The sequence below is a fragment of the Arthrobacter melezitosi genome (assembly GCF_054511055.1).
In genome coordinates this window covers 223,587-333,260 of the sequence record NZ_JBTNDJ010000001.1, presented here as the reverse complement: position 1 = coordinate 333,260, position 109,674 = coordinate 223,587, and the positions used below count along the sequence as shown (strand labels likewise).

111 protein-coding genes and 1 riboswitch (1 of these 112 cut by a window edge) are annotated in these 109,674 nt (G+C 69.5%); of the genes, 50 read left to right on the top strand and 61 right to left on the bottom strand.

The window, feature by feature from the left end:
- From pntB to ACX80W_RS01605, 6 genes are all read right to left on the bottom strand, one after another.
- On the bottom strand, positions 1-194 hold the 5' end (the start) of the coding sequence (pntB, locus tag ACX80W_RS01630; protein ID WP_459279823.1) for a Re/Si-specific NAD(P)(+) transhydrogenase subunit beta. Its footprint begins 1,333 nt before the window's first position; only the first 194 of its 1,527 coding nucleotides appear in the window; the start codon lies at positions 192-194; its stop codon lies beyond the left edge, outside the window.
- Positions 191-1,750, bottom strand: coding sequence for a Re/Si-specific NAD(P)(+) transhydrogenase subunit alpha (locus ACX80W_RS01625; RefSeq protein WP_459279821.1), 1,560 nt, complete (start codon positions 1,748-1,750; stop codon positions 191-193). Before ACX80W_RS01625 ends, pntB begins: the two co-directional genes overlap by 4 nt.
- A gap of 193 nt (positions 1,751-1,943) precedes the next feature.
- Positions 1,944-2,330, bottom strand: coding sequence for a DUF779 domain-containing protein (locus tag ACX80W_RS01620; RefSeq protein WP_459279819.1), 387 nt, complete (start codon positions 2,328-2,330; stop codon positions 1,944-1,946).
- A gap of 8 nt (positions 2,331-2,338) precedes the next feature.
- On the bottom strand, positions 2,339-3,862 hold the full coding sequence (gene exaC, locus ACX80W_RS01615) for an acetaldehyde dehydrogenase ExaC (RefSeq protein ID WP_459279817.1): 1,524 nt from the start codon (positions 3,860-3,862) through the stop codon (positions 2,339-2,341).
- Between the two features lie 120 nt (positions 3,863-3,982).
- Positions 3,983-5,314: a GAF domain-containing protein gene (locus ACX80W_RS01610; RefSeq protein ID WP_459279815.1), complete on the bottom strand. Its 1,332-nt coding sequence runs from the start codon at positions 5,312-5,314 to the stop codon at positions 3,983-3,985.
- A gap of 59 nt (positions 5,315-5,373) precedes the next feature.
- The gene (locus ACX80W_RS01605; RefSeq protein ID WP_459279813.1) at positions 5,374-6,795 is read right to left on the bottom strand and encodes an FAD-dependent oxidoreductase; all 1,422 of its coding nucleotides are present in this window, start codon (positions 6,793-6,795) and stop codon (positions 5,374-5,376) included.
- A gap of 170 nt (positions 6,796-6,965) precedes the next feature.
- Between ACX80W_RS01605 and rarD the strand changes: the two genes are divergently transcribed.
- Complete coding sequence (gene rarD, locus ACX80W_RS01600; RefSeq protein WP_459279811.1) at positions 6,966-7,967, top strand: EamA family transporter RarD; 1,002 nt, start codon at positions 6,966-6,968, stop codon at positions 7,965-7,967.
- Between the two features lie 29 nt (positions 7,968-7,996).
- Here the strand turns inward: rarD and ACX80W_RS01595 are convergent, their stop codons facing one another.
- From ACX80W_RS01595 to ACX80W_RS01575, 5 genes are all read right to left on the bottom strand, one after another.
- Positions 7,997-8,839: a universal stress protein gene (locus tag ACX80W_RS01595; protein ID WP_459279809.1), complete on the bottom strand. Its 843-nt coding sequence runs from the start codon at positions 8,837-8,839 to the stop codon at positions 7,997-7,999.
- Positions 8,840-8,952: 113 nt separating this feature from the next.
- Positions 8,953-11,082 carry an amylo-alpha-1,6-glucosidase gene (locus ACX80W_RS01590; protein ID WP_459279807.1) on the bottom strand — a complete coding sequence of 710 codons (2,130 nt, stop codon included), beginning with the start codon at positions 11,080-11,082 and terminating at the stop codon, positions 8,953-8,955.
- 99 nt (positions 11,083-11,181) lie between these two features.
- Positions 11,182-12,201, bottom strand: coding sequence for a glycosyltransferase family 4 protein (locus tag ACX80W_RS01585; RefSeq protein WP_459279805.1), 1,020 nt, complete (start codon positions 12,199-12,201; stop codon positions 11,182-11,184).
- 352 nt (positions 12,202-12,553) lie between these two features.
- Positions 12,554-14,098, bottom strand: coding sequence for an APC family permease (locus ACX80W_RS01580; RefSeq protein WP_459279803.1), 1,545 nt, complete (start codon positions 14,096-14,098; stop codon positions 12,554-12,556).
- The gene (locus tag ACX80W_RS01575; RefSeq protein ID WP_459279802.1) at positions 14,095-15,525 is read right to left on the bottom strand and encodes a flavin monoamine oxidase family protein; all 1,431 of its coding nucleotides are present in this window, start codon (positions 15,523-15,525) and stop codon (positions 14,095-14,097) included. The genes ACX80W_RS01580 and ACX80W_RS01575 overlap by 4 nt, the downstream gene beginning before the upstream one ends.
- Before the next feature lie 129 nt (positions 15,526-15,654).
- Here ACX80W_RS01575 and ACX80W_RS01570 point away from each other — a divergent pair, with 129 nt between their 5' ends.
- Positions 15,655-16,362 (top strand): TetR/AcrR family transcriptional regulator, encoded by a 708-nt coding sequence (locus ACX80W_RS01570; RefSeq protein ID WP_459279801.1) that lies wholly within the window; start codon positions 15,655-15,657, stop codon positions 16,360-16,362.
- A 206-nt stretch (positions 16,363-16,568) separates the two neighbouring features.
- Here the strand turns inward: ACX80W_RS01570 and gabT are convergent, their stop codons facing one another.
- Positions 16,569-17,936: a 4-aminobutyrate--2-oxoglutarate transaminase gene (gene gabT / locus ACX80W_RS01565; RefSeq protein ID WP_459279799.1), complete on the bottom strand. Its 1,368-nt coding sequence runs from the start codon at positions 17,934-17,936 to the stop codon at positions 16,569-16,571.
- A 10-nt stretch (positions 17,937-17,946) separates the two neighbouring features.
- Positions 17,947-19,386 carry an aminobutyraldehyde dehydrogenase gene (locus tag ACX80W_RS01560; RefSeq protein ID WP_459279797.1) on the bottom strand — a complete coding sequence of 480 codons (1,440 nt, stop codon included), beginning with the start codon at positions 19,384-19,386 and terminating at the stop codon, positions 17,947-17,949.
- 174 nt (positions 19,387-19,560) lie between these two features.
- On the opposite strand from ACX80W_RS01560, the gene ACX80W_RS01555 reads away from it, so the two are divergent.
- The 11 genes from ACX80W_RS01555 to ACX80W_RS01505 all read left to right on the top strand — a co-directional run bounded on the left by ACX80W_RS01555 (position 19,561) and on the right by ACX80W_RS01505 (position 28,978).
- The gene (locus ACX80W_RS01555) at positions 19,561-20,991 is read left to right on the top strand and encodes a PucR family transcriptional regulator (RefSeq protein ID WP_459279795.1); all 1,431 of its coding nucleotides are present in this window, start codon (positions 19,561-19,563) and stop codon (positions 20,989-20,991) included.
- 140 nt (positions 20,992-21,131) lie between these two features.
- Positions 21,132-21,701, top strand: coding sequence for a hypothetical protein (locus ACX80W_RS01550; protein ID WP_459279793.1), 570 nt, complete (start codon positions 21,132-21,134; stop codon positions 21,699-21,701).
- Between the two features lie 132 nt (positions 21,702-21,833).
- Positions 21,834-22,982: a PP2C family protein-serine/threonine phosphatase gene (locus ACX80W_RS01545; protein WP_459279791.1), complete on the top strand. Its 1,149-nt coding sequence runs from the start codon at positions 21,834-21,836 to the stop codon at positions 22,980-22,982.
- Complete coding sequence (locus ACX80W_RS01540; RefSeq protein ID WP_459279789.1) at positions 22,979-24,931, top strand: glycosyltransferase family 2 protein; 1,953 nt, start codon at positions 22,979-22,981, stop codon at positions 24,929-24,931. The genes ACX80W_RS01545 and ACX80W_RS01540 overlap by 4 nt, the downstream gene beginning before the upstream one ends.
- Positions 24,915-25,247 carry an STAS domain-containing protein gene (locus tag ACX80W_RS01535; protein ID WP_459279788.1) on the top strand — a complete coding sequence of 111 codons (333 nt, stop codon included), beginning with the start codon at positions 24,915-24,917 and terminating at the stop codon, positions 25,245-25,247. The genes ACX80W_RS01540 and ACX80W_RS01535 overlap by 17 nt, the downstream gene beginning before the upstream one ends.
- Positions 25,240-25,665: an ATP-binding protein gene (locus ACX80W_RS01530; RefSeq protein ID WP_459279786.1), complete on the top strand. Its 426-nt coding sequence runs from the start codon at positions 25,240-25,242 to the stop codon at positions 25,663-25,665. The genes ACX80W_RS01535 and ACX80W_RS01530 overlap by 8 nt, the downstream gene beginning before the upstream one ends.
- Before the next feature lie 21 nt (positions 25,666-25,686).
- The gene (locus ACX80W_RS01525; RefSeq protein WP_459279784.1) at positions 25,687-26,304 is read left to right on the top strand and encodes a trimeric intracellular cation channel family protein; all 618 of its coding nucleotides are present in this window, start codon (positions 25,687-25,689) and stop codon (positions 26,302-26,304) included.
- A 78-nt stretch (positions 26,305-26,382) separates the two neighbouring features.
- Positions 26,383-26,808 carry a hypothetical protein gene (locus tag ACX80W_RS01520; protein WP_459279782.1) on the top strand — a complete coding sequence of 142 codons (426 nt, stop codon included), beginning with the start codon at positions 26,383-26,385 and terminating at the stop codon, positions 26,806-26,808.
- A gap of 1 nt (position 26,809) precedes the next feature.
- Positions 26,810-27,280, top strand: coding sequence for an HIT family protein (locus tag ACX80W_RS01515; RefSeq protein ID WP_459279780.1), 471 nt, complete (start codon positions 26,810-26,812; stop codon positions 27,278-27,280).
- Between the two features lie 122 nt (positions 27,281-27,402).
- The gene (locus tag ACX80W_RS01510; RefSeq protein ID WP_459279778.1) at positions 27,403-27,762 is read left to right on the top strand and encodes a hypothetical protein; all 360 of its coding nucleotides are present in this window, start codon (positions 27,403-27,405) and stop codon (positions 27,760-27,762) included.
- Between the two features lie 91 nt (positions 27,763-27,853).
- The gene (locus ACX80W_RS01505; RefSeq protein ID WP_459279776.1) at positions 27,854-28,978 is read left to right on the top strand and encodes a S1C family serine protease; all 1,125 of its coding nucleotides are present in this window, start codon (positions 27,854-27,856) and stop codon (positions 28,976-28,978) included.
- A 52-nt stretch (positions 28,979-29,030) separates the two neighbouring features.
- On the opposite strand, the gene ACX80W_RS01500 is transcribed toward ACX80W_RS01505, so the two are convergent.
- Genes ACX80W_RS01500 through ACX80W_RS01490 form a run of 3 tightly spaced genes read right to left on the bottom strand, consistent with a single transcriptional unit; the run spans position 29,031 to position 32,218 of the window.
- The gene (locus ACX80W_RS01500; RefSeq protein ID WP_459280192.1) at positions 29,031-30,101 is read right to left on the bottom strand and encodes a polyprenyl synthetase family protein; all 1,071 of its coding nucleotides are present in this window, start codon (positions 30,099-30,101) and stop codon (positions 29,031-29,033) included.
- A 42-nt stretch (positions 30,102-30,143) separates the two neighbouring features.
- Positions 30,144-31,451, bottom strand: a complete 1,308-nt coding sequence (locus ACX80W_RS01495; RefSeq protein ID WP_459279774.1) for a geranylgeranyl reductase family protein — start codon at positions 31,449-31,451, stop codon at positions 30,144-30,146.
- Positions 31,451-32,218, bottom strand: a complete 768-nt coding sequence (locus tag ACX80W_RS01490; protein ID WP_459279773.1) for a demethylmenaquinone methyltransferase — start codon at positions 32,216-32,218, stop codon at positions 31,451-31,453. The genes ACX80W_RS01495 and ACX80W_RS01490 overlap by 1 nt, the downstream gene beginning before the upstream one ends.
- Before the next feature lie 103 nt (positions 32,219-32,321).
- On the opposite strand from ACX80W_RS01490, the gene ACX80W_RS01485 reads away from it, so the two are divergent.
- From ACX80W_RS01485 to ACX80W_RS01470, 4 genes are all read left to right on the top strand, one after another.
- The gene (locus tag ACX80W_RS01485) at positions 32,322-33,662 is read left to right on the top strand and encodes an isochorismate synthase (RefSeq protein ID WP_459279771.1); all 1,341 of its coding nucleotides are present in this window, start codon (positions 32,322-32,324) and stop codon (positions 33,660-33,662) included.
- Between the two features lie 127 nt (positions 33,663-33,789).
- Positions 33,790-34,590, top strand: coding sequence for a transporter substrate-binding domain-containing protein (locus ACX80W_RS01480; RefSeq protein WP_459279769.1), 801 nt, complete (start codon positions 33,790-33,792; stop codon positions 34,588-34,590).
- 80 nt (positions 34,591-34,670) lie between these two features.
- Complete coding sequence (locus ACX80W_RS01475) at positions 34,671-35,456, top strand: amino acid ABC transporter permease (RefSeq protein ID WP_459279767.1); 786 nt, start codon at positions 34,671-34,673, stop codon at positions 35,454-35,456.
- 5 nt (positions 35,457-35,461) lie between these two features.
- Positions 35,462-36,232: an amino acid ABC transporter ATP-binding protein gene (locus tag ACX80W_RS01470; RefSeq protein WP_459279765.1), complete on the top strand. Its 771-nt coding sequence runs from the start codon at positions 35,462-35,464 to the stop codon at positions 36,230-36,232.
- Positions 36,233-36,245: 13 nt separating this feature from the next.
- Here the strand turns inward: ACX80W_RS01470 and menD are convergent, their stop codons facing one another.
- Both menD and ACX80W_RS01460 read right to left on the bottom strand, forming a co-directional pair.
- The gene (gene menD / locus ACX80W_RS01465) at positions 36,246-37,961 is read right to left on the bottom strand and encodes a 2-succinyl-5-enolpyruvyl-6-hydroxy-3-cyclohexene-1-carboxylic-acid synthase (RefSeq protein ID WP_459279763.1); all 1,716 of its coding nucleotides are present in this window, start codon (positions 37,959-37,961) and stop codon (positions 36,246-36,248) included.
- A gap of 81 nt (positions 37,962-38,042) precedes the next feature.
- Positions 38,043-38,582, bottom strand: coding sequence for a DinB family protein (locus ACX80W_RS01460; RefSeq protein ID WP_459279762.1), 540 nt, complete (start codon positions 38,580-38,582; stop codon positions 38,043-38,045).
- Between the two features lie 195 nt (positions 38,583-38,777).
- Here ACX80W_RS01460 and ACX80W_RS01455 point away from each other — a divergent pair, with 195 nt between their 5' ends.
- On the top strand, positions 38,778-39,035 hold the full coding sequence (locus ACX80W_RS01455) for a hypothetical protein (protein ID WP_459279760.1): 258 nt from the start codon (positions 38,778-38,780) through the stop codon (positions 39,033-39,035).
- A gap of 61 nt (positions 39,036-39,096) precedes the next feature.
- On the opposite strand, the gene ACX80W_RS01450 is transcribed toward ACX80W_RS01455, so the two are convergent.
- From ACX80W_RS01450 to ACX80W_RS01440, 3 genes are all read right to left on the bottom strand, one after another.
- On the bottom strand, positions 39,097-40,896 hold the full coding sequence (locus ACX80W_RS01450; protein WP_525929883.1) for an immune inhibitor A domain-containing protein: 1,800 nt from the start codon (positions 40,894-40,896) through the stop codon (positions 39,097-39,099).
- A 319-nt stretch (positions 40,897-41,215) separates the two neighbouring features.
- Entirely contained in the window at positions 41,216-42,268 is a 1,053-nt protein-coding gene (locus ACX80W_RS01445) for a class I SAM-dependent methyltransferase (protein WP_459279756.1), read from the bottom strand.
- A gap of 101 nt (positions 42,269-42,369) precedes the next feature.
- Positions 42,370-45,384, bottom strand: a complete 3,015-nt coding sequence (locus tag ACX80W_RS01440) for an AfsR/SARP family transcriptional regulator (RefSeq protein ID WP_459279754.1) — start codon at positions 45,382-45,384, stop codon at positions 42,370-42,372.
- A 270-nt stretch (positions 45,385-45,654) separates the two neighbouring features.
- Between ACX80W_RS01440 and ACX80W_RS01435 the strand changes: the two genes are divergently transcribed.
- From ACX80W_RS01435 to ACX80W_RS01410, 6 genes are all read left to right on the top strand, one after another.
- Entirely contained in the window at positions 45,655-46,773 is a 1,119-nt protein-coding gene (locus ACX80W_RS01435; protein WP_459279752.1) for an S-(hydroxymethyl)mycothiol dehydrogenase, read from the top strand.
- Positions 46,770-47,447, top strand: a complete 678-nt coding sequence (locus tag ACX80W_RS01430) for an MBL fold metallo-hydrolase (RefSeq protein WP_459279751.1) — start codon at positions 46,770-46,772, stop codon at positions 47,445-47,447. Before ACX80W_RS01435 ends, ACX80W_RS01430 begins: the two co-directional genes overlap by 4 nt.
- A gap of 188 nt (positions 47,448-47,635) precedes the next feature.
- Entirely contained in the window at positions 47,636-48,046 is a 411-nt protein-coding gene (locus ACX80W_RS01425) for a Rid family hydrolase (protein ID WP_459279749.1), read from the top strand.
- A gap of 94 nt (positions 48,047-48,140) precedes the next feature.
- Positions 48,141-48,545 carry a RidA family protein gene (locus ACX80W_RS01420; protein ID WP_459279747.1) on the top strand — a complete coding sequence of 135 codons (405 nt, stop codon included), beginning with the start codon at positions 48,141-48,143 and terminating at the stop codon, positions 48,543-48,545.
- A 67-nt stretch (positions 48,546-48,612) separates the two neighbouring features.
- A riboswitch (guanidine-III (ykkC-III) riboswitch) is annotated at positions 48,613-48,681 on the top strand.
- Between the two features lie 10 nt (positions 48,682-48,691).
- Positions 48,692-49,006, top strand: coding sequence for a DMT family transporter (locus tag ACX80W_RS01415; protein WP_459279745.1), 315 nt, complete (start codon positions 48,692-48,694; stop codon positions 49,004-49,006).
- A 40-nt stretch (positions 49,007-49,046) separates the two neighbouring features.
- Entirely contained in the window at positions 49,047-49,913 is an 867-nt protein-coding gene (locus ACX80W_RS01410; RefSeq protein WP_459279743.1) for an aminoglycoside phosphotransferase family protein, read from the top strand.
- A gap of 46 nt (positions 49,914-49,959) precedes the next feature.
- Here ACX80W_RS01410 and ACX80W_RS01405 read toward each other — a convergent pair whose 3' ends face one another.
- Complete coding sequence (locus tag ACX80W_RS01405) at positions 49,960-50,364, bottom strand: arsenate reductase ArsC (protein ID WP_459279741.1); 405 nt, start codon at positions 50,362-50,364, stop codon at positions 49,960-49,962.
- 42 nt (positions 50,365-50,406) lie between these two features.
- Positions 50,407-51,318 (bottom strand): metalloregulator ArsR/SmtB family transcription factor, encoded by a 912-nt coding sequence (locus tag ACX80W_RS01400; protein ID WP_459279739.1) that lies wholly within the window; start codon positions 51,316-51,318, stop codon positions 50,407-50,409.
- Between the two features lie 166 nt (positions 51,319-51,484).
- On the opposite strand from ACX80W_RS01400, the gene ACX80W_RS01395 reads away from it, so the two are divergent.
- On the top strand, positions 51,485-51,823 hold the full coding sequence (locus ACX80W_RS01395) for a YnfA family protein (protein ID WP_459279738.1): 339 nt from the start codon (positions 51,485-51,487) through the stop codon (positions 51,821-51,823).
- A 105-nt stretch (positions 51,824-51,928) separates the two neighbouring features.
- Here ACX80W_RS01395 and ACX80W_RS01390 read toward each other — a convergent pair whose 3' ends face one another.
- Positions 51,929-52,213, bottom strand: coding sequence for a hypothetical protein (locus tag ACX80W_RS01390; RefSeq protein WP_459279736.1), 285 nt, complete (start codon positions 52,211-52,213; stop codon positions 51,929-51,931).
- Positions 52,214-52,440: 227 nt separating this feature from the next.
- Between ACX80W_RS01390 and ACX80W_RS01385 the strand changes: the two genes are divergently transcribed.
- Together ACX80W_RS01385 and ACX80W_RS01380 are read left to right on the top strand one after the other, a co-directional pair.
- A complete protein-coding gene (locus ACX80W_RS01385; RefSeq protein ID WP_459279734.1) occupies positions 52,441-53,211 on the top strand; it encodes a GVDTG sorting domain-containing protein in 771 nt (256 codons plus the stop codon).
- 222 nt (positions 53,212-53,433) lie between these two features.
- Positions 53,434-54,450, top strand: a complete 1,017-nt coding sequence (locus ACX80W_RS01380; RefSeq protein WP_459279731.1) for a magnesium and cobalt transport protein CorA — start codon at positions 53,434-53,436, stop codon at positions 54,448-54,450.
- Between the two features lie 4 nt (positions 54,451-54,454).
- On the opposite strand, the gene ACX80W_RS01375 is transcribed toward ACX80W_RS01380, so the two are convergent.
- The gene (locus ACX80W_RS01375; RefSeq protein ID WP_459279729.1) at positions 54,455-56,515 is read right to left on the bottom strand and encodes a PhoX family protein; all 2,061 of its coding nucleotides are present in this window, start codon (positions 56,513-56,515) and stop codon (positions 54,455-54,457) included.
- 472 nt (positions 56,516-56,987) lie between these two features.
- Between ACX80W_RS01375 and ACX80W_RS01370 the strand changes: the two genes are divergently transcribed.
- The gene (locus tag ACX80W_RS01370; RefSeq protein ID WP_459279727.1) at positions 56,988-57,680 is read left to right on the top strand and encodes an aspartate/glutamate racemase family protein; all 693 of its coding nucleotides are present in this window, start codon (positions 56,988-56,990) and stop codon (positions 57,678-57,680) included.
- 18 nt (positions 57,681-57,698) lie between these two features.
- Here the strand turns inward: ACX80W_RS01370 and ACX80W_RS01365 are convergent, their stop codons facing one another.
- Positions 57,699-58,712 carry an o-succinylbenzoate synthase gene (locus tag ACX80W_RS01365; protein WP_459279725.1) on the bottom strand — a complete coding sequence of 338 codons (1,014 nt, stop codon included), beginning with the start codon at positions 58,710-58,712 and terminating at the stop codon, positions 57,699-57,701.
- Positions 58,713-58,904: 192 nt separating this feature from the next.
- On the opposite strand from ACX80W_RS01365, the gene ACX80W_RS01360 reads away from it, so the two are divergent.
- The gene (locus ACX80W_RS01360) at positions 58,905-59,861 is read left to right on the top strand and encodes a phosphatase PAP2 family protein (RefSeq protein WP_459279723.1); all 957 of its coding nucleotides are present in this window, start codon (positions 58,905-58,907) and stop codon (positions 59,859-59,861) included.
- Here the strand turns inward: ACX80W_RS01360 and ACX80W_RS01355 are convergent.
- Positions 59,852-60,715 (bottom strand): MBL fold metallo-hydrolase, encoded by an 864-nt coding sequence (locus tag ACX80W_RS01355; protein ID WP_459279721.1) that lies wholly within the window; start codon positions 60,713-60,715, stop codon positions 59,852-59,854. The two genes, ACX80W_RS01360 and ACX80W_RS01355, sit on opposite strands and share 10 nt — an antisense overlap.
- A 50-nt stretch (positions 60,716-60,765) precedes the next feature.
- Positions 60,766-62,241 carry an AAA family ATPase gene (locus tag ACX80W_RS01350; protein WP_459279719.1) on the bottom strand — a complete coding sequence of 492 codons (1,476 nt, stop codon included), beginning with the start codon at positions 62,239-62,241 and terminating at the stop codon, positions 60,766-60,768.
- Positions 62,242-62,412: 171 nt separating this feature from the next.
- Here ACX80W_RS01350 and ACX80W_RS01345 point away from each other — a divergent pair, with 171 nt between their 5' ends.
- On the top strand, positions 62,413-63,291 hold the full coding sequence (locus ACX80W_RS01345; RefSeq protein ID WP_459280190.1) for an NYN domain-containing protein: 879 nt from the start codon (positions 62,413-62,415) through the stop codon (positions 63,289-63,291).
- A gap of 62 nt (positions 63,292-63,353) precedes the next feature.
- On the opposite strand, the gene ACX80W_RS01340 is transcribed toward ACX80W_RS01345, so the two are convergent.
- The 3 genes from ACX80W_RS01340 to pdhA are packed head-to-tail and all read right to left on the bottom strand — an operon-like array spanning position 63,354 to position 67,053.
- Positions 63,354-64,841 carry a dihydrolipoamide acetyltransferase family protein gene (locus tag ACX80W_RS01340; protein ID WP_459279717.1) on the bottom strand — a complete coding sequence of 496 codons (1,488 nt, stop codon included), beginning with the start codon at positions 64,839-64,841 and terminating at the stop codon, positions 63,354-63,356.
- Positions 64,838-65,926 carry an alpha-ketoacid dehydrogenase subunit beta gene (locus ACX80W_RS01335; RefSeq protein WP_459279715.1) on the bottom strand — a complete coding sequence of 363 codons (1,089 nt, stop codon included), beginning with the start codon at positions 65,924-65,926 and terminating at the stop codon, positions 64,838-64,840. The genes ACX80W_RS01340 and ACX80W_RS01335 overlap by 4 nt, the downstream gene beginning before the upstream one ends.
- Positions 65,923-67,053 (bottom strand): pyruvate dehydrogenase (acetyl-transferring) E1 component subunit alpha, encoded by a 1,131-nt coding sequence (gene pdhA / locus ACX80W_RS01330; RefSeq protein WP_459279713.1) that lies wholly within the window; start codon positions 67,051-67,053, stop codon positions 65,923-65,925. The genes ACX80W_RS01335 and pdhA overlap by 4 nt, the downstream gene beginning before the upstream one ends.
- Positions 67,054-67,265: 212 nt before the next feature.
- On the opposite strand from pdhA, the gene ACX80W_RS01325 reads away from it, so the two are divergent.
- Positions 67,266-67,709 (top strand): Lrp/AsnC family transcriptional regulator, encoded by a 444-nt coding sequence (locus tag ACX80W_RS01325; protein ID WP_459279711.1) that lies wholly within the window; start codon positions 67,266-67,268, stop codon positions 67,707-67,709.
- 51 nt (positions 67,710-67,760) lie between these two features.
- On the opposite strand, the gene ACX80W_RS01320 is transcribed toward ACX80W_RS01325, so the two are convergent.
- The 6 genes from ACX80W_RS01320 to paaA are packed head-to-tail and all read right to left on the bottom strand — an operon-like array spanning position 67,761 to position 72,424.
- Positions 67,761-68,543, bottom strand: coding sequence for an enoyl-CoA hydratase/isomerase family protein (locus ACX80W_RS01320; RefSeq protein WP_459280188.1), 783 nt, complete (start codon positions 68,541-68,543; stop codon positions 67,761-67,763).
- Positions 68,544-68,568: 25 nt separating this feature from the next.
- A complete protein-coding gene (gene paaE, locus ACX80W_RS01315; RefSeq protein WP_459279710.1) occupies positions 68,569-69,729 on the bottom strand; it encodes a 1,2-phenylacetyl-CoA epoxidase subunit PaaE in 1,161 nt (386 codons plus the stop codon).
- 1 nt (position 69,730) lies between these two features.
- Positions 69,731-70,267, bottom strand: a complete 537-nt coding sequence (paaD, locus tag ACX80W_RS01310; RefSeq protein WP_459279708.1) for a 1,2-phenylacetyl-CoA epoxidase subunit PaaD — start codon at positions 70,265-70,267, stop codon at positions 69,731-69,733.
- 5 nt (positions 70,268-70,272) lie between these two features.
- Positions 70,273-71,097, bottom strand: coding sequence for a 1,2-phenylacetyl-CoA epoxidase subunit PaaC (gene paaC, locus ACX80W_RS01305; protein ID WP_459279706.1), 825 nt, complete (start codon positions 71,095-71,097; stop codon positions 70,273-70,275).
- Positions 71,094-71,441: a 1,2-phenylacetyl-CoA epoxidase subunit PaaB gene (gene paaB / locus ACX80W_RS01300; RefSeq protein ID WP_459279704.1), complete on the bottom strand. Its 348-nt coding sequence runs from the start codon at positions 71,439-71,441 to the stop codon at positions 71,094-71,096. The genes paaC and paaB overlap by 4 nt, the downstream gene beginning before the upstream one ends.
- Entirely contained in the window at positions 71,438-72,424 is a 987-nt protein-coding gene (gene paaA, locus ACX80W_RS01295) for a 1,2-phenylacetyl-CoA epoxidase subunit PaaA (RefSeq protein WP_459279702.1), read from the bottom strand. Before paaA ends, paaB begins: the two co-directional genes overlap by 4 nt.
- Positions 72,425-72,624: 200 nt before the next feature.
- Here paaA and ACX80W_RS01290 point away from each other — a divergent pair, with 200 nt between their 5' ends.
- Positions 72,625-74,820 (top strand): S9 family peptidase, encoded by a 2,196-nt coding sequence (locus tag ACX80W_RS01290; protein ID WP_459279700.1) that lies wholly within the window; start codon positions 72,625-72,627, stop codon positions 74,818-74,820.
- 103 nt (positions 74,821-74,923) lie between these two features.
- On the opposite strand, the gene ACX80W_RS01285 is transcribed toward ACX80W_RS01290, so the two are convergent.
- The 4 genes from ACX80W_RS01285 to ACX80W_RS01270 form a co-directional block, all read right to left on the bottom strand.
- On the bottom strand, positions 74,924-75,217 hold the full coding sequence (locus tag ACX80W_RS01285; RefSeq protein ID WP_459279698.1) for a DUF1540 domain-containing protein: 294 nt from the start codon (positions 75,215-75,217) through the stop codon (positions 74,924-74,926).
- Between the two features lie 173 nt (positions 75,218-75,390).
- On the bottom strand, positions 75,391-76,008 hold the full coding sequence (locus ACX80W_RS01280) for a dihydrofolate reductase family protein (RefSeq protein WP_459279697.1): 618 nt from the start codon (positions 76,006-76,008) through the stop codon (positions 75,391-75,393).
- 149 nt (positions 76,009-76,157) lie between these two features.
- Positions 76,158-76,613: a hypothetical protein gene (locus ACX80W_RS01275; protein WP_459279695.1), complete on the bottom strand. Its 456-nt coding sequence runs from the start codon at positions 76,611-76,613 to the stop codon at positions 76,158-76,160.
- The gene (locus ACX80W_RS01270) at positions 76,610-77,221 is read right to left on the bottom strand and encodes a PadR family transcriptional regulator (RefSeq protein WP_459279693.1); all 612 of its coding nucleotides are present in this window, start codon (positions 77,219-77,221) and stop codon (positions 76,610-76,612) included. The genes ACX80W_RS01275 and ACX80W_RS01270 overlap by 4 nt, the downstream gene beginning before the upstream one ends.
- Positions 77,222-77,364: 143 nt before the next feature.
- On the opposite strand from ACX80W_RS01270, the gene paaI reads away from it, so the two are divergent.
- The 3 genes from paaI to ACX80W_RS01255 are packed head-to-tail and all read left to right on the top strand — an operon-like array spanning position 77,365 to position 79,847.
- On the top strand, positions 77,365-77,865 hold the full coding sequence (gene paaI, locus ACX80W_RS01265) for a hydroxyphenylacetyl-CoA thioesterase PaaI (protein WP_459279691.1): 501 nt from the start codon (positions 77,365-77,367) through the stop codon (positions 77,863-77,865).
- The gene (gene paaK / locus ACX80W_RS01260) at positions 77,862-79,202 is read left to right on the top strand and encodes a phenylacetate--CoA ligase PaaK (RefSeq protein WP_459279689.1); all 1,341 of its coding nucleotides are present in this window, start codon (positions 77,862-77,864) and stop codon (positions 79,200-79,202) included. Before paaI ends, paaK begins: the two co-directional genes overlap by 4 nt.
- A 27-nt stretch (positions 79,203-79,229) precedes the next feature.
- The gene (locus tag ACX80W_RS01255) at positions 79,230-79,847 is read left to right on the top strand and encodes a TetR/AcrR family transcriptional regulator (protein WP_459279687.1); all 618 of its coding nucleotides are present in this window, start codon (positions 79,230-79,232) and stop codon (positions 79,845-79,847) included.
- Positions 79,848-79,948: 101 nt separating this feature from the next.
- Here ACX80W_RS01255 and paaZ read toward each other — a convergent pair whose 3' ends face one another.
- Positions 79,949-82,036: a phenylacetic acid degradation bifunctional protein PaaZ gene (paaZ, locus tag ACX80W_RS01250; protein ID WP_459279685.1), complete on the bottom strand. Its 2,088-nt coding sequence runs from the start codon at positions 82,034-82,036 to the stop codon at positions 79,949-79,951.
- A 197-nt stretch (positions 82,037-82,233) separates the two neighbouring features.
- Here paaZ and ACX80W_RS01245 point away from each other — a divergent pair, with 197 nt between their 5' ends.
- Complete coding sequence (locus tag ACX80W_RS01245; RefSeq protein WP_459280186.1) at positions 82,234-82,593, top strand: PaaI family thioesterase; 360 nt, start codon at positions 82,234-82,236, stop codon at positions 82,591-82,593.
- Positions 82,594-82,739: 146 nt separating this feature from the next.
- Here the strand turns inward: ACX80W_RS01245 and ACX80W_RS01240 are convergent, their stop codons facing one another.
- Complete coding sequence (locus ACX80W_RS01240) at positions 82,740-83,399, bottom strand: hypothetical protein (protein ID WP_459279683.1); 660 nt, start codon at positions 83,397-83,399, stop codon at positions 82,740-82,742.
- Between the two features lie 256 nt (positions 83,400-83,655).
- Between ACX80W_RS01240 and ACX80W_RS01235 the strand changes: the two genes are divergently transcribed.
- The 4 genes from ACX80W_RS01235 (at position 83,656) to ACX80W_RS01220 (ending at position 86,479) form a co-directional block, all read left to right on the top strand.
- Complete coding sequence (locus tag ACX80W_RS01235) at positions 83,656-83,910, top strand: hypothetical protein (RefSeq protein WP_459279681.1); 255 nt, start codon at positions 83,656-83,658, stop codon at positions 83,908-83,910.
- Positions 83,911-83,999: 89 nt separating this feature from the next.
- Complete coding sequence (locus tag ACX80W_RS01230) at positions 84,000-84,209, top strand: hypothetical protein (RefSeq protein WP_459279679.1); 210 nt, start codon at positions 84,000-84,002, stop codon at positions 84,207-84,209.
- Positions 84,210-84,774: 565 nt separating this feature from the next.
- Positions 84,775-85,518 (top strand): TspO-related membrane protein, encoded by a 744-nt coding sequence (locus ACX80W_RS01225; protein WP_459279678.1) that lies wholly within the window; start codon positions 84,775-84,777, stop codon positions 85,516-85,518.
- Positions 85,519-85,552: 34 nt separating this feature from the next.
- Positions 85,553-86,479, top strand: a complete 927-nt coding sequence (locus tag ACX80W_RS01220) for an SGNH/GDSL hydrolase family protein (RefSeq protein ID WP_459279676.1) — start codon at positions 85,553-85,555, stop codon at positions 86,477-86,479.
- Between the two features lie 68 nt (positions 86,480-86,547).
- Here ACX80W_RS01220 and ACX80W_RS01215 read toward each other — a convergent pair whose 3' ends face one another.
- The 3 genes from ACX80W_RS01215 to ACX80W_RS01205 are packed head-to-tail and all read right to left on the bottom strand — an operon-like array spanning position 86,548 to position 89,386.
- Positions 86,548-87,399 carry a 3-hydroxyacyl-CoA dehydrogenase family protein gene (locus ACX80W_RS01215; RefSeq protein WP_459279674.1) on the bottom strand — a complete coding sequence of 284 codons (852 nt, stop codon included), beginning with the start codon at positions 87,397-87,399 and terminating at the stop codon, positions 86,548-86,550.
- A complete protein-coding gene (locus ACX80W_RS01210) occupies positions 87,396-88,178 on the bottom strand; it encodes an enoyl-CoA hydratase/isomerase family protein (RefSeq protein ID WP_459279673.1) in 783 nt (260 codons plus the stop codon). The genes ACX80W_RS01215 and ACX80W_RS01210 overlap by 4 nt, the downstream gene beginning before the upstream one ends.
- On the bottom strand, positions 88,178-89,386 hold the full coding sequence (locus ACX80W_RS01205; protein WP_459279671.1) for a thiolase family protein: 1,209 nt from the start codon (positions 89,384-89,386) through the stop codon (positions 88,178-88,180). Before ACX80W_RS01205 ends, ACX80W_RS01210 begins: the two co-directional genes overlap by 1 nt.
- 277 nt (positions 89,387-89,663) lie before the next feature.
- Between ACX80W_RS01205 and ACX80W_RS01200 the strand changes: the two genes are divergently transcribed.
- The gene (locus ACX80W_RS01200) at positions 89,664-90,533 is read left to right on the top strand and encodes a succinate dehydrogenase iron-sulfur subunit (RefSeq protein ID WP_459279670.1); all 870 of its coding nucleotides are present in this window, start codon (positions 89,664-89,666) and stop codon (positions 90,531-90,533) included.
- A 36-nt stretch (positions 90,534-90,569) separates the two neighbouring features.
- Entirely contained in the window at positions 90,570-91,283 is a 714-nt protein-coding gene (locus tag ACX80W_RS01195; protein ID WP_459279668.1) for a hemerythrin domain-containing protein, read from the top strand.
- Between the two features lie 48 nt (positions 91,284-91,331).
- Here ACX80W_RS01195 and ACX80W_RS01190 read toward each other — a convergent pair whose 3' ends face one another.
- Both ACX80W_RS01190 and ACX80W_RS01185 read right to left on the bottom strand, forming a co-directional pair.
- Complete coding sequence (locus tag ACX80W_RS01190; RefSeq protein ID WP_459279666.1) at positions 91,332-91,970, bottom strand: class I SAM-dependent methyltransferase; 639 nt, start codon at positions 91,968-91,970, stop codon at positions 91,332-91,334.
- Positions 91,971-91,979: 9 nt separating this feature from the next.
- Positions 91,980-92,579 (bottom strand): dihydrofolate reductase family protein, encoded by a 600-nt coding sequence (locus tag ACX80W_RS01185; protein WP_459279664.1) that lies wholly within the window; start codon positions 92,577-92,579, stop codon positions 91,980-91,982.
- 154 nt (positions 92,580-92,733) lie between these two features.
- Here ACX80W_RS01185 and ACX80W_RS01180 point away from each other — a divergent pair, with 154 nt between their 5' ends.
- The 4 genes from ACX80W_RS01180 (at position 92,734) to ACX80W_RS01165 (ending at position 96,267) form a co-directional block, all read left to right on the top strand.
- Positions 92,734-93,171, top strand: coding sequence for a VOC family protein (locus ACX80W_RS01180; RefSeq protein ID WP_459279662.1), 438 nt, complete (start codon positions 92,734-92,736; stop codon positions 93,169-93,171).
- A gap of 46 nt (positions 93,172-93,217) precedes the next feature.
- On the top strand, positions 93,218-94,171 hold the full coding sequence (locus ACX80W_RS01175) for a 1,4-dihydroxy-2-naphthoyl-CoA synthase (protein WP_459279660.1): 954 nt from the start codon (positions 93,218-93,220) through the stop codon (positions 94,169-94,171).
- Between the two features lie 7 nt (positions 94,172-94,178).
- Positions 94,179-95,315 carry an AMP-binding protein gene (locus ACX80W_RS01170; protein ID WP_459279659.1) on the top strand — a complete coding sequence of 379 codons (1,137 nt, stop codon included), beginning with the start codon at positions 94,179-94,181 and terminating at the stop codon, positions 95,313-95,315.
- A 67-nt stretch (positions 95,316-95,382) separates the two neighbouring features.
- Positions 95,383-96,267: a 1,4-dihydroxy-2-naphthoate polyprenyltransferase gene (locus tag ACX80W_RS01165; protein ID WP_459279657.1), complete on the top strand. Its 885-nt coding sequence runs from the start codon at positions 95,383-95,385 to the stop codon at positions 96,265-96,267.
- A gap of 16 nt (positions 96,268-96,283) precedes the next feature.
- Here ACX80W_RS01165 and ACX80W_RS01160 read toward each other — a convergent pair whose 3' ends face one another.
- Complete coding sequence (locus tag ACX80W_RS01160) at positions 96,284-96,583, bottom strand: DUF4229 domain-containing protein (protein ID WP_459279655.1); 300 nt, start codon at positions 96,581-96,583, stop codon at positions 96,284-96,286.
- Between the two features lie 30 nt (positions 96,584-96,613).
- Here ACX80W_RS01160 and ACX80W_RS01155 point away from each other — a divergent pair, with 30 nt between their 5' ends.
- Entirely contained in the window at positions 96,614-97,108 is a 495-nt protein-coding gene (locus ACX80W_RS01155) for a PLD nuclease N-terminal domain-containing protein (protein WP_459279653.1), read from the top strand.
- 113 nt (positions 97,109-97,221) lie between these two features.
- Here the strand turns inward: ACX80W_RS01155 and ccsB are convergent, their stop codons facing one another.
- The 5 genes from ccsB to ACX80W_RS01130 all read right to left on the bottom strand — a co-directional run bounded on the left by ccsB (position 97,222) and on the right by ACX80W_RS01130 (position 102,138).
- A complete protein-coding gene (gene ccsB / locus ACX80W_RS01150) occupies positions 97,222-98,250 on the bottom strand; it encodes a c-type cytochrome biogenesis protein CcsB (protein ID WP_459279652.1) in 1,029 nt (342 codons plus the stop codon).
- Positions 98,250-99,962: a cytochrome c biogenesis protein ResB gene (gene resB / locus ACX80W_RS01145; protein WP_459279651.1), complete on the bottom strand. Its 1,713-nt coding sequence runs from the start codon at positions 99,960-99,962 to the stop codon at positions 98,250-98,252. Before resB ends, ccsB begins: the two co-directional genes overlap by 1 nt.
- Positions 99,963-100,010: 48 nt before the next feature.
- Positions 100,011-100,727 carry a cytochrome c biogenesis CcdA family protein gene (locus ACX80W_RS01140; protein ID WP_459280184.1) on the bottom strand — a complete coding sequence of 239 codons (717 nt, stop codon included), beginning with the start codon at positions 100,725-100,727 and terminating at the stop codon, positions 100,011-100,013.
- A gap of 81 nt (positions 100,728-100,808) precedes the next feature.
- A complete protein-coding gene (locus ACX80W_RS01135; RefSeq protein WP_459279649.1) occupies positions 100,809-101,429 on the bottom strand; it encodes a TlpA family protein disulfide reductase in 621 nt (206 codons plus the stop codon).
- 37 nt (positions 101,430-101,466) lie between these two features.
- Positions 101,467-102,138: a histidine phosphatase family protein gene (locus ACX80W_RS01130; RefSeq protein ID WP_459279647.1), complete on the bottom strand. Its 672-nt coding sequence runs from the start codon at positions 102,136-102,138 to the stop codon at positions 101,467-101,469.
- Between the two features lie 180 nt (positions 102,139-102,318).
- Between ACX80W_RS01130 and ACX80W_RS01125 the strand changes: the two genes are divergently transcribed.
- Together ACX80W_RS01125 and ACX80W_RS01120 are read left to right on the top strand one after the other, a co-directional pair.
- Complete coding sequence (locus tag ACX80W_RS01125) at positions 102,319-102,870, top strand: YceI family protein (protein ID WP_459279645.1); 552 nt, start codon at positions 102,319-102,321, stop codon at positions 102,868-102,870.
- A 262-nt stretch (positions 102,871-103,132) separates the two neighbouring features.
- On the top strand, positions 103,133-103,867 hold the full coding sequence (locus ACX80W_RS01120) for a hypothetical protein (RefSeq protein WP_459279644.1): 735 nt from the start codon (positions 103,133-103,135) through the stop codon (positions 103,865-103,867).
- Between the two features lie 7 nt (positions 103,868-103,874).
- On the opposite strand, the gene ACX80W_RS01115 is transcribed toward ACX80W_RS01120, so the two are convergent.
- The 3 genes from ACX80W_RS01115 to ACX80W_RS01105 form a co-directional block, all read right to left on the bottom strand.
- Positions 103,875-104,588: a redox-sensing transcriptional repressor Rex gene (locus ACX80W_RS01115; RefSeq protein WP_459279643.1), complete on the bottom strand. Its 714-nt coding sequence runs from the start codon at positions 104,586-104,588 to the stop codon at positions 103,875-103,877.
- Between the two features lie 235 nt (positions 104,589-104,823).
- Positions 104,824-105,606, bottom strand: coding sequence for a maleylpyruvate isomerase family mycothiol-dependent enzyme (locus tag ACX80W_RS01110; protein WP_459279641.1), 783 nt, complete (start codon positions 105,604-105,606; stop codon positions 104,824-104,826).
- A gap of 164 nt (positions 105,607-105,770) precedes the next feature.
- The gene (locus tag ACX80W_RS01105) at positions 105,771-106,031 is read right to left on the bottom strand and encodes a glutaredoxin family protein (protein WP_459279639.1); all 261 of its coding nucleotides are present in this window, start codon (positions 106,029-106,031) and stop codon (positions 105,771-105,773) included.
- A gap of 62 nt (positions 106,032-106,093) precedes the next feature.
- Here ACX80W_RS01105 and ACX80W_RS01100 point away from each other — a divergent pair, with 62 nt between their 5' ends.
- Positions 106,094-106,906 (top strand): HAD family hydrolase, encoded by an 813-nt coding sequence (locus ACX80W_RS01100; RefSeq protein WP_459279637.1) that lies wholly within the window; start codon positions 106,094-106,096, stop codon positions 106,904-106,906.
- A 121-nt stretch (positions 106,907-107,027) separates the two neighbouring features.
- Here the strand turns inward: ACX80W_RS01100 and ACX80W_RS01095 are convergent, their stop codons facing one another.
- The 4 genes from ACX80W_RS01095 to ACX80W_RS01080 form a co-directional block, all read right to left on the bottom strand.
- Positions 107,028-107,126: a 30S ribosomal protein bS22 gene (locus ACX80W_RS01095; RefSeq protein ID WP_003792170.1), complete on the bottom strand. Its 99-nt coding sequence runs from the start codon at positions 107,124-107,126 to the stop codon at positions 107,028-107,030.
- A 195-nt stretch (positions 107,127-107,321) separates the two neighbouring features.
- Complete coding sequence (locus ACX80W_RS01090) at positions 107,322-107,531, bottom strand: helix-turn-helix domain-containing protein (RefSeq protein WP_459279635.1); 210 nt, start codon at positions 107,529-107,531, stop codon at positions 107,322-107,324.
- Between the two features lie 228 nt (positions 107,532-107,759).
- Complete coding sequence (locus ACX80W_RS01085) at positions 107,760-108,311, bottom strand: ArsR/SmtB family transcription factor (RefSeq protein WP_459279634.1); 552 nt, start codon at positions 108,309-108,311, stop codon at positions 107,760-107,762.
- Positions 108,312-108,364: 53 nt separating this feature from the next.
- On the bottom strand, positions 108,365-109,567 hold the full coding sequence (locus ACX80W_RS01080) for an acetoin utilization protein AcuC (RefSeq protein ID WP_459279632.1): 1,203 nt from the start codon (positions 109,565-109,567) through the stop codon (positions 108,365-108,367).
- Positions 109,568-109,674: the final 107 nt, after the last annotated feature.

Here is a 109,674-nt window from a genome sequence, read left to right as displayed (position 1 = left end):
CCGGCGATGCCGTAGACGACCCCGGCCCTGGCACTCTCGTGGCGGCTCAGCCCGGCAAGGCTGAGGATGAACAGCAGGGCCGCGGCGATGTAGGCGGCGCCCGCAACCGAGCCCGCGCTCAACGGGCCGGAGACGGCATCGGACACTGTCAGGCTCCTCGATAGGGTTGCTGCTGCTTCGGTGCCGGCGCTCATGGACGGGTCCTGTCCCCGCGGGCGAACATTCCGAGCATGCGCCGGGTGACGGCGAAGCCGCCGACGATGTTGATGCTCGCCAGCAGGACCGCGGCGGCGGCGAGGACCTGCACGAGGAGGTCCTCCGAGGTGACCTGCAGCAACGCCCCGAGGACGATGATCCCCGAGATGGCGTTGGTGACGGACATCAGCGGTGTGTGCAGGGCATGGTGGACCTTGCCAATAACGTAGAAGCCCACCACGACCGAGAGCATCAGCACGGTGAAGTGTTGGGGCAGCGGCGCCGGCGCGACGGCATTGACCAGGAACAGCGCCGCGATGCCTCCGGCAAGGAGCCCGGCCCTGCGTCCCGCGCCCAGGCCCGTCCTTTTCTGAGCTGCCCCGGAGGCGGGGGCCTCCGCCCGGGTGGCCTGGGTGGGCACCGCCGCGGAAACCTGGACCGGTGGCGGCGGCCAGGTCTTCTCCCCCTCCCGCACCACCGTGACCGACCGCTGCACCACGTCGTCGAAGTCGATTGCCAGCTGCCCGTCCCTGTCCTTGGTCAGGAGCTTCAGCAGGTTCAGGATGTTCGTCCCGTACAGCTGGGAGGCCTGCGCCGGCAGGCGGGCCGGAAGGTCCGTATAGCCGAGGATCACCACCCCGTTGTCGGTGACCACCCGTTCCCCGGCGACCGATCCCTCGACGTTTCCGCCCTGCCCGGCCGCCATGTCGACAATCACGCTGCCCGGCTTCATGCCGGCCACATCCGCCGCCGTGAGCAGCCTGGGCGCGGGACGTCCCGGAATGAGCGCCGTGGTGATGATGATGTCGACGTCGCGCGCCTGCTCGGTGTAGAGCTGCGCCGCGCGGGCGTTGTAGGCCTCACTGGTGGCCATGGCATAGCCGTCGGCGGAGGTCATCTCCTCCCCGGCCTCGACCCGGAGGTAGGTTCCGCCGATGGACTTCACCTGGTCGGCCACCTCGGGCCGTGGGTCCGTTGCGCGTACGATGGCGCCGAGGCTGCTGGCGGCCCCGATCGCCGACAGTCCCGCCACGCCGGCCCCCGCGACCAGCACCTTCGCCGGCGGCACCTTCCCGGCCGCGGTCACCTGCCCGGTGAAGAACCGGCCGAACTCGTGGGCGGCCTCGATCACCGCCCGGTAGCCGGCGATGTTGGCCATCGAACTCAGGACGTCCATCGACTGCGCCCGCGAGATCCGCGGCACCGCGTCCAACGCAAGCGCGGTGATCGGGCGCCCGGCCAGAATCTCCACCAGGTCCGGCCGCAGGCCCGGGCTCAGCATCCCGATCAGGGTTGCGCCCGCGGCCAGCCGCTCGACCTCATCGGGTGTGGGCGGGTTCACCTTCAGCACCACCTCGCTGCCCCACGCCTCATTGGCGCCTCCAATGAGGGCCCCGGCTTCGGCGTACGCGTCATCCGGGAACGCGGCGGACTCCCCCGCACCCTTCTCGACCACGACGTCGTAGCCCAGGTCCAACAGCTGCCTCACCGTGGCAGGCGTTGCTGCCACCCGTGTTTCCGGGTCCACTTCGGCGACGATGCCAATACGTGTCACGTTTCTCCTCGTGCAGTGTTGAGGGAAGTGTAAAGCCAAGGACCGGCCCAGTGGCGGATTCCACGGCGGATTCACAGGGGGGATTCGCAGGGTAGTCCCCGCTGGGCGGGCGATGGAAGTCCGCCGGCAAGCGAAAGGGAGCCCCGGCCAGGCCGGAGCTCCCTTCCACCGCACTGCGCCCGCAGGCCGCGGCCTAGGGCATCAGCCTCGACCGGATGAGGAACCGCTTGCCCTCGGGTGCCTCGACGGAGAAGCCGCTCCCCCGCCCGGGCACCACGTCCACCGTGAGGTGGGTGTGCTTCCAGTACTCGAACTGCTCGCGGGACATCCAGAAGCCGATGGGCTTGCCGCCGTCCTCCGAGATGTCGAGGACGCCGAGCAGGATGTCGGCCTCCGCCGTCAGGAATTCTCCCTCCGGATAGCACATGGGCGACGACCCGTCGCAGCAGCCGCCGGACTGGTGGAACATCAGCGGCCCATGCTGGTCCCAGAGCCTGCGCAGCAGCTCGGTGGCCTCAGGGGTCAGGGCGACCCGGGAGAAGTCCTCCCCCGGGATCACCACCGAGGCTTCGACAGTCACCGCGCTCCCTAGAAGAAGCCGAGCTTGTTTTCCGAGTAGCTGACCAGGAGGTTCTTGGTCTGCTGGTAGTGGTCGAGCATCATGGCGTGGTTCTCGCGGCCGATGCCGGAGGACTTGTACCCGCCGAACGCCGCCCCCGCCGGGTACGCGTGGTAGTTGTTGACCCACACCCGGCCCGCCTGGATCTCCCGGCCCGCACGGTAGGCGACGTTGCCGTTGCGCGACCACACCCCGGCCCCGAGACCGTAGAGGGTGTCGTTGGCGATCTCCATCGCCTCGGCGTAGTCGCCGAACCGGGTCACCGACACCACCGGGCCGAAGATCTCCTCCTGGAACACGCGCATCGAGTTGGTCCCCTCGAAGATGGTGGGCTTCACGTAGAAGCCCTCGGCGAGGTCGCCGTCGAGCATCAGGCGCTCACCGCCGATGAGGACCTTCGCGCCTTCCCGGGCGCCGATGTCGAAGTAGGAGAGGATCTTCTCCAGCTGGTCGTTGGAGGCCTGCGCGCCGACCTGGGTGTCGGTGTCGAGCGGATTGCCCTGCACCATCTTCTCCACCCGGGCCACGGCGTCGGCCATGAACGAGTCGTACATCGAGCCCTGGACCAGCGCCCGCGAGGGGCAGGTGCAGACCTCGCCCTGGTTGAAGGCGAACAGCGCGAACCCTTCGAGCGCCTTGTCGTAGAAGGCGTCGTTCTTCTCGGCGACATCCGAGAAGAAGATGTTGGGGCTCTTCCCACCGAGTTCGAGGGTCACGGGGATGAGGTTCTGGCTGGCGTACTGGCTGATGAGCCGGCCCGTGGTGGTCTCACCCGTGAAGGCGATCTTCCGGATGCGCTTGGAGGAGGCAAGGGGCTTGCCTGCCTCGACGCCGAACCCGTTGACGACGTTCACCACGCCCGGGGGCAGGAGATCGCTGATCAGTTCCATCAGCACGAGGATCGACGCCGGGGTCTGCTCGGCCGGCTTGATTACGACGGCGTTGCCGGCGGCAAGCGCGGGGGCGAGCTTCCAGACGGCCATGAGGATCGGGAAGTTCCAGGGGATGATCTGGCCCACGACGCCGAGGGGCTCGTGGAAGTGGTAGGCCGTGGTGTCGTCGTCGAGCTGGGAGATGCCGCCTTCCTGGGCGCGCACCGCGCTGGCGAAGTAGCGGAAGTGGTCGGCCGCCAGCGGCATGTCGGCGGCGAGGGTCTCCCGGACGGGCTTGCCGTTGTCCCAGGTCTCGGCCACGGCGAGCATTTCGAGGTTCTCCTCGATCCGGTCGGCGATCCGGTTCAGGACCAGCGCCCGGTCCGCGACCGGGGTCTTCCCCCAGGCCGGGGCCGCCTTGTGGGCGGCGTCGAGGGCGAGATCGATGTCCTCGGCCGTGCTGCGGGCGACCTCGCAGAACACCTTGCCGTTGACCGGGGACACGTTTTCGAAGTACTGGCCCTTGATGGGGGCAGCCCATTCACCGCCGATCCAGTTTTCGTACCGGGGCTTGAAACTGACCTTGGATCCGTCCTGGCCAGGCTGGGCGTAAACAGTCATTGTGTAACTCCTTGGGCTTTGGAAACTCCGGTGGACGCCGTCGTCCACGCCCCGAGCCTAGGGCGCGGCACGTTGCACCGACGTTGCAACCGGCCGGTGGCCGGGCGCTCACCCGCCGGGTCAGCGGTGCCAGTCGCTGCCCAGTTCCCTCTCGAGGCGCTCGATGTGGGCCACCACCGCGGACCTGCGGGGCGAGCGGCCCGGGAGGACCTTCAGGGCCGTCATCCACGCGTCGGCGTCGAACTCGGCCTCCGGAAGCTGGAGGTACTGCAGCAGGGCCGCGGCCCCGCCGTCGTTGAGCACGGCGTCCCGCAGCAGGAAACTGACCTCCCCGCGCAGGCGGGTGATGGCCGGGGCCTGGGAGCGCGGGAGGACCTGCCCCCGGTAGATCTCCAGGGCCAGGCGGTGTGAGCCGCGGTGCAGGTGGTTGAGCACCTGCACCGCGTCGACAACCAGCTCCTGCGGCAGGCGGTAGGGCCGCGACGTCGGCATCAGGTCACCCCCGTGTGGGCTGAGCGCCTTGCGCAGGCGCAGCATCTCGGCGCGCACCGTGGTCACCGAGGCGTGCTCGGGGTACGCCATCACGGCGAGCTGCTCCGCGCTGAGGCCCTCGGGGTGCATCGCCAGCAGGGTGAGGAGTTCGGCGTGCCGGAGGGTCAGTTCGGTGGCCCGGCCGCCGGAGTGCACCATCCCGTAGTCGGTCCCGAGGATCTGCAGGTTGCTGCGGTAGAGCGCCGGCCCGGCGCCGGAGGGGCCCGCGGGGCGGCGTGCCGCAGGCAGCCTGCTGCGCAGGCGCTGGATGGTCAGCTGCGCCTCGGCGGCGGCGACGCTCGCCTGCACGAGGGAGAGCGTGTGCCCGGCGACGGCGTCGGAGGTCCCGGTGATGTCGACGACGCCGAGGACGGTGCCGGAATCGGGGTCGTGCAGCGGCACGGCGGTGCAGCTCCACGGGTGGGCCTGCGGGCTGAAGTGTTCCGCACCGGCGATCTGGACGCTGCTGTCGAGCGCCAGCGCGGTCCCCGGGGCGCTGGTGCCCACGGTGGACTCCGACCAGTCGGCGCCCTCCATGAACATCATGTCCTCGGCCCGGCGCAGCGCAGTGCGGTCGCCGTGGACCCACAGGAGCCTGCCGTGCTCGTCGCCGACCGCAACCACCAGCCCGCTGTCCCGGCTGGGCTGGATGAGCAGCCGGTCGATCACCGGCATCACGGCGGCCAGTGGATGGCTCTCCCGGTAAGCCACCAGCTCATCGGGGGTGTAGGAGAGCCGGGCGCCGGCCCGCTCGGGCCCGGTCAGGTGCCTCATCGAGCGCAGCCAGGACTCCTGGACCACGCGCCGGAGGCTGCCCTCGGCCGGTTCGCCCCGGCCAAGGGTGCTGTGCGCGTTGACGGCGCGCTGCTGCGCCACTCGGGATGTAAGGTCCCCCGAGGAGGTCGGTCGGAACGGCGACATCGGCACTCCACATCATGAATCCCGCCGCACGTGGGGCGGGACTCACAGTGTAACCGAGGTCACTCCCCGCGCGATATGGCGATCATGTCCTCGCGCGGCACGAGCTTCACCCGTTCCCGGACGAGCTCGCCGTTGCCCGTGGTGTTGACGAAGTTGGCGCCAAGCTTCATCTCGTGGGCGTCGAGGCGCAGCCAGCCCTCCCACGTCGTGTACTGCACGCCGCGGGAGTCGAGCAGGCCGATGATGGCGTCCTCGGAGGGGTCCTCGGCCGGCGGCAGGTTGAGCCGGTCCTCGAGGAGGAACCCGATGGTCTCCAGTGCGTCGCCCTTGGTGTGGCCGATGAGCCCGACGGGGCCGCGCTTGATCCAGCCGGTGGCGTAGATGCCCGGCACCGGGTTGCCTTCCTGGTCGATGACGCGGCCGCCCTCGTTGGGGATCACTCCGCGCTGGGAGTCGAAGCCGACCTCGGGCAGTTCCGAGCCGAAGTAGCCCACGGCCCGGTAGACGGCCTGCACCGGGTAGTCGAGGAAGGTCCCGGTGCCGCGGACGGTTCCCTCGCCGGTCAGTTCGGTGCGCTCGAACCGGATGCCGGCCACCCGGCCCGGCGTCTCGGGAGAGTCGTAGATCTCCACCGGGGTGTGCAGGAAGTGCAGGTGCAGCCGGCGGGAAGCTCCGGTGGGCTCGTCCTCGACGAGCCAGTTCGTAAGGGTCTTGACCATGGTCTTGGTCTGGTTGTTCGTCGCGATCTGCTTTTCGGAGGCTTCGTCGAAGTCGAAGTCCTCCGGGTAGAGGACGATGTCGACGTCGCGCGAGTGGGACAGTTCCCGCAGTTCGAGCGGGGTGAACTTGACCTGCGCCGGTCCGCGGCGGCCGAAGACGTGGACGTCGGTGACCGGCGAACGCTTCAGGCCCTGGTAGACGTTGTCCGGGATTTCGGTCGTCAGGAGGTCGTCGGCGTGCTTGGAGAGCACGCGGGCGACGTCGAGGGCCACGTTGCCATTGCCGATGACGGCGATCTCCCTGGCGTCAAGGGGCCAGTCGCGGCTGACGTCGGGGTGGCCGTCGTACCAGGAGACGAAGTCCGCCCCGCCGAAGGAGCCCTCCAGATCGATGCCGGGGATGTCGAGGTCGGCGTCCTTGACGGCGCCGGTGGCGAAGATGACGGCGTCGTAGAAGCGGCGGAAGTCGGAGAGGGTGAGGTCGCGGCCGTAATTGACATTGCCGAGGAACCGGATGTCTCCGCGGTCAAGTACCTTGTGCAGGGCGTTGACGATGCCCTTGATGCGCGGGTGGTCGGGCGCCACGCCGTACCGGATGAGCCCGTAGGGGGCGGGATACTGGTCGAAGAGATCGATGCTGACCTCGAAATCCCCTCCCTGGACCTGGTGGGATTTCGTCAGGATGTCCGCGGCATACACGCCGGCGGGACCGGCTCCGATGATCGCGACCCGCAGCGGACGGCCCGCAGCTGAGGTAGACACTGATTTGCCTTCTTCCGTCGTGGAAACACTCCAGGTAACCCGTCAACGCGCATAATTTGCGCACATTTCCCTATTCTAAATGAGCGCGGCGCGGGGGGCTAAAAGAGTGGCAGGGATCACGTGGGGCCCGGTCCGGAATAATTCGGACCGCCGGACGGTTGCCTGTCGGTGTGAGCGACGCAACAGTGGTGAAATCCCCGCGGCCTGCCCGGAGCGAGAACTCGCTCGGAATCTTCTACGGAATCGGTGCGTACGGCCTCTGGGGCCTACTCCCGCTCTATTTCCTCATCCTCCATCCGGCCGGTGCCGTGGAGATCGTGGCGAACCGCGTCCTGTGGTCGCTGATCTTCTGCGTGCTGCTGCTGACGGTGACACGGGCCTGGCGGACGGTGATCGCCGCGGTGCGCGCCCCGCGCATCGTCGGGATCCTGGCCGTGGCGGGCGCCCTCATCGCCCTGAACTGGCTGACCTACACCTACGGGGTCACCACGGGCCACGCGATCGAGGCGGCCCTTGGCTACTTCATCAACCCGATCGTCTCGGTCCTGCTCGGCGTGGTCGTGCTCCGGGAGAAGCTGCGGCGCCTCCAGTGGGTAGCCATCGGCCTGGGCTTCGTCGCCGTCATCGTCCTCGCCGTCGGGTACGGCTCGGTGCCGTGGATCGCCCTGATCCTCGCGTTCTCCTTCGGCCTGTACGGGTTCGTAAAGAAGCGTGTCGGCTCGCGCGTCGATGCCGTCTCCAGCCTGAGCATCGAGACGGCCCTGCTCACCCCGGTCGCCGCGGCCGTGATGATCTGGCTGGCTGCGACCGGCGCCGCGACGCTCACCACGGAGGGTCCGGCGCACTTCTGGATCATGGCGGCCTCCGGCGTCATCACCGCGGTTCCGCTGATCTTCTTCGGAGCGGCCGCGCGCCGGCTGCCCCTGACCACCATCGGCCTGCTCCAGTACCTCGCGCCGATCCTGCAGTTCCTGCTGGCCCTTTTCGTCTTCGGGGAGGAGATGCCGCCCGAGCGCTGGGTCGGCTTCGGACTTGTCTGGTCGGGCCTGGTGCTGCTGACCGTCGACATGCTGTGGACCGTGCGGCGCACGGCCCGGCCGCGCAGCGCCACCGGCGGGGCCCTTCCCGGTGCCGCCGGGCAGGCGGAGCGGACCGCGCGGGTCTCCTCCTAGCGCCTCAGGACCCGGCTCCCGGGACCGGCTCAGGCGGCGGCGAGGTTCCAGTCGCGCGGCACCACGACCATGGGCACCGGCAGGGCACGCAGCATCTTGTTGGCCGTTGAGCCCAGGAACAGCTGGCTGTGCTGGGCGAGGCGGCTGGAGCCGACGATCACGAGTTCCCCGGCGTCCCATTCGAGGTCGTCGATGGCCTGCTCGATGGTCCGCCCGTGGGCGACGGCGATCGAGGCCTCGTGGCCCTGCGGAAGCTGCTCCACGGCGTTGACGAGCACCGTGTTGGCGTGCTGGTGGGCCTGGTTGACGGCCTCCCCCGATCCGCTCGGGTCGCTCACGTCAAGGGCCACCAGCGAGATCAGGCGCAGCGGCACCCCGTGCCGGGCGGCGGATTCAACGGCGACGTCGATTACCGCGCCAGCGCCGGTCCGGGTGCCCACCGCACAGGACATGCGGGTGATGGTGTCGCGGTGGCGGTAGCCCCGCGGGGCGAGCGCCACCGGCACCGGCGAGGAGTGCAGGACGGCATTGGCCACGCTGCCCACGGTGAACCGGCGCAGCAGTCCGTTGCTTGAGGCGCCGATCACGATCAGCTCCGCTTCGAACTCGCGGGCGGCCTCAAGCAGGCCTTCGGCGAACGAGTCGGCGGTCCTGACGTGGGTGCGTACCGTGAGGTGGGCGGGGGTGCCGGCGGCGGCCTCGGCGAGGGAGGCCTCGGCGCGCTCAGCGCCGGGTGCGGCACCACCGGTCCGCGGCCTGCTGAGCACCGTGACAAGGTCCACCTGCGCGCCCTGGGTCGAGGCGAGCGAGGTCGCCAGCGCCAGGGCGTCCTGCCCGCGGTCGTTTTCCGTGTATCCGACAACGTAGCGCACTGGGATTCCTTCGTTCGGCGGGTGGCCCGGCGCTGCGGAATGGCCGCGCCGGTGCAGGATGGCTTTCACTCTATCCCCTGCCCGGCGCGGCCCCGACCGCGGTGTGAGCCGTCCTAGACGAGGTCCTCGAGCGGGCCGCGGGGCGCGGGGCGGTGCTTCAGGCCTGCGGGGAGTCCGTCGATTGTCCCGGTGCCGGCGGCACCTCGTACGGTGACGCGGGAGGATCCGAGCCGGACGTTCCCGGCGCTGAAGGTCCCGAAGTCCTCCGGCAGCACCGGCGCAAGGCACACCTCCCCCTGCGGCAGGAGCGGGTCGAAGCGCAGGAGCGTGCGCATGAGGTGGACCGGGGCAGCCGACGCCCAGGCCTGGGGTGAACACGACGTGGGGTAGGGAACCGGATCGGCGAACTCGTCGCGGGCGAAGCCGCAGAAAAGCTCGGGCAGCCGGCCGTCGAAGTACTCTGCGGCGTCGAACATGCCCCGGGCGACCCTCACCGCTTCGTCGACGAATCCGTACCTCATGATGCCGGCGGCGACCAGGGTGGTGTCGTGCGGCCAGACGGAGCCGTTGTGGTAGCTGACCGGGTTGTAGGCCCCCATGTCCGCTGCGAGGGTGCGGATCCCCCACCCCGTGAACATCTCCTCGGACATGAGCCGCTCGACCACCGGGGGCGCCTTGTCCTCGTCCACGATGCCAAGCCACAGGCAGTGGCCCATGTTGGAGGCGCAGGCGTCCACCGGTTTCTTGTCCTTGTCCAGGGCCACCGCGAAGTAGCCCCGATCCGGCAGCCAGAAGCGCTCATTGAACTCGGCCTTGAGGTACGCCGCCTTGTGCGCCCACTTCGCGGCGCCCGTATCGTCTCCGAGCTGCCGGGCCAGGAGCGCCCGCCCCAGGTAGGCGTTGTAGACATAGGCCTGCACCTCGCAGAGCGCCAGCGGGGCCTCGGCCAGGCGGCCATCGGCGAAGTTGATGCCGTCCCAGGAGTCCTTCCAGCCCTGGTTCACCAGTCCGTGCTTGTTCCGCCGCCCGTATTCCACGAAGCCGTCGCCGTCGCGGTCGCCGTAGCGCTCCACCCATTCCAGCGCGCGGTCGGCATGCGGCAGCAGATCGGCGAGGAGGTCGCTGGCCAGGCCCCATCGGCCCAGTTCGCCGAGGAGGGCCACGAACAGCGGGGTGGCATCGGCAGTGCCGTAGTACGCCTGGTTTTCCCCGAGGGCCAGTCCGCCGCCGGTTCCCAACCGGACCTCATGCAGGATCCTTCCGGGTTCCTCCTCGGTTTCCCGGTCAACCTTTTCTCCCTGCATCGATGCGAGCGTTTGGAGGGTGCCGGTGGCCAGGGTGGGATCCACGGTCAGGGCCATGTAGGAGGAGATCAGCGAATCCCTCCCGAACAGCGCCATGAACCACGGGGCGCCTGCTGCCACCGCGGCGCGTCCGGGCTCGTCGGGGTCGAAGATCCTCAACGCGCCCAGGTCCTCCTGGCTGCGGGTGAGGACGTGCTCGACGTTCCGGTCGCTGACGGCGAGGCGGGGAACCTCCCGCTCCCAGTCGGCATACCGGCGCGCCGCGACATGGTGCATGGAATCTGCGGTCGGGGAGAACGGCTCGACCGGGCCCACCCCCTCGACGAGGGGCGTACTGATGATCCGGGCCGACCAGGATCCCCGCGGTTCAAGTTCCGCAAGGAACAGGAGCCCGCTCTCCGTGACCACGGCTCCCGGAGCGTTGATCGCCACTCCCCGCCGCGCCTGGTTCCCCACCGTCTCAATCCGCAGCTCGTCCCCGCGGACCTGCCGCGTGCATTCCGTTGAGGTGGACAACCTCCCACCCTTCACCTCGAACAGGTCGCTGAGGTCGGCGTCGGCAAGGATCTGGATCCGGCAGCTGACCTGCCGCTGCGAGAAGTTGCGGACCCGGAGGTCGTCGCGCAGCCCGGGGCCGACCTCGCGCTCGTGTTCCACCACAATGGGGGTGTCGCCTGCGCCATCGGAACCGCCCGGCCTGCCGACGAAGACCGCCCGGTAGGGTTCCCGGGTGCCCGCGGTCAGCGGTTCGAGTGGCGAGCCGTCCACGGTCAGCTGCCAACGCGAGAGGATGCGGGTGTCCTGGTAGAAGGCGCCCTGGGGCAGGCCGGGGAAGATGTCCCCGCTCTGGGCCGATATGCAGAATGAGGACCCTTCGACAATGGTGACCGCGCCAAGGCCCGGTGAACCCGCAGCAACATCCGCATTCCATATGCTCATGGACCGCTCCCTATCGACGCACCGCTACCGACAAGTTGTTGGGCCGTCACCCGTGCTCCATGGTCCCGCAACGCAAATTGCGCGGCAAGATACTACGGCTCACCCCGCCGCCGCGGTCTGCCGGTACAGGGCCAGGTGCTCAGAAACCATCCTTTCGGCGCTGAAACGCTCCTCGGCGCGGGCCCTGATGACCCGGCGGTTGAGTCCGGCCGCCCGGGCAACGAGCGGTGCGAGTGCGTCGGGAGTTCCGGCAAGGTATCCCGTGACCCCGGGCTCCACGATTTCGGGTACGGCCCCCAGCGGCGTGGAGACAACCGGCGTGCCGGTGGCCAGTGCCTCGATCGTCACCAGCCCGAAGGGTTCCGGCCACTGGATCGGATTGAGCAGTGCGATCGCCTCCCCCAGGAGGGCGTATTTGTCGCCGTCGCCGATCTCGCCGAGGAATTCCTCATTCGGCCCCAGGATCGGCTCGACGGCCTCGCGGAAGTACTGAAGTTCGACGGCCTCGCGCATCTTCGCCGCAATCTTCAGGGGAACACCTGCGGCCCGGGCGGTCCGAATCGCCTCGACCACGCCCTTCTCGGCGCACATCCGCCCGAGGAAACACACATAGCCGCCCCTGCCCCGGCCGACCGGCACCGCGGCCACATCGATGCCGTGGTGGATGACGGCGGCCACCCGGATATCCGGCGACCCGCTGACCTGGCTGCGGGAAATCGCGACGATGGCGGTGTCCTGTGATGCGGCCCGGTAGATCTCCCGGGCCGCCGGAGTCAGCCGGTTGTGGATCGTTGCCACCACCGCCACCCCGGGGGGCCGGTGCCGGTAGGCGGGGCCGGTCGGGGTGTGGTCGTGGATGAGGTCGACATCGGCGAGCCCGGCGTAGGCACGGGCGACATAGGGAAGTTCGGACCCGGTGATTCCCAGGGTCGACGGATCCGACACATCGGCGCCCGGCAGCAGGGGGACCGGACATTTGCTGTCCGCCGGCGCGGCCAGCAGCACCTGGTGGCCGGCTCCGGCGAGGCCCCGGGCGAGGGTGTCGACCATCAGCTCCACCCCGCCGTATCCTCCGGGCGGAACCGGAAGCCACGGTCCTGCGATCAGCCCAATCCGCATTCCGACTCCCTTGCGCTGGCCCGTCCACCGGAAGGTTGTGATCCGCTGGAAGGCGGGTTGCCACACGGCGGATTCCCCTGCCGCGGGGCTCCGGGGTGACCCTGCGGCGGGGACTTGCCGGGCGGATCTGCGGCCGAGCCGTCGGCAGATCCTCGGGACGGCAGGCAGGCGTCCGGGATGCTTCGTACGTCGATGGTAAGCCCCCTGATGGACGCCGTCGAGCCCGGGGGCATACCGGGCTCCGGGTGCCATGCGGCACGGGCACCGGCACCATGCAAGGTCTCCAACAACAGGACCGCCGGCGGAACCCCTGGGGGTGCCGCCGGCGGTCCGGTCGGTGCTCAGTCGGTGCTCAGTCGGTCAGGGCGTCGTCGAACGCGTCCTCGGAGGTGCCCTTGCGCAGCCCGGCACCCTTGAAGAACCCGGGGTTGCGCCGGTACTGGATGCCCATCAGCACGGCGCCGAGGAGCAGCACGCCGATTCCGAGGATGAACACCATGCCGATCCCGCCGACCTCCGAGCCCGAGCCGTAGGCCGGATCCATCGAGTCCATTGCGGTCTTGACGAACATCACCAGAAGGATGACCCCGCCCAGCAGCGGCGCGAGGAACTTGCTGAAGAAGTTGCCCGCTCCGCGGAATGCCTCGGTGCGGAAGTACCAGACGCAGGCCAGGGCGGTGATGCCGTAGTAGAAGCAGATCATCATGCCGAGGGCCGTGATGGTGTCCCACAGGGCGTTCTCCGAGAGGACGCGGGTCACCACGTAGAACCCGGCGGCGGCGACGGCGGCGGCGACGGTGGCGTAGCGCGGGGACTTGTACCGGGGGCTGACCGTGCCGTACTTGGCCGGCAGGGCGTCGTAGTGGCCCATGGCGAGCAGGGTCCGGGCGGGCGAGACGAAGGTCGACTGCAGCGAGGACGCCGAGCTGCTCAGGACGGCCATCGACATCAGGATGGCGAACGGGCCCATCACCGGCCCGGCGAGCGCGGCGAAGATGCTGCCCTGGTTGTCGGGGTTGCCCGCGCCGAGTTCGCCGTCGCCGACACCGGCGAAGGACAGCGTGGCCAGAGCGACGATCAGGTAGATGGCCATGATGACGACGATGGTGGCCCCGGCGGCGCGTCCCGGAGTCTTCTTTGGATTGGAGCTCTCCTCGTTCATCGTGAGGCAGACGTCCCAGCCCCAGTAGATGAAGATCGACAGCGAGACCCCGGCGGCGAAGGCGGAGAAGGACCCGACGGCGAACGGGTTGAACCATTCGGCGCTGATGGGGGTGGCGTCGAAGGCCGAGCCGTTGGCCACGTGGGCGAACGCGGCGATGGCGAACCAGGCCAGGACGATGACCTGGAAGGTGACCAGCACGTACTGGACGGTCTTGATCGTTTCCATGCCCCGGTAGGAGACCCAGCAGGCCGCCGCGATGAAGACCAGGGTGGTGGCGATGTTGACCGGAAGGTTCAGGGTCAGGTCGGCCAGGGCCTCGTTGCCGGTGAGCTGGGCGAGCATCAGGTAGAAGAAGTCGACGGCGACGGCGGCCAGGTTCGACAGCACAATGATCGTCGCGGCGATCGCGCCCCACCCCGCCATCCAGCCGATCCACGGGCCGAAGGCGCGGGTGGCCCAGGTGAAGGAGGTGCCCGAGTCGGGCATTGCCTTGTTCAGCTCGCGGTAACCGAGGGCCACCAGGAGCATGGGGACGAAGCCGACGAGGAAGATGGCCGGAAGGTTCACTCCCACCTCGGCTACGGTGGGGCCGAGTGCCGCGGTCAGGGTGTAGGCCGGGGCGATGCTTGAGACGCCGATGACGACGGCGCCCAGCAGACCGACGGCGCCCGCGCTGAGGCCCTTCCTGCTGAGGCCTGTCCCGCGGCCGGTGGTGCGTACCTCTGTGCTCATTGGGTCACCTTCGTGAAGAGGGAACCCGGACCGGAAGCGGTGCCGGGCGGTGGAGCAAGGATGCTGCTGATGGTCTGCGCGGTGCGCCGGCCCATGCGGACGGCCCCGTCGACGTGCTGGTAGCCCTCGGCGGCGATGTCCGAGCAGGACCAGTGGATCGGCCCCACGGGGGTGTGCTGGTGGCGGCCGTACCGGCTCAGCCCGCCGAGGTCGTAGCTTGAGGCGTAGGCGCCCCGCGTCCATTCCTCGGAGGCCCAGTCGGATTCGTAGTAGACCTCGGGGTTCAGGGCCTCGGGGCCGAGGAAGGCGGCAATGGATTCGAGGATCCGCCGCCGCCGCTCCTCGGGCGGCAGTTCGAACATCGCGTCGGCCTTCTCGTCGGAGACGAATCCGACGAGGGTGCCCCGGGCGTCTCCGTGGTTGGTGTTGTCGTACACCTCCTGCACGATCGAGCCGGCGCCGAACCCGGTGCCGGAGAGCCCGGCGGCGCGCCAGAACGGCGTGGGGTAGACGGCGTGGACCTTGATGACCAGGCCCAGCGACTGGTGCTGGTGCATCTGGTGCTGCAGCCGGGGCAGCGGCGGGTCGTAGGAGATCCGGGAGTACAGGTTCGGCGGGACGGCCACGATGCAGCGCCGGGCGTGGACGGTGACCGTCTCGGAGACGGCGGTGACGCTGGTGTCGTCGCCGCCGTCGGTTCCGCCGCTCCAGCGCAGGGTGCGCACCGGGGCGTTGAGGAACACGTCGCCGCCGAGTTCGGCCGCCATGCGCTTGGAGACCTCCTGCATGCCGCCGACCACCCGCTTGTCGAGGATGAAGTTTTCGTCCACGAGGTTGGAGAAGGATCCGGCGGTGGCGGCCATCAGCACGGCCTGCAGCGCCGAGAAGGAGTGGGCGGGCTTGGTGAGCATGCCGCCGGCGATGAACAGGCCGATGTTGTTGCAGGCCTCCTCGTCGTCGGAATGCCGGCGGAGCCAGGCGGCGAAGGACTCGGTGTCCAGCTCGCGGGCGAGCGGGTGCTCCCAGGGCGCCTCGGGTCCGGCCTCCTCCACCAGCTGATCGAGCAGTGCCGTCAGGCGTTCCATTTCGGCCCGGGTGTGCTCGGCCACCGGGAACCATTCGCCCGTATAGCGCCTGGCGGTGCCGTCGGCGCCGATGTAGACCGACTCGCCCTCGCGGTAGCGGGAGTAGGTGTCGAGGCCGAGCTCCTCGAGCAGGGCCTTCAGGGCGGTCTGGTCCGGGGAGACCCACTGTCCGCCGATTTCGAGGGTGGCCCCGTCGATGACGTCGGTGTGCGTGCGTCCTCCGACCCGGTCCCTCGCCTCGAGGACCGCCACGGTGTGGCCGGCCCTGCGCAGCTCGCGTGCGGCGGTCAGGCCCGAAGGCCCTGCGCCGATCACGACGACGTCGCGTTCAATCGTTTTCATGGTCTCCTCACGGGCGGTGATCCCCGCCACAAAATGAATGGTATTCATTTACTGTGAGGACTCTAGCGAACCGACCCGCCTTTGGGAAGGGCCGTAGGATAAATTCGAACGACGGACGGGAGCCGCTTGATGACCGCAGCTGCACAGGGGACGCCGCGGCGTGCCGGACGGCCCCCTCGGGGAGTGCTCTCCCGGGAACGGATCACCTCCGCCGCGGTCGCCCAGATCGCCGCTGAAGGCTACGAGGGGCTGACCATGTCGGCCCTGGCACGGCGCCTCCGGGTGGCCCCCTCGGCCGTGTACAACCATGCAAGTTCCAAGCAGGAAGTGCTCCGCTGGGTGCAGGACCATGTGATGACCATGGTGGACTTCAGCGCCTTCGCCACCGAGCCGTGGGATGAGGCGGTCCGCCGCTGGGCGTGGTCCTACCGTGAGGTGTTCGCGCGGCATGCGCCCCTGGTCCCGGTCATCGCCGTCATGCCCGTCACCGATGCGGCGGAGACGCTGCGGATGTACGAGGAGGTCGCCCGCGGCTTCCTCGCGGCGGGCTGGCCCGAGGAGCGCGTGGTGCCGGCGATCGTCGCGCTCGAGTCCTTCATCTACGGTTCGGCGCTCGATGTTTCCGCGCCCAGCAACATCTTCGACTCGGGCGCCCTGGGGCCGGAGTTCCCGGTGTTCACCTCGGCCGTCCGCAGCGCGGCGCGGGCCACGGGCGGCGGGTCTTCGGCCGGCGGCGCGGACGATTCCGCGCAGGGCGGGAGCAATGCGGCCGATATTGCGTTCAGTACAGGCCTCGAGGCGCTCATCACCGGCCTGAGACTGCAGCTCAAGGAATAAGCCCGCGCGTCGGCACGCCGAGACTGCAGCTCACAACGCTATCCCGGGCCCATAGCGTGGTTAATTGCAGACTCGACGGGGCGTTATTTCAGCACCCCCGCCGAAAATGCAGATCACCACGCCATCCCGGAGGAAGAACGTGGTGATCTGCAGAATCGCGGAGGCGCCGGCCCGCGGATTTTCTCGTGGCCGGCGCCGGCGGTGCCTTACGCGGCGGAGCGGATGGCCGCCTCGAGGACGTCGAGGCCGTCGAGCAGCAGCTCGTCGCCGATGACCAGCGGGGGCAGCAGCCGGATCACGTTGCCGTAGGTGCCGCAGGTGAGGATGATGACTCCCTCCTTGAGGCAGGCCGCCGCGATCGCCTTGGTGGCCTCGGGGTTCGGGGTGGTGGTTCCGGGCTTCACGAACTCGATGGCCAGCATCGCGCCGCGGCCGCGGACCTCGCCGATGATTCCGGAGCCGCCGAGTTCCTCCTGCAGTGCCGTAAAGCGCGGCACCACGAGGCCCTCGATGGCGCGGGCACGCCCGGCCAGGTCCTGTTCCTTCATGGTGCCGATCGCCGCGAGGGCCGCAGCGCAGGCGACGGGGTTGCCGCCGTAGGTGCCGCCGAGGCCGCCGGGGTGCACGGCGTCGAGCAGGTCGGCCCGGCCGGTGATGGCCGACAGGGGCATGCCGCCGGCAATGCCCTTGGCCATGGTGATGATGTCGGGCACGACACCCTCGTGGTTCACGGCGAACCACTCACCGGTGCGGCAGAAACCGGACTGGACCTCGTCGGCGATGAAGACGACGCCGTTGTCCTTGGCCCAGGCGGCAAGCGCCGGCAGGAAGCCCTCGGCGGGCACGATGAAGCCGCCCTCGCCCTGGATGGGTTCGATGATGATCGCCGCGACCGACTCTCCGCCGAGCTGCTTCTCGATCATGGTGATGGCGCGCTGGGCCGCCTCGGCACCGGTGATCGAGGGGTTCTCCTCCCGGTACGGGTAGCTCATCGGCATCCGGTACACCTCGGGGGCGAACGGACCGAAGTTGGTCTTGTACGGCATCGACTTCGCCGTCAGGGCCATCGTGAGGTTGGTGCGTCCGTGGTAGGCGTGGTCGAAGGCGACCACGGCATTCCGCCCGGTGGCCAGGCGCGCCACCTTGACGGCGTTCTCCACGGCCTCGGCGCCGGAGTTGAACAGCACGGTGCGCTTCTCGAAGTCACCGGGGGTCAGTTCGGCGAGCTGCTCGGCGACGGCGATGTAGCCCTCGTACGGGGTGACCATGAAGCAGGTGTGGGTGAAGTGCCCCACCTGCTCCTGCACGGCCCGCACGACGGCGGGATCCGAGGCCCCGACACTGGTGACGGCGATGCCCGAGCCGAGGTCGATGAACGAGTTCCCGTCGACGTCGCGCACGATGCCGCCGTCGGCGTCGGCGGCGTACACCGGCACGCCGGAGGCGACACCCTTGGCGACGACGGCGCCGCGGCGGGCATCGAGGGCTGCCGACTGCGGGCCGGGGAACGGGCCGGTCAGGTGCCGCTTCTGCTCGAGGCGGAAGGTGGGCTGGACTGCTGGAAGTGTTGTCATGGTGTCCCTCCTAGGCATCCAGCGCGCTCATCACGTGCTTGATGCGGGTGTAGTCCTCAACGCCGTACATTGAGAGGTCCTTGCCGTATCCGGAGCTCTTGAAGCCGCCGTGGGGCATCTCGGCGGTGAGCATGATGTGGGTGTTGATCCACACGGCGCCGAAGTCGAGGTCGCGGGAGACCCGCATCGCCGTTCCGTGGTCGGTGGTCCAGACGCTTGAGGCGAGGGCGTACTCGACGTCGTTGGCCATCTCGATGGCCTCGGCCTCGGTCAGGAACTTCTGCACGGTGATGATCGGGCCGAAGGTCTCCTTCTGGACGATGTCGTCCTCCTGCTTCGCGCCGGTGATGATCGTCGGCTCGAAGAAGTAGCCCTTGTCGCCGGCCCGCTTGCCGCCGGTGGCGATGGAGCAGTGCGCCGGCAGGGCGTCCATGACGGCATTGACGGCGTTGAAGTGGTTGATGTTGTTCAGCGGTCCGAAGTAGTTCTCGGTGTCGTCCTGGCTGCCCGTCCTGAGGGTCTTGGTGTGTTCGACCATGGCGCTCACGAGTTCATCGTGCGCCGCCTCCTGGACGAGGACGCGGGTGATGGCGGTGCAGTCCTGGCCGGCGTTGAAGAAGGCGAATTCGGCGACGGCCGCGGCGGTCTTCTTCAGGTCCGCGTCGGCGAAGACGATGGCCGGCGCCTTGCCGCCCAGTTCGAGGTGCGCGCGCTTGAGGCCCTTGGCCGCGCCGGAGGCGACGGCGATGCCGGCCCGGACCGAGCCGGTGATCGAGACCAGGCCCGGGGTCCGGTGCTCGACCATCATTGAGCCGGTGTCCGCGTTGCCGAGGATCACGTTGAGCACACCCGCGGGCAGGATGTCCTGGGTCAGCCGGGCAAGGACGAGGGTGGACTCGGGGGTGGTGTCGCTGGGCTTGAGGACGACGGTGTTGCCGGCGGCCAGGGCGGGCCCGATCTTCCACACGGCCATGAGCAGCGGGTAGTTCCAGGGGGCGACCTGGGCGACGACGCCGATCGGTTCGCGGCGGATGTAGGAGGTGTGCCCCTCCAGGTACTCCCCCGCGGACTTGCCTTCGAGCAGGCGGGCGGCTCCGGCGAAGAAGCGCAGCTGGTCGGCTCCGGCGGAGACCTCCTCGGCGGCGATCATCTCGCGCACCTGCCCGGTGTTGCGGTGCTGGGCCTCCACGAGTTCCTCGCTGTGCGCCTCCAGGGCGTCGGCGAGGCGCAACAGCAGAAGCTGGCGCTGGCTCGGCGGAACGTGCTTCCACGAGGTGAAGGCCTGCTCGGCGGCGGTCATGGCGGCGTCGACGTCCGCGGCGACCGAGACCGGGGCCTTGGCGACAAGTTCGCCGTTCGTGGGGTTGACGATGTCGAGCAGCTCGGTGCCGGCGGCGTCGACAAACTGGCCGTTGATGTAATTCTGCAGGGTCTGGACCACAGCGTTCATCCCTTTCATTGCGGGGTTGGGCCACCGGTGCGGCCGGACATGTCGGCGTTGCGGACTGGGCGCCAAATTTAGTGCTGACCCTATCCGCCGCAGCGGACTGTTCACTAGGTACTCTTGCACAGGATTCCCCGGACACCTTCATGCATCCGCACAACCCGATCCTAGGATAGGTCAATGGCTATCTCCCTCGCAGGTCTTTTTGCCCTTCCCGGCCTCCGCCTGGTCCCGGCCGACGGCGCTCCCCTCCGGGACGCGCCGATTGAGTGGGTGGCCGTGACCGAGCTCGAGGACCCGCTGCCGTTCCTCAGCGGAGGCGAGGTGGTCCTCACGACGGGGGTGCGGCAGAAGACCCCCGCCGCCCAGCGCCGGTTCGTGCGCAGGGTCTCCGAGGCCGGGGCCCTCGCCGTGGGTTTCGGCGTCGGCCTGTCCCACGAGCACATTCCAGCGGCGCTGCTGGAGGAGGCCCGCCGGTTGGAACTGCCGGTCTTCGAGGTGCCCTATGAAACGCCCTTCATCGCGATCGGGAAGGTCGTCGCCGACTCCCTGTCGGCCGACCACTATTCCCGGCTCGAGGACCTGCTCCGCGGCCACCAGGTCCTTGCCGCGGCGCTGCTGGGCGGCGGCGGGCTGTCCCGGCTGCTGACGGAGCTTGCCGGGCTGCTCGGCACCGACGTCGCACTGTTCCAGTACGGCACGCGCATCGCCGGCGGGCAGGCGCCGGCGGGCACGGCACAGCCCGGCCCGGACCGGGGCTGGCACCGGGTTCCGGTGGCGACCGGGCTCAAGGACCGGTGCACCCTGGTGATCGCCGAACCGTACCTGCCGGCCGCGATCGTCGACTATGCCCAGAGCCTCATCAGCGTGGAACTGAGCAACCAGGCGCGGCGCCGGGCGGGTGAGCGGGTCACGGCCGGCCAGCTCCTGCAGGACATCGTGCGCGGGGCACTCGCCGGGCCCGACGCCGTCGCCCGCCTCGGCAGCGCAGGCCTGGACTGCGCGGCGCGGCATGTGGTGGTGGCCGTCGAGGTGGCGTCCGGGCAGCGGAAGGCCCTGCGCACCCTGCCGCTGCCCGAGGACTGCGCCGGCGCCCTCACGGCCCTGCTCGAAGACCGGCTGCTGGTCGTGGCCGCCGAACCGGACGGCACCGGGCTGGGCACCCGGCTGGGTGCCTACCTGCATGCGGCGGGCTTCACCGCCCGGGTGGGCATCGGCGGAGCCTACACCCAGCCCAACGGGCTGCGGTGGAGCTACTTCGAGGCCCGGGAGTCCCTGACCCGCGGCGGTCCGGTCAACGCCCCGAACCGGCTCAGCCTCACCTCGCTGCTGCTCTCGAGTGAGGACGTCCCCCTCGCCGACCTCGCCGCCGAGGCCCTCTCCCCGCTGGCCGCCTTCGACGCCAAACACGGCGGCGGGCTGATCCCCACCCTCGAGAAGTACCTGGCCCTCAACGGATCGGTCGCCGCCGTCGCCGATGCCCTTCAACTCCACCGCAACACCGTTCGCTACCGGCTCCAGCAGATCGCCGACCTCACCGGCTACGACCCGACGGTCACCGCCGACCGGGTGCACCTCTACCTGGCCCTGAACGTGCGGGCGCTCCGTTAGGCGCAGGAAAAACGCAGGTTCGCAAGGATTGGCCGAGGAACTCCACAGCTTTCCCGCAATCCGCTGACCCCCGGGGAAAGCGGCTTATACGGTCGATGGAGGAGCTGGCGCTGGGCCGGCTCCACCGAAGTGAGGTATTCGTGAACGTTGTACATAAGATCGCCGCTGCCGGTCTCACCGGTATGCTCGCCCTGACCCTCGGAGCCGGTGCCGCAACTGCCGCCCCGTCCGCCACGGCGAAGGCCAACCCGGTCGCCGCCGCAGCCAAGGAGAAGCCGGCCGGCACCTCCAACTCGACGGTCGCCATGGCCAACCCGGTTGCCGCCGCAGCCAAGGCCAAGGCTCCGGTCGCCCCGGAGGCCCCCGCGGCCGCCGCCATGGCACGCGTGGCCGACGCCCCCGTCAAGGCCAAGTCCAACCCCGTTGCCGCCGCGGCCCAGGCCAAGGCACCCGGGACGTCGAACTCCGCCGCAGCCCACCTCCACTCGAAGGGCTACCAGAAGAACATCGACAAGCCGAAGCCCGTGGAGCCCGAGCCCGTCCCTGCACCGGAGCCCGAGCCCGCCCCCGCGCCCGAGCCCGCCCCCGCACCCGAGCCCGCACCGGCACCGGCACCCGAGCCCGCACCGGCGCCCGAGCCCGTCCCTGCACCGGAGCCCGAGCCCGCACCGGCACCCGAGCCCGCACCGGCGCCCGAGCCCGCAGCCTAACCAGGCGCAGGCCAGCACGATGAAGAAGGGGCATCACCGGCGCCGGGCGCCGTGGTGCCCCTTCTTCGTGCGGCGACACGGTGCACCGTGCCGCTCCGCGGCCATTCGCGGACGTAGCGTTTAATGAGGACCATGACTGACGCTCCGGACCGACGACGTGCCCTGGTGGTTGAAGACGACGCCGACATCCGGAACCTCCTGGTGCAGATCCTCACAATGCAGGGCTTCGACGTCACCGAGGCGGGTACGGCGGCGGAGGGACTCGCGGCGGCGCGGCTGGGGGCCGATCTGATCACCCTCGACCTCAATCTGCCCGACGGCGACGGTATCGAAATCTGCAGGGAGGTGCGCACCTTCTCCGACGCCTACATCCTGATGATCACCGCCCGGACCGACGAGATCGAACGCCTCACGGGCCTGGAAACCGGAGCCGACGACTACATCTCCAAACCGTTCAGCCCCCGCGAACTCGTTGCGCGCATCAACTCGATCTTCCGCCGCCAGAACCGGCAGAGCGCCGTCGAGGAGGCCAATGCCACGGAGAGGCGCCGCGCCGCCGAGGTCCAGCAGAGCCTGCTGCCCCGCGATGCGCTCTCCCTCGAGGACTATGAACTGGCAGGCCAGTTCCGGCCCTCCCGCAGTGTGGGCGGTGACTTCTACGACTGGTACCGGACGGCGGACGGCCTCCATCTCACCGTGGCCGATGCCATGGGCAAGGGGATGGGCGCCGCGCTGATCGCCGCCACCGTCCGTGCGGTGATGCGTTCGGTCTCCAACCAGTCGAACATCGATGCGGCGTTCAACGCCGCCGCCCGGGCCACCGAGCCCGACCTCGACAAGGCAGGCTCATTCGTCACCCTCTTCCATGCCCGGTTCAACACCGCCACCGGTGTCGTCGACTACGTGGACGCCGGGCACGGGCTGGCCCTCCACATCTCCGCCGGCGGCGACTGCACCCGCCTCTCCCCCGGCGGCCCGCCCGTAGGCGCCTGGCCCGGGCAGACCTGGACGTCGGGGCGGCTGGTCCTGGCGCCCGGGGACACGCTGGCCGTCATCAGTGACGGGTTGCTCGACGCCTACCCCACCATCGACGAGTTCACCGCCGCGATGGGCAGGGTCGTGCATGCCAGCCCGAGCGCCGCACAGGCCTGCGAGACGCTCCTCGGACTTGCCGACGTACCCGAAGTCGACGACGACGTCACCGTCGTCATCCTCCGCCGCAAGGGAGGGCCCGGCACCGCCGAAAACCAGGATCCGCGCGCCGTGGAGCGCGCCGGATGAGGCGCCTGCCCGTCCGCATCCTGGTGGTCCTGACCCTCCTGCTCGGCATCAACTACCTCGCCTGGCGCTGGCTCGAATCCCTGAACTGGGCTGCCTGGTGGATCGCGGTACCGCTGGTGGCCGCCGAAACCTACAGCCTCATCGACGTCGGCCTGTTCGGGATGACCGTGTGGAAGAAGAAGCACCGCACCGCCCCGGCGGCCCCGGCCGACGCCACCGTGGACGTCTTCATCACCACCTACGACGAGCCTGCGGCGATGGTCCTCGAGACGGCGCTCGCGGCGAAGGCGATCCGGCACCCCCACAGCACCTGGATCCTCGACGATGGGGCGCGAGCGGAGGTGCGCGGGCTGGCCGAAAGCCATGGCATCGGTTACCTCACCCGCGGACCCGACTGGGCCGGCCGGCCCCGGCACGCCAAGGCGGGGAACCTCAACAACGCGCTGATGGTCACCGAGGGAGAGTTCCTGCTGATCCTGGACGCCGACCAGGTCCCTGACCCTTCGATCCTCGACAAGACCCTCGGCTACTTCAACAACCGGCGCGTCGCCCTCGTGCAGACCCCGCAGTACTTCACCAACGTGCCCGACGACGATCCGCTGGGAAGCCAGGCCCCGCTGTTCTACGGTCCGATCCAACAGGGCAAGGACGGCTGGAACGCCGCGTTCTTCTGCGGGTCCAACGCCGTCCTCCGCCGCGAGGCGCTCATGCAGCTCGGCCTGGCCGGCTATGTGAAGGAGGTCGAGCAGGGCGTGGCGCGGGCCCTGAAGGCCGCACGCACCGCCCTGCGCCGGGCCCGCAGGTCCCCCGAAGCGGCCGATCCCGTGATTGCGGGACTGTTGGACGACGTCGAGGCCGCAACCGAGCGGGCGCGCGCCGGGCTGCGGGCCGGGGAGTCCCTCAGCGAGGTCACCTACCGGGTGCGCCGGAGCGTCGACGAGGCGGTGCAGTCCCTCGTCGGCTCCGACTTCTCATCGCTCGAGGCCGACCTCGCCGCCATCGCCGCGATGGAGCAGGACGGGGACCACGCGCTCCCCGGCGAGGGCGAGCTGGACGAGGCGATCGAGCGCATGTCCCACCGCGACCTGTCCCCGCTGGCGGCGCTCGAATCGGTCCAGTCGGTCCTCGATGCCATCTCCATCGAGCGTGCCGCCGAGGCCCAGCCGATCATGCCGATGGCCACCATTTCGGTCACGGAGGACATGGCCACCTCCATGGGGATGCACGCGATGGGCTGGCAGAGCGCCTACCACCACGAGGTCCTCGCCACCGGACTGGCCCCCGAGGACCTCTCCACCATGCTCATGCAGCGGCTGCGCTGGGCCCAGGGCACCATCCAGGTGCTGCTCCGGCAGAACCCGCTGGCCCGCCGCGGCCTCGGCCTGGCGCAGCGCCTGATGTACTTCGCGACGATGTGGTCCTACCTCAGCGGCTTCGCGGCCGTCGTGTACTTCGCCGCCCCAATCATCTACCTGACCCTCGGGGTGCTTCCCGTGACGGGCCTCAGCACCGAGTTCTTCCTGCGCTTCATTCCGTTCATGGTCGTGAACCAGCTGTTGTTCGCCGTCACCGGCCGGGGCATCCGCACCTGGCGCGGCCAGCAGTACAGCCTGGCGCTCTTCCCCACCTGGATCCGGGCGTGCACCACGGCGGCCCGGAACGTCTGGTTCGGGCGGCCGCTGGGGTTCGCCGTCACACCCAAGACCCGCCAGGAGTCCGGCCCCCGCTGGGACCTGATCCGGCCGCAGCTGCTCGTGATGGCGCTGCTCGCCGCTGCCCTGGTGACCGGGGTGGTGCGCCTTGCAACCGGGCTCAACGAGCCGGTCGGCACCTTCGTCAACGTGGCCTGGGTCGCCTTCGACCTGCTGGTCCTCAGCGTGCTGATCAAGGCAGTAAAGTACAAGGGGTTCACCCCGGAAAAGAGGAGCATCGATGCGGTTCAGCACTGAGCAGAAGGACTCCTACACGGAGGTCTTCGGCACCGGACGGCTCAATATGGTCGCCGCGCCGAAGCTCCGCGAGGTGGTCGGGGAAGTGGTCTCCGCGGGGAACAAGCGCATCGTGGTCAATCTGCTGGCCACCGAGTTCATCGACTCCTCCGGCCTCGGCGCGCTCATCGGCTGCCTGAAGATGGCCCGGCAGGCCGGTGGCGACCTGCGCATCGCCTGTGTGCAGCCCCAGGTGAAGATGGTGCTCGAGCTGACGAGCATGAACCGCGTCCTGACGCCGCATGCCACCGCCGAAGGCGCTTTCTCCAATGACTGAGGTGCTCGCACAGCGCGTCTACCAGGCGCCCGCGACGCCCGCAGCGATCGACGACCTCCACGCCGAACTCGACGCGATGTGGGAGAGCGCCTCCTTCGTCCCCGCACTCGACCAGATGGCCTTCACCACCGCGGTCATCGAAGCCGCTTCGAACGTCGTCCAGCACAGCGTCGCCGCACCCGGCTGCGAGCTCCGGCTGGCCGTCACCCTGACCGTCATGGCGTCGGTGCTCCAGGCCAGGATCTCCGAGGTCGGCGCCGTCCCTGCCCCGGAAATGCCCCCCGCATCACTGCCCGACGACGACCAGGAGAGCGGCCGCGGGCTCGCACTGATCGAGGCCCTGACCACCATCACCGTGGAACTGCGGGGCGAAACGAAGACCTGGGTGCTTTCGCGGGAGATCGAAACCCTGGGCTGAGCCGCCCTCGGGAAGGACTTCATGACCGCGCCCAACATCGCCCTGACCCTTGACCTGGTGGGCGTCTTTTTCTTCGCCGTCTCCGGATCCCTGCTGGCCGCGCGCAAGGGCTTCGACCTCGTCGGGTCCCTGCTGCTGGCCTCGCTGGCCGGTCTCGGAGGCGGCGTCGTGCGCGACGTCATCATCGATACGCCGCCGGCTGCGTTCTTCAATCCGGCCTACCTGATCCCGCCCCTGCTGGCGACCGTGCTTGTGTACTTCACCGTCTCGGGAGTGGAGCGGGTCAAGCGCGTGGTGGTGATCTTCGACGCGGGCGGGTTGGCGCTCTTCTGCGTCACCGGCACGGTGAAGGCCCTGGATTTCGGGCTGAACCCGGTGGCGGCCGTCCTGCTGGGAGTGACCACCGGGGTCGGCGGCGGCCTGCTCCGCGACGTCGTCGCCAACGAGGTGCCGCAGCTGTTCGATCCGCGGGATATCTACGCCCTGCCCGCCATGCTCGGTGCCGCCGTGGTGGCCCTGCTGGTGGGAGTCGGGTGGATGAACCTGTTCACCGGCACCGCCGCCGCGGCCGTCGTCTTCGCCCTGCGCCTGCTGTCGTGGCGGTTCGGGTGGCACGCGCCGCTGGCATCCCGCACCTAGGACGCCGCACCGGGCGGTCATTGCGCCCGGCGTTGGAGGATAGGATGGAACCTTCCCCCAATCCCGTCTGGAGTTTTTGTGACCGAGCTGTTCCTGGACAAGTTCCGCGCCCTGGTTCCTGCCTACTTTGACGACCAGTGGGAAGAGGAGGACGGCCTGTCGCCGGCCGAGATCGATGAACTCATGGAGGGGAAGGACTTCGAGCTCCCCCTGGTGCTGCGCGAGTTCTACCTCGCGGTCGGCGCCACCGAGGACATCATGGAGGCGTTCCACTTCTTCTGGGACCCGGACGAGCTGGAAATCGAGGACGGGTTCCTGCTGTTCCTGGAGGACGAGGACGAGCAGTACACCTGGGGCATGCGCGCCGACCAGCTCTCCGTGCCCGACCCCATCGTCTGGCGCCGCAACAACGCCCGCGGCGAGTGGCAGAGCGAAGAGGGAACCTTCAGCGAATACGTCCTCGACCTGTTCGAGTGGGTGTTTGAAGACACCGACGAGGACTGAGATGTCCGAATTCGTCAACCACGCACCCGCCGGCTACCAGTGCCCCTTCTGCGACCTGGCCCGCGGCAATTTCGACAACCCCCGCAACCTCTGCCGGCCCGGTGACCTCATCTACGCCGACGACCTTGCCCTCGCCTTCATTGCCTCGCACGGGTTTGAACCGAACCCCGGGCACGTGCTGATCACACCGCGGGCACACTTCGAACTGCTCTACGAACTGCCCGACGACGTGGCGGCACGGATCATGCTCCTCACCCGCGACCTCGCCGTGGCGATCAAACGGGCGTGGCAGCCCGACGGCGTCTCGACCCGGCAGCACAACGAGCCCGCGGGCAGCCAGCACGTATGGCACTACCACCAGCACGTCCTGCCGCGCTGGCACAATGACGGGTTCTATTTCACGCCGAAACGCCCCATCGTCGACCCGGAGGTCCGCGCCCGGAAGGCGGCGGAACTGCGCGCCTTCCTGTAGCCGACCCCTTGCGGTGCGGCGCCGGACGGTGCTATTTAAAAAGTGTTCCCGGGCGGGTCCCGGGAACGGCAAAGACATAAGCGGCCATTGTTCAATTGAAAGCTGATTTTGCAGGGGTCCCCATGTTGACGCATCCGGTTGAGTCCCGCGAGGAAGACACGGTGACCGGGTTCCTCGAACTGATGTGCCTCGATGACGATCTGCTGGAGGCGGAATTCCAGGAGCTCGTCGACCGGATCGATCCGCCCCCGCGGACGCGCGGTGTCGCGGCGCCGGCCCGCCGCCGGCACCCGGACGCCGGTCCCCGCCGGGGCACCGTCCGCTCCCTCAGACTGCGGCGCAACGCCAGCCGGACCCCGCCTCCGGCCCGGGAGCGCTCTCCCCCGGCTCCACTGCACCTGCGGGTGCTGTCCCCAACCCGGACCGCCCAGCTGCCGCCCGCTCCACGCTTGACAGCCGGTCCGGCCGTGCCGCCCAATTAATAAGGCAGCTTACTAAGGTGGCGAGAGCGGCCCGTCCGGACCGGCACCCGGTGTGCGACGCGCCGGCGCCTGGACCGACCGGAGGAGTTTGATGAGCCGAGCCCGAACCGCGCGCCGCAGCCGTTTGGGCGGGCTGCGGCGCCTGGCGCCACTGGCACTGGTTCCTGCGCTCCTGACCGGCTGCACCGCCTTCGAGGGGAACGACGACGGCCCTTCCGCGGGCGTGGACGCCACCGAGCCAGGACAGGCCCCCGCAACAGGCAACGGGAACGACGGCGCCGGCCCGGGCTCCCCGGCCGGAGCAGACGACGACGCCATGGCCATTCCGGAAATCGTCGACGCCGTCCAGCCCTCGGTCGTCACGATCTTCACCGAGGGCGGACTGGGCAGCGGCGTGATCTATACCGAGGACGGCCTCATCATCACCAACGAGCACGTGGTGCGCAACAACACCGAGGTGGAGGTGGCCTTCGCCGACGGCCAGCGGGTCGCCGGCACCGTGACCGCGGCGGACCGCGTCTCCGACCTGGCGCTCGTGCAGGCCGACCGGGAGGACCTGCCCGCGGCACGGTTCCAGGAGCGGCTGCCGGAGATCGGGGAACTGGCGGTGGTCATCGGCTCCCCGCTCGGCTTCGAGAACACCGTGACGTCGGGCATCATCTCGGGCCTTCACCGGCAGATCCCCGGCTCTGCCTCGCGCAGCCAGTCCCTGGTGGACCTGATCCAGACGGACGCCGCCATCAGTCCCGGCAACTCCGGCGGGGCGGTGGTCAACGGCCAGGGCGAAATCATTGGAATCAGCGAGGCGTACATCCCGCCGCAGGCCGGCGCCGTTTCGCTGGGTTTCGCCATTCCCGCCCCCACGGCAACCGCCATCGCCGAGGAGTTGCTGGAGGACGGCACCGCCGACCACGCCTACCTCGGCCTGACCCCGGGCACCATCACGCCCCAGATCGCCCGTGAGCTGGGCGTCGAGGACACCGCCGGTGCCGTTGTGATTTCGGTGGCACGCGGCGGGCCCGCGGATGAGGCTGAAATCCGCCCGGGGGATATCCTCACCTCCCTCGACGGCGAGGAGCTCGCCTCACCCGAGGACCTGCTGGCCGCGCTGCGCCGGCTCGATCCCGGGGACACCGTCAGCGTCGGGTTTCGACGGGGCACCGGGGAACAGGAAGCGGAGATCGAACTGGCCGAACGGGCCGCCGAGGGCTTCTAGCCGCACCTCCCGGCAGTTCCAGCAGTGCTCGTCCGCGCCGGGAAGCCCCGGCCTACACGTCCCGGCTGACGACCGCCTGCGCGAAGCTCGCCAGGGCGTGCTTGACCACGCTCTCCGGCAGCGGATCGAGGGCGGCGACGGCGTCGTCGGCCCAGCGCTGGGCGAAGGCCCACGCCTCCTGGGTCTGCGGGTGCGCCCGCACGGCAGCCACGGCCTCCTCGAGCGCCTCGTCGGAAGTGAGGTCGCCGTCGACGAGGGTCAGCACGTCCGCGGCGGAGGCGTCTCCGGCGGCGGCCGCCCGGCGCAGCAGGATCACGGGCAGGGTCGGCACCCCCTCGCGCAGGTCTGTGCCGGGGGACTTCCCGGACTTCACCTTCAGCCCGGTGACGTCGATGACGTCGTCGGCGAGCTGGAAAGCCACTCCGACCTTCTCGCCGTACTCCACCATGACGTCGATGACTTCCTGGGAGGCGTTGGCGAAGAGCGCGCCGAGCTGGCCCGAAGCGGCCACGAGCGAGCCGGTCTTGTCGGCGATGACCGACAGGTAATGCTCGAGCTGGTCCTGGTTCTCACGCGGCCCGACGGTTTCGTGGAGCTGCCCGAGGCACAGCCGCTCGAAGGTGCGGGCCTGGATGCCCAGCGCCTCTCCCCCGAGCTCGGAGACCAGGATGGAGGCGCGGGCGAAGATCAGGTCGCCGGTGAGGATGGCCACAGTGTTTCCCCATACCTCGTGCGCCGTGGGGGCGCCCCGGCGGTACGGCGCGGAGTCCATCACGTCGTCGTGGTAGAGGGTGGCCAGGTGCGTCAGCTCGACGACGACGGCCGCCTGGACCACCTCGGGCCGGCCGGGATCGCCCAGGTGCGAGGCCAGGAGGGTCAGCAGCGGGCGGATGCGCTTCCCGCCGGCCTCCACCAGGTGCCGGGAGGTGGCATCGGCGAGCCGATCGGCGCTGGCGATGGCGCCGCGGAGCTGTTTCTCCACTTCGGTCAGGCAAGAGGAGACGGCCGGGCCGAGGGCCGGGTCTTCGGCGATGAGGGCGAAGCCGGGCGGCAGCTTGAAGGAGGAAAAGCCGTCGTCCGGGTTCTCAGCGGTGTCGAGCGCGCCGTTGTCCACGCTGGTCATGCCGGAGTCGAAGGAGGAAGTCACTGTATAAGCCTAACGAAGTCAGGTGGCGGATGACGCACGGGTAACGCGGGGGGCCGGCGGCTGGTTGGCGGTGGGCGGCACCAGCGATTCGAGCAGGTGGATGACGCGGTCTTCGAAGCTCCGCCCCCCGGCATCGGTGAGGTTGGCGAGCATGCGCACCACGAAGCGCATGAGCACCGGGACCGGCATCCCGGTGCGCAGGGCCAGCTTCAGGATCGCCGGTTTGCCGATCAGCTGCGCGAAGACCCGGCCCAGGGTGAAGTGGCTGCCCCACTGGGACCGGATGTGGGGGGCGTAGCCGGTCAGGACCTGGTCCCGCCCGGCCAGTGAGGTGACCCCCTGGGCGGAGGCGATGAACTCGGCAGCGAACCGGGCCGATTCCATGGCGTAGGAGATGCCCTCGCCGTTGAAGGGGGAAACCATCCCGCCGGCGTCGCCGAGCAGCAGCAGGCCGGGGCTGTAGTGGGGGGTGCGGTTGAAGCCCATCGGGAGGGCGGCGCCGCGGATCTCCCCGACCTGGTTCTCCGGGGTGAAGCCCCACTCGGCGGGCATGCCGGCCGTCCAGTCCTTCAGCACCTGCTTGTAGTCGAGCTTCCCGAACTCGGCCGAGGAGTTGAGGATGCCCAGTCCGACGTTCGAGGTGCCGTCCCCGACCCCGAAGATCCACCCGTAGCCGGGCAGCGGCCTGCCGGTGGCATCGGGCAGTTCGAGCCAGCCCTCCATCCAGTCGTCGTCGTGCCGGGGGCTGGTGAAGTAGGTGCGCACCGCGACGCCGAGGGGCCGGTCGTCACGCTTGGCCATGCCGAGGCTGACGGCGGTCCGGGTCGAGTTCCCGTCGGCGGCCAGGACGACGTCGGCGGAGAAGGTGCGTGATTCGCCCGTCTTCCGGCCCGCGTCGTCGAGCAGGTTCGCGACGACGCCGGTGACCCGGCCCGAGTCGTCGCGGATTGCGGAGGAGACCGAATGTCCTTCAAGGATCGTGGCACCGGCGGCGCGGGCGTGGCGGGCGAGGGCTTCGTCGAAGCCGAGGCGCGTGCGCACCAGCCCGTAGCCGGGGAAGTCGCTCAGTTCCGGCCAGGGCACCTCGACGGTCCGGCCGCCGGCGAGCAGCCGCAGGCCCTTATTGCGCCGCCAGCCGTCCTGCTCATCGTGCGGCAGGCCGAGGAGCTGCATTTCGCGGACGGCGCGCGGCGTCAGTCCGTCACCGCAGACCTTCTCCCGCGGGAAGTACGTCTTCTCGAGGACGGTGACTTCGATGCCCGCCTGGGCGAGGTAGTAGGCGGCCGTGGATCCCGCGGGGCCCGCCCCGATGATGAGGACCGACACTAGTTGACTGCCCGGGTGCTGCGGCGGCGGAGCCGGGCGCGGGCGGCCGGCTCCACGGCGGGCCGGGAGGCTCCACCGGGTTTCACCGCGCGGTGGACGGCGACAATGCCGCCGTTGAGGTTGCGGTAGGCGACCTCGCCCCAGCCGCTGTCGGTGATCCAGGCGGCGAGCTCATCCTGGTTCGGCCAGGCCCGGATGGATTCGGCCAGGTAGACGTAGGCATCGGGGTTGGAGCTGACCTTCTCGGCGATCGCCGGCAGGGCGCGCATCAGGTATTCGGTGTAGAGGTTGCGCCACAGCGCCACCGTGGGCTGGGAGAACTCGGCGATGACGAGCCGGCCACCGGGCTTCGTCACCCGCAGCATCTCCTCAAGGGCCTTGCGCGGCTCGTTGACGTTGCGCAGCCCGAAGGAGATGGTGCTGGCGTCGAAGGAGTTATCGGCGAACGGCAGGTTCGTCGCATCCCCGGCGACGAAGTCGATGTCGGGGCGGCGGCGCTTGCCCACCGTGAGCATGCCGAGGGAGAAATCACACGCGACGACGTCGATGCCGTTGTCGGCGTAGGGCTCGCTGGAGGTTCCGGTCCCGGCGGCGAGGTCAAGGACCCGCTGCCCCGGTTCGGCGCCCACCGCCTGCACGACGATGCGGCGCCAGCGGTGGGTCTGCCCGAGGGAGAGCACATCGTTGACGACGTCGTACCGGGGGGCGACGCCGTCGAACATGGCTGCTACTTCATCAGGGCGCTTTTCCAGTGATGCACGGTTCACCCGCCCATTGTCTCAAACAAAACCGGCCCGCCCGACCGCGCCGGTCCCGGACGGGCTTCGGACCGGAAGGGGCACTCCCGCGCCGGAGTAGGCTTGGATCATCATGAGCAATCCCTTTCCCGCCGCGCTTGCCCCTGCACACGGGCGCTCGGGCGGCCTGAGAAGCATCACCATCTCCCGGGGACGGATCGAACCCGAGACCGGTCTTCTCGACTATGTTGTGCGCAATGACGTCCATACCTGGATCCGGCGCGGCGGCGGCCTCGTCGCCTTCGGCGAGGTGGCGCGGTTCACCGCTTCCGGCCCGGGCCGCTTCGCCGACGCCCAGCAGTGGTGGCGCGGGGAGTTGGACGCGGCCGAGGTGGTCAATCCCCTCTCCGGCCCGGGCACCGGCCTGGTGGCGTTCGGCTCCTTCGCGTTCTCCAAGACATCCCGTCACCCCTCGCGGCTGATCGTGCCGGAGATCGTCATCGGCTGCCGCGACGGGCAGAGCTGGTTGACCTATATCACCAAGGACGCGGACGCCGAGCTGAGCGCGGAGGCCGCTGAGGCGGTCCTGGCCGTCTACCTCGAGGAGGTGGATCCCACCCGGACGCCACACCCCGAGGACCGGCTCGCACCGGGGGTCCTCACCGAAGGGCAGTATCTTGAGGCGGTGGCCGGCGGGGTCGAGCGGATCCAGGCCGGGGAGCTGAGCAAGCTCGTCCTGGCCCGCGATGTGGTGGCCGAACTCGGATCACCCGTCGCCACCGCGCAGGTCCTGCGCGAGCTGGCGGTGCGCTACGAGGACTGCTGGACCTACTCGGTCGACGGGCTGATCGGCTCAACCCCGGAGATGCTGATCAAGGTCGAGGACTCGACGGCCCAGGCCCGCGTCCTCGCCGGCACCCTCGACCGTGCGGGAGCCCCGGCGGACGATCCCGGGTATGCCGAGCGGGTGCTCGCCGGCTCGGCCAAGCAGCTGCACGAGCATTCGATCGCCATCGATTCCCTGACCCGCCAGCTGGAGCCGTTCACCAGCTCGATGACCTCCCACAGCGAGCCGTTCGTGCTGCAGCTGCCCAATGTCTGGCACCTCGCCTCGGATGTCTCCGCCCGGCTCTCCCGGGACGGGGACGGTGCCGTCCCAACGTCGCTCGCCCTGGTCGAGGCGCTCCACCCCACCGCGGCGGTCTGCGGCACTCCGACGACGGTGGCGGGGGCGCTGATCCGTGAGCTTGAACACCTTGAGCGCGGTCCGTACGCCGGGCCGGTGGGTTGGATCGACGCCGAAGGCAACGGTGAGTGGGGCATCGCCCTGCGCGGTGCGGTGATCGAAAGCGCCACCCGGGTCCGGTTGTATGCGGGCTGCGGGATCGTCGAAGGCTCGCAACCACAGGCGGAACTGGCCGAAACGTGGAGCAAATTCCGGCCGATGATCGAGGCGCTGGGCCTTTCCCGCTAGGCCGTGGGCACCGCCGATGGAAAATGCTTGGTTACCAATACGCATCTCCTGTAGCCTGTGACGCACATCTCTTGTGCAGTTAGAATCAACACGACCTTTCCTACCCGTCCAAACGTAGAGGTATCCGATGTTCTCAACGAAAACCGCAATGCTGGCCGCACTGGCCGCCGGAACGCTGGCACTGAGCGCCTGCGGCGGCGGCGGTGGCTCCGAAGGATCCACCGACTCGGGCGAGGCGGGCGGCCTCAACCTGGTGAACGAAGGGGCCCTGACCGTCTGCTCCGATATCCCCTACCCGCCCTTCGAGTTCGAGGAAAACGGGGAGTACACGGGCTTCGACATGGACCTGATGAGGGAGATCGCCACGGGCCTCGACCTCGAGCTCGAGGTGCAGGACGTCGGCTTCGACGGCCTCCAGAGCGGCGCCGTCATCGCCGCCGGCCAGTGCGACGTCGGAGCCAGCGCCATGACCATCACGCCCGAGCGTGAGGAGAACCTCACCTTCTCCGAGCCCTACTACGACTCCCTGCAGTCGCTGCTGGTCCCGACCGACTCCGATGTGAAGACCATCGAGGATCTCGCAGGCAAGTCGGTCGGCGTCCAGCAGGGCACCACCGGCGAGACCTACACCCGAGAGAACGTGCCCGCGGACACCAAGGTCGTCGCGTTCCCGTCCGATGCCGAGATGTACGCAGCCATCCAGGCCGGCAATGTCGACGCGCTGCTCCAGGACCTGCCGGTGAACCTCGGGCACACCGAGGACGGCAAGTTCACCATCGCCGATGAGTACAAGACGGACGAGCAGTACGGCTTCGCCTTCGCCAAGGAGGGCAGCGAGGAACTGGTCTCCGCGGTGAACGAACAGCTGTCCACCATGCGTGAGAACGGCAAGTACCAGGAAATCTACGACACCTACTTCGCGGAGTAGAAATACACTGCCGGTGCCCCGGTGGCCGAGCGCCGCCGGGGCACCAGCGCGCCACCTCCTGAAGGAAGGTATCCCCCAGCGTGAAACCCTCTACGCGCCGGCGCCTGTTCCAGGGCGTCCTCTACGCGATTTTGATCGTCGCCCTCCTCATCGTCGCGCTCGTCGCTGACTGGGACGCGATCCGCACCAACTTCTTCAACCTGGAGGTCGCCGCGGCGACCTTCCCCGAGATTGTCGTCATCGCGGCCAAGAACACGGTCATCTACACCGTGATCGCGTTCATCGGCGGACTGATCCTCGGGCTGCTCCTTGCCCTGATGAAGCTCTCACCGGTCCTGCCCTACCGCTGGTTGGCCACCGGCTACATCGAACTCTTCCGCGGGCTGCCCGCGCTGCTGGTCATCTTCGGCTTCGCGTACGCCGTCCCCATCGCCTTCTCCTGGCGTCCGCCGGGAGGCAGCGTGGGAGCGGGCCTGATCGGCCTGATCGTCGTCTCGGCCGCCTACATCGCCGAGACCATCCGTGCCGGCATCGAAGCGGTGCCCAAGGGTCAGGTCGAGGCGGCCCGGTCGCTGGGCATGAACCCGAGCTGGACCATGGTCTCGGTGGTGCTCCCCCAGGCGTTCCGCATCATCACCCCGCCGCTGACGAACGAACTCGTTATCCTGATTAAGGACACTTCGCTGCTGTTTATCGCAGGCCTGGCCCTGGGCGAACGGGAGCTGACGGTGTTCGCGCGGGATTCGCTGACGAGCCTGGCCAACGCCACCCCGCTGGTGGTTGCTTCCCTGCTGTACCTGGTGATCACGCTGCCGCTGACCCAGCTGGTGGCGAAGCTTGAACGACACAACAAGAGAGGCCGGTGATTGCCATGACCAGTGTGTCAAAGGGCTCCTCGGCAGTAAGCACCACCGAACCCGCGATCGAAGTCCGGGCGCTGTGCAAGAGCTTTGGCGACAACGAGGTCCTCAAGGGCATCGACTTCCACGTCGACCAGGGCGAGGTGGTGTGCGTCATCGGGCCCTCCGGCTCCGGGAAGTCCACGCTGCTGCGCTGCGTCAACCGGCTCGAGGAACCCACGACGGGAACGGTGATGGTCGAAGGCGTCGACATCACCGACCCGGAGACCGACCTGGACAAGATGCGCACCCGCATCGGCATGGTGTTCCAGCAGTTCAACCTATTTCCGCACCTGAGCGTGCTCGGCAACCTCACGCTCGCCCAGCAGCGCGCCAAGAAGCGCGGCAAGGCGGAGGCGGAGGAGGTGGCCCGCCGCAACCTGGCCAAGGTCGGCCTCGCGGAGAAGGCGGACGCCTTCCCTGCGCAGCTCTCCGGCGGCCAGCAGCAGCGCGTCGCCATTGCGCGTGCGCTGTCGATGGACCCCGACATGATGCTCTTCGACGAGCCCACCAGCGCCCTGGACCCCGAACTGGTCGGCGACGTCCTCGAGGTCATGAAGCAGCTGGCCCGGGAGGGCATGACCATGATGGTCGTCACCCACGAGATGGGCTTCGCCCGCGAAGTCGGCGACCGCGTGGTGTTCATGGACGGCGGCGTCGTGGTCGAGCAGGGCAAGCCGGAGGACGTCCTCGGCAACCCCCAGCACGAGCGCACCCGGAGCTTCCTCTCCAAGGTGCTCTAGCGCGTCCCGCGCCTCAGGGCGCGATCACCGCCGCCACGGCGTCCCGGATCCTTGCGTGCAGCGCGCGCAGCGGCCGGCGGTCCGCCTGCACCTCGATGATGGAGCGGCCCCTCAGGGGCCGCTCCATCGCCGTCTCCAGGCCCTGCAGCGTGGTGACCCGTTCGAAGGCCACTCCGTAGGCCGCGGCCAGCGCCGCCAGGTCGACGTGCTGCGGCGTCCCGAAGAGCCGTTCCACCGCGGCGCCGTAGCGTGCGGTGGTGCCGGGCTCCCCGTGCTCGAGCAGCCCGAAGATCCCGCCGCCGTGATCGTTAAGGACCACGATCTGCAGGTCCGGTTCGGCCTCACCGGCCCCGGTGAGCAGCCCGCCCGCGTCGTGGAGGAAGGTCAGGTCGCCCAGCAGCAGGCGCGTGGGCACCCCGGCGGCCAGGGCGATGCCCGTGGCGGTCGAGATGGTGCCGTCGATGCCGGCCAGCCCGCGGTTGGCGAAGACCTCAAGGGGGTGCCAGCCGGGCGAGGCGGTGAGGTCCACGTCGCGGATGGGGTTCGACGAGCCCAGCACCAGGAACCCGTCGGTGTGCTCCCACACGGCCTCGGCCACGGCCGGGCCCGTCAGACCCTCCTCCCCCGAAAGCAGGGTGTCGATGGCCGCGTCGGCGGCCGCTGCGGCCGAGCGCCAGGCCTCAAGCCACCCGGGCGCCGCCGGGCCGGCGAAGTCGAGCAGTTCGGGGAGGTTGTCAATGACGCGCTCGGGCCGCCGGCCGAGCTCGAACCAGGCCGCCGGCCCCGGAAGGTACAGCGCCCGGTCGATGTCGGTGCGGGCCAGCAGCGCGGCCACCGGCCGGGAGAGGGTCGGCCGTCCGAAGACCACCACCTTGGTGATGCCGGCGCCGAGGTGGCCAAGCAGCAGGCGGTAGGGCGCGATGGCGCTGGCGCCGAAGCGGGCATTGGAGGACGGTTCGGCCAGCAGCGGCAGCCCGAGATGCGCTGCGAAGACCGCCGCCAGTTCACCGGCCCCGTGGCCGGCCACGACGACCGGGCCGCCGGACACGGGGGCGGAGCGCGCGCCGGGCACGGCCGCCGCGGCGTCCGCGGCAGCGCCGGCGTCGTCCCGCTCCTCCACGGGCTCCGCTGGCGCCGGCACGGCGTCCTGCGGAGGCACCGGCAGTGCGCCGGCCGGGTCGTCGTCCTCCTCCGCCGGCACCAGCGGATCCCGGAAGGCGAGGTTGAGCTGGACCGGACCGGCCGGCGCCGTGCCGCCGCGGGCCTCGCGCACCGCCCGGGCCACCGAGGGTGCGGGGTCCTCACCCGCGGGGACGTCGAGGGCGCACCGGGTGTGGCTGCCGAACAGGCCCGGTTGGCGCGTGGTCTGGTTGGCGCCGGTGCCGCGCAGTTCCTCCGGGCGGTCCGCGGACAGCACCACCAGCGGCACCGCGGCGTGGTTGGCCTCCATGACGGCCGGCAGCAGTTCCCCAACGGCCGTTCCCGAGGTGGTCAGCACGGCCGCCGGGCGCTTCCCGCCCAGGGCCAGGCCCAGCGCGGTGAAACCGGCGGACCGCTCGTCGATGCGCACGTGGAGCTTCAGCCGCCCGGCGGCCTCCGCCTCGGCGAGTGCGTAGGCCAGCGGTGCGCTGCGGGATCCGGGGGCAACGACGACGTCGTGCACTCCCCCGGCGGTCAGTTCGGCGACCGCGCGCCGCGCCGCGTCGATGGAGGTGAGGGAATCGCTCATGCCCCAATCCTTCCACGCCCCGTCCGGGCGCCTGCCCACGGGCGGACTCCCCGGGCAGCGGCGAACCGGCGGCCGGAGGGCCTACTCCCCGGTGCTTCCGTCAACCGATTCGCGCAGCAGGTCCGCGTGGCCGTTGTGCCGCGCATATTCCTCGATCATGTGCACGAGGATCCAGCGCAGGCTCGGCGCCTCACCGTTGGGCCAGGGGCGCCGGGCCACCTGCCCGAGCTCACCGCCGCCGAGGGCCTCGGTGGTCAGTGAGCGGGAGCGCTGCACCGCCGCTTCCCACAGGTTCCGGAGCTCCCCGGGTGTGTCCCGGGCGGCGGAATGCCATTCCCAGTCGGGGTCGGCTGTGGACTCCGCCGAGTTCCACGGAGGCTGCCTGTCCTGCGCGTGCAGCATGTACGTGAACCAGTGGTCCTCGACGAAGGCCATGTGCTTGAGCAGGCCTCCCAACGTCATGGAGGAGGCGCCGACGGTTGCGGACAGCCCGGCCGCGTCGAGCCCGCCCGTCTTCCAGGCGAGGGTGGAACGCTGGTAGTCGAGGTAGCCCAGGAGGGTGTCGGTTTCGCCGCCCGCGAGGGGAGGTTCAACCCGGCCGTGGTCATCTACGGTGGTCATGCGCGGGAACTCTACGCGCCGGCGTCGCCGGGGGCAACGCCGGCCACACCCGGACGCTGCCCCGCTTGGGAGTGCCGCGCCGGCGCGGACCCCACCGGCGGAGGCGGACTCCCAGCAGGGTTTCAGGTGACGTTCATTTTTCCCTGACACGCTGGCGGTCGTGCTTTCGCCGAGCATCGATTGGAAGGGGTCGGGTTGCTTACCAGGACGAATTCGAAGGAAGGGCCGGAGGCCTGGTCGTCGGTGGCCGGTGCCGCGGCCGCCCGGGTCCGCTGGCAGGAGCTGAGCACCGGAGACACCGTCCTCGTCGAACTCCCCAACGGCTCTTCGGTGCCCGGGGTCGTTGAGGCACTGGTGGAGGACCGCAGCGTGCTGTGGGTGGAGCTGGACGGGGGCAAGGGACGCCGCCTGTTCCACTGGGAAGACGGCGTGGCCATCCGGCCGCGCAGCTAGCCGGCTGTTGACGCAGCAGGAGCCGGGAGATCCTCCCGGCTCCTGTCCTGTGTCCGGCGGGTCAGCGCACCTGGAGGGTGAGCATTCCGTTCGGGTTGGATTGAATCACTTCGATCCGGGTTCCGGTGCCGGCCACTACGACGGAGCCCTGCGGGTTCGAGGGGTCGTAGTAGGCGTTGGGATTCGTGTCATCGAAGACGGGCACGCCCCGCTGTGACGGCGCGGTGAGCGTCGTTCTACCTGTGGTCTGCTCGCGGTGGAGGCTGAGCGGATCGGTGGCCTGGGCCCCGAAGGTGGCGTCGTAGCTCTGGATGCGGTTGCGCACCACCGTGCCGTCCGACCAGGTCAGCGGCTTCGGGTGGGCATCGACGGGCAGGGCGAGGCCTGCGCCGGGGTGCTGGCGCGTGTTGTTGTTGCGCTGCGCGGTGTTCCAGTAGGTGATGCTCAGGCCGTCCTGGTAGGCGTAGTGCTCCACGGTGTCGGGTGCGCTGAGGTTCCAGCCGAAGTTGTACGGGCCGGAGGCGAGCGTCCCGTCGTAACCGAGGTACTGGCGGTTCTCGGCGATGTAGAAGCGGCTCTTGCCCGCCGCATCCTTGGGCAGGTTCACGACGACGGCCTGCGGGGCCTTCGTCGCATGGAAGGACGGCCCGATGGTGTGGGTCGAGGCCCGGCCGGCGGTGGCCACCTCGTAGTCGAGCCAGCCGAGCTGGATCTTCTCCCACGCACCCATGTGGTTCGGGGTGGTGCCGATGGAGCCCTTGCCGTGGCCCAGCCAGGAGCCCGAACTCATGAGCGTCCAGAAGCCGGTGCCGTTCTCGCCGCCGCTGGTGTCGTAGAGGTCGGGCAGGCCGAGGTCGTGGCCGTATTCGTGGGCGAAGACCCCGAGGCCGCCGTTTTCGGGCTCGGTGGTGTAGTCGCGGATCCAGACATTGGAGTTGCCGATCTTGATGCCGCCGTAGGGGTTGGCCGCGGGGCCGGAGACACCCCGGCCCGCCTGGCCGACCGCCCAGCGGTGGGACCAGATGGCCGAGGAGGGCGCACCGGCCTCCTCGCCCTCGCCGGCGTGGATGGCCTGGAAGTGGTCGATGTAGCCGTCGGCTTCGTTGAAGTCGCCGTCCTTGTCGTAGTCGTAGCGGTCCCACTGGTCGAAGGTGGCGAGGTACGCGTCGATCTCGGCGGGGGTCTTCCCTGCCGCGAGCTGCGAGTCGTACCAGGCGTTGGCGGTGTCCTGGACGAAGCGGGTCATGTCGGCCTGGCTCTCGGTTTCGCCGTAGCTGGCCGAGTTGAAGGGAACCGTTACCCAGTCGCTGACGTCGCCGTCGACCGTGTAGCGGCCGCTGGACATCTCCTCATAGACGCCCTTGAGGGATTCGCCGTCCCCGCTGAAGAACATGTCAAGGTAGTGCGCCCGGTCGAAGCTCGGCGACCAGTAGGTGGAGTTGTCCACCGTGCGGTTCGGCTCCTTGATGGTGTTGCGCTTCGGCCCGGGCGCGGAGGCCGGGTAGCGGGGGTCGACCTGGTCGCCGAAATCGACCAGGAAGGAGAGGATCTGGTCGCTGCCGGTGAGCCCGTATTCGGCCCACTGACCGGGTGCGACCCGGACGGCCTTGGAACCGTTGCGGTCCTCGACTTTGGCGTCGCCGGAGATGACCTTCTCCACCGCCTTCTGGTTGAGGTCGCGGCGGGCCTCGGCCACCGGGTCGGAGCGGTCATCGGACCTGGCTGCAGCACCGTCGGCGCCGGGCGAGGAGGTGAAAGAGGTGGAGGAAGGTGAGACCGGGTCGGTGCCGGGTACGGCGTGCGCGCTCACGGGGGCGAGGACGACGACGCCGGTGACGGCGAGCGCCATCGCGCGCCGCATCCCCCGGGTACGGGTGGTGGAATTCAAGGGTTCTCCTTAGTGAAATATCCCAGCTGGGCGGAGTTCCGTGATGGAAGCCGCCGTGGCGAACCTGTTGCCTAAGCACACGTTCTGGGAGGACGGTAACACCGCAATCCAACGGTTTCCCGTCTTGTTTTCACCCCGAACCGCTTTTCGTACGCCCCCTAGCCGAAACGCGGCCGGGTTTGTATAGTGCCCGGCGGCGACCAGTCGTAGGGGCCGCCCGGGTGGTGCTGATCCACCTCGTCCCGGACGGCCGCCGGGGGCGGCCGTCCGGGCGCGGGGCATCCCGCAGACTTCAGCGGCGTGCTTCGAAGACGCGGTTGAAGGGCGTCTGCGCCACCCGTCGGAAGGACGTGAACCCGTTGCGGTGGAACAGGCGTGCCCACGTTTCGTCCGGGACCTGATTGCCGAGGGCCGTCGTGCCGCCGGCCAGGGCCGAAGGGGTGCAGAGCATCGCCGAACTGGGGTAGAACAGCCTCGCGGCGAACATGCCGGCCGCGTCGTCGGGACCCTCGGCCGTCATGGGCTCAACGACCATCACGGACCCGTCCTCGGCCACCTGCCGGGCCGCGTTCGCGATCACCTGCTCAGGATCTCCCATGTCGTGGAGGGAGTCGAAGAAGGTGATCAGGTCATACGGCCCTCCCGCGTACTCGGCTCCGGAGGCGTTCTCCATCCGGATCCGGTCCGCCACTCCCTCTGCCGCCGCTTTCTTGGCCGCGGCTCCCAACGAGCCCTGATGCAGGTCAACCGCGACGAAGCGCGAAGCGGGGAACTCCGCGGCCATGAGCGTCACCGCCGTCGCCTGGCCGGCCCCGATGTCGGCAACACGGGCTCCGGCTGCCAGCTTGGACTCGATCCCCGAGAGGGCCGGAAGCCACTGGGTGAGGAGGCAGGCCCGGTAAATGGGGCCGAAGGAGCGGTCGAAGCCGTCGAACAGCCCCGGGTTCTGATCTCCCCAGGACAGTGCTCCGTCGGAGCGGAACGCGGCGTCGATGCGTTGCTGCCCCTGGACCGCGGCTGCAAGAACCTCGGTGAGACCGCCGAGGTAGGCTGGCGATCCTTCGACGGCCAGGACCATCCCCTGCTCCGCCGAGAGGCGGTACCTGCCATCGGAATCCACGCTGATGTATCCGGCCAGTGCCTGGCCCACCAGCCATTCCTGAAGCAGGCGTTCGTTGGTGCCGGTCCGCCCGGCCAGTTCGCCTGCACTCGCGGGGCCGGCGGACAGGGCCTGGTAGAGGCCCTGCCGCACACCCAGGTGGACCGAGACGATTCCCCATGCGCCTACGAGTTCTGTGGCCAGCTGTGCGGTCAGGGCGTTCAGTTGGGATTCATTGATATTCATGGAAACTCCTTTGTTGAGGTGGTGGAACCACGGTCGCAGGAGCCGCTTGCAGGCCACGCACAATCCGCTGTCAGACCGGCATCATGCGCCGGCCCGGCCTTTCACTGCCGGGTGGCGCCTGGACGTCCGGCCGCGTCGCGTGCCTGGGGCAGTGCGGTGCCGAGCGCGTAGACGATCGCCTCGGAGCGGGTCAGCGCCGAGCCCATGGCCACACAACGGGCGGTGTCCGCCGGACCGAGGCAGCGGGCCAGGCGCCTCCACCGCTCCTCGGCACGGTCCGCCTCCGGGCCTCCGACAACCGACGCCTCAGGCGCACTCCCGGCCGCGGACAGCAGGACGACGGCCGGCCGGGGTTGATCGAGGTCCGCGAGCAGCTCGGCCAGCAGGCGCAGCGTGGTCCATTGCTGCACCCACATTCCCGCGCGGTGCCAGTGCTCAATGACGGCCGGGAAGGCCTCGACGGCCCGGCCGTAGTCCCGCCCCCGCATCGCCCCGGAGAGAAGGGAGACCATGGCCACGCCCTCCACGTAGCCCGCCTTGACGGTCCGGGCGACGGCCACCGCCTCCTCCAGGGCGGTGGCCGCCCGGTCGGGGTCGTCGACCAGGGCCACCTCCCCGTCGACGAAGGAAGCGAACGAGCGGCCGGCGGGGCAGCCCACAGCTGCCGCCAGCCGTCTGCAGGGGGTCACGGCGTTGCGCGCGCCCCCGACGTCGCCGCGGTACAGCCGGGCCAGGGCGATGTCCGCCAGCAGGATGACCCTCCACAGCGGGGAGACGGACGGGGCATCGTAGGCTCCGCGGGCGAGTCTCTCCGCCTCAGCGTAGGAGCCCCTGAAAATGGCCACGATGTTGGCCGACGCCGCCCACAACCACGCACGCTGCGAAACCTGCGGGAACGCCTCGAGGGTCTGCCGCGCTGCGGCCAGCAGCCGCTCCGCTTCATCCAGATCACCCTGCAGGCAGGCGGCCTGCGCGGCCGCACTCTGGACGGCCGCCGACAGGGGATGCCCTGTCAGGGCGGGATGGACCGCCAGCGCCCGCGCCCATGGCCACAGTTCGGACTGCTCGTGGATCTGAGCGTAGTTCGCCAGGGCGAGCGTGATCCTCGCGGCCGCCGTGAGGTCGGACCGGCTCATACACCCATGCCATGCAGTGCGGATATTGGGCAGCTCGGCTTCAAGGATTCCGACCCACCGCGCCTCATCGGGTCCCTCCAGGGCAGCCTCGGCTTCCTCCACGAGCTCCATGGCCCAGGCGGTGTGCAGGAGCACCGCGCTGCGGCCCGACCGGTCCGCCGCGAGCCGTTCCTCGGCGTAGGCGCGGAGGGTCTCGAGCAATGAGTACCGGAGGTGTCCGTTCCCGTCCTGGCGGACCGAGACCAGGGATGCGTCGACCAGGCGGGTGAGGGCCTGAACCGTCGAGCTTCCGGTGAGGCTCCCGCCGGCGACCCGTTCGGCGGCCTCCAGGGTGAAGCCACCGTCGAACACCGACAAGTCGGCGAACATATTTCTTTCCGGAACTGTGAGCAGATCGTAGGACCGGTCGATGACGGTCCGCAGCGACGCCTGCCGCGGCAGGGACAGCAGATCCAGCCGGTCGTCGAGCCGTTCCCGCAGGCCCATCACGCCGAGAGTCCGTACCTGAGCGGCGGCTAGCTCGATCGCCAGGGGAAGTCCGTCGAGGCGGCGGCACAACTCGTCCACGGCCGGCAGGGTCCGCTCGTCAAGGGCGAAGCCGTCCTGAACCCGCCGCGCGCTTTGCTCGAAGAGCCGTGTCGCCGCCGATCGCTGCCCCTGGGCCGGCGCCTCGGTGGAATCATGTGCACCGCTGGAGGTGGCGAGCGGCCCGAGCGGAACCACCTGTTCGGCCCGGAGTCCAAGCCGCTCCCGGCTGGTGGCCAGAACCGTCAGCGCCGGGCCGGCACTGATCACCAGCTCGACGAGGTCCGCGACCTCATCGAGCAGGTGCTCGCAGTTATCGAGCACCAGGACCAGCCGCTGGGTCCTCAGGTAATCGACGAGGACCTCACCGAGCGGCTCCCCCGGGCCGGGACGAACGCCAAGCATGCCGGCGAGGGCCGGGGCAATGCTGTCCCCGCGGCGCAGGGACGACAGCTCAAGCACCACCACCGGATCCGCTTCGGGTTCGTGCGCCAGAGCCGAAACGACTTCAATGGCCAGCCGCGTCTTTCCCACCCCTCCCGTGCCGGTCACCGTCACCAGCGGTGACACGGCCATGGCGTCCTGCACCCGCTGCACGTCGGCCTCCCGGCCGAGCAGGGGGATCGGAGGGGGCAGCCAGGCCGGCGGAGGCGGCGGCGCATTGGCGGTTGACCTACCGCGCCGCGGTTCCAAAGCAGGGTGCTGCGCAAGGATGTGGGATTCCAGCGCGCCGAGCTCCACGGAAGGATCGAGCCCGGCTTCCTCAGCCAGGCGCGCCCGATATCCGCGGAGTGTTTCCAACGCTTCGGTGGGTTTCCCGCTGCGGTACAACGCCAGGGCCAGCAGCCGGTGCGGCCGCTCACTCAAAACCTCCTGCGCCGCCATCCGCTGCAGGTCCGGCAGCACCTCGCCGTACAGTCCCGCCGCGAGACGGGCTTCGGCCAGATCCTCGGTGATCCTCCGGTGCAGCGCATCAAGATGAAGCTGTTCCGCGGCCAGCGCGGAATCCGGCCATCCGGGCAGACCGGCGAACTCCTGAAGCGGCCGGCCGCGCCAACAACCCAGTGCGCCCAGGAGCAACGAAACAGCGGAGACCGGGTGGGAATCCAGCGATTGTCCTGCGGCAGCGACGAAGGAAGTCACCTCATCCACATCGACCCCGGCGCCGGTCACCGCCAGGCGGTAACCCCCCGGGGTGCGCAGCACCGGGCATTCCAGGCCCGGCGCCGCCTGTACCCACGATGCACGCAGTCTCGAGATGTGGCTTTGGAGGCCGTTGCGTGCATCCCGCGGCGGATTGTTTCCCCAGACCGCGTCGATGATCGCGTCCTCGCCCACCGTCGCCCCCCGGGCGACGAGCAGGAGTGCCAGGACGGCCCGGCGGCGGAGGCCTCCGAGGGGAAGCAGCTGCCCCTGAACGGTCACCGTCAGCGGTCCGAGCATCCGGTACGCCACGCGGCCATCATTGTTTGGGCGTTCCCTCGGCTCGCTGGTCCCGAAATCGTGGTCCATGATCTTCCCGACGCCCGCTCTGTGGAGATTCAATCGTCGAACCGCGTCCGGAGGGCGTCAAGAGGGCGAAACGCCAAGCAATACCCCTAGGTTCCCGAAGGCGGCATTCCGCTTGCGGCCGCTGGTCTTCAGTACTGTTGACAAGATGAGTTTCTCCACAGGGAACGGCAATGCGCGCCCGGTGGACTCCTCACCCAGCCGAAAGGGATTTCCATGCACGAAGTTCAAGCCGTCGTCGTCCGGGCCAAGAACGCGCCCGCCACTGTCGAGACCATCCTGGTTCCCGACCCGGGGCCGGGCGAGGCGCTCGTCGACGTCCTGACCTGCGGGGTCTGCCAGACCGACCACCACTATCAGGTCGGCGCGGTCGGGGACGACTTCCCCTACCTGCTCGGGCACGAGGCCACCGGCGTCGTCTCCGCCGTCGGCGAGGGCGTCACGGAGGTGGCCCCCGGCGATCGGGTGATCCTGAACTGGCGTGCCGTGTGCGGCCAGTGCCGTGCGTGCAGCAAGGGCCAGCCCTGGTACTGCTTCAACACCCACAACGCCACCCAGAAGATGACCCTGCTCGATGGCACCGAGCTCTCACCCGCCCTCGGCATCGGTGCGTTCGCGGAGAAGACCCTCGTCGCCGCGGGGCAGTGCACCAAGATTGAAGGCGATCTCGAGGACCACCAGTACGCGGCGGTGGGCCTGCTCGGCTGCGGCGTGATGGCCGGCATCGGTGCGGTGCTCAACACCGGCGCCGTGCAGCGCGGGGAGTCGGTCGCCGTCATCGGCTGCGGCGGGGTCGGCACCGCCGCCGTCGCCGGGGCGCAGCTGGCCGGCGCCACCACGATCATCGCCGTGGACATCGATGACGACAAGCTCGCCACCGCCCGCTCCTTCGGCGCCACGCACACCGTCAACTCCAAGGATCAGGACCCGGTCGAGGCGATCCGGGCGCTCACCGGCGGCTTCGGCGCCGACGTCGTGATCGACGCCGTCGGCATTGCCGCCACCTTCCGGCAGGCCTTCGAGGCGCGGGACCTCGCCGGGCGCCTGGTCCTCGTGGGCGTTCCCGATCCCGGGACCACCTGGGAGATCCCGCTCGACCAGGTCTTCGGGCGCGGCGGAGCGATCAAGTCGGCCTGGTACGGGGACACCCTCCCGTCCCGGGACCTGCCCATGCTCGTCGACCAGTACCGGCTGGGCCGGCTGGACCTCGACGGCTTCGTGTCGGAGCGGATCGGGATTGACGACGTCGAGCCCGCGCTCGAAAAGATGAAGGCCGGCAAGGTGCTGCGCTCCGTCGTGGAGATCAACACCGTTCCCGCCGGGGCCGGCCGATGAGCGCCGGTTCAGCACCCGCGCGCACCGATGCGGCCGGCCGGGTGCGCGTCGAGCACCTCGTCACCTCCGGCACCTTCTCCCTGGACGGTGGCACGTGGCAGGTGGACAACAACGTCTGGCTCGTCGGCACCGACGACGAGTGCGTAATCATCGACCCGGCCCACGATGCACAGGCGGTCGTGAATGCCGTGGGCGGGCGCACTGTGACGGCGGTCCTGCTGACCCACGGCCACGACGACCACATCCGGGCCGTCCGGGAGGTCGCCATCCAGGTCGGCGCCCCGGTGCACCTGCACCCGGCCGACATGATGCTGTGGGAACAGGTCCACCCCGACGCTCCGTTCGACGCACCGATCGCCGACGGCAGCGTCTTCAGCGTGGGAGCGGTGGAATTGACCGCACTCCACACTCCGGGCCACTCCCCCGGGTCCGTCTGCTTCAGCGCTCCCGGCCTCGGCGCGGACGGCGTCCTCTTTTCCGGAGACACCCTCTTCTCCGGCGGGCCGGGCGCCACCGGGCGCTCGTACAGCGACTTCGGCACGATTATCGACTCGATCCGGACCCGGTTGCTCACCCTTCCGGAGGGCACCGAGGTGCTCACCGGCCACGGGGACTCAACGACCATCGCGGTGGAGGCCCCGCACCTGCAGGAGTGGATCGACCGGGGCCACTGACGCGCCTCCCGGCGCACGGGCCCGGACCGGGCCCGTGCGCCTTCACAATTCCTTCAACAAAGCTCCAGCCCTTCTCCGGACCGGGTGCCCTGCCTATCGTGAAGTGATCGGACTGTGACCGAATCACATCCGAGATGGGGTGCCGGCGGAGGCAACCCATCGGCGCGCCCATTGACCTTCACGATCAGATGGGACACGAGATGCAAAATACGGATTCGGTCTTCAACTTCGGCCTCCCTTGGGAAGACGCCGTCGGTTACTGCCAGGGGCTGCGGGTCGGAACGAATCTGAGAATATCCGGGCAGCTGTCCCACGATCCGGAGGGCAATTTCCTCCACGTCGGTGATTTCGGGGCGCAGGTCCGGGTGACGTTTGAAAATATTGACCGCGTGCTGGCGCACTTTCATGCCAGGCGTGACCAGATCATTGAAACGAACGTCTTCATGCGGGACTTCCGCGAGAACTTCGCCACCTTCGGACCGATCCATAAGGAGTATTTCGGGAACCACCGGCCCGCCAGCAATGCCTGGGGGGTGACCGCACTGGCCCTTCCCGACCAGCTTGTGGAGATCGCCGCCCACGTGGACCTCACGAAGTAGAGCTGAAGGATCCGGTGGCGAGCCGGTTGCCGATCGGATCGATCGGTCCCCGCGGCGCCCCCAACACTTTCGACAATCAGATCGGACAGCAAAAATGGGCAACACGGATAGGATTTTCAGCTTTGGACTCCCCCTGGAAGAGGCGGTCGGATACTCCCAGGGACGACGGGTGGGGACGACCCTGAGGATCTCCGGGCAGTATTCACACGATATGCAAGGGAACTTCCTGCACCCCGGAGACTTCGAACGGCAGGTCCGCACCGCGTTCGAGAACATGGACCGCGTCCTCGCGCATTTCAATGCCAAGCGCAACCACATCATTGAAACGAACATCTTCGTGCGGGACCTCGAGGATCACATCTCCGAATTTCCAGCCCTCCACAAGGAGTATTTCGGGGATTACCGGCCCGCCAGCAACCTCTTCGGCGTCGTGCGGCTGGGGTTCCCGGACCAGTTGGTGGAGATCGCCGCGCACGCGGACCTCTCGGAGGAAGGCTAAGGAAGCCGGCCCCGGGTGGTGACGCCACGGGGCTTTGGCGGTTGCTGCCCGGGCGTGACTAAATGGAAGTGAGCGGCCCAGCAGGGCGCTCCCGGACGATGGGTGCCGTACCCGGTGTGCGACAAGACGGCCCGGAGGAGTCTGCCATGGCATGGATCGTGCTCGTGATTTCCGGCGTCCTGGAGGCGGTCTGGGCGACGGCGCTCGGCAAATCGGACGGTCTGAGCCGGATGGGCCCCACGATCGTCTTCATTGTCTCCATCCTTGCCAGCATGGCCGGCCTCGCCTACGCGATGCGCACGCTGCCCGTAGGGACTTCCTACGCCGTCTGGGTCGGCATCGGGGCGTCGCTGACGATCATCTACGCCATGGCCACCGGCACCGAGCCGGCGTCCCTGCTGAAGATCGTGTTCCTGTCGATGATCATCGGCGGCATCATCGGGCTCAAGCTCATCCATTGACCGATTGGCGGCACCGGCGCCCATCCCGCAGACTTCTGCCGTGACCACCATCGATGCCGGCCTCGTCCGCACCCTGATTGCCGACCAGTTCCCCCAGTGGCGGCACCTTCGGGTTGAGCCGGTGGAACGGCAGGGGTGGGACAACCGGACCTTCCGCCTCGGCGACGAATTGTCGGTGCGGCTGCCCAGTGCCGAGCGCTACGCCGCCGGCATCGCCAAGGAGGATCATGTCCTGCCGCGGATGGCGGACCGCCTTCCCACAGCCGTCCCCGAGGCAGTAGCGTCCGGCCGCCCGGGATCCGCCTACCCCTTTCCCTGGTCGGTGCGCCGCTGGCTGGAGGGAGAGACGGTCAGTGACAGTCCGGACGTCGATCGGGTTCACTTCGCCGCTGACCTCGGTCGGCTGCTGCGTGCGCTGCGGGCGGTGCCCACCGAAGGCGGACCGGCCGCCGGACGGCATTCCTTCTTCCGTGGTTGTCACCCGGGAGTGTATGAGGACCAGGTGGAGGCCGCCCTTGCCGTACTGGCCGGCGAGGTCGATACGTCGGCGTGCCGCCGGATCTGGAGAACGGCCGCCGGGTCGGAATGGGATCGGGAGCCGGTGTGGTTCCACGGCGACGTCGCCGAAGGCAACCTGCTGGTGTGGGATGGCCGGCTCTCCGCCGTCATCGACTTCGGCACCTGCGGCGTCGGCGACCCGGCGTGCGACCTGGTGATGGCCTGGACCTACTTCACCGGAGCGGAACGGCAGGCCTTCCGCGCCGCCGCGGGCCTGCCGGCCGAGGAGTGGCAGCGGGCGCGGGGCTGGGCCCTGTGGAAGGCCCTTGTGACAATGGCCGGGCTCTCCGGCCCCGACGACCGGCAGCGGGCGGTCCTGGCGGAAGTGCTCGCGGACCCGGTTGCCTGACAGCACCGGCTCGACGATTCGGCGCGCCGGTGGTTTTTCGAGGCCCCTAGCTGCCGGCCTGAGCCAACTCGGCCAGCAGCTTCTCGACGCGGGCCCGGATGTCGTCCCGGATGGCACGGACCTCCTCGATGGGCCTGCCCTTGGGGTCGGCCAACTCCCAGTCCTCATAGCGCTTCCCGGGGAAGACCGGGCACACATCCCCGCAGCCCATGGTGACCACGACGTCGGAGTCCTGGACCTGCCCGGTGGTCATGAGTTGGGGCACGGCCCGGGAGATGTCGATGCCCTCTTCGGCCATTGCCTGGACCGCCATGGGGTTGATCCGGTCCCCGGGCTCTGAACCGCCGGATCGGACCTCCACGGCGCCGCCCGAGAGTTCGCGCAGATAACCTGCGGCCATCTGGGAGCGGCCGGCGTTGTGGATGCAGACGAAGAGGACTGTGGGCTTCATGGACTTCCTTGCTGTCGGTTACCCGAAAGCATAGATGGCCGTCTATTGATTGGCCAGCGGGTGGCGACCGGTTTCCGGCAGTGAGCCCAGCAGTTCCCGCACCCGCGCCTCGATGTCGTCGCGGATGCCCCGGACCCGGGCCAGCGGGAGGCCCGCGGGGTCCTCGAGGTCCCAGTCGAGGTAAGGCCGCCCGGGATAGACCGGGCAGGCGTCTCCACAGCCCATGGTGATGACGACGTCGGCGGCGCGGACCACCTCGTCGGTGAGCGGCTTGGGGTACTCCCCGCCGAGGGGCACGCCAATCTCATCCAGCGCCGTCACGATCACCGAGCGCACGGCTCCGGCCGGAGCGGATCCGGCGGTCCGGACCCGCACGCGGTCGCCGGCGAGGTGGCGGAGGATCCCCGCAGCGAGCTGGGAGCGTCCGGCGTTCTGTACGCAGACGAACAACACCTCCGGCGGCCGTCCGGCGCGCGGCAGCTCCTCCGCCGCCAGGGCGGACAGCCGCTCGGCTGCGAAGCGGGAGGTCAGCGAGGACAGGTGGCGGGCCGGCCCGGCGCGGTCCGCGAGCAGGGTGTGGCTCTCCTGGACATAGCGCGCGACGGTCTCGGGGCCAAAGGTGCCGGCGAAGCGGGTTGTGAGGTCCGCCGAGATGCGGCGCAGTACCGCATCGGTCACGGGCGGCGGCCGCTCACCCTGGAGCACCTCCGCCACACGGTCGACCTGGTGGGTGGGAATCGAGTACCAGACCTGCCGGCCCTCCGGAGCCCGCTGCAGCAGGCCCTCCACCAGGAGCGCTTTGACATGGTGGCTCACCGTTGGCTGCCGCAGGCCCAGCTCGGCCGCCAGGCTGCCGACAAGCCGCCTGCCGTCCGGGCTGTCGAGAATCAGGGACAGGATCCGTGCCCGGGTCGGATCGGCGAGCAGCTTCAGTTCGAGCGGAGAACCCGGCATGCGCATAGATGAGAGTCTATGCGTACTCAGATCCGCCGACTCCGCTCCTGGCACCGGACTCCGCGGAATCCCGGTGGCGCCAGCGACCGGACGGCCCCCGTGGCAGCGGGTGTGCCCGGGAGGCACTCAACAGGGGCCGGGGTGCGGGATGGGCGAGACTGAGGAGATGATCCTGAAAGCGGCAGTACTCTTCGCCCTGTCGGCGATCGCCGAAATCGGCGGAGCCTGGATGGTGTGGCAGGCGGTCCGTGAAGGCCGCCCCTGGTGGTGGGCGGGCATCGGCCTGATCGCCCTGGGCGTCTACGGCTTCCTCGCGACCCTCCAGCCCGATCCGCACTTCGGCAGGATCCTGGCCGCCTACGGCGGGGTGTTCGTGGCGGGATCCCTTGCCTGGGGGATTGTTTTCGACGGCTTCCGGCCCGACCGGTGGGACATCCTTGGGGCCTGCGTTTGTCTCGCCGGCGTGGCCGTCATTATGTTCGTCCCCCGGACTCCCGGCTCCTAACCGCCGGCCCGCCGCCGTCAATCACTGCCATCGATCACTGCCGGGGGCGCTGCCCGGGTGTGGCCCGAATTGCCGGAGGCGTCCCATGGTGGGGTCGTGAGCGGCCTAGCCGGCGAGCGGGGTTGATCGGCCGAGCCTGGTGAGGTGGAGCAGATCATCGACCTCCTCCAGGTCCCTCACCGCCGCGCACAAGCGGCCCTGTGCCGTTCCCGCGGCCCCCTCCGCACCGGCAGCCTCGGCCTGCTCGCAGGCAAGCCGCGCGTCAAGGAGGATCTGCACCCGCCGAAGCCGCAGCGCTTCAAGTTCTTCAAGTCCGCCGACCCCTCGGACCTGCTCCCGGCCTTCCGGGGCCTGCTGCAGGTCGATAGTGCGGGAGCTTAGCAATTCCATAGAAGTATGCTCCAGTACGCCGACCCCATCCGCAACAAACGAATCGCCCATAAGAGGCAAGTATTTTCAGCGCGGAAACATCCGTAACACGGTAGTCGGGTTATGGCTGCCGAATATCTTTGCGGTTATTTCCTTCGACAACCAATCCGCCCCGGCCTGCCTGCCGAACACCCTTTAAGCACATCCGAAGGTGTGCGCTCACCGCACAGTGAAGGAAATTGATCTCCATGAACAAGAACATGCGGCTCCTCGCGGTACCCTCCCTCGCCCTGGGCATGCTGGCCCTTTCCGGCGCCTCCGCAATGGCGGCGGACGGCTCCTACTCCTCGACCCTGGGCCAGCTCAACGGCAGCACCGGCGCGGGCACCATCACCGTCGACGTCAAGGGCGACCAGGCGACGGTCAACCTGCAGGTCTCCGGCCTCGCCGAGACCTTCATGGACGGCCCCTACCCCCACGTCCAGCACATCCACGGCGGCGCCCAGGGCGTCTGCCCGACCCCCGCAGCGGATACCAACGGCGACGGCGTGGTCAACACGACCGAAGGCGCCCCCTCCTACGGCGGCATCCTCACCACGCTGTCCACCAGCGGCGGCACCGGCCCCGAAGAGGGCCTGAACGTCAAGCTCGGCGGCCAGGGCGGCAGCTACACCATCCAGCGCACCTTCGACATCAACGCCGACACGAAGGCCGCCCTCGAGGCCGGCACCGCCGTCGTCGTCGTCCACGGCCTGGACCCCGCAACCCTGAGCCCGGCCGCCCAGGAAGCCAAGAGCGACCTGACCCCGGACCTTCCGCTGGCAGCAACCTCGCCGGCACTGTGTGGCACCCTCGTCGCCTCGCAGATGGGCGCCATGCCCAACGGCGGCGCCGACACCGGAGCCACCCAGGAAACCGGATCCAACGTTGGTGCCCTCGCCCTCGGCGGCGGCCTCGTCCTGGCCGCAGCAGCCGGCGGAACCCTCCTGGTCCGCCGCCGCGGTACCGGCCAGGCCTAGGCCCTAGCAGCACCAACCGGCCCGGGCCCAGCCCGGCGCCACCGGCCACTGCAGCGTCTTCCCCTCGCCTGCGGTGGCCGGACCGTTTAACTCCCGAATCCTTCGATGGTGCCCTTTGATCCGGCTCGTCCGTGGAGGACCATGATCCCATCGCCCGCGCTGGACCGCCGGAACGGTAACCGGCGCCCAGGGCGGCAGGCAGCGAAGGAGCGGGTGGGTTTCATGACGACGATCGACAGCGCGGTGTACCTGGGCGGGATCCGGACGGACAGCCCGGCCAGTCTCGGCGAGACCTTCGACATGATGCACGAGCGCCGAGGCATGGCCTGGATCGGCCTCTTCCGGCCGGCTCCGGAGGAGATCCATGCGGTCGCCGACGAGTTCGACCTCCACGAACTCTCCGTCGAGGATGCGCTGTCCGGGCACCAGCGCGCGAAGCTCGAGCGGTACGGCGACACCCTGTTCCTGGTTCTGCGACCGGCGCGGTACATCGACGAAGCCGAGAAGGTGGAATTCGGCGAGCTCCACGTCTTCGCCGGGGCGGACTTCATCGTCACGGTCCGCCACGCCGAGGCCCTCAACCTCGCCAGGGTGCGGCAGCGGCTCGAGGCGGACCCCGAACTGCTCGCCATGGGCCCTCCGATCGTCCTGTACGCGATCCTCGACGAGGTCGTCGACCAATACCAGCCCGTGGTGGCCGGCCTGCAGAACGACATCGACGAAATCGAGGACCAGCTCTTCAACGCCGGAGCCGACGTGTCCCGGCGCATCTACGACCTGTCCCGGGAGGTCATCCTGTTCCAGCGCGCCACCCAGCCGCTGGGCGCCATCCTTGAGGCCCTGCAGCGTGAGAGCGACATGGGCGGCATGGACATCGAGGTGGAACGCAGGCTGCGCGACGTCCACGACCACGTGCTGCGCATCATCGACCAGGTCAACGCGTTCCGGGTGCTGCTGCAGAACGCCCTGACCGTGCACGCGACCTTCATCGCGCAACGGCAGAACGACGAGATGCGGCTGCTGTCCGAATCCGGCCTGGTGCAGAACGAGGAGGTGAAGAAGATCTCCTCCTGGGCGGCGATCCTGTTCGCGCCCACCCTCGTGGGGACCATCTACGGGATGAACTTCGAGCACATTCCGGAGCTGTCCTGGCCCCTCGGCTACCCCTTCGCGCTCGCCCTGATGGTGGGCATGGGGATCGGGCTGTACCTGATGTTCCGACGCCGGGGATGGCTGTGAGGGCTCAGCCCCGGTAGACCTGCACCACCGAGGGGCGGGGCAGCGCCCCCTGCCCGGCGGCCGGGCGGCTGCCGGCGGGCACGTAGTCGGGGAACCGGGACAGCTGGGCGGCCCAGGCTCCGTCCTCCCCGGGATGCTGGACGGCGACGAACACCGAGCGCTCCTCGTCGTGGATGATGGGCCCGCACGTCTCGGCGCCGCGCGGCACCGCGAGGAACTGCTCGACGCGCCCCCGGTCGGCGCCGTCGAGGGTCACCTTGAACAGTCCGTCGCAGTATCCGATACTGCCCGGCTGGCCGTCCGTGGAAATCCAGAGGTTGCCCGCCGAGTCGAAGGCGAGGTTGTCGGGGCAGCTGATCGGGGAGACCCGGTCCGCGGGGTACCCGCTGAAGTACGCCGTCAGGTTCGTCGCCGGGTCGCCGCACACCAGCAGCAGGTTCCAGGTGAAGCGGGTCGCCGTGGCGTCCCCGCCGGCCTCGGTGAGTTCAACGACATGGCCGTCGCGGTTGCCGGTGCGCGGGTTGGCCTCGTCCGCCGCGGCGTTGGTTCCGGTTCCCCGGTTGGTGTTGTTGGTGCAGGCCACGTACACCCTGCCGGTGATCGGGTTCGGCTCGACGTCCTCGCAGCGGTCCATCTTGGTCGGGCCGACTTTGTCGGCGGCAAGGCGCGTGAAGACCGCCACCTCGGCCGCGCTCATCCCCGGCACCGCGGACTCGTTGTCGAGCAGCAGGGGCAGCCACTCCCCGACGCCGTCGAATGCGCCGTCGGCGGGCAGCGCCCCGGAGCCGTTGATCTCCGGCACCGAGTTGCCCTGGAAACGGGCGACGTAGAGCGAGCCCTGGGAGAGCAGATCCATGTTCGCCCGCCGCGCCTCCGGAGTGTTCCCGGGCCGGACGGTGTGGGTCGAGACGAACTTGTACAGGTAGTCGAACCGCTCGTCGTCCCCCGAGTAGGCCACCACGCGGCCGTCCGCCGCGACGCTCACGTTCGCGCCCTCGTGCTTGAAACGGCCCAGCGCCGAGTGCTTCCGTGGGGTCGAGGTGGGGTCGAACGGGTCGACCTCGACGATGTAGCCGAAACGGTGCTTTTCGTTCTCGTGGCCGGGGGTCCGGGTGTCGAAGCGGGCCTCGTCGATCTCCCAGCCGCGGACGGTGGGTTTGGAGCCCAGCCCGTACCGGCGGTCGCCGGCGCTGGTTCCTGCGCTGACGAAGTACCCGTTGAAGTTCTCCTCCCCGGAGAGGATGGTTCCCCACGGGGTCGTTCCGCCGGCGCAGTTGCCCAGGGTGCCCAGCACGGCGCGGCCCGCCGGGTCGTCCACGGTCTTCACGAGGTCGGAGCCGGCGGCGGGACCGGTGAGTTCATAGGCCGTTGTGGTCAGGAAGCGCCGGTTCAGCGGGGCGCCCTGGACGTAGCTCCACGGTTTGGTGGGGTTCTTCCGCTCCAGCTCGACCACCGACAGCCCGTGGGCGGCCTTGCCGATTCCCCGCACCTCGGCGGCCGCAAGGGTGGGAGGAACCATGATGGCTTCGTTCGTGTACTCGTGGTTGGCGAAGAGCACCGCCCGTCGCCCCTTGCTCCCAGGCAGGGTGAGGATGTCCGTGTAGTCGCAGTTGTACCCGAACTGGAGGGCTTGGGCGGCCGCACTCTGGTTCTGCGCGTCGAAGACCGGGGAGTTCGCGAACAGCGGATCGCCCCAGCGGATGACCGGCTTCCAAGTGAAACCCCTTGGAACGATCAGGTCGTCGACCAGGGCGTCCACCGGGTCAATGGCCGTGAACGCGAGCCTGCTGTGCGCGCGGCCCAGCAGGGCCACCGCCTGCGGAAGGTTTCCGCCCGACCCGGCGGCCGACCCCACGAGCAGGGTCAGGGCCCCCGCCGCGCCGGCCCCCAGCAGGTTGCGCCGTGAGAACTCGGCGGAGACGACGTCGCGGAAGTAGCCGTTCGACGAGGTGTTGCAGACCGCGGAGGCGCACGCGTTGTCGCACTTCAGGGCGCAGGTGACCGCGCTTCGCTTGCCTTTGGTGTGTCCGAGCATGGGGAGCAGCCGGCGGGTCGTTTCACTCATGGGTAGTGCCTTCCAAGGGGCGAACGGCGGTGGTGTCACCTCCCAACGTGGTGGTCGAAGCCGTCACCCCGGATGCCGTCCGGTAAATGCGCGGAGAACCCATGCCAAACATTTGACCCATCTGTCCCACTGATGGGCGTTGATCGGCGGGGCATGTCCGGTTATGCCCGCAGACGAGGGTTGATCAGTGGGCAGGCGTGTCTGCGAGGTCGTCCACCAACCGTTCTGCCCACTGATGGGAGCCGATCAGTGGGCATGTCTGGATATGCCCACTGATGGGGGGTGATCAGTGGGCAGGCGTGTTTGGGAGGTCGGATTCCGACGGTTCTGCCCACTGACCGGGGCCGATCAATGGGCAGAAGTGTTTGGGAGGTCCATGTCCAACTGTTCTGCCCACTGGCTGGGGTTTATCAGTGGGCAGGGCCGCCGTAACGGGCGGCGGGCCCGGCATGGTCTCCGCTACGGTGGGCGCATGAAACGCATCGGGTTGCTCGGCGGGATGAGCTGGGAAAGCTCAGCGCTGTACTACTCCCTCATCAACGAGGGCGTCCGGGACCGGCTCGGCGGCCTGCACTCGGCCTCCTGCGTGCTGGTGTCCGTGGACTTCGCTCGGATCGAACGCCTCCAGGCGCAGGGTGAATGGCAGCTCGCAGGCGAGATACTGGCCGATGAGGCGCGGCGGGTCGAGGCCGCGGGCGCCGACCTGCTGGTGCTCTGCACCAACACCATGCACAAGGTCGCGGGGGCCATCGAAGACGCCGTGTCCATCCCGTTCATCCACCTTGCAGATGTCACCGCCCAGGCGGTTCTTGCGTCGGGAATCCGGACGGTGGGCCTCCTCGGGACGAGGTTCACCATGGAGGAGACCTTCTACGTGGACCGCCTTGCCTCCCACGGGTTGGAGGTCCTCCTTCCCGGCGCCGAAGACCAGGCGAGGGTGAACACCATCATCTATGACGAACTGGTGCTCGGGGACATCCGGGACGAGTCCAGGCGCAGCTACCAGGCGGTGATGAAGGACCTGGCAGCCAGGGGTGCCGAGGGCATCATCCTCGGCTGCACGGAGATCGAACTGCTCATCGGCCCCGGGGACGCGGACCTGCCGGTATTCGCCACGACGCGCCTCCATGCGGAAGCGGCCGTGACGGCGGCACTCGCCGGGTGATGCCGGCTTCCCTCAGCCTTAGGCCGCCGTCAGCACGCGGTGCACACGCTCGAGCCGGTCGAGCCACCACTGCCGCCGGTCGGCCGGTGCGGCGAAGGTGTCAAGAAGGGCCGGGGAGGCGTCGACCGGACGGACAGGAAGGAAGCCGCCGGAGGGTACCAGCGGCTCGTCGGTGACGTCGCCGGCCATGAGGGAGACCGTCGCAAGCCCGCAGGCATAGGGAAGCTCGGGGAGCGCTGCGGCGAGGGCCACCCCGGCACGGATGCCCACCGAGGTGTCCAACGCGGAACTCACGACGGCGGGCAGGCCGGCCCGGGCCACGATCTCCACCGCCCTGCGCACCCCGCCGAGCGGTGCGGCCTTGATGACCAGCAGGTCCGCCGCATCCTCGCGGGCGACCCGCAGCGGGTCCTCCTCGCGCCGGACGCTTTCGTCGGCGGCAATGAGCACGGGCACCTGGCGCCGGCGCAGTTCATTGCGCACCGCACGCAGCCCGGGGATGTCCGCCACGGGTTGTTCGGCGTACTCGAGCCGGAACCCGGCGAGCCGGGTCAGGGCGGCCAGGGCCTCGGGCTCCGTCCACCCACCGTTCGCGTCGACGCGGATTGCCGCGGCGGGCAGCAGGCGGCGCACCTCGGCCACCCGGGCGAGATCCTGGGCAAGGTCCTGCCCGCGCTCGGCCACCTTGACCTTCACGGCGCCGACGCCGTCGAACCGTGCCAGCACCTCCTCCACGCCGACCGCGGGGACCGCGGGGACCGTGGCGTTCACCGGTACCCGCCGCCGCACGGGTTCCGGGAATCCCTGCCATCCCGCCTCCAGCGCCGAGCGCAGCCAGCTGGCCGCCTCCTGGTCCCCGTACTCCGGGAACGGGGAGAACTCGCTCCAGCCCTCGGGCCCCTCTAGGAGGAGTGCCTCCCGCACCAACACGCCGCGGAACCGGACCCGCATGGGCACCGCGACGACGCGGGCGCGTTCCTTGAGCTCGGCGAACGGCGGGAGGAAGCGGTCGGAGGTTGCGGGTGTGCTCACGGGTCTAGGCTACGGGGCGGGACTCCGTCCCGGATCCGGCCGCCACGCGCGCCCGCGGCCCGCCTCCCGCCGACACTGCAGCCGACCACGCTTCTCCCCCGGCAAACGGTGGTTATCTGCATGCTCGACGGGATCGGCGACCGGGCGGGCGTGGATTCCGGAACTCCCAGCCGAATGTGGAACAGTTGATGGATGACCTTGCAACGAGGACCCCTTCGGTGGACCCGTCGTCGGGCCAGGGCGGCCCGCAGCCCGCAGCTGTTCATCCTGGGAGCCGCGGCGTGCTTCGCGTCCCTGGGCTGGATCTACTGGTTGTTCGTCCGCACCACCACCGGCCAGTTCGCGGATGAATCGGCGTGGGCGGAAGCCGACACCGCCGCCCCTGACGGTGCGCTGCCGTTTCTCCGGTTCCTCGACAACCTGCCCCTGATCTCGGTCGTCATCGCCGCTGCGACCCTCCTGTTCGTCACCCTGGTGCGGCGGAGATGGGCCGCTGCCGCGATTGCCCTCGGCGCAATGGCGGGGGCGAACCTCACCACCCAGGTCCTCAAGAACCTGGTCCTGGACCGGCCGGACCGTGGGGTGCCCACCCTCGACTTCAATTCATTACCGTCGGGGCATACAACGTTGGCGGCCTCGGCCGTGGCGGCCGTCTTCCTCGTATCGTCGCCGCGCTGGCGCCCGTTGGTGGCGGCCGGCGGCGGGATCTATTCCGTCCTCGCGGGCGCCGCGACCTTCCTCAACCTGTGGCACCGTCCGGCCGATGTGATCGCCGCGCTCCTGGTCGTCGGGGCGTGGACGCTCCTGGGCGGCCTGCTGGTGATGCGCACCGGGAACGAGTGGAACGTATGGCCCGGCTTCGGCCGGCACTGGGCGTCCTCGCGGTGGTGGCTCGCGCTCTGCTGGGTGGCGGGCCTGATGGGCCTCGTACTCTCTGGACTGCTTTACGTGACGGTCCAACAGATCGGGCCGGCGCCGGTCCCCGGCACCGCGCGCGTGCCGCTGTTCTTCTGGGCGGGCCTCTGCTCGATCGTCGGCACCGGATTCACCCTGGCCGGGGCCGCCGGCTGGCTCTTCACCGCCCAGGCCCGCCTCACCGGGAGTCCGCCCCGGCGGGCCGCCGCGCGGCGGCCCGGTGGTCAGGGCTGACGGGCAAGCCACTTCCAGTGGGCGAGCGTCCGCAGCCTGTCCAGCAGCACCCGGGAACGTTCCGGGCCGTAGGGCAGGAGCGGAACCGCCTTGGTCATATCGATCGAGGCCTCGTCCATGGCGATCTTGGTGACCCGGATGGCCGCACGCATCTTCTCCATCTGCGTCCCGACGAAGCGGACATCCACCGGCGCACCGTGGCCGGGAACGAAGATGTCGTAGAGGTCCTCAAGCGCCGCGATCTTCCCAAGAGTGCGGATCCAATCGGCCGGGAACGAATCCTCGAACGCAGGGTCGGCGCCCTCTTCGACGAGGTCACCCGTGAACAGCACGTTGCCGGCCCCCACGAGGAGGTCGTGGTCGGTGTGCCCGCGCCCGAGATGGAACAGCGTCACCTGGATGCCGCCCAGGTCGAGGTCCACCGGCTTCCCATCGACCAGCCGGTTCGCTGCCACCAGCCCTGTGTGCGCGCCGTCGCCGGCCGCCATTTCGGGTTCAACCGCGGAGACGAGGGCACGCTGCCGCCCGCCGTCGCTCAGCATCGCTTCACTGCAGCGGGAGGTGGCCCAGATCTGTTCGACGCCGCGCGCGGCCAGGTAGCCGTTGCCGAAGTAGTGGTCACCGTGGGCGTGGGTGATGACGGCGGTGAGCGGCAGGTCCGTCAGCTCACGGATCCGGCCGAGGATCTGCTCCGCCTGCCGGGGCCCGGCGCCGGTATCGATGACCAACCCGCGCTCGGATCCGAGGACGAAGCCGATGTTCGTGGCGAATCCGGGAAGGACGAGGACCCGGATGCCGGGGGCAAGCTCCCGCCATCCGGCCGCCGGCCCGGGGACGTCGGTTTCAGCAGACAAGGGTTTCCCTCCCGTTGGCGATGGACCTCCAGTCTAGGAGGCCCGGGCGATCATGATCCCCCGTACGCCGACCAGTTCCCCGGTGGGAACTCCGGACCCGGGAAGAACCCGGGTCCGGGCGGGAGCCCCTGCCCGGGCACCGGATCCTGGCTGGGACGGCTTCCGAGGAGGCTGCGGGTCAGGGCGGCGCCGTCGGCCATCAATTCCGTCACGGCGGCCTCGAGCTGGGCGTCGGAAACTTCGGTGCCGGCCAGTTGTGCACCGAGGACCGCCCGGCGCACCAACTCCCGGGCGAAGGAGGCCGTTGTCCCCTCGGTGCGCCCGGCGGCGGCGGCGAGCGCCTCCTCGCTGAAACCGATCCTGCGCGAGTACAGGCGGAGCAGTTCGATGCGCTCAAGCTCCGACGGCAACGGAATGTTCACCGCCAGGTCGACCCGGCCGGGACGCTCGGCGAGTGCCCGCTCAAGCATGTCCACCCGGTTGGTGGTGAGCACGAAGGTCACGTCGGCGTCGTCGTCCAGCCCGTCCATCGCATCGAGCACCTCGAACAGCAGGGGCTGGGGTCCGTGCCCGAAACTCCGGTCCTCGGCGATCAGGTCGCAGTCCTCAAGGACCACCACCGAGGGCTGCAGGGCGCGGGCCATCCGTGCAGCCTCGCCCACGAAGGCCAGGGTCCCGCCGGAGAGCAGGATCGCCGTCGTCCCTTCGGCCCGGCCGAGCAGGTAGCGCACCGTGTGCGTCTTTCCCGTTCCCGGCGGCCCGTACAGCAGGATTCCGCGTTTGAGGTGCTGCCCCAACGCCTTCAGGGCCGTGCGGTGCGCGGCGATGCCCACCGCGTGGTCGGAGATCTTCCCGAGGAGGCCGGCGGGCAGGATGACGTCCGACTCGTCAAGGGCCGGCCGGTGGTGGAAGGTGACGCCGGCGCTGCCCTGGCCGTACTCCTCCAGCGTCAGGGAGATCACCTGGCCCTTGAGCACGCTGTCGCTCTGCAGTTGGCGGCGCAGCTCGGCGAGGAACCCGTCGGTGGCTTCCGGGTCCGGGCAAAGGACTTCGAGTGAGGCGGCCACCCGGCCGTACTGGGGGTTGGCACTGCGCTGGAGGACCGCCAGCGGAACCCCGGCGCGGGTGAACAGCCGGACGCCCAGGGCCACCGCCTGCCGCTGGGCGTCGGGCCCGACCGCTACGTTCATGTAGTCCGGTTGGGAGAGTGGAAGCCGCGGAAAGAACTGCTGTTGCTGGAGCATGTCGCTCAGGGACAGGTGGTGGCGCTGGTCTCCTCCACCGATTCCGATCAGGCGGGCGGCCGGGTCTTTTCCGGCCTCCGCGGCCAGAACGATATCGAGGTCGACAAAGCGGTGGGAGGGAACCTGTTCGAGGACGACCGGAAGTTCATGGGCCGGGCGCCCGAGGTGTGCAGTGAGGACCGGGACGATCTGCTCGCCCTGCGGAGCGCGCGGCCCCTGCGCCTGCGCCAGCTCGACCAGCGCAGCGAAATCGGACAGAAACTTCCCCATTGAGTCATCCATGGGCAGAGACTACCAGCGGCGTCGAAGGCCCGGACGGTGGGACTCCGGCGCCGATAAAGAATCGAATATGTGATTTGCACTAGTCACACCAGAAACATCTGGGCTACTTTTCTACATACCTCAATGCGGCATCCGAGGTAATTCTTTCCGTTCCAAGCAGGACAGGTGACTATGGAACCCGGCGGAACACCGCCCCGACGGAACGTTGCGGTTTTCCTGGATATGGAGAATCTGTACGGCGGGGTTTCCGGGCACCCCACCTCCGTTCCGGTCGGCCTGATCCTGAAGGACATCGGCCGCCTGGTCAGCGACAGCCGGGTCGGGGAGCTCACGGCGGTCGCCAAGGCCTACGCGAACTGGGGCCGGGCGGAGATGGGCACCTACCGCCGCCAACTGCTCGGGCATGGGGTCGAGCCGGTCCAGATCTTCTCCTTCAGCCAGGACATCAAGAACGCCGCCGACATCGAACTCGTGGTGGATGCGCTCCGGGTTGCCGCCGAGGCACCGTGGATCGACGTGTTCGTGCTGGTCAGCGGAGACGGCGGGTATGTTCCGCTCGTGCGGCGACTGCATGCGCTGGGCAAGTATGTGATCGTGGTGACGACGTCGAGCCCCGATGGAGGGGCGGTCAACAGCATCCTCCGGTTCGCTGCGGATGAGTTCCACATCGTCTCGGTCCCTGAGCCACCCGCAGTCAAGGCGCCCGCGGTGAAGCTACCCGCCGCAAGGGCGCCCGCGGTCAAGCCACCCGCGGCAAAGGCGCCCGCGGTGAAGGCCGTGGCCGCGGATCGGCGGCCGGCGCCGCCGCCCACCCTGGCCGAGTACCGTGAGGCCATCCTCTCGCTGGTCCGCGCCGACCCCGAACTGCTGCTGGTCGACGGACTGGTCAACGGAGCACGGCTCGGCGTGCTGCTGCGCCAGCGGTGGCCCGGAACCACGAGCAAGACCTTCCAGTACCGGACCCTCGGCGCCCTGGTGGAGGCGAACTGCGGGCTGCGCATGATCCGCCATGTCGAGCCGAAACCCGTCCCGGAGCTGGTGCCCGCCTGAGCCGGCCCGGCCCGGCGGAGGCCGCGGAGCCGGGCCGCAACCGGAGCCCCTCCAACGGCCCGCTACAGGTCGGCCAGCAGCCTTGCGGGGTTCTCCATTGCGTCGGCCACGAACCGCAGGAACCCGCCGGCCGTCCCGCCGTCGCAGACCCGGTGGTCGAAGGTCAGGGTCAGTTCGGTCACCTTCCGCACCGCCAGTGCGCCGTCAACGACCCAGGGCCTGTCGATGATCCGCCCGACGCCCAGGATCGCCGACTCCGGGTGGTTGATGATCGCGGCGCTGCCGTCCACCCCGAAGACTCCGTAGTTGTTCAGCGTGAAGGTTCCGGAGGCCAGTTCGGCCGGAGTGGCCTTCCCGGCACGGGCGGCCTCGGTGAGGCGGCGGATTTCGGCGTCCAGGGCCCGCGCGTTGAGCAGGTCGGCCCGCCGGATGCTGGGCACCACCAGGCCGCGCTCCGTCTGGGCGGCGACCCCGAGGTTGATGCCGTCGACCGAAAGGATTTCCTGGGAGCCGTCCCCGCCGGTGGTGATGCGGGTATTGAGCTCGGGATACCTTGCCAGCCCGGCCACGACGAACCGCGCGATGAAGGCCAGCAGCCCCGGGGCTCCGCCGTCGCGCTTCAGGGATGCCCGCAGGTCCATCAGGGCAGTGGCGTCGACGTCGACCCAGACGGTCGCCTCCGGAATCTCCCGGCGGCTGCGCGAGAGGGTGTCGGCAATGGTCCTGCGCATCCCGCGCAGGGGGGTGCGCTCCAGCACCGCCAGCCCGGACCGCTGGTCGAGTCCGTCCGCCGGCCGGTCGGAGCTTCCCGCGCCGGGGGCGGCCGCGGGCTGCCCGCCGCGCGCGGCGAGGGCGGCGTCGACGTCCCGGCGCAGGATCAGCCCGTCGGGGCCGCTCCCGGCGACCTCCCGCAGCACCAGCCCGCCCTCGAGCGCCCTCCGGCGCACCAGCGGCGAAATGCACCGGACGGCCTGCGCGGCGGGCTCCCCGGTGGGGGCTCCAGGGCCCGGCGCGGCCGGCGCGGCGGACTGTGCCGGAGGTCGCAGGGAACCAGCGTTCCGGCGGGCGCGGGTGCGCCGGCCGGTTGTGCCTCCGGGGGTGCCGTAGCCGATGAGGACGTTGCCCGAGCCCTCTTCCGGCTCGGGCGCGGTAGCGGCCGCGGCGGCCGTCGAAATTCCGGCCCGTTCCTCGTTCCGGTAGGTTTCGCCCTCCGGCCCGGCGGCGGGCTCCGCAACCGGTTCCACGCGCCGGGAGGACCCGGCGGCGGGCGGACCGGCGGCCGGTGAGCCGGCCGCCCGCACGGAGATCAGAGGGGCGCCGACGTCGAGGGTCTCCCCCGCCGCACCGTGCAGCGTGGCGATGGTGCCGGCGTAGGGGCACGGCACCTCGACGACGGCCTTGGCCGTCTCCACCTCGGCGACAGGCTGGTCGACGCGGACCTCATCGCCCTCCTTGACCAGCCAATGAACGAGTTCGGCCTCGGTCAGGCCTTCGCCAAGGTCGGGGAGCCGGAAGACCTGGAGGGCGGCGGACAGTGCGTCGGTGCTCATTGCCCGTCCTCCCACTGCAGGTCGTCGACGGTGTCGAGGATCCGGTCAACACTGGGCAGGAAGTGGTGCTCCAGCTTCGGCGCCGGGTAGGGCACGTCGAATCCGGTGACGCGCCGTACGGGCGCCGCCAGGGAGTGGAAGCATCGCTCCTGGACCCGGGCCACGATCTCCGAGGCCACCGAGGCGAACCCGGGGGCTTCGGCGACCACCACGGCCCGTCCGGTCCGGCGCACGCTGGCGCACACCGTCTCATCATCGAAGGGCACGATCGAGCGGACATCGATGACTTCGAGCGACCGCCCCTCCTCGGCGGCGGCCGCCGCCGCGGCCATCGCGGTGGGCACCGAGGGGCCGTAGGCGATCAGGGTCGCGTCGGTGCCGGAACGGGCGACGACGGCGCTGCCGATGGTCCGGGGCGCGGAGTCCTCCTCGAAGGTGCGGCACAGCTCCGCGAGGTCCACGGTCTCCTTGGACCAGTACAGCTTCTTGGGTTCGAGGAAGACGACGGGGTCCGGCAGCGCGATCGCCTCGCGCAGCATCAGGTAGGCGTCGCGGACCGTGGCCGGGGCCAGCACGGTGAGGCCCGGGGTGTGCGCGTAGTAGGACTCGGAGGAATCGCAGTGGTGCTCAACCCCGCCGATGCCGCCGGCATAGGGGATGCGGATGACCATCGGCAGCAGCACCCGGCCCTTGGTGCGGTTGGACATCTTGGCGACGTGGCTGACCACCTGCTCGAAGGCCGGGTAGGCGAAGGCGTCGAACTGCATCTCCACCACCGGGCGCATGCCGTTCATCGCCATCCCGACCGCCATGCCCATAATGCCGGCCTCGGCCAGCGGGGTGTCGAAGCAGCGTCCGGCACCGAAGCGCGCCGTCAGTCCGTCGGTGATCCGGAAGACCCCGCCGAGGGGGCCGACGTCCTCGCCGAACATCAGCACCGAGCCGTCGGCTTCCATGGCATCGGCCAGGGCGGTGTTGAGCGCCTTGGCGAAGGTCACCGTGGTGGACGCGGGCGACGCCGGGCCGGCGGGCCGGGGTGCGGGCGCCTCCACCGGGGCCGCGGCGCGTTCTGAGATCTGGGTCATGGCTGGACCGCCTCGCGTGAGAGCTCGTCGCGCAGCAGGTCGGCCTGCTCCCTGAGCTGTGCTGTTTTTTGGGTGTAGACGTGGGCGAACAGCTCCTGCGGGTCCACCTCGACGTCGGCGTTGAGGCCGGCACGGATGGAGGCCGCGAGGGCCTCGGCGTCGGCCGCGAACCGCTCCTCGGCGGCGTCGTCCAGCAGGGACTGCCCGCGCAGGTAGGTGCGCAGGCGGCTGATCGGGTCCCGGGGAATCCACTTGTCGACATCCTCGGCGGCCCGGTACCGCGTGGCGTCGTCCGCGTTGGTGTGGGCCTGCATGCGGTAGGTGTGGGCCTCGATCAGGGCCGGCCCGCCGCCGGTGCGTGCGTGCCCGACCGCCGCGCCGAGCACCGACAGCAGGGCCGCGAGGTCGTTGCCGTCGACCCGCTCCCCCGGCATGCCGTACCCGATCGCCTTGTGGGCCAGGGACGGCGCCACGGACTGGTTCTTCAGCGGGACCGAGATCGCGTATTCATTGTTCTGTACGAAGAAGACCACCGGTACGTGGAACACCGCGGCGAAGTTCAGCGCCTCGTGGAAGTCACCCTCGCTGGTGGCACCGTCGCCGCACATCGCCAGGACCACGGTGTCCTCGCCGCGGAGCTTGGCCGCGTGGGCGACGCCGACGGCGTGCAGCAGCTGCGTGGCCAGCGGGGTGGCCTGCGGGGCGACGTGCAGTTCGTAGGGGTCGTATCCCGAGTGCCAGTCGCCGCGGAGCAGCGTGAGGACCTCCAGCGGGTCCACGCCGCGCGTGACGACGGCGACGGTGTCCCGGTAGGTGGGGAACAGCCAGTCCTGCCCCTGCAGCACGAGCGCCGAGGCCACCTGGCAGGCCTCCTGCCCGTGCGAGGAGGGGTAGACGGCGAGGCGGCCCTGACGCACCAGGGCGTTGGCCTGGTCGTTGATCCGGCGCCCGGCGATTAGCTGCCCGTAGCCGGCCAGGAGGCTTTCGGGGTCCGGCAGCGCGTACCAGGCATTGGGGTGGGCCTGACCGTGGTGGTCGATCAGCTGCACCGGAACCGGCGAGGGCAGCAGCCGCGTGTCAGCTCCGCCCTCCACCGTGGTGGAGCCGCTGTTCGTTGGGATTGTCATTTCCGCCTCCGTTGGCCGCGTCCCTGCCAGCGCCCGGAGCGCCACCCGCGCACCGGCGGGGGCAGCTTTGGATGCTGTGTCACCTAAGTATCACTTCGGTGCGCATTTCGTATCCACCAAATGGCCAAAGTCTGGAAGTATTGACCTCTGAAGCGTCGGACCGAAGACAAAACCGTGCGTGTGAGCTGGATTACAGGGAAGTAGGAAGACGGATGGCCGATGACCTGCTGGACGAGGTCGACCGGAGGATCCTGGCCGAACTGACCCGGGACGGGCGGCAGTCGGTCACCTCGCTGGCCGAGAACGTGCACATTTCCCGGGCCCACGCCTATTCGCGGATTTCCCGCCTCACCGAGGAGGGGATCCTGACGAAGTTCACGGCGCTCATCGACCCGGTGAAGGCGGGGCTGAAGTCCTCGGCCTATGTCACCCTCAAGGTGCGCCAGCATTCCTGGCGCGAGCTGCGGGAGAAGCTGCGGGAGATTCCCGAAATCCACCACATCGCCCTGGTCGGCGGGGACTTCGACGTGATCCTGCTCGTCCGCGCCGAGGACAACCTCGACCTGCGCCGCGTGATCTTCGACCGCCTCCAGTCGATGCCGGGTGTCCTGGACACCCAGACCTTCCTCGTCTTCGAGGACCTCGACACCCGTTAACCGGCAGGGGGCGCGCCGGGAACGCCGGCACCGCCCGGGGCGCTCCGGCCGCTAGCGTCCCGCGAAGCGGGGCGTGCGCTTTTCCTGGAACGCGGTGAAGCCCTCGGCGTAGTCCGGCGTCCGGCACAGGGCGGCCTGCGCGGCGTTCTCCTGGTCCACCGCCGCCCACAGGCCCAGCCGCCGGTCGCGGATCTCGGCCACCAGCTGCTTGGATGCGCGGAACGCCCCGGTGGCACCGGTGGCCACCCGGGCCGCGGTGGCGCGGGTCGTTTGAAGGAGTTCGCCGGCGGGCAGCGAGCGGCTGAACAGGCCAGACCGCACGGCCTCGGCACCGCTCATCAGCTCGGCGGTGTAGATCAGGTCGAGGGTGCGGTGGGCGCCGAGGCGCTCGGTGAACAGCCAGTGGCCGCCGGAGTCGAGGGTGGCTCCGAGGTTGGCGAAGGGCGACCCGATCTTGGCGTTGTCGGCGGCGTAGACGACGTCGGTGGCGATGAGCAGGCCCAGCCCGACGCCGAGGCACGCCCCCTGCGCGGCGGCGAAGGTCGGTGCCGGGAAGGCGGACATCTTCTTCAGCAGCGGGGTGACGAGCCCGGCGAGGTAGGCTTCGGCGTCGTCGGTGTCCGGCGAGACCCCGGAGATGTCGCGGCCTGCGCAGAAGGCGCGGCCCTCCCCGCGCAGCAGCAGGGCGCGGACGGACCCGTCGGCGGCGGCCGCTTCGGCCTCGTCGTACGCCCGGGACAGGTCCGCGAGCGCCTGCTCGTCGAGGGCGTTGAGCTTGTAGGGGGCGTTGAGGGTGATCTCGGCGACGCCGTCATTGAGCTCAAGCGAAATCATGGTGTCCTGCAGTGTCATGCCTCTCCTAGGCGTCGTAGTCCACCGACACGGCGTCGCTGGTGGGCCGGGCCTGGCAGGTCAGGACGTACCCATTGGCGATCTCGTCGGGCTCCAGGGCGTAGTTCTCTTCCATCTCCACCGTGCCCGAGACGATCTTGGCACGGCAGGTTCCGCAGACCCCGCCGGCGCACGCGAAGGGCACGTCCGGGCGCACCCGCAGGGCGGCGTTGAGGAGGGATTCCCGGGCGTGGGTGGGGCTCTCGACGGTGCCCTGCAGCCCGTCGAGGCGGAAGGAGATGGTGTAGTTCTCGCCGTTGTCGGCCGGCCGGACGGGGCGCCCGGTCTGGCCCTCCGGACGGGCCGGTTCGCCGGTGCTGAACAGTTCGAAGCGGATCTTCTCGGCCGGCACGCCCCGCTCGGCAAGGGTGTCCCGGCACAGCTGCACGAGTTCGAAGGGCCCGCAGAGGAACCATTCGTCGACGTCCTCGGTGCGCAGCACGCCCCCCAGCAGGGTCTGCAGCTTCTCGGCGTCGATCCGGCCCGAGAGCAGCGGTGAGATGCGCTGTTCCCGGGAGAGGACGTGGTGGACGGCGAACCGGGCCGGGTAGCGGTCCTTGAGGTCGGCGAGGTCCTCGAGGAACATCACGTCCATGGCCGCTTTGTTGGCGTAGACCAGGTCGAAGCGGACGTTCTCCCCGGCGGCGAGGACCGAGCGCGCGATGGAGATGACGGGGGTGATACCGGAGCCTGCCGCCACGGCGACGAAGGTGTTCTGCGTCGCCGTGTCGATCTTCTCGGGGTGGTTCAGCTCGGTCATTTCGTGCTTGGAGATGAACTGGCCCATGGGGCTCATCACGTCGAGCCGGTCCCCCGCCTTGAGGGACTCATTGGCCCAGCTGGAGAACACTCCGCCCAGGTCCCGCTTGATCGCCACCCGGATTTCCCCAGGGCGCGGCTCGGCGCAGATGGAGTAGCTGCGGCGCACTTCCTTCGGCTCGCCGTCGATGTCGAGCGTGGTCCGCAGCGCCACGTATTGGCCGGGAACGTAGTCATATTTTCCGGCCAGTTCCGCCGGCACGGCGAAGGTGACCTCGACGGCGTCGTCGGTCAGCCGGCGCACCTCGGCCACCGTGAGTTCGTGGAAGGCGGTGCGCCGCTTGTTGGTCGGGGCGAAGGTAACGGCCATGTCAGAGCACCTTGAAGTAGTCGAAGGGTTCCCGGCAGTCCTGGCAGACGTAGAGCGCCTTGCAGGAGGTGGAACCGAAGCGGGTGAGCTCGCGCGTGTTGAGCGAGGAGCACTGGGGGCACTTGACGCTCAGGCCCACCCGCACGGGCCCTGCGGCGGCCTTCCCGGTGGGCGGGGCGATACCGTACCTGTTCAGTTTGGCCTTGCCGTCCTCGGTCATCCAGTCGGTGGTCCAGGCCGGGGCGAGGACCAGTTCCACCCGGGCGTCCGCGTAGCCGTGGGCACTGAGGGCCGTGAGCAGGTCGTCGCGGATGGCGTCCATGGCGGGGCAGCCGGAGTAGGTGGGCGTGATGACGACGGTCGCGGCCGTCCCGGAGGGACCCCGCTCCACGCGGGCATCACGGAGGACGCCCAGGTCCTCGATGGTGAGCACGGGGATCTCCGGGTCGCAGACGGTGGCGGCGATGTCCCAGACCGTGGCGGCGGCGGGATCGGCCGGCCGGTGCGCGGCGGTGGAGGTGCTGGTGTCGGTGCCCATGAGCGCTACCAGGAGGCGCCGGGGTGTTCGCGGGCGAGGACCTGCAGCTCGGCCAGGATGTAGCCGAGGTGTTCGCTGTGGACGCCGCGGCGTCCTCCCCCGACCGCGCCGGGGACGGCCGGAACCTCGAGTTCGGCCTCCGCGAGCACGGCGGCGACGGCGGCGTCGAAGGGCGCCCGCAGGCCGCTCGGGCGCACGGCGGCGTCGCCGAGGGCGTCGATGAGTCCGGTGTCGGCGAACAATTCGTCGACGTAGGGCCAGGTCAGCTTCAGCCCGGCGGTCATGCGGCGGCGGGACTCCTCGGTGCCCTGGGCCAGGCGCAGCACCCACTGGAGGCTGTGGTCGCGGTGGTAGTCGACCTCCTTGACGGCCTTGGCGGCGATGCCGGCCAGGGTGGGGTCGGTGGAGTGCTGGAGGCGCGAGTACAGCTCCCACTGGTAGTGGGAGACGACGAACTGCCGGGCGATGGTGCGGGCGAAGTCGCCGTTGGGCTGCTCGAACAGGTGCGCCGAGCGGAACTCCGGCTCCCGGCGGAAGTAGGCGAGATCGTCCTCGGTGCGGCCGGACGCGTGCCCGGCGTAGCTGAGGAAGGAGCGGGCGTGGCCGATGAGGTCGAGGGCGATATTGGCCAGCGCCACGTCCTCCTCGAGCTCCGGGGCGCGCGAGATCCACCAGCCGAGCCGCTGGGCGAGGATCAGCGAATCGTCCCCCAGCCACAGGGCGTACTCGGCGGCCTCCGGGGAGGGCACCGCGGCCGAGGCGGCGATGTCCTCGGGGCGCAGCGCGTTGCCCGGGGTGATGCGGGTGGCGCTGGCGTTGGCCTCGCTCACAGGTGCTTCACCCCTTCGCTCTTGGTGTAGTAGGTGGCGTGCCGGTAGTCCTTGCCCTGCGGGGATTCAAAGAACTGCGCCTTGGCGTCGGGGTCGCTGGTGATGATGGCCGACGACGGCACCACCCACAGGCTCACGCCCTCGTTGCGCCGGGTGTAGAGGTCGCGGGCGTTGCGCAGGGCCATGTCGGCGTCGGGCGCGTGGAGGGACCCGGCGTGGACGTGCGAGAGTCCGCGCGAGGACCGCACGAAGACCTCCCACAGCGGCCAGGGCTGCCGCTTTTCGGCGGGCCCGGCGGCCGGCGCCGTCGAGCCGTCGTCGCCGGTTGTCGATCCGCCGGTCATGCCGCCTCCGTCGTCCGGGCCCTGCGGGCCTGCTTGTCGGCGTAGGTCGCCGCGGCCTCGCGCACCCAGGCGCCGTCCTCGTGGGCCTCGCGCCGGCGCTCCATGCGCTGGGCGTTGCAGGGGCCGCGGCCGGCGAGGACCTCCTTGAACTCCTCCCAGTCCAGCGGGCCGTGCTCCCACTTTCCGGCGCCCTCGTTGAAGCGCACGTCCGGGTCGGGAAGGGTGAGCCCCAGGGCCTTCACCTGCTCGGCGATCATGCCGACGAAGCGCGAGCGCAGCTCGTCGTTGGAGAAGCGCTTGATGTTCCAGGCCATCGACTGCTTCGAGTTCGGCGAATCGTCGTCGGGCGGGCCGAACATCATGAGCGAGGGCGCGTACCAGCGGTTAATGGCGTCCTGGGCCATGTCGCGCTGCGCCTGCGTGCCGTTGGCGAGTTCGAGCAGGATCTCGAAGCCCTGCCGCTGGTGGAAGGACTCCTCCTTGCAGATGCGCACCATTGCGCGGCCGTAGGGGCCGTAGGAGGCCCGGCACAGCGGCACCTGGTTGCAGATGGCGGCGCCGTCGACGAGCCAGCCGATCGCGCCGATGTCGGCCCAGGTGAGCACGGGGTAGTTGAAGATGCTCGAGTAGCGGGCCTTGCCGGCGATCAGGTCCTCGGTCATCTTGTCCCGCGGCGTGCCGAGCGTCTCGGCGGCGGAGTAGAGGTAGAGCCCGTGGCCGGCCTCGTCCTGCACCTTGGCCATGAGGATGGCCTTGCGCTTCAGGGAGGGCGCACGGGTGATCCAGTTCGCCTCCGGCTGCATGCCGATGATCTCCGAGTGGGCGTGCTGGGAGATCTGGCGCGTGAGGGACTTCCGGTAGGCCTCCGGCATCCAGTCGCGCGGTTCAATACGGGAGTCCTGGGCGATCAGCTCATCGAAGAGCCGCTGGCCGGCGGCGTCGACGTCCTGGCTGCCGGGCTGGGCCGCTGCTGGTGCTGCCATGGGTGCCACCTCACTGGGAACGTTCCAAGAATAATTACCGACCGTTCGTTCAGGATATGCGGCGTGCGGGTGACCGTCAACACTTCTTCCGCCCGCCGAACCTCCGCGGACCACCCCTTCGACACCGGGCTCCGGGGGCTGCTCCGCCAGCGGTGCGGGGCACCCGTGGCCCGCCCGGGCGGTTCTGGCAAGATGGACCCATGACTGCCGAGACCCCCGTGGATGCCGTCCCCCGCCCTCCCGCCGCCAAGAAAACGCCGGTGGAGCGCACCCACCACGGCGACACCTTCACCGACTCCTACGAGTGGCTGCGGGAGAAGGACAACCCCGAGGTCACCGCGCACCTGACCACGGAGAACGCCTACACGGAGGCCGTCACCCGGGGCCAGGAACGGCTGCGGGAACAGATCTTCACCGAGATCAAGAACCGCACCCAGGAAACCGACCTCTCGGTCCCGGCCCGGAAGAAGGGCTGGTGGTACTACTCGCGCACCGAGGAGGGCAAGCAGTACGGCATCCAGTGCCGCGTCGCCGCCGTGGACACCGGCGACCTCACGGCCGACTGGACGCCGCCGGAGGTGGTTCCGGGCTGCCCGGTCGAGGGTGAACAGGTCCTGCTCGACGGGAACGCCCTGGCCGAGGGCAAGCCCTTCTTCTCCCTCGGCGGGCTCGCCGTGAGCGAGGACGGCTCCCTCCTCGCCTACTGCGAGGACAACGCCGGCGACGAGCGGTTCACGCTGCGCATCAAGGACCTCGAGTCGGGTGAGCTGCTTCCGGACGAGGTGGCGAACGTCTTCTACGGCCTGGGCTTCTCCCCCGACGGGACCCGGGTCTTCTACACCGTCGTCGATGACTCCTGGCGCCCCTTCCAGGTCAAGGTCCACACCCTGGGCACCCCCGTGGAGCAGGACGAGGTCCTCTACCAGGAGGACGACGTCGCCATGTGGACCGGCTTCGAACTCTCGGCCGACCGCACCCAGCTGCTGATCAGCATCGGTTCCTCCGAATACAGCGAGTACCGGGTCCTCGACCTGATGACCCCGGGGGCCGAGCTGACCACGCTGATCCCCCGGGACGAGAGGATCCTGTACGAGGCGGAACCGGTGCGGCTGGACGGGGTGCTTCACTACGTCCTGACGCACAACCGCGACGCGAAGAACTCGATGGTGAGCCTGGTGGCCGCCTCCGAGTTCACCCGCCCCCTGAAGGACCAGCGGTGGACGACGGTGGTGCCGCACGACGACGCCGTGCGGGTCAACGGCGCCGCGGTGACCCGCACCCACCTGGTGCTGTCGGTGCGCCGGAACACCACCGAGCGCGTGCAGGTGCTCCGCCTCGAGGGCCTCGGGACGCCGGCCCAGGCCGCCCCCGAGGAGCCGGACTTCGAGGAGGAGCTGATCACGAGCAACCTCGCCAACGCCGAGTTCGACTCCCCGATCATCCGCCTCTCCTACACCTCCTTCCTGACGCCGCCGCGGATCTACGACTACGTCCTGGCCACGGGCGACCTGGCGCTGCGCAAGGAGACCGAGGTGCTCGGGGACTACCGGCCCGAGCGGTACGTCGCCGAACGCCAGTGGGCGCCGGCCGCCGACGGCACCCTTCTTCCGCTGTCGGTCCTCCGGCGGGCGGATCTGGTGCAGGACGGCTCAAATCCGGCCCTCGTCTACGCCTACGGCAGCTACGAGGTCAGCATGGACCCCGGCTTCTCGGTGGCCCGGCTGTCCCTGCTCGACCGCGGCATCGTCTACGTGATCGCGCACGTCCGCGGCGGCGGCGAGATGGGCCGCACCTGGTACGAGCAGGGGAAGAAGCTGAACAAGAAGAACACCTTCACCGACTTCGTCGACGCGACGGCGTACCTGGTGGACTCCGGCTGGGTGGATCAGCAGCGCATCGCCGCGATGGGCGGATCCGCCGGCGGACTGCTGATGGGCGCCGTCGCGAACCTGGCCCCCGAGAAGTACCGGGCCATCGTGGCCCAGGTGCCCTTCGTCGACGCCCTCACCACGATCCTCGACCCCGAACTGCCGCTGTCGGCCCTGGAGTGGGAGGAATGGGGCAACCCGATCACCGACCCCGAGGTCTACCGGTACATGAAGGAGTACACGCCCTACGAGAACGTCCGCGCTGTGGAGTACCCGCGCATCGCGGCCGTGACGAGCTTCAACGACACCCGGGTGCTGTATGTGGAGCCGGCGAAGTGGGTCGCGGAGCTGCGGGAGAAGACCACCGGGAACGAGCCGATCGTGCTCAAGACCGAGATGGACGGCGGCCACGGCGGGGCCAGCGGCCGGTACGCGCGCTGGAAGGACGTGGCGTGGGACTACGCCTTCGCCGCGGACGCCCTCGGTGCCACCGAGGTCCTCCCCTTCCCCGACGGCGCCGCGGGGTAGGGACGCCCGGCAGGGGGCGCGCCGCCGCATCGAGGACGCACCAATCACCGGAAAAGCCCCTCCGGACGGCAGGTGCTGCGTCCTCGATGAGAAACCCGGGCCGCTACCGGGGCTGGTAGGTGAGGCAGTCGGCGGCCTCCGCGCCCGGGCCCACCCGGACGTTGTCCGCGTCGCAGAGCAGGTGGTCGTTGTACTGGCATTCCGAGCGCTGGCAGGCGCCGACATGGGCCAGCACCTTCGGGAGCCCACCCGAGGTCGAGATGTCGATGAACGTCGAGCAGCTCGCGTGCTCGGGACTGCCGCCAACGGTGATCGCGATGGCCGTGCAGTCATGGTGGTGGTTGAAGGAGCAGCTCTCCACATCGCACGCTGAAACATTTGCTGCATGGTCCGTCATGATTTCCTCCTGAATAGGGCCAATCCGGAACTTCGGGTGCCGGCGGCGCCGCAATCCGGCGGCCGCAGGAGCACCTTTCTTCCCAAAAACCTAGCACCGCCGGAGGGCTTTGAACCCGGAGAATATGCGCACTTTTACCTGATCTATTGCGCCCGCCGCGTGCGGGACCGGCCCTAGCGGAGTACCCGGTAGGTGGTCGACGTGACGAATGCGGTGCTCCGCGAGCGCAGGATCTCGAACCCAAGGCCCTCGACGCCGTCGAACAGCCGCTCGCCCCCGCCCAGCACGACCGGCGGCACGTGCAGGGTCAGTTCGTCGATGAGGCCCGCGGCCAGGCACTGGTTGATGGTTGAGGCGCCTCCGCCGACGCCGACCGAGCCGCTCCCGGCGGCTGCCCTCGCCTGCTCCACCGCGGCCGCCACGCCGTCGGTGATGAAGATGAAGGTGGTCCCTCCCTCCATCACCACCGGATCCCGGGGATAGTGGGTCAGGACGAACACCGGCGCGTGGTACGGCGGGTCCTCACCCCACCAGCCCCGCCAGGACCCCTCCCAGGAACCCCGCACGGGGCCGAACATGTTCCGGCCCATCACGTAGGCCCCGTGCGAGAGCAGCTCCTCCCGCTGGGCGGCGTGCGCTTCGGGGTGGTCGAACATCCAGGTATGGAGGCGCTCACCGCCCTCCCCCAGCGGATCCTCAAGGCTCTGGCGCGGGCCGGCGGCAAAGCCGTCGAGCGACACCGCCACACCGCAGCTCACCATGCCCACCGGCCCGCCCTCCCTGCCTCGCACACGGTGCCCCGACCTTTCGCGCTCCGCTTCCGGAAGGATTGGCACCCTTGTCTCCGCAGTGAACCACAGCCGCTACGTTCCCAACAGGGGATGTCGGACTTTGGGTGAAGGCTGTGGGTGGAGGCTGCGGGTCCCTCGGTGCCGTCCGCTCAGGCAGCAGGGCCGTCCTGGCTCCCGTCCGCGCCGCGGTGACGGTCAAGGCGCAGGCACAAAAGCAGCAGGACGAGCGCGAGCGGCGCCCAGAGGAACCGCTCCCAGGGACTCGAGGAGGCTGCGTTCAGAAGGGTCCCGGCCGCGAGCAGGACGATGAATCCGCGGAGTCCCCAGCGGATGGCCCGGCCCGCCGGAACCGGCCCTTGACGGCCCCGGGCAAGGACGGTCAGCGCCGCCAGCAGCCACACCACCGTGGCGACGGCGCTGGCCGCGCGCAGTTCCGGCGGCAGCCGGCCACCGCTGGCGCCGCCGAATGCGGCTTCCCCCAAGGGCGCCCCGAGCGCCAGGGACGCCTGGAAGGCCGCGATGACCGAGAAACCGGCCGCCGCAGCGGCTGCCGTCCGCGTAGGCGTTGCGGCGCCCCGGAGGCGTGGAAAGGGGAAAGCGTTCATGGGTGCTCCCTGGCAGGATGGACGGTCTCGGAAACCGCGGCTGGTTCCGCGGCAGGATAGGGCGCTGTCGAGTCGGACAGGGCTTCAAGGGCTTCAAGGGCGTCGTCGGCCCACGCGATGGCCGCCCGGGCAGCATGCTCGCCTGCGGAGATCGTGAGGAGCCAGTATGGGCGGTCCTGGGCGTGTGGGCCCTCCTGCGATTCGCTGCGCGCCACGGCAAGCTCGGCCAACCGCGCCTCCGCTTCCTCCCGGGCCTCCCGGATCAGGTTCCGGCAGGCCTCGGGCCCCAGCTGGCGGCCGAAGAAGAGTCGGAGCATCAGCCCGTTCCGCGGCCGGACCGGTTGCGCCGGCTCCGAGAGCAGTTCGTGGAGCCGCGCCGTCCCGGCCGGAGTGATGGCAAAGACCGAAGCCCGCTCCCGGTCCGCACCCCTGCGTTCGATCAGGTGCCGGCGCTCCAGCTCGGCGAGCGCCGGATAGATCTGGCCGAAGCTCTCGTTCCAGAAATGCCCGAGAACCGTCCGGATCTCTTCCCGCAGGGCGTAGCCGGTCATCGGCATGACGCTGAGGGCGCCAAGGACCGCGGTCTGGGTCTGCTCGGAACGTGTCATGAACGCCTTTCCACTGAATAGGTATATCTAACAGATATAAAACGGCGGAGGCAAGAGGAAGGGCCGGCCGGCGCCCTTGACATCCCTCCACCGGCAGGTATTACCTAATGAACATTCGGTAAATAATTCGAAAGGCGGCTCGAATGGACAGCGACGTCCGGACGGCGGGTCCCGCGGCACCGCGGCACCAGATTCTCGCGGAGGACCATGCCTCGGCCTGGCTGGGCATCGAACTGCTCGAGGTGGGCGAGGGCTCGGCCCGGATCGCGATGACGGTCCGCCCCGAGATGCTCAACGGCTTCGGCATCGCCCATGGCGGAATGCTCTTCGCCTTCGCCGATTCAGCCTTCGCCCTCGCCTGCAACCCGGCCTCGCCGGAGCCGGGGTCCGCGTCCGGAATGCAGCCGCCGGGGACCGTCACCGTCGCCTCGGGCGCCGACATCACCTTCCTCAGCCCCGCCCGCTCCGGCGAGGTCCTGACCGCGGTGGCCGAACGACGCGCAAGCTCGGGCCGCAGCGGACTCTACGACATCACCATCACCGCGCACGACGGCGCCACCGGTCGTCCCGTCGCCGAATTCCGCGGGCGCTCCCGCACCATCCCAGCACCCGCCCGCTCCCCTCAGGCGAAGGACGACTCATGACCGGCACCGCCCTCAAGGCCTCGGCGGCCTCTCCCGGAACCCTCGATCCCGAGGAGGGCTACAGCCGGGACCGCATCGAGTCCCTTCAGCTCGAGCGCCTGCAGCGCACCGTGGCGCTCGCGTACGAAAAGGTGGACCTGTACCGACGGAAGTTCGACGACGCCGGGGTGCACCCGGGTGACCTCCGGGAGCTCGAGGACCTGGCCAAATTCCCGTTCACCACCAAGGAGGACCTGCGGCGGTCCTACCCCTTCGGGATGTTCGCCGTGCCGCAGGACCGCGTGGTCCGCATCCACGCCTCCTCGGGCACCACCGGGAAGCCCACCGTCGTCGGGTACACCGCCGGGGACATCGACCGCTGGGCCACCCTCGTGGCCCGTTCACTGCGCGCCTCGGGGGTGAAGACCGGGTGGAAGGTCCACAATGCCTACGGCTACGGGCTCTTCACCGGCGGCCTCGGCGCCCACTACGGTGCCGAGAAGCTCGGGTGCACCGTCATTCCGATGTCCGGCGGGCAGACCGAGCGGCAGGTCCAGCTGATCCGCGACTTCGAGCCCGACGCCATCCTCGCCACCCCCACCTACCTGCTCACCATCCTCGACGCCATGGCCGCCGCCGGCATCGACCCGCGCTCGACGACGCTGAAGACGGCCGTCCTCGGCGCGGAGCCCTGGACGCAGGAGATGCGCCACGAACTCGAAGAGCGCATGGGCTTCGATGCCTGCGACATCTACGGACTCTCCGAGGTCATGGGCCCCGGCGTGGCCGGCGAATGCGTGGAGAGCAAGGACGGCTCCCACATCTGGGAGGACCACTTCCGCCCCGAGATCGTCGACCCCTTCACCGATGAGGTCCTGCAGGACGGCGAGCCCGGCGAGCTCGTCTTCACCTCCCTGACCAAGGAGGCCCTGCCGATCATCCGGTACCGGACCCACGACCTGACCCGGCTGCTGCCCGGTACCGCCCGGCCCGGCATGCGACGCATGGGGAGGATCACCGGCCGCAGCGACGACATGATCATCCTGCGCGGCGTGAACCTCTTCCCCACCCAGGTCGAGGAGCTCGCCCTGCGGATTCCGGCGCTGAGCCCGCACTTCCAGCTCGAGCTCACCCGCCCCGAGGGCCAGCGGATGGACCAGCTGAACGTAAAGGTGGAGCCGCGCGAGGGCGTATCCGCCGCGGACGCCCGGCAGGCGGCCGCCGTCCTGCGTGAGCAGATCAAGATCCACATCGGCTCGAGCTGCACCGTCACGGTCGCCGAGCAGGGGTCCCTGGTGCGCTCGAGCGGGAAGCTCAAGCGGGTCTACGACCTCCGCCCCCGCTCCGGCGCGGAGTGACCGAACGTTCATGCGAAAATGACGGGTATGGCTAGCATCCCAGCACCGGCCACCACGCCCGGACGCCGCGGGCGTCCCGGCTACGACCAGCAGGCGGTCCTCACCATCGCCGTCGACGTCTTCAACCGGCACGGCTACGAGGCGACCTCCATGGGCGTGCTCGCCGAGAACCTGGGCATCAGCAAGTCCGCCATCTACCACCACGTCCCCTCCAAGGGCGACCTGCTCCGGCTGGCCCTCGAGCACGCCCTCGGCGGGCTTGAGGCGGTCCTCGCCGACCCGCAGGCGAAGACCGGGCGGGCCGACGCGCGGCTCGAATTCGTCCTCCGCGGCACCATCGCCGTCCTGACCGAGCGCCTGCCGTTCGTGACCCTGCTGCTGCGCCTGCGGGGAAACACCGAGGTGGAGCGCGGCGCCCTGGAGCGCCGGCGCTCCTTCGACCGGCAGGTCGCCGCGCTGGTCGACGCGGCCCGCTCGGAGGGATCGCTGCGCAGCGACATCGACCCGCGCACCACCACCCGGCTGCTGTTCGGCACGATCAACTCGATCGTGGAATGGTACAAACCCGGCGGCCCGCTCACCGCCGGCAAACTGGCCGACGACGTCATCACCATGGTCTTCGACGGGCTGCACCACCGACCCTGACCCGGCATCCCCCGCGGGCAGGCGGCGCGGGCGGGCGCCGGCGCACCAGCGGGCACCTGCGCAGCGGCGGGCCCCCACGCGGGCCCGCCGGCGGTGGGACCCTACTTTTCCACGAGGGTCAGCACGTCGTAGGTGGCCACGATCTCGTCGGACTGGTTGGTCAGCACCGCGTCCCAGGCCACCTCGCCGTACTCGTCGGTCTCGCGCGGGGTGATGCGCTTGGCGGTCAGGGTCACCCGGATCGAATCCCCGGCGGCCACGGGGGTGAGGAAGCGCAGGTTTTCGAGCCCGTAGTTGGCCAGCACGGGGCCCGGTTCGGGGTCGACGAACAGCCCGGCCGCCCAGGACAGCAGCAGGTACCCGTGCGCCACGATGCCGGGGAAAAACGGGTTGGCCGCGGCGGCCTCCTCGTTGGTGTGGGCGTAGAACCTGTCCCCGGTGGTCTCGGCGAACGCCGTGATGTCCTCGAGGGTCACCTGCCGCAGTTCCGAGCGGACGGCGTCGCCGATCCGCAGTTCGGCGAGGTTCTTGCGGAACGGGTGGGCGCCGTCGAAGGTGCGGTCGGCCCCGGTGTGCCAGATGCCGGTGACCGCGGTGAGCATGTTCGGTGAGCCCTGGAGCGCCGTGCGCTGCATGTGGTGGAGCACCGAGCGCATTCCGCCGAGCTCCTCGCCGCCGCCGGCCCGGCCGGGGCCGCCGTGGGTGAGGTGGGGCACCGGGGATCCGTGCCCGGTGGAGGACCGGGCGTCCTCCCGGTTGAGCATCAGCACGCGTCCGTGGTGGGCGGCGATGCCGGTGACGAGTTCGCGGGCCACCGCGGGGTCGTTGGTGCATACGGTGGCGACCAGGGAGCCGGAGCCGAGCGCGGCAAGGTGGACCGCGTGAGCGGGGTTGTCGTAACCGATCACCGAGGCGACGGGTCCGAAGGCCTCCACCGAGTGCAGGGCACCGGCCTCGACGTCGTCCCAGGTGAGGAGCACCGGCGCCATGAAGGCCCCGCCCTCGGCCGGTCCCACGGTGCCGTCGGCGCGGGTCACGGGCGGTGCCTCGAGGGAGCCCAGGGCCAGTTCGCCGCCGGAGGACATCAGCTCGCGGACGGCGTCCCGGACACCCTCGAGCTGTTCGAGGGACGCCAGTGCGCCCATGGTGACCCCCTCCGCCCGGGGGTCACCGAGGGTGACGCGCTCCTCGATCCGGGCGCGGGCGGCATCGACCACGTCCCGGACGAGGGCCTTGGGCACGATGGTGCGCCGGATGCCGGTGCACTTCTGCCCGGCCTTGACGGTGACTTCGGTGACGAGGGACCGGATGAAGGCCTCGAATTCCGGGGTGCCCGGCACCGCGTCGGGCCCGAGGATCGCGGCGTTGAGGGAGTCGGTCTCGGAACTGAACCGCACTCCGCCGTGCATCACGTTGGCGTGGGAGCGCAGGTGGTTTGCGGTGGACGCCGAGCCGGTGAAGGCGACGAGGTCGCGGTAGTCGAGGTGGTCGAGCATGTCCCGGGCCGGCCCGGAGATAAGCTGCAGGGCCCCCTTGGGCAGGATGTTGGACTCCACGATCAGTTTCACCACGGCCGCCGTGAGGTAGCCGGTGGGCGTCGCGGGCTTGACGATGGTGGGCACGCCGGCGAGGAAGGCGGGGGCGAGCTTCTCGAGCATGCCCCAGACGGGGAAGTTGAAGGCGTTGATCTGCACCGCGGCACCCGGGATCCTGGTGTAGATGTGGGTGCCGAGGAAGGACCCGTCCTTGGAGAGGATCTCGGCCGGGCCGTCGACGATGACCTGCGAATTGGGAAGCTCCCGCCGCCCCTTGGAGCCGAAGGTGAACAGGACGCCGATGCCGCCGTCGATGTCGACCATCGAATCACCGCGGGTGGCCCCCGTCCGGGCCGACAGCTCATAGAGCGGCTCCCGGTGGCCGTTGAGGAACTGCGCAAGCTCCTTCAGCTTCAGGGCCCGCTCGTGGAAGGTGAACCTCCCAAGTTCCGTCTGGCCGGTGGAGCGCGCGAACCGCACCGCCGCGCCGACGTCGAGGCCTACGGTGCTGACGACGGCGAGGACCTCGCCGGTGCTCGCGTCGCGGACCCGGGTGGAGTTTCCACTGTCCAGGACCTGCTGGTCCGGAGCCCACCAGGAGTCCTCGATGAAGCTTGGGACAATATCCGTGCCTACAGCGGTTGCAGTCGTCATCGACTCGCCTTTCAGCTTGCTCTCAACGCGTCCGCCACACCTGGAGGATAAACTGAACGGACGTTCGGTAATATTTCCCCAGCGTACAGGATCGGCCTTTTTCAGTGCACCCCCAAGGAGCCCCAGTGAGCGAAACTTCAGCACCCGACGCGGCCCGGACCCCGTGGCGCATTGTCCCCGGTGAACTGGACGTCGCCATGGGCGTGGAGATCCTTGAGCAGTCCGTCGAGAAGGTCGTCGCAACAATGCCCGTCGAGGGCAACCGGCAGTCCTTCGGGCTGCTTCACGGCGGGGCCTCACTGGCCGTCGGCGAGGCCGTCGGATCCTGGGCCGCGGTGATCCACGCGAGCACCCTGGGCAAGACCGCCGTCGGGGTCGACGTCTCGGCCACCCACCACCGCTCGGCCCGCTCGGGCCGGGTCACCGTCACGGCGACGCCGATCCACCTCGGGCGGACCCTGACCACCCACGAGGTGCTGATCGAGAACGAGGACGGCCAGCGGCTGTGCACGATGCGGATCACCAACCTACTGCTGGATCGACCCATCCCCGTCTGAGTCCGGGCAGGCGCGCCCGGGAGTACTCGACCCACCCACGCCAAAGCCCGCCCCACTGCGCCCTTTGATGAGCGGTGGAGCGGGCCTTGATCCCAAGCGGCGTCCTGGGCTGGCAGGCGGCCTACAGCGACCGCCCAGTCGACCGGTTAGGAGTCAACCTTGTCGGTCGACCCACCGGCGGTCAGATTTTGATTCATCTGCTGCTGAAGATTGATCTGGGCCTGCTGATTATGAAGATTCATGCTGTGCATGCTCATAGTCTCGGAATGCCGGATCCGGTCATGGTCGGCAAACAGTCTGCTGTTGATTTCATCGCGCATCTGTTCCAGTTTTCCTTTTTCCAGGATGGAAACCTTGATTTCACTGACCCCTCCACCGTGGTTCTTGATCTTCAACGCTGCATTCATTGCGTTAAGCACCATGGAGATACCCAGGATCAGGAAAATGATTCCGACGCTGTCGATGGTGCCGAATCCTAGGAACAGGAAAAAGAGACCAAAGATGGCGCGGGCGACGGAAAATTTCACTTCGACGCCAACGCTTGCAGTCGACCCCAGTGGGAAGGCCTCATCCTTATAGCCGAGGGGAATAACTCCGAGGAGTGTGTTTGGGCTCTTCGACACTACACGGGTGTTGGTTACCGCAATTTCAGTCTTCAACCAGAACAGAATGACGGAAGGACTGAACTTGGAGCTGCTCACGTTTGTTTCCCCGGGAGCGAAGGTTAGATTCCCCATATTTTTCGATCTTTTCTCGATGATGACGGCCGGGCGGGGAGCAATCTTCCCGCCATCCGCGACTGCCATGAAGTGATTTACTCGGTGAGCATAACCTACGATTCAAGATTAAAGTAAAACTGCCTCGGCCCCGGCCTGCTCGCCGCTTTTCGGAGATACGCCGGCGAATTCGCCGCCCCGCGGGTGACTGGGCTCTATGTCTCCCCTTATCGGCTCCGGTGGGCCACGGTCCCCACGCCTACACCTAGCCCGCGCGTCATTGTGATTGGCGGGGGGATCCTCGGCGTCGCGACGGCGGTCCACCTGCTGCGCGGCGTCGCCAGCGGTGACCGAGGCCGATCGGGGAAGCGGCGCCTCCCTCCGGTCCCTCTCCTGGCGAAGCTCCACAGGCGAGCGCCCGGATGTCCACTACGTGCTCAGCGTGGCAGGGATCGACCGCTACCGCACCCTCTTCGCCGCAAATCCCTCCCGGGACTGGCTGCGCTTCGACGGGGCGCTTTACTGGAGCGGTGCCGGTGACGAGGAGGCAACCGCCAGCGCCACTCCTCTGGGAGGCAGCACGCCTACGACTCGCGCCTGATCACCGCTGCGCGAGCGGATCCTTCGCCTCGCGGGTCAACCCCACAGCGGTGTCTCTGCAGGCCGTCTTTAACCCCCGGGGAAGTCTGGGTGTCGCTGCCGCACCTTTTTGAGCTCATCACGGAGGAGTTCCGGGATCTCGGCGGCCTCGTAGTCCTCGCGGGAGAGGCCTTGGTCGTGCTGGGCGACGGGCGGGCCACCGGCATCGTCACGGGCACCGGGGACCGGGGACCGGGGACCGGGGACCGGGGACCGGGGACCGGGGACCGGGGACCGGGGACCGGGGACCTACGACGGTGATGCTGTGGTCATCGCCTGCGGGCCGTAGACGCCGGAAGTTGTCGCGGAGGTGAGAATCACCACCAACGACGCCTCGCCACTCCTTGAGTCGGCCTCTCTACGATCGGCGGCGAGCTCCTTGCCAGAGAAGCTTTGAGCGGCGAAAGGCACCTGATGCTACAGCCCTTCCGGCCCGGTCGGTCTCTGCGCTGACCGCAGGGACGGGCCCGCCGGTCCCTGCCGACTCTCCACCTGACGCGTGCGCGTCACATTGCGTAACGTTCGGCCCTCCTGCTTGTGAAGATCGCCTGCGGACCGTGACGCCCGAGTACGGATGGGACGCACGTGATGGGCGATCCGGAACATCTTAGAAAGTCGTAATACTCCTCCGTCGAGCCTCTTGCGGCAGGGGGTGGTGCCTCTTGTACAGTCCCTTTCTAGAGGTCCTGGCCGGACCCCGGCAATGTCCCCCATCAGTGCCGTACTGGTCAGGACCTCCATCTGTATCCGCAGGAGAACGACGCGCAGCCCGTGGCCGGGCCGCGCCCGTCACGCGGAGCCCGCAGCCCGCTGGGGAGGACCGCCGATGCCCGACCACGACCTCCTCCGGCAGTGTGCCGTGACCGCCGCAGTGGCAGGAGGAATCCTCAGCGGCGCCACCGGTGACTACGGAGACGCCAACGAAAGCACGAGCAGGGTCCTTCCGGCCAACTATGCCTTCACCATCTGGTTCCCGATCTATGCCGGGGTCCTTGGCTATGCCGGACACCAGGCGCTTCCCGCCCAGCGCCGCAGTCCCCTGCTCCGCCGGACCGGCGGCCCGCTGGCCGCAGCCGTTGGCCTCTCCGGGCTGTGGGTCAGGGCGCCCTTCCCGGCGGCACAACTGTCCCTGATCGCCGCGACGACGTCGGCGGCGCTGCTCGGCTATGCCCGTGCGGCACCGGCCGACGAGGAGGAACGGACGTCGGTTTCCGCCCGCTGGCTCGTGAGGGCCCCGCTGGGACTGTTCACCGGCTGGATCACCCTGGCGGCGGGCGCGGCGATCACCGAACTCCTGATCCGCCGCGGGGTCCGCGCACCCCGCCCGGGAGCCGATTTCTGGGGAAGCGCCCTGCTGGCATCCCTGTCGGGCGCCGGCATCACCGTCTTCCGGCGGTGGCCGGTCTCGGCGGCCTTCCCCACGGCCGTGGCCTGGGGCCTGGCCGGGACCGCCGCCCGCACCCTGCCCCGCTACCGCCTCCCAGGGCTGACCGCGGCTCTCGGGGCAGGCGCTGTCGCCTTCTCCGGGCTCCGCGCGGCCCGCCGGCACGCTGGAACGGCGGACCGCTGAACGGCGGATGCTCCGCGTTGATAGCGTGGCTGCCATGACTGAGTGCCGCCCCTGCACACCCCGGGAGTCCTGGTCGGCAGCGCGGCGCACGGCGGTCGGTCCCGGTGGTGCCCTGAGGACGGCGCTGGTGACGGTCTCGCTCGGCGTGTCCCTGGCTGCGTGTTCTCCGGCGTCACCGGCCCCGCCCCCGCCACCCGGGCCGCTCTCCTACGTCGCACTCGGCGATTCGTACGCCTCGGGCCTGGGCGCCGGGTCCTATGCCGGGGAGTGCGGCCGCTCGCCACTGGGCCTGCCCGGCCTGCTCGACGCCGAAGAAGCGGTCGAACTCACAGCGGACGGCACGTGCACGGGCGCGGTTGCCGCGCCGCCGGGAACCGGGCCCGCCAGCGTCCCCGCCCAGGTGTCGCAGTTGGTGGAGGAGGGCTCGCTCGGCCCGGGGACCGATCTCGTCACCCTGTCGGCCGGAGGCAACGACGCCGGGTTCGGGCAGGTGGCCGGGACCTGCGCGGCCGCTCCCCTGGACTCCTGCCGCCGCCTGATCGACGAGAGAACGCGGGTCGTCCTGCCCGCCCTGGCACGCAACCTCGACGCACTCTACGGGCAGCTCAGGCGCGCCGCACCGGAGGCGTCGATCGTTGTGACCGGGTATCCCCACCTGTTCTCCCCCGAGTTCGGCACCGGGGATACCCTGAGCGTCCCGGCGCGGGAACTGTTCAATGCCGGGACCGACGCCCTCAACGCGGTCCTCGAGGAGGCCGCCGCCGCGCACGGGTTCGTCTGGGTCCCGACGACCGAGGGTTTCCGCTCGCACGGACTGGGGGCGCCCGAACCGTGGATCACCGGCGTGGACGAGCCGGACGGCCTGCACCCCACCGCCGAGGGCTACCGCTCCGGTTATCTCCCGGCGGTCCGGGACGGCGTGGACCTGGCGGCCCTGCACCGGGAGCAACCCGCGCAGTAGGCCCGGCCTTGGCCGGGTGCGGTTCCGGCTGCGTCAGGGCCCCAGGGCCCCCGCCCGGCACCGCAGGGTCAGTCGTTCCATTCGAAGAAGCCCCTGCCGGACTTCCGGCCCAGTTCCCCGCGGGCCACCTTGTCACGGAGGATTCGAGGCGGGGCGAACCGCTCCCCCAGCGTCGATTCAAGGTACTCGGCGATGCCGAGCCGTACGTCGAGGCCCACGATATCGGTGGTGCGCAGCGGACCGACCGGGTGTTTATAGCCCAGGACCATCGCCGTGTCGATGTCCCCGGCGGAGGCCACCCCCTCCTCGACCATGCGCATCGCCTCCAGGGCGAGGGCGACGCCGAGCCGGGAGCTGGCGAACCCGGGAGCGTCCCGCACCACCACCGGTGTCTTCCCCAGTGCCTCGACCCACCCGCGGGCGGCGGCGGCGGTCGTCTCCGAGGTCGCCGGCCCCAGCACCACCTCGATCAGCGTCGAGGCGGGCACCGGGTTGAAGAAGTGGAGGCCGCAGAAGTCGGCGGGCCGCTGCAGCACCCCGGCCAGCCCCGCGACCGACAGCGAGGAGGTGTTCGTCGCGAGCCAGGCGCCGTCGGCGAGGTGTCCCTCCACGGTGGCGAGGGCGGCCTCCTTCAGGCCGGCGTCCTCGGGGACGGCCTCCACAACGAGGGAGCAGCCGGCGAACGCCGCATAGTCGGTGGAGACCCGGATCCGGTCCAGGAGGGCCTGCAACGGCTCCGCGGTGGAGCCGCGCTCCACGCTCTTGTGCAGGGCACCGGCAACCCGCTCGTGGGCGGCCAGCGCGGCGGGATCGTCACGCTCGACGACGACGACGTCCGCCCCCGCCACGGCGAACGCGTGGGCAATGCCGGCGCCCATCCGTCCCCCGCCGAGGACTCCGACCCGGGCCGGGACGCTCATCGGCCGCCGCCCTCGGGAGCCGAGGGCGCCGGCTGGGCGCCGTTCCGTCGGTCGAGGAAGCTCTGCATGCGCTCGAACTTCGCCTCGGACTCGAACAGGATGCCCTGCGCAAGCTGGTCGATCAGCGGGTGGGCGTCCGCCGGTGCGGCGAAGACGCTCTTGGTGAGGCGGACCGCCAGCGGGTCCTGGCGGGCGATACGGTCGGCGAGCGCATGCGCGGCCTCCAGCAGGGCCTCCGGTGCGTGGATCTCGGTGACCAGGCGCGCCGCGAGGGCCTCCTCGGCACCCAGGACACGCCCGGCGAGCAGGATCTCCTTGGCGAGGGGCTCCCCGACGAGCTCCTTCAGGCGCCAGGTCGCCCCGGCGGCGGCAAGGATCCCGAGCCCGGTCTCGGGGTTGCCGATCTTCAGCGAAGGGGTGCCGATGCGGAAGTCGGCGGCATAGGCCAGTTCGGCGCCGCCGCCGAGGGCGTACCCGTCGAGGGCGGCGATCACCGGCATCGGCAGGCGGGCGATCCGGGCGAACAGCGTCGAGTTGATACCGGCGAGGGCGTCGTCCCGGCGGCGCTGCCGCAGCTCCCCGATGTCGGCTCCGGAGGCGAAGACCCCCTCGGTTCCCGCCAGGATCAGGATGCGCGGGTGCTGCTCCAGGCCGGTGCACAGCTGGTGGAGCTCCTCGACCATGCGCCGGTCGATCGCGTTCTTTACCGCGGGCCGGTTGAGCTGGACGAGCAGCCGGTCGGGCCCCTCTTCGACAAGCAGCGCCTCGTACGGCTCCATCACAGCGCCTCGATGAGCATCGCGGTGCCCTGTCCGACCCCGACGCACATGGTGGCCAGGCCGAGCCGCCGCTCCCCCGCGCCGAGTTCGCGTTCCATCCGGCCCATCAGGGTGATGGCGATCCGGGCCCCGGAGGACCCCAGCGGGTGGCCCAGGGCGATCGCGCCGCCGTCGCGGTTGACGATGTCCTCGTCGAGCTTGAGCCGGCGGATGCAGGCCAGGGCCTGCGTGGCGAAGGCCTCATTCAGCTCGACGGCGCCGAGGTCGCCGATGGAGAGGCCAGTGCGGTCGAGGACCTTCCGCGTCGCCGGCACCGGGCCGATACCCATGATGTGCGGGGGCACTCCGGCCGAGGCGCCGTCGAGGATCCGGGCGCGGGGGGTGAGGGAGAACCGCTCCAGCGCGGCCTCGGAGGCCACGATGACTGCCGAGGCGCCGTCATTGAGGGCGCTTGAGTTGCCGGCGGTGACCACCCCGCCCTTCTTCACCACCGGACGGAGCCCGGCGAGGGCCTCGAGGCTGGTGTCGGCCCGGGGGCCCTCGTCGGCGTCGACGTTGTAGGACCGCTTGCCCTCATTGACCTGTACCGACACCAGTTCGGCGTCGAACCGTCCGGCCTCGGTGGCCGCCACGGCACGCTGGTGGGAGCGCAGCGCGAAGGCGTCGGCGTCGTCGCGGGTGATTCCGTCGAGTTCGGCGAGCTCCTCGGCCGTCTCCGGCATCGAGTAGGTGACCTTGTCCATCGCGGCCAGTTGCGGATTGGCGAACCGCCACCCAATGGAGGTGTCAAATGCCGCCCCGGGTCGAGCGAAGGCCTTTGCCGGCTTCTCCATCACCCAGGGTGCTCGGCTCATCGACTCGACCCCGCCGGCGACGACGACGTCGGCCGCCCCGGCCTTGATCATCTGGGACGCTTGGATGATCGCCGAGAGTCCGGACGCGCAGAGCCGATTCACGGTGATGCCCGGCGTCGTGTCGGGGAAGCCGGCAAGGAGCGCGGCCATCCGGGCGACGTTGCGATTCTCTTCGCCGGCGCCGTTGGCGTTTCCGAGGATCACTTCGTCGATGGACCCGGGGTCCATGCCGGACCGCTGCACCACCTCGCGGAGGACCAGTGCCGCAAGGTCGTCCGGCCGGACCGGGGAGAGCGCCCCGCCGTAGCGGCCGACCGGAGTGCGCACTCCGCCCACGAGAAAAGCTTCAGTCATGACTGCCTCCATGTCGCTGGGCCGGGTGGCCGGTGCGCGGGTGGGCGGAACGGGAATTACCGACCGCTCGTTCTGTAAAGCTGTATCAAGAATTGCACGGTGGTAATCCCGGGTCAACCACCGGGCCCGCGCGGCCGCGGGCCGCCGGCACGGACCCCTGAAGCACCCCCGGGGCCGGATGGCCACCCGCGATGCGCCGGGCATTTTCCTTGTGTGCGTCTCCCAACGCTTCCTACGCTGGTCCCAGTCGAGCAGACGGCGCCGAAAACTTCCAGCCTTGGAGGCCACGATGAGCCATGGATCGACGGCCCGCGGGCACACGGCCCAGGCCGGCGCCCCGGCCCCTGCGCAACCCTCGGCCCCCCGGCAGGAATACGACCTGCCGGAGCCGCCCTCGAAGGTCGACTTCGCCCAAGCCAAGACGGCCGGGGAGATTCCAACCCTCCAGGTCACCCTGCGCATCCGCCGGTACCAGCCCGAGGTCACCGAGGAGGCGTACTGGCAGGACTTCCCCCTGACCATGCTGGGCACCGACCGGGTGCTCGATGCCCTTCACGCCATCAAGTGGGAACACGACGGAACGCTCGTCTTCCGGCGCTCCTGCGCCCACGGCGTGTGTGGCTCGGATGCGATGCGGATCAACGGCCGCAACCGCCTGGCGTGCAAGGCCCTCCTGAAGGACCTCAACCCTGCCGAGCCGGTGATCGTGGAGCCCCTCCAGGGCCTGCCCGTGGAGAAGGACCTGATCGTGGACATGGAGCCGTTCTTCCAGTCCTACCGGGAGATTTTGCCCTTCCTGATCACGAGCGGCCATGCACCGGCCCGGGAACGCCTCCAGTCCCCCGAGGACCGGGAGCGCTACGACGACACCACCAAGTGCATCCTCTGCGCCGCCTGCACCTCCTCGTGCCCGGTGTTCTGGACCGACGGCCAGTACTTCGGTCCGGCGGCCATCGTGAACGCCCACCGTTTCATCTTCGATTCGCGCGATGAGGGCGGCGACATGCGCCTTGAGGTGCTCAATGACGCGCAGGGCGTGTGGCGGTGCCGGACCATCTTCAACTGTTCCGAGGCGTGTCCCCGGGGCATCAAGATCACCCAGGCCATCCAGGAAGTGAAACGGGCCGTCATCAACCGGAACGTCTGAACGTGCCCTGCCCGAAATTCAACCAAGGGAGTCCCCATGCAGCTATCCGTAGCCGAGCAGAGTGCCGCCCAGCTCGGTGGATCCCTGAGCGTCCTCGTCCGCCAAAAGCGGGACCACGAGAAGCTCAATGCCCTCCTGCAGGAGTTGGAGGGCACCGCGGGCCGGCAGCAGGACGAGGTGCTGCGCCGCATCTACCGGCTGGTCTTTCCCCACGCCTTCGCCGAGGAGGCCGTGCTGTGGCCCGTGATGCGGCGGGTGCTGCCGGACGGCGGGGACCTCACACTTGAGGTGGAGCAGGAGCACCAGGAGGTCAACGAGCTCGTCACCCGGCTTGAGTCCCTGGAGGATGGGAACCCGGAGCGCGGGCCGCTCCTGGACCGGCTGGTCGCGGTGCTGCGGGAGGACGTCCGGGATGAGGAGGATGCGCTCCTTCCCCGGCTGCAGGAGCGGGTCGGGGTGCGCCGGCTCCGGCTGCTCGGGCTGGCCTGGGAGGCCGTCCGCCGGACGGCCCCCACCCGGGCGCACCCTGGAGTGGCCCGCCGGCCGCCGGGCAACGCACTCGCCGCAGTCCCCTTGTCGGCGCTCGACCGGCTGGGGGACGCCACCGACTTCGCTCTCCTGCGCGGGCCACAGCCGCCCGCCCCCGCCCTCCGACGGGTGGGCACCGCACTGCAGCGGGCCTCCCACGCCGTCGAGCGGTTGCCCCTGTTCACCCGCGGCGAGGATCCCTCGACCAGCGCCGGCCGCTGACCGACGGCCGGGCCAGCCACCGGGCCGGCACGTGCCCCTGCCGCCCGGTCAGAGCCTGCGGGCCAGGAGGAAGGCCTGGGCCGTCTTTTCGCCTCCCTGCGGCTCCCGCCGGGTCGAGGGGACCAGTGCGAACCCGTGCCGTTGCAGCAGGCCGGTGAGGATCTCCGGGTCGATCCGGTAGGCGTCGAGGCTTACCCGGCTGCCGTAGGCGTCGGTGATCCTCCGCTTCCCGTTCCCGGACTGGAAGGCAAGGAGCATCGGGCCCCCGGGCCTGAGGACGCGCGAGAATTCGGCAAGGACCGACCCAAGCCGCGGAGGCGGGATGTGGATCAGCGAGTACCAGGCCAGCACGCCTGAGGCCGACCGGTCAGCCAGGTCCAGCCGCTCCATGGAGCCAACCTCGAACGCGAGTGACGGGTGGTCCCGGCGCGCGGCGGCGATCATGCCCGGCGACAGGTCGATCCCGCGCACCGAGGCGCCCAGCGACGCGAGGTGGGCGGCGACGCGGCCCGGCCCGCAGCCGAGGTCCATCAGCGGGGCGTCGGCGTCGGACCGGGCCAACTCGGCGAACGCGCCCAACAGTGCACGTTCGAGGGGAAGCCCGTCGAGCTCGAAGCGCAGGAGGTCCGCATACCGGTCCGCCACCGTGTCGTAAGCGGTCCGGGTGGCACGGGCGTCGGGTTCCATGGACCGAGGCTAGCCCGCCGCGCTCCGGAGTCCGTAACGCAGGAACACGACGCCATTGGGGAAACGGCGCTCGTCCAGCAGTTCCAGGTCCAGGCGCACCCCGTCGGGCAGGAACCGGGTCCCGGCTCCCACGACGACAGGGGAAACAAACTGGTGGATCTCATCGACGAGGCCTGCGCGGATCGCACCGGCGGCCAGTCCCGGCCCGCCCACGGCGAGGTCGCGGGGCGCTTCCGCCTTGAGGCGCCTCACGGAGGCCGGGTCGAAGGTACGCTCCAGCCGGGTCCGGGCGCTGGCTACGGCCGGCAGCGTCCTGGAGTAGACGATCTTGTCCGTGCCCCGCCAGATGTCCGCGAAGTCAGCGATGGCGGCCGGCTGGCCCGCCGCCTCCAGGGTTTCCCAGGCGAGCATCACCTCATAGAGCCGCCGACCGTAGAGATGCGTTCCCACGGCCCGCTGGAGGTCGTTGATGAACCGGTGCACCTGGTCGTCGGGAACGCCCCAGTCGAAGGAGCCATTCTCATCGGCGACATAGCCGTCGAGCGAGGTGATGCCGGAAAACAGCAGAAGCGCCATGATCCCTCCGGGGCCGAAAACCGGGGCTGCCACCCAGGACTCTACGGTGCCCCGCTGGTCCTGGCGAGGGCGCCGCAGCACCGCGGATCCCCGTTTCCCGGGCTCCCGGTGAAAAAGCGCCGCACGCGGACGCAGCCTGTCCGCGGTTTCCTTCCGCCGGCCCCGAACCGGGCATTACCGTGTCGGCATGGAACACAATATTCAGATTTCAGTTGACTGCGCCGACCCCCATGCCCAGGCGGACTGGTGGGCCGAAACCCTGGGCTGGACGGTGGAACCCGTCGACGGGAGCTTTCTCGACCAGATGCTGGCGGCCGGGCACGCGACGGAAGCTGACGTCATGGAGCACAAGGGAGCGCGCGTGTGGAAGGCCGGGGCAGCGGTCTGCCGGGCCGGCGACCTGGGGCAGCGGGACAGGATGCGGCTGGTGTTCCAACCGGTTCCCGAACCGAAGACCCTGAAGAACCGGGTCCACCTCGACATCCACCTGACAGGGGAGGACAAGGACCGCGCACGGGACGCACTCGTTGCGCGGGGCGCCCGTTTCCTCTACTCCGCGAGCCAGGGACCCCTCGCCTGGTACACGATGGCCGATCCCGAGGGCAACGAGTTCTGCGTCTCCTGAGCCGCCGCGGCATGCCCGGCCGGTGGTCCGCCGTTAGACTCGGTTGGTGACATCCGATCTTCCCACCCAGGTCTCCGACATCTTCGACCCGCAGCAGTGGCGCACCGTCTCGGGCTTCGATGACCTGACCGACATGACATACCACCGCCAGGTGGAACGGGCCGAGGACGGTCGTGTGCTCCGCGACCTGCCCGCCGTGCGCATCGCCTTCAACCGGCCCGAGGTCCGCAACGCCTTCCGCCCGGGAACCGTGGACGAGCTGTACCGGGCCCTTGACCATGCCCGCATGAGCCCGGACGTCGCCACGGTGCTCCTCACCGGCAACGGACCCTCCCCCAAGGACGGCGGACACTCCTTCTGCTCCGGCGGCGATCAGCGCATCCGCGGCCGCGACGGCTACCGGTACGCGGAGGGCGAGACGAGGGAAAGCATCGACCCGGCGCGCGCCGGCCGGCTCCACATCCTCGAGGTGCAGCGCCTCATCCGGACCATGCCCAAGGTCGTCATCGCCGTCGTCAACGGATGGGCGGCCGGCGGAGGCCACAGCCTCCACGTGGTGGCCGACCTGACCCTTGCCTCCCGCGAGCACGCCCGCTTCAAGCAGACCGACGCCACGGTGGGAAGCTTCGACGCCGGCTACGGATCGGCCCTGCTCGCGCGCCAGATCGGGCAGAAGAAGGCCCGCGAGATCTTCTTCCTGGCCCGGGAGTATTCGGCCGAGGACATGGTCGCGATGGGGGCGGTCAACGAAGCCGTCGACCACGCCGCCCTTGAACGCACGGCCCTCGAGTACGCCGCGGACATCGCGCGGCAGAGCCCGCAGGCCATCCGGATGCTGAAGTTCGCCTTCAACCTCGCCGATGACGGACTGGCCGGCCAGCAGGTCTTCGCCGGCGAGGCCACCCGGCTCGCCTACATGACGGATGAGGCGGTGGAGGGCAAGGAGGCCTTCCTGGCCAAGCGGGACCCCGACTGGTCCGCGTTCCCCTACTACTTCTAGGACGGGCATGGAACTCCTGCCGATCTACACCCCTCCCGCCTTCGATCCGAAGGCACTGCTCAAGCCGCTGGCGGCCTCCCTCGCCGGCGAAGGACCCGCGGTCGCCCCGCACGCCGCCGTCGGCCAGCAGTTCGCCGGGGAGCTGCCCAATGACGAGATCGCCGCGGTCCTCAGCACCTCCGGCTCCACCGGGACGCCGAAGAAGACGATGCTCAGCGTCGATGCGCTCGCCGCGTCCTCGATGGGGACGGCGATCGCGCTCGGCGCCGAGGGCCAGTGGCTGCTGACCCTGCCCGTGCACCACATCGCGGGCTTCCAGGTGCTCGTCCGCTCCCTGTACGCCGGGACGGAGCCCTGGGCGATGGACCCCGCCGTCCCCTTCACCGAGGACGCGTTCACCTCCGCGGCCGGTGAGCTGACCGACCGCGTGCGTTTCACCTCCCTCGTGCCCACCCAGCTCCACCGGCTCCTCCAGGACCCCGCACCGCAGACCCTCAAGGTGCTTCGGCGGTTTGACGCGATCCTGCTGGGCGGCGCGCCGCTGGGGTCGGCGCTGCGCGGCGAGGCCCGCCGGCATGGCCTGAAGATCGTCGAATCCTACGGGATGAGCGAGACCGCCGGCGGGTGCGTCTACGACGGACGGCCCCTCGAGGGCGTGGAGGTCCGCGAGGACGGTGGCAGGCTGTGGATCAGCGGCCCGGTCCTGGCCGACGGCTACCTGGGCGACCCGGAGCTGACCGGGCAGCGGTTTGTCTTCAATTCCGGACGGCGGTGGTTCAGCACGGACGACGCCGGAATGGTCGCTGCCGGCGGCACAGTGGAGGTGCACGGGCGCCTCGACGACGTCATCCTGACCGGCGGCCTGAAGGTTTCCGCGGCGGTGGTCGCCGAGGTCATCGAGGGGATCAGCGGGGTGGACCAGGCCCTGGTCATCGGCATCACCAGTTCCGAATGGGGCACCTCGGTGGCCGCCGCGGTGGTCGGCACCGTGGAGGCCGAGGTGGTGCGCCGGCACGTGGCCGAGGAACTGGGCGCCCACGCCGCGCCCAAGACGGTCCTGGCCCTCGAGACGATGCCGCTGCTGCCCGGAGGCAAGCCGGACCGGGGATCGGTCCGCGCGCTGCTCGAACAGCGGAACTCCTAGCGCCGAACCAACGCGCCAACCGTTCGGGCCGTCCGGCCTGCCAGCACAACCAGTGAAGGAACACACCGTGGCGACTGCCGCTCAGTGGCTTGAAGGAGCCCGCCCCCGCACCCTGCCCATGGCCCTGGCTCCGGTGATCGCCGGCAGCGCGGCGGCGTTCGGGCTCGGCTCATTCCGTCCGGTCAACGCCGCGCTCGCGGCCGCCGTGGCCGTGCTGCTCCAGGTGGGCGTCAACTACGCCAATGACTACTCCGACGGTATCCGGGGCACCGACGACGCCCGGGTGGGGCCGCTGCGGCTCACCGGTTCCGGCGCCGCCCGGGCCCGCGACGTGAAGTACGCGGCGTTCGCCTGCTTCGCCCTGGCCATGGTGGCCGGTGCGGCCCTGATCATCCTCTCGCAGGCCTGGTTCCTGCTGCTGGTGGGCCTCGGGTGCGTCGCGGCCGCCTGGGGCTACACCGGAGGCAAGAACCCCTACGGCTACCTGGGCCTGGGCGACGTCTTCGTCTTCGTCTTCTTCGGCCTCGTCGCAACCCTCGGCACCACCTACACGCAGGCGGGGCAGCTGAGCGGACCGGCCTGGGTCGGCGCCATCAGCACCGGCCTGATCGCCATGGCCCTGCTGATGGCAAACAACGTCCGTGACATCCCGACGGACCGGGAGGCCGGGAAGCTCACCCTCGCGGTGCGCCTTGGGGACACGCCGGCCCGGATCAGCTACGTCATGATGCTGGCGGCGGCCGTCCTGCTGCCGCTGTTCCTCATCGACAACCACCCGTGGGTGCTGCTGGTGCTCCTGCTGGTTCCGGCGGGCCTGATGCCCAGCTGGCTGATGCTCAAGGGCAAGAAGCGGCGCAGCCTCATTCCGGTGCTCAAGCAGACGAGCCTGATCAACCTCGGCTTCAGCCTGCTCTTCGGCCTTGGCATCGTGCTGACCGAGGTCCTCGCCTAGCAGCCGGCCACGGGGGTCAGAGGTCGCGCGGCCTGCGGTCGGCGTTCACGGGTGCGTTGGGGTCGAGCTGATCCTCGGCGGCCGCGTCGTCCTTCTCCATGAAGTTGCCGGCGCGGGGGGCGCCGTCCTTGAACCGGCGCTGCAGGGAGGCGGCGGCCTCGTCGCGCAGCGGACGGAAGAACAGGTAGGTCACGCACCAGGCGAGGATGGCCGCGGCGACGGCGGACAGCACCGCGCCGAGCCCCAGCAGGACGCAGATCACGAAGAAGACGACAACGAACAGCAGGCGCAGGGCGGTGAATTTGAGGAAGGGCACCCTCCAAGTTTACTCGCCTACAATTGGGGTATGCCCCGCCTGTTGCTGTTCCTGGCACTCCTCGGAGTCGCCGTTATCGTCTACGCACTAATCGAATGCGCCATGACCCGGTCCAACGAGGTACGCAGTATCTCGAAACCCGCCTGGCTGATCACCATCCTGGTCGTGCCCCTCCTCGGGGCGGGCCTGTGGTTCCTGTTCGGCCGGCCGCGGCCGGTGCGCGGCACCCGCCCTCCCCGCACGGCCCCCCGGCACCCGACAGCGCCCGATGACGATCCGCAGTTCCTGCAGAACCTCGAGACGAAGCGCCGCCAGCAGGCCCGCGAGCAGGAGTTGAAGCGCAAGGAGGAGGAACTGAGGGCCCGCGAAGCCAAGGCCAAGGGCGGCGCCGCCGGCGGCACGAAGGACACCACCCCGGCCGCCGGCTCTCCCAAGGGCGGCGCGGACAAGACTCCGGCCGTGGAGCCCGACGACGACGCGGATGAGACCGGCAGCACCGGCGCCCACCGGCCGAAGAACCCCTAGCCGCGCCCTTGCCGCAGCTGCCGCTACGCAACAAAAAACCGCACCCGCCCGCTCGTTGAACACGAGCGGACGGGTGCGGTTTTTTCCGTGGCGCGCCGGGACCTTTTTGCCGCCTACACGCCGGCGTAGCTGTGGAGCCCGGAGAAGTAGATGTTCACGATGGTGAAGTTGAACACGATGCACAGGTACCCGACGATCGACAGCCAGGCCGCCCGGGTTCCGGTCCACCCCTTGGTGGCGCGGGCGTGCAGGTAGCCGGCGTACACGGTCCAGATCACGAAGGTCCAGACCTCCTTGGTGTCCCAGCCCCAGTACCGGCCCCAGGCCTCCTCGGCCCAGATGGCCCCGGCGATGAGCGTGAAGGTCCAGCCGACGAAGGCGATCGCGTTGAGGCGGTAGGAGAGGTTTTCCAGGCTGAGCGCCGGCGGGACGAGCCGCATGAAACCGGCCTTGTCGGCTCCTCCGGACGCAATGCGCGCCTCGCGGGAGGTCTGGATCAGCTGCAGCACCGACATGGCGAAGGTGAGAGTGAACAGCGCCGAGGAGGCGACGGCGATGGAGACATGCACGATGAGCCAGTAGCTCTGCAGCGCCGGGATGAGGTTGGCCACCGGGGTCGCGAAGCCGACGGTCGCGGCGCACAGCATGATCACCACGAGGCCCACCACGAAGGACCCGACGAACCGCAGGTCCTTGCGGGTGAGGGTGATCAGGAAAATGACGGCGACGATCAGGGCGCCGGTGGTGCAGAACTCGTACATGTTGCCCCAGGGCACCCGGTTTGCGGCGATGCCGCGGGTCAGGACCGCGGCGGCGTGGATGACGGCGGCCACCGCCGTCAGGGCCACGGCGATCCGGGCCGAGGAACGGCGCGGGCCGGCGCTGTAGTCCATCGATGCATCCGCCATGGGGGAAGTACTGCCCGCGGGCGTCCGGGAACCTCCGCGGGCTCCGGCGAGCACCTCCGCCCGGGCCGTTGACTGCGCGCGGTCGGCGGCCAGCCGGGCCTCGACCGCGCCGATGGTGCGGCTTGATTTCACCAGATCGAGCACGAAGAAGATCAGTGCCACCACATAGGCGATGGAGGCAAGGAGCATGAACAGCTCGCTGGTGGCCCCCAGTTCGGCATTAACGCTTGGCATCAGTTGTCCTTACCGTTGTCGCCGTCGGTCCCGGCGCCCGCTCCGGCGGCGGGAGCCCCGGCGGGCTGCAATTGATTTTCCCCTGCTTTGGCCGAGTGCACCAGCCAGTGTCCGGCCAACAGCTTCTCCACCGCGGCACCCTCGGCCGAAAGCCTCGGATCCTCGCCGCGGGCCAGCAACCCGTATTCCACAAGCACCCGGCCGTCGGGGTGCAGCCCGGAGCGTACCCAGGCCCTGCGCCGGCCGATGAACAGGGAGGCGCTCAGGCCGGCCAGGGCGAGGGTCGAAAAGACGAGCGCCCCGAGCTGGGCTGGGTCGTGGTGGATGTCCACCGCGATGTAGCGCTTCAGGCCGTCGAAGCTGATCGAGCCCTTTCCCTCGGGAAGGTCATAGGTTTCGCCCAGGCCCAGCACGATGCCGCCGTTGGCGTTATTGCGGCTGTTCAGCTCCGTCAGGTCCTCGGTGTCCAGGACGTAGACGTTCTTCGGTTCACCTTCGTCGAGGCCCAGGTCCCCGGCGTAGGCGTTGAGGTTGAGCTGGGGGTTGAACGGGTCGGGGTCGCGGGAGAAGGAGACGCCTTTTTCATCGACGAAGGCGGTCGGCAGGAAGAACCCGACGAAGCCGAGCTGCTCGGGCCTGGCGTCGGGCGCCTTGATCACCGCGAGCGAGGTGTACAGCCCGTCGGAGGGGATGGTGACCACGGGGCCCTGCGCCGCGATGTTTCCCTCGCCGTCGCGGACGGTGACCACCGGGGCGTAGCCGTTGCCCACGAGGTACACGCTGGTGCCGCCAAGGTCGATCGGCGCATTGACCTTGAGGACCTGCTCCTTGGGTTCGGCGTCGGGACCGTCCTGGGTCGTCAGGTTCGCCGTGAAGTCGAGGGGCTGGCCGTAGTGGCTCACCTGGTCCCTGTCGAACTGGACATCGAACGAGTCCAGGCGGATGGAGTAGGGCTCGAGCTGGTCATCGGAGAAGTTGGCGCCCGGGGTGAAGGCGTCGTAGCTGACAAGGGTGTTCACGAAGGTGTCCCCCTCCACGATCACCTTCTGTCCGTTGTAGCCGAACAACCCACCGACGGCGACGCAGACGAGCACCCCGATCAGCGAGGTGTGGAACACGAGGTTGCCCAGTTCCTTGTTGAAGCCGCGCTCGGCGGCAACCGACGGCCTCTCGCCGTCGGAGTCGCGCACATCGACGCGGTAGCCGCGTTTCTTCAGGAGCGCGGCGGCCTCCGCCACCGCGGCGGCCGGTGTGCTGCCCGGACCGCCCGCACGCCCGGCGGGGATCTCCAGGGTGCCGTAGACGGGCATGCGCGAGAGCCGACGCGGCGTTGCCGGTGGCTTGGACCGGACGGCCTTGGCGTGGGCGACGGCGCGCGGAAGGACGCAGCCGATCAGGGAGACGAACAGCAGCAGGTAGATGGCGGAGAACCACACCGAGGAGTACACGTCGAACAGCTGGAACCAGTCGAGGATCGGACCGCTGTCCGGGTGGTCCTCGATGTAGGTGGTTACGACGGCCGGGTTCGCCGACCGCTGCGGGAACAGCGATCCGGGCACGGCGGCCACGGCGAGGAGCAGCAGCAGGAACAGCGCCGTCCGCATGCTCGTCAGCTGCTTCCACGCCCAGCGCAGGGTTCCGGTGAACCCGAGCGCGGGCAGGGCGATGTCGGGCTTGGGGGCCTTGGCCGGCGCCGTGTCCTTGTTCAACATGACCTGCTTCTCGTGGGAATCGCTGTCGTGGCCCGTGCTGCGGGCGGCCTAGATGGGCAGGACCACATTGTTCACCAACAGGTCCTGGAGGCTGGTGATCCAGCTGTTCCAGATTCCGGTCACCATCAACACTCCCACAAGGATCAGCAAGCCGCCGCCGGAGCGCTGGAGCAGCAGCCGGTTCCGGCGGAAGAACCGCAGCGCGCCCATCCCCCGCCGGATGCCCAGGGCGATAAAGAGGAAGGGCAGCCCCAGTCCGAGGCAGTACACGAAGGTGAGGACGGCGCCCTTGAGCGCGCTGGCGTCGTCGCCGGAGATCGCCAGGAGCTGGACCGCGCCAAGCGTGGGCCCGATGCACGGCGCCCATCCCAGCCCGAAGGTCATCCCCAGCAGGGGCGCCCCCCACAACCCGGCCGGCACCCGCGCGTGAATGCGGCTCTCCCGCTGGAACAACGCGAACCCGCCCAGGAAGACGACCCCGAGCAGGATCACCACGATGCCAAGGAGCTGGATCAGCCAGTCCTGGGACACCCGCAGCCAGGCGCCCAGCTGGCCGAACAGGGTCCCGTAAGCCATGAAGACCGCCGAGAAGCCGAGAACGAACAGGGCAATGCCGGCGAACATGCGGCCGCGCTTCTGCTGCTCAAGGTCGACCCCGGTGAGCCCGGTGACGTAACCGAGGTACCCGGGCACCAGGGGCAGCACGCAGGGCGAGGCGAAGGAGACGAGGCCGGCGAGCAGCGCCACCGGGAGGGCAAGGAGCATCGACCCGTTCAGGACGGCGTCGGCGAACGCGTTGCCTCCGGCGAGGGTGGGCAGAAGGGCCGCGACCGGGTTCACGAGGGCCTATTCTGCGAGGGCATCGCGGACCAGGGCCTTGAGCGTGCTCTTTTCGGCCAGCCCGAGGATCCTCGCGGAGACCCGGCCCTCCTTGTCGAGGACGAGGGTCGTCGGTACGGCCTGGGGCGGCACGTAGCTCGTCATGGCGAGGAGCACGCCGCCGTCCTTGTCATTGAAGCTCGGGTAGGGAATCTTCCAGTTCCGCTCGAACGCGTTGGCCGTGGCCTTTTCATCCCGGACGTTGACGCCGTAGAACCGGGCGCCCTGCGGCCCGAACTCGGAGTGCAGCGCCACGAAGTCCGGGGCTTCCTTCCGGCAGGGCGCACACGCCGCGTACCAGAAGTTCAGGACGGTCACCCCGCCTGCCCACTCGGAGCTCGAGACCTCAGTACCGTCGAAGAGCGTGCCCGAGAGCTGGACGGGTTCGCCCCGTTCGGATTGCGCGTACTCGGTGACGGAACCGTCTCCGGCGATGTAGTTCTTGTTGTCGCCCGCCGCGGCCTGCTGGGCCAGCGGGTCGTCCGCGGCACATCCGGCAAGGCCGAGGGAGGCGGATACGCCAAGCGCCACGGCCGCCCGGAACAGGGGCAGCGAGCGGAGCGCGCGTGCGGTTTTTGGAGGTTTCACGGCTTCTTCCAGTTTTCTACAACGTGTAGTAATTCTACTATGCTCCCGGGATGTTCGCCGCTCCGGGAAGAAGATCAGCGCACGGCTCCTCGTAGCGGACCCGGATGATCTCGCCGCCGTCGAAATCAAGGGAGGTGATCGAGGTCAGCGTGCATTCGCGCTGCCGGGGATCGTGCCAGAGCCTGCGGCGCTCGGCGGCGAGCCTGGTCACCCAGATCGGCAACTGGTGGCTGACGAGGACGGCCTCGACCGGACCGGTGGCGCCGTCGCCGAGTGCAAGCGCCTGCGCGCGTGCGTCCTGCACCGCCGCCATGACCCGGGTTACCTGGTCGGCGTACGGCTCCCCCCAGGAGGGGCGGAAGGGGTTCGTCAGCAGGGGCCAGTACCGGGGGTGGCGCAGCCTGCGCTTCACCCGGGACATGCCCTCGAATCGATTCTCGGCCTCGAGGATGCGGTCCTCGGTGTGCACCGGCAGGCCCAGGGCCTCGCCGAGCGGCTGCGCCGTCTCCTGCGCCCGGACCAGCGGAGAGGCCGCGAGGTAGACGATGTTCGCCCCGTCGCTGCGCCGCTTCTCGAAGTGGGCCGCCATCTGGCTCGCCATCCGGCGTCCCAGCTCGGACAGGTGGAACTCGGGGAGGCGCCCGTAGAGGACACCTTCGGGGTTGTGGACCTCACCGTGGCGCACCAGGTGGACGGTTGCAAGGGACATTTGCCCAGTTTCTCAGAATTCCGCCACCGGGCTAAATCCGGACGGTCGGGCCGGGCGGGGCACTTCCCGAAGCGGCCGGGGGACGCCCGGGCCCGGATCCGGAACCCATCGGGAATAAAACATGCAAAGGCATGCTTCTGTATAGTCATAAGCCTTCCACTTTCATCAAGGAGATAATTCATGAGCATTCCCTCAGGCCTCACCAGCGGCTCCTGGTCCTTCGACCCCGCCCACAGTGAGATCGGTTTCACCGTCCGCCACGCCGGCATCAGCAAGGTCCGCGGCAACTTCGCAGACGTCGATGCGACCATGGTCGTCGGTTCCTCCCTGGAGGAGTCGAAGGTCACCGCCACCGTCAAGACCGCCTCGTTCCAGTCCGGTGACGAGAACCGCGACGCCCACGTGCGCAGTGCCGACTTCTTCGACACCGAGGTCTTCCCCGAGATGACCTTCACGTCCACCTCGGTCGAGACCAAGGGTGAAACCTACAAGATTGCCGGCGATCTCACGATCCGCGGCATCACCAAGCCTGTGATCCTTGACGCCGAGTTCAACGGCGTCGCGGTCGATCCCTTCGGCGCCACCCGGGCAGGCATCTCCGGCCAGACCACGATCTCGCGCAAGGACTTCGGCCTGACCTGGAACGCCGCCCTCGAGGCCGGCGGAGTGCTCGTCGGCGACAAGGTGACCATCTCGGTCGACGCCGCCTTCGTGGCCCCCTCGGCCAACTAATTCCTTCCTCCGGGTGGCTCTCCGCCCGGATCTGCAAAGCGCCGCCGGCCGTCCTTCGGGACCACCGGCGGCGCTTTGCGTTGGGCGTCCGCCGGGGGCGGGCCGGCGCTCCGGACGGTCCGCCCCGGCGCCGCGGGGCGCGCCGGATCGAACCCCTAGACTCTGCGGACGGGCGCGGTAGGGTGAACGCAAGATCCGGCAGGTCGCGAAACGGCAGGTGCCGGCAGTCCCTACCCAGCACGCCTGACGAACGGATGCAGCCATGAGCACCCCTCCAGAGAACCCCAATCCCACCCCCCAGGACCCGGACTCGCCCCGGTACGGCCAGAACCAGGATCAGCCCCGGTACGGGCAGAACCCGCCGCCCGCCTACGGGCAGAACCCGCCGCCGTCCTACGGGCAGAACCCGCCGCTGTACGGCCAGCAGGGCCAGGGGCAGCCGCCGTACGGCCAGCAGGGTTATGGGCAGCAGGGGCAGCAGCCGTTCGGCTACCAGGCCGCCCAGCCCTCCGGTTACGCCTATCCCGGTTCCGCCTCGCTGCCGGACACCACGAAGGGTCCCGCGCCCCAGCGGATCGTCACGGCGTCCTGGCTCATTCTGGCAGCGGCCGTCCTCGGGCTCATCGGCACAATCGTCACCTCGCTGGACCCCCTGGCCGGATTGACGCCGGAGCAGCTCGAGCAGTTCGAGGCATCGGGGGTCGCGCCTGAGTCAGTCAGCGGCATCGTCACGACGGTCGGTATCGTCATCGGCGTCCTCTTTGCCGCCTTCTACGTCCTTCTCGCCCTCATGATCCGCAGGGGCAAGAACTGGGCCCGGATCACCCTGACGGTCCTCGTGGCCCTGTCCGTCATCGGGTTCCTTGTCGGTCTGGCCGGCGCCGCCCCCGTCGACCTCCTGTCGACCCTCTCGCTGCTGCTCGTCGTCGCAGGGGTCGTCCTGTGCTACCTCAAGCCGGCAAGCGAGTACTTCAAGCCCGCGCCTCCACGCTACTGAGATCCGCCTACTGTGCCGAGCGGGCGTCGGTGACCGATTCGATGGCCGCATCCTGCGCCCGCTGGGCGTGGTAGGCGAGGATCTGCAGTTCCGTCGACATGTCGACCTTCCGCAGCTGGACGTGCGGAGGCACCTGTAGCACCACGGGGGCGAAGCTGAGGATGCTGCTGATCCCGCTGGCCACCAGCCGGTCGCACAGCTGCTGGGCGACCGGCGCCGGCACCGCCAGCACCGCCATGTTCGCCCGGGTCCGCTCCAGGACAGGCTCGAGCTCATCGACCGCGCTGACCCGCAGCCAGCCGACCTCCGAGCCGATGACCATCTGGTCGGCGTCGAACAGGGCCACTATTTCGAAGCCGCGCGAGGCGAACCCCGAATACCCGGCGAGCGCCCGGCCGAGGTTGCCGATCCCGATGATGGCCACGCGCCAGTCCAGGGTGAGGCCGAGCGCACTGGAGATCTGGCGGTTGAGGTACTGCACGTCGTAGCCGACCCCGCGCGTGCCGTAGGAGCCCAGGTAGGAGAGGTCCTTGCGCAGGATCGCGGAGTTGACCCCGGCGGCGTCGGCGAGCCCCTCGGAGGAGACCCGTTCGATCCCCTCGGCCAGCAGCGAATTCAGCGCCCTCAGGTAGATGGTCAGGCGGGACAGGGAAGCGGGCGGGATCCGGCGCGCGCCATCGGCGCTCAATGAGTGAAGCTCGGGCACGTTCGGCGTCGTCACTGTTATCTGCTCCATTGCATCGGGTGGCCCGCCAAGGCGGCACCGGTTCCGGTCGGCGCCCCGGAAGAACCCCGACTCGAAGTACCTCCACCATATGCCGCTGGGGTCGGGGCCACCAAGTGCCCGGCGGTGCCCGGGCCGGTCCCCCTCGCCAACCCCTCGGGCCGGCCGGCGGGTTGGTGGAATGCGGCGCGGATGGGCCCGCGCGGAGGTCCGATGGGCAGCGGCGGACGACCTACAGCGGCAGGGGGTGCCTGAGCACTCCCTGCGGTGTCCCCCGGCCGGAGAGGATGCGGCAGCAGTCGAGGGCGTCCAGTTCGAGGGGGGCGCTCCCCGCCCCTCCGTCCCGCACGAACCGGCCGCCCGCGGGCCCGGTGAGCGCAAGGTGGAAGGGGTCGGCGTGGAGTGTCGACCATTCGGCGATGATGTCCTCGACGATGCGCCCGTCGTGGTCCCGGGTCGGGTTGAGGGACCTGCCGGTCGCCCTGCAGATATCGATGCGGTGCATCCACACGTCGCGGGTGAACCCGATATCGAAAAGGTAGCGCAGCGGCTGCCATCCGAAGTCGACACCGTCCATGCTGCCCAGGGGAAGCACCCGGAGCGCTCCAACGGCGGCGGGCAGCCGCCTGCGGGCCTTGAGCGCCGCGCCGGATGCGCGCTCCCACCGCGCGGGAATGTCGTCGGGGGCAAGGCCGCTCCTGGCTTCGAGCTGGGCCTCGTTGACTCCATCGACCCAGTGCCGGCCGCCGATTCGAGCGGTGAGCCGGCGTCCCCGCCGCACCTGGCGGAGGAATTCCCGGGGCGAGGCCTGCGCCTCGGCCGAGGCGGTGACGTGCACGGCGACGTCGCGCACGGTCCAACGGGTGCAGTCGGTCTCCTTGCCCCAGTCCCCGGCACCCAACTGCCGCAGGAGCTCAAGGAACCGGCGGTTTTCCTCCGCGGCCAGCCGCATGGCTTCCCCGTGGCCAATCCTGGCGATCGCGGCCACGTCGGTTGGAGGGCGTTCTTCGGTCATGGCCAATCCCTGCCTTCGCTGGAGCCTCCACGGGACCTCCTGGGATGGGGGGTAGCTCAAGCGTAGAACTGTCGGCCCCGTTGGCAACAGGTTTCCCGCCGGGCGGGACCGGGGGGAACTCCCCCGGGGGGTCCCGGCGCAGCCCGCGGACCGGCGGGGTGTACCTACGGCTGCAGTAGGCGCCGCAGCCGCTCCTCGTCAATGGTCCAGAAGTCGCGCTGGACGCCGTCGATCATGAGCACCGGAAGTTCCTCGGCGAACCGCTCGAGCAGCTCGGGCGCGTCGGTGACCGACTGCTCCCGCCAGCGCAGGCCGAGGGAGGTCGTCACCCGGTCCACGACGGCGCGGGCATCCTCGCAGAGGTGGCACTGCGGTTTGGTCACAAGGACGACGTCGGGCGTCGGCTGGTCCGGCTGGATGGTCATCCCTTCAACCTACCTTTCCGGCGCCCGGACTCCGGGCACCGCTCATTGGCTAGACTTTCATCATGCCTGCGGCCACCGGGAAGGATGTTCCCTCCTCCTTCGACGCGGCCGGCACGCCGGAAGCGGCGGCCTTCTTCGACGTGGACAACACCCTGATGCGCGGGGCCAGCCTCTTCCACGTGGCCCGGAAGATGTATTCGCGCCGCGCGTTCACCCTTCGGTTCGCTGCCGGCCTTGCCTGGAAGCAGATCCGGTTCGTGATGCGCGGCGAGACCATGACCGACGTCAACGCGGTCCGCGACGCCGCGCTCGCCTTCGCCATCGGCATCGCCCACGCCGACATCCTCGCGCTCGGCGAGGAGGTCTACGACGAGATGATCGCCTCCAAGATCTGGCCCGGGGCCCGGGCGCTGACCGACCAGCACCTGGCCGCCGGGCGGAAGGTATGGCTGGTGACCGGCACCCCGGTCGAGGTGGCCGGCGTCATCGCCAAGCGGCTCGGGCTGACCGGCGCGCTCGGCACCGTCGGCGAGGTGGCGGACGGCCTCTACACGGGACGGCTGGTCGGGGAGTTCCTGCACGGCGCCGCCAAGGCCGCGGCGGTGAAGGAACTGGCGGCCCGGGACAACCTCGATCTTGACCGCTGCTGGGCCTACAGCGACTCCTTCAACGACATCCCGCTGCTGAGCGCGGTGGGGAACCCGGTGGCCATCAACCCCGACTCCCGGCTGCGCCGGCACGCGCGGGCGAACAACTGGCCGGTCTTCGACTTCCGCAGCGGCCGCCGCGCCGCCACCTTCGGTCTCCGGGCGGCGACCGGGATTGGCGCCGTCTACGGGCTGTGGCGTGGGTTCGTGAAGCTGCGGACCCGCTGACGCCGCGGTTAACCACGTCCGGCCCACCGCTCCAACCGATGGTTGGGGCTGCGGACCGGGAAAACTGGAAGGGGAGCCGCCGCACGGCGGCCCTCCAGCTGTGGAGCAGAGGAGCGGTGCCCTACTTCTTGTTGCGGCGCTGGTGGCGGGTCTTGCGAAGCAGTTTGCGGTGCTTCTTCTTGGCCATACGCTTGCGGCGCTTCTTGATTACTGAACCCACAGAGTCCTCACAAACTTAATAGGAATCCAGGCGGCTGCCTCCGCTGCGAAAAGCAACGCAGGACCACCCGGTGCTGACATGGGCACGCGCGAAGTGGCGCGGGCCCGGTAAAACCGGTAGTTGCACGGCAGCTAAAGACCGTGCAAAACGTTCCTTAACAGGGTACAGCCAATTATTGGCACCCCTGACCGGCGCTCAGGCCGTCGCCGACTGCCCCTCAACCTGCGCGTGGCGGAGGTAGTCGGCAACCGCGGACTCGGGAACGCGGTAGGACCGTCCAAACTGGACGGCCGGCAGTTCCCCGGAATGGACGAGTCGGTAGACGGTCATCTTCGACACCCGCATGACCTCGGCGACTTCCGCCACCGTCAGAAACTGCACATCCGAGAAGTTCCCGTCTGCCATCTCACCACTATTCCTTTACTTGAAGGCTTTCCACCCTGAGACCGGCATTTGAACTGATGCCGGATGCAGGCGATGAACGCCGCCTCGAAGCATGAGGATTTCCTGCCTAGGACGGTACTCTAGTGGCACCTGTGACAAAAGTGAAAGCCCCTGTGGTAGGGGGACTCTCCCGCCCGGTCCACGGGGGCCCGGCGGCCGGGACAACAGGGAGCCCCTGCGCCGGAAAACCTACCGCTCGCTGTCTTTCCGGCGGCGGAGCTGGGAGATAAGGTCGGCCGCCCGTTCCGCGGCGCGCCCCATCGTCCGGCCGATCTGCTGCTGCCGTGTGGCCTCCGCCGCGGCCCGGGGCGACCCCGCGGGCGCGAGGGCCACCGCCGCCAGCACTTCGGCAGCCGGGGCATCGGCTTCGGGCCGCTCCGGTACCGGCCCTGCCACCGGGGCCGCCGGCCCCACCAAGGCGGCCGGGGGTGCCTCCGGTGCCACCGGCGCTTCGGGCGCTTCGGGCGCGGCCGCGGCCGGCTCGGTCATGATTCCGGCGATCCAGTCCTGCACGGTGACCAGCGGCGCGGCCTCAAGGGAGTAGAAACGCTTCTGGCCCTGGGCCCGCATCGTCACCAGGCCGGCCTCGCGGAGCACCTTAAGGTGCTTTGACACGGTGGGCTGGCTGACGCCGAGCTCCCCGACGAGCTGCCCCACCGATTTGCCTTCGGCGCGCAGCGATTCGAGGATGTCCCGTCGCGTGCGCTCGGCGATGACTGAAAACACGGCGTCGATACCCATCCATTCACCCTAGCGATATATGCCCCCGACGGCATCACGACCCGCTGGCGCCCTCAGTCGAACCACGGGTCGAGCCCGTGCAGCGGGAACACCGCACGGCGGGTGGCCATGACCGTGCGGTCCAGGTCGTCGCCCGGGTCGTAGCCCACTTCCCAGGACCGCCACCAGGTGTCCGCGCCGTCGCCCATCAGCGCCGGCGGAGTGGAGCCGTAATGCTCCCGCACATGGTCCCGCCAGGCCTGCGGCACGGGCGTCGACGGCCCGACCTGCGCTCCGGCGGCCACCGCGATGAGTAGGCTCCACGACCGGGGGACAACGTTCGCCAGGTTGTATCCGCCGCCGCCGGTGGAGATCCACCGCCCGCCGCACAGCCGCTCAGCGAGGTCGCGTGCGGCGACCATCATCGCGTGCTGCGCGTCGACGCTGAGCCGCAGGTTCGTCAGCGGATCGGCGACATGCGAATCGCAGCCGTGCTGGCTCACGATCGCCTCGGGGGCGAACACCTCCGCCAGCTGGGGCACGACGGCGTGGAAGGCGCGCAGGATGGCGGCGTCACCGGCGGAGGTCGGAAGGGCCACGTTGACGGCGGTTCCCTCGGCGTCGGGGCCGCCGGTCTCGTTGGCGAAACCGGTGCCGGGGAACAGGCTCATTCCGGTCTCGTGCAGGGAGATGGTCATCACCCGGGGCTCGTTCCAGAAGATGCTCTGCGTGCCGTCCCCGTGGTGGGCGTCCACGTCGAGGTAGAGCACCCGCTGGATCCCCGAATCCAGGAGCCGCTGGATGCTCGCCGCGGCGTCGTTGTAGATGCAGAAGCCGCTGGCCGCCGCGCGCCCCGCGTGGTGCATGCCGCCGCCGAAGTTCACGGCGTGGAGGGCGGCACCCGACACGATGGCGTCGGCGGCCGCGAGCGAGCCGCCGACCAGCCGGGCGCTGGCCTCGTGCATCCCGGCGAAGCCCGGGGTGTCGGCGGTGCCGATGCCGAACTCCGGGCGCACGATCTCCGGATCCGCGCTCGCCGCACGCACCCCGGCGATGTAGGCGGGGCTGTGCACGGTGGCCAGTTCGGCGTCGTCGGCGACGTACGGGGGCACCACGGACACCGAGGGAAGATCAAGCAGCCCGATCTCCCGCGCCAGGCGGGCCGTTAGCGCGAGCCTTGCCGGATTCATGGGGTGATGCCGGCCGAAGTTGTAGGCCAGCATCGCATCCTCCCAGACCACGTGTGTGGGAGGCGCGGGCGCGGAGGAATTAGACATTGCCCTCAGGCTACGCGATGCCCCCAGGTTCGGCCACGAAGCACCAGTGAAAGTGATTTACTACTCCAAGGACAACATTCGGGCCGCTGCGGCGGCATCACAGCGAC

Excerpts from the sequence above, each read along its gene's own strand:
- ACX80W_RS01535 (WP_459279788.1), top strand. The coding sequence starts at position 24,915 with ATGCGGTTCAGCACTGAGCAGAAGGACTCCTACACGGAGGTCTTCGGC.
- ACX80W_RS01320 (WP_459280188.1), bottom strand. The coding sequence starts at position 68,543 with ATGATTTCGCTTGAGCTCAATGACGGCGTCGCCGAGATCACCCTCAAC.
- ACX80W_RS01370 (WP_459279727.1), top strand. The coding sequence starts at position 56,988 with ATGAAACGCATCGGGTTGCTCGGCGGGATGAGCTGGGAAAGCTCAGCG.
- ACX80W_RS01405 (WP_459279741.1), bottom strand. The coding sequence starts at position 50,364 with ATGAAGCCCACAGTCCTCTTCGTCTGCATCCACAACGCCGGCCGCTCC.
- pdhA (WP_459279713.1), bottom strand. The coding sequence starts at position 67,053 with ATGACAATCCCAACGAACAGCGGCTCCACCACGGTGGAGGGCGGAGCT.
- ccsB (WP_459279652.1), bottom strand. The coding sequence starts at position 98,250 with ATGCCAAGCGTTAATGCCGAACTGGGGGCCACCAGCGAGCTGTTCATG.
- ACX80W_RS01540 (WP_459279789.1), top strand. The coding sequence starts at position 22,979 with ATGAGGCGCCTGCCCGTCCGCATCCTGGTGGTCCTGACCCTCCTGCTC.
- ACX80W_RS01505 (WP_459279776.1), top strand. The coding sequence starts at position 27,854 with ATGAGCCGAGCCCGAACCGCGCGCCGCAGCCGTTTGGGCGGGCTGCGG.
- ACX80W_RS01580 (WP_459279803.1), bottom strand. The coding sequence starts at position 14,098 with ATGAGCACAGAGGTACGCACCACCGGCCGCGGGACAGGCCTCAGCAGG.
- ACX80W_RS01360 (WP_459279723.1), top strand. The coding sequence starts at position 58,905 with ATGACCTTGCAACGAGGACCCCTTCGGTGGACCCGTCGTCGGGCCAGG.
- ACX80W_RS01350 (WP_459279719.1), bottom strand. The coding sequence starts at position 62,241 with ATGGATGACTCAATGGGGAAGTTTCTGTCCGATTTCGCTGCGCTGGTC.
- ACX80W_RS01255 (WP_459279687.1), top strand. The coding sequence starts at position 79,230 with ATGGCTAGCATCCCAGCACCGGCCACCACGCCCGGACGCCGCGGGCGT.
- ACX80W_RS01275 (WP_459279695.1), bottom strand. The coding sequence starts at position 76,613 with ATGAACGCTTTCCCCTTTCCACGCCTCCGGGGCGCCGCAACGCCTACG.
- ACX80W_RS01105 (WP_459279639.1), bottom strand. The coding sequence starts at position 106,031 with ATGACCATCCAGCCGGACCAGCCGACGCCCGACGTCGTCCTTGTGACC.
- ACX80W_RS01110 (WP_459279641.1), bottom strand. The coding sequence starts at position 105,606 with ATGACCGAAGAACGCCCTCCAACCGACGTGGCCGCGATCGCCAGGATT.
- ACX80W_RS01210 (WP_459279673.1), bottom strand. The coding sequence starts at position 88,178 with ATGGAGCCGTACGAGGCGCTGCTTGTCGAAGAGGGGCCCGACCGGCTG.
- ACX80W_RS01220 (WP_459279676.1), top strand. The coding sequence starts at position 85,553 with ATGACTGAGTGCCGCCCCTGCACACCCCGGGAGTCCTGGTCGGCAGCG.
- ACX80W_RS01445 (WP_459279756.1), bottom strand. The coding sequence starts at position 42,268 with ATGAATATCAATGAATCCCAACTGAACGCCCTGACCGCACAGCTGGCC.
- ACX80W_RS01435 (WP_459279752.1), top strand. The coding sequence starts at position 45,655 with ATGCACGAAGTTCAAGCCGTCGTCGTCCGGGCCAAGAACGCGCCCGCC.
- ACX80W_RS01335 (WP_459279715.1), bottom strand. The coding sequence starts at position 65,926 with ATGACCCAGATCTCAGAACGCGCCGCGGCCCCGGTGGAGGCGCCCGCA.
- ACX80W_RS01400 (WP_459279739.1), bottom strand. The coding sequence starts at position 51,318 with ATGCCGGGTTCTCCGCTCGAACTGAAGCTGCTCGCCGATCCGACCCGG.
- ACX80W_RS01270 (WP_459279693.1), bottom strand. The coding sequence starts at position 77,221 with ATGACACGTTCCGAGCAGACCCAGACCGCGGTCCTTGGCGCCCTCAGC.
- ACX80W_RS01340 (WP_459279717.1), bottom strand. The coding sequence starts at position 64,841 with ATGAGCACCGACGCACTGTCCGCCGCCCTCCAGGTCTTCCGGCTCCCC.
- ACX80W_RS01610 (WP_459279815.1), bottom strand. The coding sequence starts at position 5,314 with ATGTCGCCGTTCCGACCGACCTCCTCGGGGGACCTTACATCCCGAGTG.
- ACX80W_RS01450 (WP_525929883.1), bottom strand. The coding sequence starts at position 40,896 with ATGCGGCGCGCGATGGCGCTCGCCGTCACCGGCGTCGTCGTCCTCGCC.
- ACX80W_RS01205 (WP_459279671.1), bottom strand. The coding sequence starts at position 89,386 with ATGACTGAAGCTTTTCTCGTGGGCGGAGTGCGCACTCCGGTCGGCCGC.
- ACX80W_RS01510 (WP_459279778.1), top strand. The coding sequence starts at position 27,403 with ATGTTGACGCATCCGGTTGAGTCCCGCGAGGAAGACACGGTGACCGGG.
- ACX80W_RS01170 (WP_459279659.1), top strand. The coding sequence starts at position 94,179 with ATGGAACTCCTGCCGATCTACACCCCTCCCGCCTTCGATCCGAAGGCA.
- ACX80W_RS01390 (WP_459279736.1), bottom strand. The coding sequence starts at position 52,213 with ATGGAATTGCTAAGCTCCCGCACTATCGACCTGCAGCAGGCCCCGGAA.
- ACX80W_RS01590 (WP_459279807.1), bottom strand. The coding sequence starts at position 11,082 with ATGAGCATATGGAATGCGGATGTTGCTGCGGGTTCACCGGGCCTTGGC.
- ACX80W_RS01180 (WP_459279662.1), top strand. The coding sequence starts at position 92,734 with ATGGAACACAATATTCAGATTTCAGTTGACTGCGCCGACCCCCATGCC.
- resB (WP_459279651.1), bottom strand. The coding sequence starts at position 99,962 with ATGTTGAACAAGGACACGGCGCCGGCCAAGGCCCCCAAGCCCGACATC.
- paaB (WP_459279704.1), bottom strand. The coding sequence starts at position 71,441 with ATGACCGGCGGATCGACAACCGGCGACGACGGCTCGACGGCGCCGGCC.
- ACX80W_RS01525 (WP_459279784.1), top strand. The coding sequence starts at position 25,687 with ATGACCGCGCCCAACATCGCCCTGACCCTTGACCTGGTGGGCGTCTTT.
- ACX80W_RS01290 (WP_459279700.1), top strand. The coding sequence starts at position 72,625 with ATGACTGCCGAGACCCCCGTGGATGCCGTCCCCCGCCCTCCCGCCGCC.
- ACX80W_RS01460 (WP_459279762.1), bottom strand. The coding sequence starts at position 38,582 with ATGACCACCGTAGATGACCACGGCCGGGTTGAACCTCCCCTCGCGGGC.
- ACX80W_RS01215 (WP_459279674.1), bottom strand. The coding sequence starts at position 87,399 with ATGAGCGTCCCGGCCCGGGTCGGAGTCCTCGGCGGGGGACGGATGGGC.
- paaZ (WP_459279685.1), bottom strand. The coding sequence starts at position 82,036 with ATGACGACTGCAACCGCTGTAGGCACGGATATTGTCCCAAGCTTCATC.
- ACX80W_RS01560 (WP_459279797.1), bottom strand. The coding sequence starts at position 19,386 with ATGAACGCTGTGGTCCAGACCCTGCAGAATTACATCAACGGCCAGTTT.
- ACX80W_RS01080 (WP_459279632.1), bottom strand. The coding sequence starts at position 109,567 with ATGTCTAATTCCTCCGCGCCCGCGCCTCCCACACACGTGGTCTGGGAG.
- ACX80W_RS01155 (WP_459279653.1), top strand. The coding sequence starts at position 96,614 with ATGCCCCGCCTGTTGCTGTTCCTGGCACTCCTCGGAGTCGCCGTTATC.
- gabT (WP_459279799.1), bottom strand. The coding sequence starts at position 17,936 with ATGACAACACTTCCAGCAGTCCAGCCCACCTTCCGCCTCGAGCAGAAG.
- ACX80W_RS01085 (WP_459279634.1), bottom strand. The coding sequence starts at position 108,311 with ATGGGTATCGACGCCGTGTTTTCAGTCATCGCCGAGCGCACGCGACGG.
- ACX80W_RS01395 (WP_459279738.1), top strand. The coding sequence starts at position 51,485 with ATGATCCTGAAAGCGGCAGTACTCTTCGCCCTGTCGGCGATCGCCGAA.
- ACX80W_RS01225 (WP_459279678.1), top strand. The coding sequence starts at position 84,775 with ATGCCCGACCACGACCTCCTCCGGCAGTGTGCCGTGACCGCCGCAGTG.
- ACX80W_RS01090 (WP_459279635.1), bottom strand. The coding sequence starts at position 107,531 with ATGGCAGACGGGAACTTCTCGGATGTGCAGTTTCTGACGGTGGCGGAA.
- paaI (WP_459279691.1), top strand. The coding sequence starts at position 77,365 with ATGGACAGCGACGTCCGGACGGCGGGTCCCGCGGCACCGCGGCACCAG.
- ACX80W_RS01515 (WP_459279780.1), top strand. The coding sequence starts at position 26,810 with ATGTCCGAATTCGTCAACCACGCACCCGCCGGCTACCAGTGCCCCTTC.
- ACX80W_RS01130 (WP_459279647.1), bottom strand. The coding sequence starts at position 102,138 with ATGTCCCTTGCAACCGTCCACCTGGTGCGCCACGGTGAGGTCCACAAC.
- ACX80W_RS01345 (WP_459280190.1), top strand. The coding sequence starts at position 62,413 with ATGGAACCCGGCGGAACACCGCCCCGACGGAACGTTGCGGTTTTCCTG.
- paaE (WP_459279710.1), bottom strand. The coding sequence starts at position 69,729 with ATGGCCGTTACCTTCGCCCCGACCAACAAGCGGCGCACCGCCTTCCAC.
- ACX80W_RS01195 (WP_459279668.1), top strand. The coding sequence starts at position 90,570 with ATGCAGCTATCCGTAGCCGAGCAGAGTGCCGCCCAGCTCGGTGGATCC.
- ACX80W_RS01240 (WP_459279683.1), bottom strand. The coding sequence starts at position 83,399 with ATGGCAGTCGCGGATGGCGGGAAGATTGCTCCCCGCCCGGCCGTCATC.
- ACX80W_RS01555 (WP_459279795.1), top strand. The coding sequence starts at position 19,561 with ATGGCTATCTCCCTCGCAGGTCTTTTTGCCCTTCCCGGCCTCCGCCTG.
- ACX80W_RS01385 (WP_459279734.1), top strand. The coding sequence starts at position 52,441 with ATGAACAAGAACATGCGGCTCCTCGCGGTACCCTCCCTCGCCCTGGGC.
- ACX80W_RS01585 (WP_459279805.1), bottom strand. The coding sequence starts at position 12,201 with ATGCGGATTGGGCTGATCGCAGGACCGTGGCTTCCGGTTCCGCCCGGA.
- ACX80W_RS01125 (WP_459279645.1), top strand. The coding sequence starts at position 102,319 with ATGAGCATTCCCTCAGGCCTCACCAGCGGCTCCTGGTCCTTCGACCCC.
- ACX80W_RS01285 (WP_459279698.1), bottom strand. The coding sequence starts at position 75,217 with ATGACGGACCATGCAGCAAATGTTTCAGCGTGCGATGTGGAGAGCTGC.
- ACX80W_RS01485 (WP_459279771.1), top strand. The coding sequence starts at position 32,322 with ATGAGCAATCCCTTTCCCGCCGCGCTTGCCCCTGCACACGGGCGCTCG.
- exaC (WP_459279817.1), bottom strand. The coding sequence starts at position 3,862 with ATGACTGTTTACGCCCAGCCTGGCCAGGACGGATCCAAGGTCAGTTTC.
- ACX80W_RS01120 (WP_459279644.1), top strand. The coding sequence starts at position 103,133 with ATGAGCACCCCTCCAGAGAACCCCAATCCCACCCCCCAGGACCCGGAC.
- paaK (WP_459279689.1), top strand. The coding sequence starts at position 77,862 with ATGACCGGCACCGCCCTCAAGGCCTCGGCGGCCTCTCCCGGAACCCTC.
- paaA (WP_459279702.1), bottom strand. The coding sequence starts at position 72,424 with ATGGCAGCACCAGCAGCGGCCCAGCCCGGCAGCCAGGACGTCGACGCC.
- ACX80W_RS01100 (WP_459279637.1), top strand. The coding sequence starts at position 106,094 with ATGCCTGCGGCCACCGGGAAGGATGTTCCCTCCTCCTTCGACGCGGCC.
- ACX80W_RS01415 (WP_459279745.1), top strand. The coding sequence starts at position 48,692 with ATGGCATGGATCGTGCTCGTGATTTCCGGCGTCCTGGAGGCGGTCTGG.
- ACX80W_RS01375 (WP_459279729.1), bottom strand. The coding sequence starts at position 56,515 with ATGAGTGAAACGACCCGCCGGCTGCTCCCCATGCTCGGACACACCAAA.
- ACX80W_RS01530 (WP_459279786.1), top strand. The coding sequence starts at position 25,240 with ATGACTGAGGTGCTCGCACAGCGCGTCTACCAGGCGCCCGCGACGCCC.
- ACX80W_RS01190 (WP_459279666.1), bottom strand. The coding sequence starts at position 91,970 with ATGGAACCCGACGCCCGTGCCACCCGGACCGCTTACGACACGGTGGCG.
- ACX80W_RS01470 (WP_459279765.1), top strand. The coding sequence starts at position 35,462 with ATGACCAGTGTGTCAAAGGGCTCCTCGGCAGTAAGCACCACCGAACCC.
- ACX80W_RS01545 (WP_459279791.1), top strand. The coding sequence starts at position 21,834 with ATGACTGACGCTCCGGACCGACGACGTGCCCTGGTGGTTGAAGACGAC.
- ACX80W_RS01420 (WP_459279747.1), top strand. The coding sequence starts at position 48,141 with ATGGGCAACACGGATAGGATTTTCAGCTTTGGACTCCCCCTGGAAGAG.
- ACX80W_RS01480 (WP_459279769.1), top strand. The coding sequence starts at position 33,790 with ATGTTCTCAACGAAAACCGCAATGCTGGCCGCACTGGCCGCCGGAACG.
- ACX80W_RS01140 (WP_459280184.1), bottom strand. The coding sequence starts at position 100,727 with ATGCTCCTTGCCCTCCCGGTGGCGCTGCTCGCCGGCCTCGTCTCCTTC.
- paaD (WP_459279708.1), bottom strand. The coding sequence starts at position 70,267 with ATGGGCACCGACACCAGCACCTCCACCGCCGCGCACCGGCCGGCCGAT.
- ACX80W_RS01425 (WP_459279749.1), top strand. The coding sequence starts at position 47,636 with ATGGGACACGAGATGCAAAATACGGATTCGGTCTTCAACTTCGGCCTC.
- ACX80W_RS01500 (WP_459280192.1), bottom strand. The coding sequence starts at position 30,101 with ATGACCAGCGTGGACAACGGCGCGCTCGACACCGCTGAGAACCCGGAC.
- ACX80W_RS01575 (WP_459279802.1), bottom strand. The coding sequence starts at position 15,525 with ATGAAAACGATTGAACGCGACGTCGTCGTGATCGGCGCAGGGCCTTCG.
- ACX80W_RS01570 (WP_459279801.1), top strand. The coding sequence starts at position 15,655 with ATGACCGCAGCTGCACAGGGGACGCCGCGGCGTGCCGGACGGCCCCCT.
- ACX80W_RS01430 (WP_459279751.1), top strand. The coding sequence starts at position 46,770 with ATGAGCGCCGGTTCAGCACCCGCGCGCACCGATGCGGCCGGCCGGGTG.
- ACX80W_RS01245 (WP_459280186.1), top strand. The coding sequence starts at position 82,234 with ATGGGCGTGGAGATCCTTGAGCAGTCCGTCGAGAAGGTCGTCGCAACA.
- ACX80W_RS01380 (WP_459279731.1), top strand. The coding sequence starts at position 53,434 with ATGACGACGATCGACAGCGCGGTGTACCTGGGCGGGATCCGGACGGAC.
- ACX80W_RS01325 (WP_459279711.1), top strand. The coding sequence starts at position 67,266 with ATGGCCGATGACCTGCTGGACGAGGTCGACCGGAGGATCCTGGCCGAA.
- menD (WP_459279763.1), bottom strand. The coding sequence starts at position 37,961 with ATGAGCGATTCCCTCACCTCCATCGACGCGGCGCGGCGCGCGGTCGCC.